Source organism: Mesorhizobium sp. RSR565B, from assembly GCF_054719465.1.
The window spans coordinates 3,160,172-3,271,673 of the sequence record NZ_JBTTIE010000001.1; the positions used below are offsets into that span (position 1 = coordinate 3,160,172).

The window sequence follows — 111,502 nt, forward strand, 5'->3', positions numbered from 1 at the left end:
GGCGAACTCGCTCGACTGGCAGAAGGACATGTGGCACGTGCCGCAGTTCTTCGAACTGCTCACCCAGCAGCAGGACCAGTACGACCTAGCCATCACTGGCAAGCAGGACGCCAAGACCACCTTGGATAACATCGCCAAGTTCCAGGAGGACCTCCTGAAGAACGATGGTCTTATCCAGTAACCTTCCGACATAGCTGCGGGGAGCGGGCAAAAGCCGCTCCCCGTCATTGCCACTTCAGGCGCTCCATATTTCGGACTCCCATGACCGCTGTTTCAAGCACGCTGCTGACACCACGCCTTACCGCGGTTGTTGCCCACAACTGGAAACTCGCCATCGCTGTCGCTGTCGTCGTGTCGGCCATATCAATGGCGGGCTTGCCTGCGGCTGTCTCCTTCTGGGTGGTGGGCGCCGCGGTGGCGTTGGTCGCGGCCGCATTTACCGTCAACGCGTATCGCCGCCACTACTTCGGCGCCTTGCTGGTCGCTCCGGCAATCGCCGTTCTGTTTGTGATGAATATCTTCCCCCTGCTGTGGTCGCTGGGCCTTTCGTTCTTCGCCTACCAGGCAAACCAGCAGACGATCCGCTTCGTCGGACTTGGGAACTACATCCGGATCCTTACCAACGATCTCGCTGCTCACGCGACTTGGGGCGCGCTGATCAACACCGCCATGTTCGTCGTGTTCACCGTCTCCGCGCAGATGATCGTCGGCTTTCTGCTGGCCATCCTGTTCGCCAAGCAATTTCCGCTGCGCAAGTATTTGTTGATCCTGGTGCTGACACCGATGATGCTTTCGGTTGTCGCCTCTGGCGTGTTCTTCACCTACTACTATGACCCGACATTCGGGATTCTCAGCTACGTCATCAATTCCATCTCCGGCAACCAGTTCATCCTGATGAGCAACAAAGTCGGTGCCGTGGCGGGAATCGTTTTCGCCGACGCATGGATGTGGTCGCCCTTCGTCATGCTCCTTGTGCTGGCGGGCCTCGTCTCGGTGCCGAAATACCTTTACGAGGCCGCTGCCATCGACCGTATTTCCAGCTGGCGGCAATTCTGGATGATCACCTTCCCCTACATCCGCGGCCTTCTGATGTTGGCCCTTCTCTTCCGCACCATCGAGGCATTCAAGCTGGCGGATCTCGTCATCCTCCTCACCAAGGGCGGCAACGACACGCTGACGATCTCCTATCACTTGATCCGCATCGCCAACGAGCAGAACAAGACGAGTGAGGGCGCGTCGATCTCCTATCTGATGCTGTTCATGGTGATCGTTCTCACCAACCTCTACCTGTACCTCGCAAACCGCCGTACGCAGGGAGCCTAACCCGTGACCGAATCGATATTGGGAAAGCTCGGCTTCCGCAGGGCCAGCGGAGTAGACGAGGCCGGCTGGGGGCGGACGCTCGCCGTGGCCGTCGTCGCCTTTATCTATTTTCTGCCGGTGCTGTTCATCATATTCACCGCCTTCAAACCGCAGGGCGACGCGCTTCTGGTGCCTCCGACGCTGTCGCCCACGTCGCTGTTCGGCTTGATTCCGGATCATTTTGTGTTCAAGCCCACGCTCGAAAATTTTGGGTCCGTCTTTTCTCGCTCGATGACGTCGGGCGGTGCCCCGGAAGCGACAGGATTCGACCGTTATTTCTTCAACTCGATCTTCATCGCCTCGGCTTCGGTGCTGCTGGCGCTGGTCATCGGCACCCTGGCGGCCTTCGGCTTCTCGCGCTATCCGCTGAAAGGCAATGACACCTACCTGTTCATCATCCTGACCACGCGCATGCTGCCGGCGATTGTGGTGATCATTCCGGTGATCCTGATGTTCCGCGTAGTGGGCCTGTCGGGCTCGTATCTCGGCATCATCATGCTCTACACCGCCTTCAACTTGGCCTTCACCATCTGGATGATGAAGAGCTTCTTCGATGAATTGTCGCCAGACGTCGAGGATGCCGCCCGCCTCGACGGATCGTCCGGAATGCGGGTGTTCTTCAAGATTTGCCTGCCCCAGGTCATTGCCGGGCTCGCCGCCACGTTCGTGTTCGGCCTGATCCTCACCTGGAACGAGTTCCTCTTCGCCCTCTTGCTCTCGGGGCCTGACACGAGGACGGTCCCGGTCGCCATGAACCAGGCCGTGTCGTCGGGTGGACGCGGCACCGACTGGACTTTGCTTGCCGCCATCGAAACCCTGTTCCTCGTCCCAGTCTTCCTGGTCACCTTCTTCTTGCAAAACCATCTGTTGCGCGGTGTTACCTTCGGCACGGTGAAGCGCTGAGATGTCAACCATCGAACTCCGCAAAGTCACCAAGCGCTTCGGCTCCTTCACCGCGGTCAAGGACGTTGACCTGTCGGTGGCCGCCGGTGAGGTCGTCTGCCTTCTCGGCCCGTCCGGCTGTGGCAAGACGACGACCTTACGCGTCATCGCCGGGCTGGAAAGCGTCACTGACGGCGAGGTCGTCGTCGCCGGCAAGGTGATGAACAAACTGCCGCCCGAAAAGCGCGACATCGCCATGGTGTTCCAGTTCTACGCGCTCTACCCGTCGGCATCGATCGCCGAGAACATCGCCTTCCCGCTCTATCATGACGGCATTTCCGGGGCTGAGCGGACTGCCCGCGTCAACCGCGTCGCCGCGATCCTTCACTTGGAGCACGTTCTCGACCGGCTGCCGAACCAGATATCCGAGGGCGAAAAGCAGCGCGCCGCCATGGCCCGCGCCATCGTCCGCGACCCCAATTGCTTCCTCTTCGACGAGCCCTTGTCGCGTCTCGATGTCGAACTGCGCCAAACCATGCGTGGCCAGATCAAGGAAGTGCTGCAGGGCCTCTCCAAAGCGACCGTGATCGTGACCCATGACCAGCTCGAAGCGCTCACCATGGCCAACCGCATCGCCATCATGAAGGACGGCCTGATCGAGCAAGTCGGCTCACCGCACGAGGTATTTGCCAAGCCCGCCAATGCTTTCGTGGCGAGCTTCATCGGCACGCCGCAGATGAATCTTCTCGAGGCCGACCTCAAGGCCTTCGCCGATGGCACGGCGGACATGACCGTTGCCGGCATTAGTCTGGCGATCCGCACGGACGCGGCGGTCGCGCGCCTGCAGCCCGGCAAGGTGACGATCGGTGTCCGCCCCCGTGCTTTCACCGTGACCGATACGGGGGACCGTGGCACCATCTCCGCCAGAGCCGAGCTCATCGAGCCCATGGGCGCCGAAACCCTTATTCATGCCCGCACGGCGGCAGGCGCCGACATCCGCGTCGTGGTGACGAGAAGCCAGTGGGTCAAGGTCGGCGAGGCGCTGAATCTACGCCCCGATCCCAGGCAAACCCATGTCTTCGATGGCGCCGGAAAGGCGGTGCGGTCATGAGCGACAGTTCTTCCGGCATGAGCCGCGCCGGCGCGTTCCGCCTCGAGCTCTTCATCATTGGCCTCGGCGTCTTGGCGCTGGTGCTGATCTTTCAACCCTTTTCCATCGGCCTGTACGCGGTCGGCAGCGGTCTCGTGGTGCTTGCCGGGCTCATCAACAACCTGCTGCCGTTGGCCCAGCCGGGCGTCAAGGTGCGCAGTGTGGTGACCGTAGCGCTGGTCGTGGCGCTGGTCTTCTGCATTGCGCTGCTGGTATCGATCACGGCGGCGCATCTCTACGGCGTCTTCTTCCTCAATCCACCGGACCCCAACACTCTCGCCGGCAAGGCGCAGCTCGCCACGCCGCCTTTCTACAAGCAGGCTTTCGTGTGGGAAATCGCCGCCGCGGCGGTGATTCTCGCGCTGATCGTCACCGCTCTCAACAAGACAGCGCGATGATCAGCAGCTGACGCTATCCGGCAGGTCGCGCTCGCGCCCGTCCGCGACGGTCGGTGTGCGTCGCCCTCTCAACTCTCACGCTGTCATCCTCCGGCTTGACCGGAGGACCCGACGCCGAGATCAAGGATCGTGTCGACCGCGCCGCCAAAACACTCAGGATCGAACATCTGCTCGACCGCAAGACCGATCGTCTGTCCGGCGGCGAGATGCAGCGCGTTTCGATCGGCCGCGCCATCGTGCGCAAGCCGCGCGTGTTCCTGATGGACGAACCGCTGTCGGCGCTCGACGCCAAACTGCGCGAGGCGCTGCGCACGGAACTGAAGAACCTGCAGATCCAGCTTGGCGCCACCTTCCTGTTCGTCACCCACGACCAGATCAAGGCGATGTCGATGGGCGACAAGGTGGGCGTGCTCAACCATGGCCGCATCATCCAGACCGGCACGCCGCACGAGATCTATAACAATCCGCGCGATACCTATGTGGCCAGCTTCGTCGGCTCGCCGCCGATGAACCTGATCGATGGCAAGCTGGTCAACGGCCGCGCGGTGATGGCGCCGCTAAATTTCGAACTGCCTTTCTCTGGGGGTGCCAAGGCGGGCGGTGCGACCGACGGTCGCCCGCTCGTCTTCGGTATTCGACCTGAGGATGTGTATCTTGAAAGCGGTGCGCCGGTCGAGGCACGCGTCCACGATGTCGAGAACCATGGCGTGGAAAAGATCCTGACTCTGCGGGTCGGCGACACGACGCTGCGCGCCACGGTGCCGGCCAGAACCGATGTCCAGATCGAGCAGCCGGTGCGCTTTGCCTGGAATCAGGACAAGGTGGTGCTGTTCGACAAGGGCAGCGGCGTGAGCTTGCGGCACGCCAGCTAGTTGCGGTCGAACGACGGCGCCGCCTGACTATTTCTGGAAGTAGGTCTCGTAAGGCGTATCGTTGATCAGCAGGATCACGCACTCCGTCTCTGAGAGGCAGGCGTCGTCGTGCATCTCGTTGGCCTTCTGGGTCCAGTAGGATCCCGGCGGCAATTCGACCTTCGTCGCTTCGCCGCCGTCCATTTGCCAATGCGCCCACAGTCCCTTGATGACCACCGCGCGATAGTCGGCGGTGTGCGCATGAACCGGCGCGCGCCAGTTGCCGGGAACTTTCAGCAAGGTGCCCGCCGGGCCTTTGGCCCGGTCACCCCACAACGGGCCAAGGCGATGCGGCTGGTCTGGCACTTCGGCGACATAGGGGATCTTGTCGGCCGGGAGATAGCTGTCCTCGAGGGCAAAGGCGCGAGCGGGAAAGACGCAAGAAACGGCGAGCGCCAGAAACGCGCTGTCTTCGGCGGCCTGGTGGTCGACAATGCCGGTGTGGCCAGCGCCTTCGCCTATTGTGGCGCTGCGACCTTGCTGGCGGCGATCGTTGTGTTCGCGCGCGGCCCTAAGCGCGTCGAATAGCCGATAGCCATCCTTGGCTGAAGCAGCGGGCCCGAGAACTATCAAGGTTTTCGGGGCGTTGCTTTTGTGGTGAGAGGCCACCGTAGGGTCAGACCGCGCGGCCGTCGAAGTCGAAGACCGGCAGGCCGGTGGGATCGAAATCGGCGACGCAGTTGAGGTTGATGTAGGCGCTGCGTTCGCTGCCCTGACTGACATCCTCGGCAAAGGGATGGATGCCGCAGGTGCGGCAGAAGCGATGCGCCATTGCATGATTGCCGAATGTGTAGGTGCCGAGATCGTCGCCCCACGCCAGCACCGTCAGGCTGTCATGCGGGATGGCGGCCAACAGCGCGCCCTTGCGCGAGCAGATCGAACAATTGCACCGCACGGCGCCGGTCAGCTGCGCCTTGAATTCGAACGCAACCTTGCCGCAGTGGCAGCTGCCTTTGTACAGCATCAGTCCCTTCCTATCGCTGGCAGGTGCAAAGGCACGCTGTCCGGGCTATTCCTTCCGCTGACCTAGCGGCCCATATGCCTTAAAGACGCTCCACCTTGACGGAATCCGACATCGACATGCAATCAATCCGCGATCGTCTCGAGATCATCCTGTCACGTCTTGCCAGTTGCGCGGCAGGCGAGAAGGTGTTCACCAAACTCTATGCCGAGGCGGCGCGCGCAGCGGCCGAGGCCACCGATGCGCGCAAGAAGGCCGGCGTATCGCTCGGGCCGCTCGACGGCACCATCGTGTCGATCAAGGATCTGTTCGATGTCGCCGGCGAGCCGACCACGGCCGGGTCGCTGATGCTGAGGGACACCGCGCCCCGTCGGCACGACGCTGCGGTCGTCAGCCGTCTGCGCCAGGCCGGCGCCGTCATCATCGGCAAGACCAACATGACCGAATTCGCCTTCACCGCTATCGGCGACAACATGCACTACGGCACACCGGGCAATGCCGCCGACACCAGCCGCATTCCAGGCGGTTCGTCGTCGGGCGCCGCCGTGTCCGTTGGCGAGGGGACGAGCGACATTTCCATCGGCTCCGACACCGGCGGTTCGGTGCGCATCCCGGCATCGCTGAACGGCGTCGTCGGTTTCAAGCCGACGGCGCGGCGCGTGCCGCTGACTGGTGCCTATCCCCTTTCCGCGACGCTGGATTCGATCGGGCCGCTGGCGCTGAGTGTTGCTGCGTGTGCCCTGGCTGACGCCGCGATGACGGGCGAACAGATGCCGCAACTGCACCTGCCGTTAGCGCTTGCCGGGCTTCGTGTCGGCATTCCGCGCGGCCTGCTTTTCGAAGACACGGAAACGGAGATTGCCGCCGCGTTCGATCGCAGCCTTGCCGGGATCGAGCAGGCAGGCGCGTGGCTCACGGACATTTCGATCGACGACCTCATTGCCGATCTGCGCCTGGCCACCAAACGCGGCTCGATCGCGGCCATGGAAGGTTCTGAAATCCATGCCGACTGGCTGGCGACGGGCGCATCGGTGCCGGTCGATCCCCATGTCAGCGGGCCGCTGTCGCGGGCGGCGGCCATACCGACGCCGGTTTATATCAGGGCAATGCGTCGTCGCGCGGCACTGTGCATAGCCATGGACGAGCGGTTGGGTTCGGTCGATGTGCTAGCTCTGCCGACCACGCCGGTGACAGCGCCGACTATCGTTTCGATGGCCGAGGATACGGCTCTGCGTGAACGCACCGAAGGTCTGCTGCTGCGCAATACCCAGGTCGCCAACCAGTTCGACCTCTGCGCGATCTCGCTGCCGATGCCCGGCATGACGCTGCCGGCCGGACTGATGCTGGTGGCGCGCAATGGCCACGACCACCATCTGCTGCGCATCGCGGCTGAAGTCGAGCGGCTGCTCCGAGGCAGCGAGCCGTAGGTCGGCAGTCAACGTGCCGCGCAGCGCTTGCGCTCGCTTTTCTTGGAGGAGGAGCGTTCGATTTTGGTAACGACCAGCATCGGCGGATCGTTCGGCTGGCCGCGATGCTGGATCGATCCTCGGACGACGAGTTTTCCAGCATAAAGCTTGTCGGAGAGGTCAGGTGCCGATCTGTCCAGCGGCGGCAATTCCGTAGTGTTGAGCTCCACGCCTTTAACGACATTGCCGGTGGTCAGATCCAGCGCATTGCCTGACGGGCAGGGCGCCATCATGCAGACGATCCCATTGCTGCAATAGACATAATCGCTGCTTTGTGCCGCCGCGAGCGAAGGTAAGGCCACGATCGACGACACTGCGAGAACCAGAGATGCGAAGCGAAAACCGGACATGGTTCACGCGTCCGCCGGGAACCGTCTGCGGTAATGCTCGACCACGTCGGGATTGCGCAGATTGACAGGCAGCCGGTTGGCCAGCACCAGCAAGGTCTCGCCGGCCGCGCCCACGCCCATGCGCATCATCGATTGCTCGGTAATCCCCGCCATATGCGGGGTGACGATAACATTGTCGAAACCGAAATAGGGATGGTTTGCCGGCAGCGGCTGCGTGGCAAAGACGTCGAGTGCGGCGCCGCCGATCCGGTCTTGGCGCAAGGCCTCGATCAGCGCCTCGTCGTCGATCACCGGTCCGCGCGAAATGTTGATCAAAAGCGCGTCCGGCTTCATGCGGGCAATGCGTTCGCGGCTGATCAGGCCGCGCGTTTCCGGCGTCAGCGGGCAGCAGAGCACGATGATGTCGCTCTGTTCGATCAGCGCATCGATCGACAGGAAGCCGATCCTGTCGGGTGCCGGCTGCATGCTGCGGGTCGTCGCCACGACGTCGAGGCCGAAGCCGTGCGCGGCGATATGGGCGACCGCCTGACCGATGGCGCCGAAGCCGATGATGCCGACGGTCTTGCCGGCAAGCTCGCTGGCATGGCTGGCGTGGTCGCGGCCGCCATTCCAGCCCTTGGCGCGCAAGTCGCGGTCGACCGAACGGAAGCGCCGAAGCAGGGCAAGGGCCGCGAACATCACATATTCAGCGACCGAACGCGCATTGACCGCCGGCACGTTGGCGACCAGCACGCCGGCCGCGGCCGCGGCCTCCATCGGCACCATGTCGAGCCCGGCGCCGTGGCGGACCGCTGCTCTGAGTTTCGTGGCGTTTTCGAACAGCGACGGCGGCAGCGGTGCGCGAACGATGATGACGTCGGCATGCTTCGCCTCGGCGGTCAGCGTTGCCGCATCAAGCGCTGAGGCGACGACGAGTTCACCGGCGCCCGCCAGCATTGCGGAGGCACGCGGATGCAGCGTGTGCGTCGACAGGATTCTGGGCATGGGGCTCTCGCTAGTCGCAATTCTCAAAGGAAAGCGCCGCGCGCTTTTCCCAGAAAAACCGTTTCACACCTTTCCTGGAATTGCACTAGACCTTCTCAAGTGCCAGGCTTTGCGCTTGCGCCTCCCGGCCCTCGATGATCCCCTTCCAGTAGCTTTCCGCGCCTTGCAGGTGGGCGCTCATCAGCGCCTGGGCGAGATTGCCGTCGCGACGCAGCAGCGCCTCGTAGATCTGGATATGCTCGGCATGCGAGCGCACTGAGCGCTCGGGATCGTTGAAGTAGATCGGCAGCCGCTGCTCGCCCATCAGGTAATAGACACTGCAGATATTGTGGAAGACGCCGTTCTTGGTCGCCCGCACGATTTCGAGGTGGAATTCGCGGTCTTCCTTGGCGAGGCCTTCGCCGGCGGCGATGCACTCCTCCGAGGCTTTCAGGATCTCCCGCAGGCGTTCGAAATTCTCTTCAGTGGCGCGGGAACAGGCAAGTTCGGCGGCCTTTATCTCGTGGATCTTGCGCAGTTCGACGGTCTCGTAGATTTGCACCGGGTCGAGCGGCAGGCCGGCACGGGCAAACAGCGCCAGCGCCTCGACACTGGCCTGCCTGGTGTCGACATAGATGCCGGATTTGGCGCGGCGCTCGACGATGCGCATGGCCTCCAGAATGGCCAGCGCCTCGCGGATCTGGCCGCGACTGACGACGAAATGCTCCGCCAGTTCGCGCTCCGAAGGCGTGCGGCCGGTCTCCTTGTCCGAATGGGCGAAGAGATAGGCGGCGAGCTCGGCGAGAAGGTTCTTTTCTTTCATCGTCAACCGCGTTGCGCGTGCGCCTCCAGGAACCGCTCCGAAATGGTGAATCCCAGACCCGGCTTTTCAGGGATCGCTATCATACCGTCCCTTGCTTCGACAGTCTCTTCGATAAGATCGTGGATCATCGGGTTGGCGCCGAGCGAATATTCGACGGTAAAACTGGCAGGCGAGGCCGCACAAACATGCAGGCCGGCGAAGAAGCATGGCGCGCCGGCCCACAGATGCGGGGCAAAGCGCAGATTGAAGGCACTGGCGATGGTGCCGATCTTCATCGCCTCGCTGATACCGCCGCAAAAGGCCGGATCCGGCTGGAAGATGTCGGCGGATTTCAGCACCGCGAGATCGCGGAAGGCGTAGCGCGTCGCTTCGCTTTCGCCGGTGGCGATCGGGATCGAACCCGAGGCGCGCACCTCGGCCATACCAGCCTTGTCGTCGGCGATAACAGGCTCCTCGAACCAGGCGAGGTCGAGATCGCTGGCCAGGCTGATGAAGCGCTTGGCCTCGGCCACCGTATAGGTGCCGTGCGCGTCGACCATCAACTCGACGTCAGGACCGAGCGCCTGCCGTGCGGCGCGGACGCGGGCGGCGGAAATGTGCGGGGCGCCGTCCATGGCGCCGACGCGCATCTTCAGCGCCTTGAAGCCGCCTTTGGCGATGTAGGATTTGAGCTGCTCGCCGATAGCGTCGGCGGCAGCCCAGCCGCCGGAGGCGTAGGCCGGCATGCGGTCGAGCTTGCGGCCGCCGATGAGCCGCCACACCGGCTGTCCCAACGACTTGCCCAGAATATCCCAGAGCGCGATATCGACGGCGCTGATTGCCGCAATGCTCATGCCGCGCCGCGCCAGCTGCGGCATGGCATGGCCGGCGCGCGCGGCACTGTCATGGCGCACGCCGTTGTAGAGCATCTCCCAGATCATGCCGATGTCGGCGGGGTCGCGGCCGATCAGCTGCGGCCCGACCTCGTGATTCAGCATGTAGACCAGCGCACCATAGCTGCCGGCGCTGCCGGCGGCGTTCTTGCCCTCGCCCCAGCCGATCAGCCCGTCGTCAGTCTCAATGCGCAGGATGGCGGCGTCGAACGTCGTCACCTGGCCAAAGTCGCTGCGATGCTGCTTCGCGGCCTCAATCGGCACGCGGACCCACCACGCCTGGACCGTTTTGATGCGCATCCCGATCGGCTACTTGATTAGCGGCAGCAGCGTTTCGGCCGTGATGCGCATCTGGTCGGTGTAGAATTTCTCCGTCAGCACGCTGGAGCCGTGATCCTGGATGAACTTCAGCTGTTCGGGAGAAATGTCGACCGGATTGCGCTCGACCATGTCGGGATAGGGCGCGGCGGGTGTGCGGTCGACTGGCGCGACAAATTCGTTCGTCAGCGCGCCGTCATAGCCGACTTCCTTCAGCGTCTGCACGATCCGTGGCCAATCAATCTGGCCAAGGCCGGCGGCAAAGCGGTTGTTGTCGGCGACGTGGAAGTCGAACAGCCGTTTGCCGACCTGACGGATCGCGTCATGGACGTTAAATTCTTCCATATGGATGTGATAGGCGTCGAGGCAGACGCCGCATTCGGGGCTGACCGCATCGGCCAGGGCCAACGCCTGCGCGCCGCGGTTGAACAGATAGGTCTCGAAGCGGTTGAGCGGCTCGACCGCGATCTTGACGCCGACCTTCCTGGCATGGGTGAAGCATTCGCGGGTGGCGTCGACCACCCACTTCCATTCCTCTTCCTCGGTGCCGTCCGGCACCACTTTGCCGACGGTCGCGGGCACCAGCGTTATGATCTCGCCATCAAGTTCGCTGACCATGGTCAGCACGTCCTTGACGTACTGCACCGAGCGTTCGCGCTGGCCCTGGTCCCTGGCGGCAAGGTTGCGTTCGCCCAGCATCAGCGTCACCGACCCCCAGCAGCGGATGCCGTATTCTTTCAGCAGCGCGCGGGTCTCCTTGGTCTTGTATTGCTCGGGCTCGCCGGAAATCTCGATCGACTCGTAGCCGAATTTCTTGATGCGCTTCAGCGTCACCTCCAACGGTTCCGCGCGCATCCAGTTGTGCGTCGAAAGATGCATGGTCTATCCTTCCCAGAATTCGTCTGTGCCAGTTCGCCTGCGATGCGCCCCACAAGGCGCGTCGCGTGTTTCCTCCCCAAGGCGCTCCAGCGTTTTTGCGCAACTGGTTCGACCAATTGGGCCCTAATGGAGGTCTACAGCAATTTTTGTCGCGCGGCAAGAACCGCCGCGATGCGATATCGGCATCTGTGTACCGTATTGATTATGCTGGTATATATCGCCAAAAATGGAATGCCCCGGCAGCTTTGCGCGTGAGTCAAATGGCTTGACCCATTTCCGGTATTTGGTAATACCAGAATGCCATACGAGAATGCACATCACAAGAGACCAAAGAGGCTGGCCCTGCTTTCATCAGGCGCTATGCTTGGTCCTTGGAAAAATGAATTGGGAGGATGCCGATGCCGTCGACAATGAAGGGTCCGGGGCTGTTTCTGGCGCAGTTCGCGGGGGATACCGCGCCGTTCAATTCGCTGGCCTCGATCACCAAATGGGCGGCCGGTCTCGGTTACAAGGGCGTGCAGATCCCGACCTGGGATGCACGCCTGTTCGACCTCAAGAAGGCGGCGTCTTCCAAGACCTATTGCGACGAGGTGAAAGGCGTCTGCACTGATGCCGGCGTCGAGATCACCGAGCTGTCGACGCATCTTCAAGGGCAGCTGGTGGCGGTGCACCCGGCCTATGATGCCCAGTTCGACGGCTTTGCACCGCCTGCGGTGCACAACAACCCCAAGGCCAGGCAGAAATGGGCGGTCGAACAGATGGAGTTCGGCGCCAAGGCCTCGAAGAATCTTGGCCTGAAAACCTCGGTGACGTTTTCCGGCGCTCTGGCCTTCCCGTATCTCTATCCCTGGCCACAGCGGCCGGCCGGGCTGATCGAGGAGGCCTTTGCCGAACTCGGCAAGCGCTGGAAGCCGATCCTCGACGTCTATGACGAGAACGGCGTCGACGTCGGCTATGAGATCCATCCCGGCGAGGACATCTTCGACGGCGCAACCTTCGAGATGTTCCTAGATGCGGTTGGCGGTCACAAGCGCTGCAACATCAACTACGACCCGTCGCATTTCCTTTTGCAGCAGCTCGACTATCTCGAATTCATCGACATCTATCACGAGCGGATCAAGGCCTTCCATGCCAAGGATGCCGAGTTCAATCCGACGGGGCGGCAAGGCGTCTATTCCGGCTATCAGAGCTGGACCAATCGCGCCGGCCGCTTCCGCTCGCTTGGCGACGGGCAGGTCGATTTCGGCGGCATCTTCTCCAAGCTTACCCAGTATGGCTACGATTCCTGGGCGGTGCTGGAATGGGAGTGTTGCCTCAAGCATCCGGAGGACGGCGCGGCCGAAGGCGCGCCCTTCATCCAGCACCACATTATCCGGGTGACGGAAAAGGCCTTTGATGATTTCGCCGGCGGCACCACCGACAAGAAGATGCTGCGCGCCATGATGGGTATTTGACACAAGCAGGAGAAAGACATGGTCGGCGCATCGAAGTCGGAAGCGGGGGGCGGCCCGATCCGCTATGGTATGGTCGGCGGCGGCCAAGGCGCCTTCATCGGCGCGGTGCACCGGATCGCGGCGCGCATGGACAATGACTTCGTGCTGGTGGCCGGCGCCCTGTCGGCCAATCCCGAGCGCGCCAAGGCTTCCGCCGCCGAACTCGGTCTCGACCCGGCGCGCAGCTACGCCTCCTATGCCGAGATGGCCAAGGCCGAGGCCAAGCGCCCGGACGGCATCGAGGCGGTGGCGATCGTCACCCCCAACAATGTGCACGTGCCGGCGGCCAAGGTCTTCCTCGAGGCGGGCATCCACGTCATCTGCGACAAGCCGCTGGCGACGACTTTGGCCGAGGCCAAGAAGCTCGCGGCCGTGGTTGAAAAGACCGGCAAGGTGTTCGTGCTGACGCACAATTACACTGCCTATCCGATGATCCGGCAGGCGCGCGAGATGGTGGCCAAGGGGCAGCTTGGCGACATCCGCATCGTTCAGTCCGAGTACCCGCAGGACTGGCTGACCGAGGATCTTGCCGCCACCGGCCAGAAGCAGGCGGCGTGGCGCTCCGACCCCAAGCAGGCGGGCGCGGGCGGCGCGCTCGGCGACATCGGCACGCATGCCTACAATCTGGCGCGCTTCGTCTCGGGTCTGGAGCTCGATTCCCTGTCGGCCGATCTCGACGCTTTCGTGCCGGGGCGACTGCTCGACGACAATGTCAATGTCATGCTGCGCTTCAAGCCGGTCGGCAAGGTGCATCCGGCCAAGGGCATGATCTGGGCGAGCCAGGTGGCGCCGGGCCACGAGAACGGGCTGAAGCTGCGCATCTATGGCTCTAAAGGCGGGCTGGAATGGGTGCAGGCCGATCCGAACTATCTCTGGTACACGCCGTTTGGCCAGCCCAAGCAGCTGCTCACCCGCAACGGCGCCGGCGCGCTGCCAGTTGCGGGACGCGTCAGCCGCGTTCCGTCTGGCCATCCGGAAGGCTATCTCGAAGGCTTCGCCAACATCTACCAGGAGGCGGCGCGGGCGATCCGCGCGGCACGCAAGAAGGGCGGCAAGCCGGGCAAGGACGTGGTGTTCCCGACCATCCAGGACGGCGTCGAAGGTATGGCGTTCATCGAGGCCTGCGTGAAGTCATCGAAGAAGAACGGGGCGTGGACGAAACTTTAGGGAGCGCCGGCGCCAAGTCTCTTCTCCCTTCGGGGAGAAGGTGGCCGCGAAGCGGCCGAATGAGGGCGCATGGTGCGAGGTGCGAAAGAAACCAGCGCGCGCCGTCAAACGGGGAGGGGCTGTCGATGAAAATCGGCATGTGCATGTTTTTGTGGACGACTTCCGTGTCTAAGAAACACGAGCCGTTGCTGCGCGACATCAAGGCGACCGGCTTCGACGGCGTCGAGATACCGATCTTCTCAGGCACGCCAGAGGACTACAAGAACCTTGGCGATTTGCTCGACCGCATCGGGTTGGAGCGCACGGCTGTTACGGCGATGGGCGACCCGGCGATGAATCTGATTTCGCCGGATGCCGCGACCCGCAAGGCCGGCATCGGCTACATGAAATGGGCGATCGATTGCGCCCAGGCGCTCGGCGCGAGTACGCTGAGCGGGCCGCTGCATTCGACGCTCGGCGCCTTCTCCGGCAGCGGGCCGACCGCTGCCGAGAAGAAGCGCTCGATCGCCTCGCAACGCGCCATTGGCGATCATGCCGGCAAGCGGAACGTTACCATCGGGTTGGAGGCGCTCAACCGTTTCGAGTGCTATCTGCTGAACACGATGGCCGATCTGTCCGAGCACGTCGATGCCATCGACCGGCCGCACATCAAGGCGATGTACGACACCTTCCACGCCAATATCGAGGAAGCCGACCCGATCGGCGCCTACATGAAGCACCGGCGGAATGTCGTGCACATCCACATTTCGGAGAACGATCGCGGCGTGCCGGGGCGCGGGAACATTCCGTGGAAAGAGACTTTCGCGGCCATCCGCAAGAGCGGCTATGACGACTGGCTGACGATCGAGGCGTTTGGCAGGTCGCTGAAGGATCTGGCGGCGGCGACCAAGGTGTGGCGGGATTTTTCCGAGACGCCGGAGGCAGTTTATCGCGAGGGATACAGGCATATCAGGGATGGGTGGAAGCGGGCGGCTTAGCCGCTCACTTCCCTCATCCACGGGCGCAGCGGACGCGGAGACTCGAGGACCCATGCCGCGACTGTCGCGCGCCGCAGCGGTGCAGGTAGGAGATGCGAATGGACGCCTCTTTTTGCACCGCTGGATTCTAGCGCAGACGTCACCGAATGAAACCTCGGGTCTGCGCCGCGTCGCTTCGCTCCTTGCTCCGCCCGTGGATGAGGAAGCGACGGGCCTTTTCGCAAATCGCCGAGGTATGCGATCTGCCTTAACTCGGCACTTATCGCTCCACCAAATTTTTCGGATGTCTTACCCCACCTCGATCACAGCCTTGATCAACCCCGATTTCTCATGCGCCCAGCGGGTGAGATCATCCGGCGTGCCGGCCAGCGTGGTGCGGTGGGTGACGAGTTTTGCCAGCGGCACGGCGCCGTTGCGGATCGAGGCGGCGACGTGGTCGAAATCGACTTTCAGCGCGTTGCGGCTGCCGATCAATGTCATTTCGCGCTTGTGGAATTCCGGGTCGGAAAAGACGATGTCATCCTTGACGACGCTGACCAGCACGAGCGTGCCGCCATGCGCGACATGGGCGAAGGCCGACTGCACCGAGGCGGTGTTGCCGGTGGCGTCGAAGACGATGTCGAACCCTTCGCCGCCGGTTGCCTCGCGCACCAGTTCGGCTGCCGCTTTTTGTGAGCCGTCGAGCGTGGCGAAGCCGAGTTCGCCTTTTGCAAAATCCAGCCGCTCCGTGCTCATGTCGAGCAGGCTGACATCGAGCCCGGCGATGCGCGCAAACAGCGCTGCGCCAAGGCCGATCGGCCCGGCGCCGATGACCAGCGTGCGGGCGCCTGGTTCGGCGCGAGCGCGCCGCACGCCATGCGCGCCGATGGCGAGGAATTCCACCGCCGCCGCATCGGCCAGCGACAAGCCGTTTGCCGGATAAAGATTCTGCGCCGGCACCAGGATCTGCTCGGCCATGGCGCCGTCGCGATGGACGCCAAGCACTTCGATCCTGACGCAGCAATTCGGCTTGCCGTGCCGGCAGGCGATGCATTTTCCGCAAGCGAGATAGGGATTGATGATGACGGGCTCGCCCACGGCAAGGTCGACATCTTCGCCGGTCTCGACGACGGTGCCCGACACTTCATGGCCCATGATGCGGGGATAGGCAAGGAACGGGTGCTTGCCTTCGAAGATGTGGTAGTCGGTGCCGCAGATGCCGACATGGCTGACGGCGACCAGCGCCCAGCCGGCAGGCGGCGCTCCTGGCGCCGGCCGGTCTTCCAGGACAAGCTCGCCGGGCGAGCGGCAGACAACAGCTTTCATTCGGCAATTCCAGTGTTTCTCAAAAAAGGCGCCGGTCCGTTGTTAAGCAGGCCGGCGCAGAAGGTCAGGGAGAATTACTTGCCGCGACGGCGCAGCCCGTCGAAATAGACGATGATTATGATCAGCGCGCCGGTGATGATGCGCTGCCAGAACGAGTTGACGTTGAGCAGATTGGCGCCGTTGTTGATGGTGGCCAGGATGAAGGCGCCGAGCAGTGGGCCATGCACCGAGCCGACGGCGCCGAACAGCGAGGTGCCGCCGATCACCGATGAGGCGATCGCCTGCAACTCCCAACCTTCGGCCTGGGTCGGGTTGCCGATGCCGATGCGCGCCGCCAGCAGCACGCCGACGAAGGCCGCGCATAGGCCCGACAGCGTGTAGGCCATGTAGATGGTGCGCTGGACATTGACGCCCGAGAGGCGCGAGGCCTCGGCATTGGATCCCACAGAGAAGAGATAGCGGCCCCAGCGGCTGTGGTGCAGGAAGATGTAGGCCGGGATACCGACCAGGATCACCATCCAGAACAGATTGGGGATGCCGACAAAGGAACTGCGCGAGAACGCGGTGAAGCTGTCGCTGTTGATGTTGATCGAGTTGCCGTTGGTCATCAACAGGCCGATGCCGCGCAACGAGGTCAGCGTCGCCAGCGTGATGATGAAGGGCGGCAGGCCCATCTTGACGATGCCGAAGCCATGGAACAGGCCGATGGCAACACCGACCAGCAGCGTCACCAGAATGGCGACCCAGATCGGGAAGCCGGCATTAATCATCATGGCGACAATGACGGTGGCGAAGCCGACCACGGCGCCGACCGAGAGGTCAATGCCGCCGGTGATGATGACGAAGGTCTGGCCGACCGCCATGATGGCGATCATCGAGCCCTGCCGCAAAAGATTGGCGATGTTGTTGGAGGAGGCGAAGCTCGGCGTCGCCACCGACAGCACGATCCAGAGCAGAACCAGCAACGCCAGAAGCGTCAGCCCGAACAGGACGTTGTAGTTCCGTTTCGGTTTTTCGATCGCGACGGTTTCGATGCTCATGGTTCCTCCCGTTTCTTGTTTTGTCAGCCGATCGCCTGCGTCAGCACGTCTTCGTGGCTGGCGGCGCGAAAGCCATGGCTGGCGACCAGTTTGCCGCGCCGGAACACGTGCAGCGTATCGGCGAGCTCATAAACCTCGGGCAGATAGGACGAGATCAGGATGATGCCGGCGCCCTTGGACAACAGTTCCCCGAACAGGCGGTAGATCTCGGCCTTGGTACCGACATCGACGCCGACCGTAGGCTCGTCGAAGATGAACAGCTTAGCGCCGTGCGCCAGCCATTTGCCGATGACGATCTTCTGCTGGTTGCCGCCGGACAGGCTGGAGGCCAGGGCGCCGCGTGTTTGCGTTTTGATGCGGAGGCCGGCGATCTGGCGATCGGCTTCAGCCTTTTCCTTCGTGTTCGAAATCAGCAGGTTGTTGGAGATGCGCTTGTAGATCGGCAGGTTGAGGTTGAGGCCGACCGGCAGGTTCAGGCACAGGCCCTGGTCGCGGCGGCTTTCCGGCGCCAGCGCCATGCCGAGCTTGATCGCGTCGTGCTCGGAATTGATCAGCACCGGTTTGCCTTGCCAGCGGATCTGGCCGGCCGACTTCTTGTGGCGGCCATAAAGCGTGGTGACAAACTCGCTGCGGCCGGCGCCGATCAGGCCATAGAGCCCGACGATCTCGCCGGCACGCACTGTCATCGAGACGTCTTCGAAGCCCTTGCCCGACAGGTTTTTCGCTTCAACGATCACGGCACCGGGGGTGAAATGCTCCTTGTGGTAGACTTGCTCGATCGAGCGATTGATCATCATCTTGACCAGCTCGGCGTCATTGGTCTCGGCAATGTTGCGGGTGCCGACCAGCGTGCCGTCGCGCAGCACCGAGACGCGATCGGCGAGTTCGAACACCTCTTCCATGCGATGGCTGATGTAGATGATGGTGACGCCTTCGCCCTTGAGCCTGCGGATCAGCGTGAACAGCTGGTCGGCTTCCTTGCGGGTGAGATAGGCGGTCGGCTCGTCGAAAATCAGGAACTTGGTGCCGCGCACGGTGGCGCGGGCGGCGGCGATCAGCTGCTGCTGGCCGATGGTGAGGTCACCCAGCATGACATGCGCCGGCAGATCGAAGCCGAGACCGTCGATGATCCTCTGCGCTTCCTTGACCATGGCGCGCTGCTGCAGGATGCCGAAGCGCGAGTTCTCCTCGCCGAGGAACATGTTGGCGGCGACGGTGAGATGGCGACAGAGCACGACCTCCTGATGCACGGCGTTGATGCCCAGCGCCATCGCCTCGTGCGGGGTTGCCAGCGCTGCCGGTTTGCCCTCCCAGATGACATCGCCGGAGGTGCGCGGCATGACGCCGGTCAGAAGCTTGATCAGGGTGGATTTGCCGGCGCCGTTCTCGCCGACGATGGCGTGGATCTCACCTGCCTTGAAGGCAAGGTGAACGGGCTTCAGCGCATGCGTGCCGGGATAGCGTTTTTCCAGCCCGTGCAGTTCGAGGATCGTCCTGCCGGGCGCTAGCGTTGGGGCCGGGTGCAGTTCCTGCGCCGTGGGCGTCATGACAATCCTCCCAGATTGGCCTTACGATTGGCACGTCGCGATGCAGTCAGCCACATCGTCGAGGTGATTCAAGCCGGTGGATATTCAAGCTTGTATCCGGTGTTTCCGGGGCGCGAGGCCCCGGAAACGATTTTTGCCTGACGGGCTCAGAGCTTCGGGTTGAGCAGGGCGTCGATCTTGGGGTCTTTCATGTTTGCCTTGGTCACCAGGTTGGCGCCGGTGTCGACATTGGCCTCGACCTTCTCGCCCTTCGAGGCGGCGAGCGCGGTCTTGATGCCGTCATAGCCCATCCGGTACGGATCCTGGACGACGAGCGCGGAAATGACGCCGTCATTGAGGAACTTGATCAGCTTCTCGTCGCTGTCGAAGCCGACCAGCGCCAGCTTGCCGCCAAGGTTGTTCTCGGCGACTGCCTGACCGACGCCCTGCGCCATGATCAGGTTGGACGCGAAGATGCCCTTGAGGTTCGGGTTGGCGGTGATCAGGTCGGTGGCGATGTTGAGACCGGTCGTTGCCTGGCCGTCGGCATATTTGTCGGCGACGAGCTTGAGCCCCGGATATTTCGCGGCCAGCTGCTCGGTGAAGCCCTGCTTGCGCTGCTCCAGCGAACCGGCGCCCGGCGCGTTGGTGATCAGGGCGACGTCGCCCTCGATCTTGCCGCCATTGGCTTCGCCGATGGCTGCTGCAAGACCGTCAGCGGCGACGCGTCCGCCCTGCACATTGTCGGTGGTCAGGAACGAGGTGAAGGCCTTGGAATCGGCGCCGGAGTCGATGCCGATGACCTTGACCTTGCTGGCTGCTTCATCGATCGGCTTGCCGAGCGCCTTGAATTCGGTCGGCGCGATGACGATCGCGGCCGGGTTGCCGGCGACGGCATTCTCGAGGATCGAAACCTGGCCGTTGACGTCGGTTTCAGCCTGGGCGCCGAGTTCGGGTACGTTGACGCCGAGATCCTTGCCGGCCTTGCGGGCACCGGCCAGGACGATCTGCCAGTAGAAGGATGTGGTGTCCTTGACGATGATCGGAATGGTCACGTCCGCCGCCGAAGCGGGCGCCGTGTGCAGCGTGCCTGCAAGCATCGAGGCGGCAGCAAGTGCCACCAGTGAACGGCGGTTGAGAATGCTGGTCACGAATTTCATTAGGAATCCTCCCTAGATCGCCCGGTGAAGGTTGCGGAAGCTCCATTTGGATAGGCGCGGCCCAAACAGACCTTTATCAATAAAAAACAGTTGCCGCTTTTTGATAGTGCATCGGTCCGGCCGACGCAAGCGGTGTTTCATATCGGCCTGCGCATGGCTTGGCGGGGAAACCTCCCTGCCGATCCTCAGTGCCACGTCCAGACGCTCCCGATCCTCCTTGATCATCATGGAATATTAATTCCACCGTCGAGTCAATATGGAATATTCATTCCTTCTTGAGAACCGTGATTGTGGCGTTTCGTCAGCCGAGCTCCTGCACGATGGTGTAGGGAGTGTAGCGGGCGAATTCCGCTTGCGGCACCTGGACGTCGAACAGGTCGAGGTTGCGCGTCAGGTTGGCAGGCTTGGCCGTTCCGGTCAGCACGCTGGCCACGACAGGCTCCTGCAGCGGAAACTGCAATGCAGCCGCCGCCAGCGGATATCCGCCCTCATCAGCGATTTTCTCCATCGCGCCGACACGCTCAAGTATGTCCTGCGTCGCCGGCAGATAGTCGAAATGCGCACCGTGCACCGGTCCGGTCGCCAGGATGCCGGAGTTGAAGACGCCGCCGATGATCAGGGAAGTCTGTCGCTCACGGCATAACGGCAGCAACTCGGCTTCAGCAGAGCGGTCGAGCAGCGAATAGCGGCTGGCCAGCAGGATGCAGTCGAGCGGTGCTTCGCGCAATACGTCGAGGCAGATCTGCACCTCGTTGACGCCGAGCCCATAGGCGGAAATCACACCGGACGTTTTAAGCTCTTCCAGCGCCTTCAAGCCGCCGTCCATCAGCTGGCGAAAGTGCAGCTTCGTCTTCTCGACGCCATGTGTGTAGGTGCCGATGTCGTGCACAAACAGGATGTCTATCCGGTTCAGCCCGAGCCGGGCATAGGAGAACTCGACCGAGCGCATGATGCCGTCATAGGAGTAGTCGTAGTCGAGCGCGAAGGGCAGCGGGTCGACATAGGAATGATCGGGAACCTGGTCTTCCGGCACCGGGCGGAACAGCCGTCCGACCTTGGTCGACAGCACATAGGAATCCCGCGGCTTGTAGCGCAGGAAATCGCCGGTCCGCCGCTCCGACAGGCCGAAGCCATAGAAGGGCGCGGTGTCGAAATAGCGCAGGCCGGCATCCCAGGCTGTCTGCAGCGTCTCCATCGCCGCTTCGCGTGGACAGGCACGGTAGAGCCCGCCGATCGCCGCCCCGCCGAAGCTTATCTCGGTTACCTCGAGCGCAGTCGTGCCGATGCGGCGTTTGTCCATCCAAAGCCTCCCCTTGTGAGCCGTCGTTGCAGCCCGTTTTTTTTCGTCGGTGGTTAGAGCGTCGCGCCGAGGTGCCACGGCACGAACTCGTTGTCGCCGTAGCCGAACGCCTCGCTCTTGGTCTTGCGGCCCGATGCCGTCTCGACGATGAGTTCGAAGAGTTCCCGGCCCATGCCGGCGATGGTCTTCTCACCCGAAGCGATGACGCCGCAATTGACGTCCATGTCCTCTTCCATCTGGTGGTACATGGTCGAGTTGGTGGCGACCTTGATCGACGGCGTGGGCCGGCAGCCGAAGCAGGAGCCGCGGCCGGTGGTGAAGACGATGATGTTGGCGCCGCCCGCCACCTGACCGGTCGCCGAGACCGGGTCGTAACCGGGCGTGTCCATGAACACCAGGCCACTGCCGGTGACCTTTTCGGCATAACCGAAGACGCCGTTGAGCGGAGTCTGGCCGCCTTTGGCCACGGCGCCCAGCGACTTTTCCAGGATGGTGGTCAGGCCACCGCGCTTGTTGCCGGGCGAGGGGTTGTTGTCGATCGAGGCGCCGTGCTTGGCGACATGGTCCTCCCACCATTTGACGAAACCGTCGAGCTTCTTGGCGATCTCCGGCGTTGCCGCGCGATAGGCGAGCAGATGTTCGGCGCCATAGATCTCCGTCGTCTCCGACAGGATGCCGATGCCGCCGACGCCGGCCAGGATGTCGACCGCCGCTCCCAGCGCGGGATTGGCGGTGATGCCCGACATGCCGTCGGAACCGCCGCATTGCAGGCCGACGACGATCTCCGAGACCGGGATCGGCTCGCGCTGATACTGGCCGACTTCCTCGGCGATTTCGGCGAGCACGCCCATCGCCTTTGCGACCGATTTGCGCGAACCGCCGGCGTCCTGGATGTTGAAATGGCGTTTTCCCGCCGCCGCACCCTTCTGGCCGTAAAGGGTGAGCTGGTTGACCTCGCAGCCGAGGCCGACCATCAACGCGCCGCCGAAATTCGGATGGCGGGTGTAACCGGCGAGCGTGCGGTGCAGCACCATCATGCCGTCGCCGGTGCCGCTCATGCCGCAGCCCTGGCCATGGACGATCGGGACGAAGCCGTCGATCCCCGGATATTTCGGCAACAGCACGCGGTTGGCCTCGTCGGCAATGGCGTGGCAGACGGTGGCCGAGCAATTGACGCTGGCGATGATGCCGATGAAGTTGCGCGTGCCGGCACGGCCATCGGCGCGACGATAGCCCATGAATGTCCGGGCGCGGTCAGCTTCGGTGGCATGCTCCGCTTCGCTCGGCGGCACGACCGGCAGACGGCCGGACTCGAAGACCAGATTGTGCGAATGGACGTGGTCGCCGGGCGCGATGTCCTGGGTGGCGCGGCCGATGGCCTGGGCATACTTGACCACCGCCTCGCCGGCGGCGATAGGCTTGATCGCCACCTTGTGGCCGGGCTCGATCAAGGCCGTGGCGACGGCGCCGCCGGGCAGAGGGGTGCCGATCTCGATGCGGCCATTGGCGACCGCGACATTGTCGGCGGGGGACAGAAGAATGCTGTTCGAAGCGTTCACGGGCAGTTTCCTGGGTCTGTTCCTGGGGATGCGCGGATTGACACGCGTCTGTTTACATATAATGTCTTTTATCGTGAAAAAACATTTGTGCGTCAATTGTTTTTTCAGGAGGAGACCATGCGTCCGATGGACGCTTGGCTTGTGGGGAGCGGCGTCTGACACGCAGAGCGTTTTGCTTTGCCGGGTGAGCGCCAGGACATATGTGATATCGCGCTTCAAGCCAGCCACAGCAAGCGCCGGCGCGCAACGGGGCAGGGATGTCGAAGAGCAACAACGTCTACAAGGACGCTTACAACAGGGGTCTGCGGCTGCTCGATGAGACGCAGAGCCTGCCGTCGGAGCCGGAGCTGGGCACTTTGCTTGGCGTCAGCCGTACCACCGTGCGCACCATTCTGGCGCGCATGGAAGAGACCGGGCTGATCGCGTGGAACAAACGCAGCAAGACAGTGCTCAGGACGCCGAAGCCGGATGATTTCTTCCCCGAGGAGGAGACAGACACACTGGCCCAGATCATCGAGCGGTCGTTTATGCGCAGGTTGCTGGCCGGCGGTGCAGAGGCCGGCATGCAGATCAACGAGCTCGAACTGGCGCGCGAGATCGGCGTCGGCACCACCAGCGTGCGAGAGTTCCTCATCCGCTTCTCCCGCTTCGGCCTGATCGAGAAGCGGCGCAACAGCCACTGGGTGCTGAAAGGATTTACGCGAGCCTTCGCGCTCGAACTCACTGAAATCCGCGAGATGTTCGAGATACGCTCGGCGGCGGCCTTTGCCGCCTTGCCTGGGGATAGTCCGGTCTGGGCGGATCTCGACCGGCTGGAAGACGAGCACCGGCTTCTGGCCAGCGAAATCGCCATCCGCTTCAACGAATTCTCGGAGCTAGACGAGCGCTTCCACCGGCTGATCCACCGGGCGTCGCACAACCGCTTCATCGTCGATTTCTACGACGTCATCGCCATGATCTTTCACTACCACTACCAGTGGAACAAGGCGCAGGAGCGCGAGCGCAACGAAGTCGCGGTGAGCGAGCATCTCGCCTACATCGCGGCGCTGAAATCGCGCGATCTCGGCAAGGTCGACGCCGCCTGCCGCAAGCATCTGAAGTCGGCACGCCACACGCTGTTGACGTCGATCCCGGAAATCGGTCGGATTGCTTCTTAACGCGCCGCGTTGCCGCAGCGATGATTTGGCGATTTTCCGGCCGCGTGACGCATGCTAGGTATCCGCCGTTGCTGCGTGAAGAGGCAGATCCTTGAACTTCGGGCGTAAGAGATGGAGCATGATGGCCGCGTTTGTCGCGACCTGTGTGCTGCTGCTCCAGTCGACGCTCGGCGTGTTTGCCTTCGGCATTGCGCCGGATGCCTCGCAACTCGACGTTTTCGGCAACGTCATCTGTACACATGAGGGGGCGGTCCAGCTTCCCGGCGGCGATCCGCACCAGCCGCACATGCCGGCATGCTGCATGCTCGGCTGCAGCATGGCCTCCGTCGCCTATGCGCCGCCGGCAGGCGTCGGCGTGGCGCCGGTGAGCCTGTCTTTTGAAACAGTCGCGTTTCTTCCGCCGGCAGTCAGGCATCCCGACGTTACGCGTGAGCGCTCTCCGGCCAATCCGCGCGCCCCGCCGCTTGCGGGCTGAAAAACCGCCGCTCGCTTGGCGTAACCCGCGCGGGCGATAATCATCCAATGATAAACTCGTTCGCAGCCGGACAAAGGCGCGACCTCATATTCATGGAGCCTACCCATGTCCCGTTTTCGTCATGCCGGCGCGTTGCGCCGCAGCACCCCTATCTTCACCACTATCGAGCAGCGTCTCGGCAGCGCCCTCTTTGCCTTTGCACTGTTGTTCGTCGGCGCCCATTCCGTCCTTGCGCATGAGTTCAAGGCCGGTGACATCGAGATCGAGCATCCCTGGTCCCGTGCCACGCCAGCCGGCGCCAAGGTTGCCGGCGGCTATTTCACCATCGTCAACAAGGGCAGCGCACCAGACCGGCTGCTGTCGATTTCCTCCGACATTTCGGGGAAGGCCGAACTGCATGAAATGGGGGTGAAGGATGGCGTCATGACCATGCGCCCGGTCAGTGGCGCCCTGGACATTCCGGCGGGCGGCAAGATCACGCTGGGTCCTGGCGCCTACCACGTGATGTTCATGGATTTGAAGCAGCCGCCTAAAGAAGGCCAGATGTTTGCCGCCACGCTGACTTTCGAGAAGGCCGGAACCGTGACCGTCGAGTTTGCCGTGCAAGCCATAGGCAGCGCGCCACCCCTCGAAGACAACGACTGACCAATCAATTTGCCAACCGATTTTTCGAGAGGGACCATCATGAACAAGTATCTTTTGCCGGCCGCTGCATTCCTTGTCCTGGGGACAAGCGCTGCCTTCGGCCATATCACGCTCGAAACCCAGGAAGCGCCGCTCGGTTCGACCTACAAGGCCGTGCTGCGCGTGCCGCATGGCTGCGAAGGCAAGGCGACGATTGCCGTGCGCGTGCAGATCCCGGAAGGGGTGATCGGGGTGAAGCCGATGCCCAAGCCCGGCTGGACGCTGCAGGTCAAGAAAGGCAAGTACGAGAAATCCTACCAGCTCTATGGCGAGGCGGTGACCTCGGGCGTCAAGGAAGTCGACTGGAGCGGCGGCAGCCTGCCGGATGAATTTTATGACGAGTTCGTCTTCCGCGGCACGTTGGCCGCCGATCTGCCGGCCGGGCAAAAACTCTATTTTCCGGTGGTGCAGGAATGCGATGGGGCCACCACGCGTTGGATAGAGATTCCGGCGGCTGGTCAGGATGAGGATGCGCTGGAAGATCCGGCGCCCGGCCTCAACCTGCTGCCGAAGAAATGATGCATTGGCGGCGCGCTGCTTCGAAGCGGCGCGCCACTGTTTTGGTGGATGGCATGAACGTGGCCTGTTTTCAGCGGATAGAACGGACAGCCGGCAGGTGCTTCGGCCTGCTGGCCGCGATCCTGCTGCTTGCCGTCCTTGCCACGCCAAACCAGGCCTTTGCCCATGCGGCGCTGATCAAGGCCGAGCCTGCCGACGGCGCGGTTCTGGAGCGAGCGCCGACGCAATTTTCGCTGACCTTCAGCGAGCCTGTGTCGCCGCTGGTGCTGACCTTGGTGCGGCCCGACGGTACGCCTGTCGCTTTGACCTCGTTTCGGTTGAGCGACCAAACGGTTGAGATCGGCAATCCACAAAAGCTCGGGCCGGGCACCCATGTCTTGAGCTGGCGGGTGATTTCCGCCGATGGCCATCCGGTCGGCGGCTCGGTGCTGTTTTCCGTTGGCGCGCCAAGTGCGGCGCCGGCGGTGGGGGAAGCTGTCGATATAGATTTGCGGTCAGCGATCTGGACCGGCAAGGTTCTTCTCTACATCGGGCTTTTCCTCGGCATTGGCGGCGCCTTCGCGCTGACATGGCTGGCGCAAGGCCAGCGCTCAGGCCAGCGCTTCGTCATTGCCGCCATCCTGTGCGGGCTGGTCGCAGCACCCCTGTCGCTCGGGTTCCAGGGGCTGGACGCGCTGGGCGCGCCACTCGCCCGGCTGGCGCAACCGGTGGTCTGGCGGACGGCGCTTGGCACCAGCTTCGGCTGGACGGTGCTGATTTCGCTGGCGGCGCTCGGGCTTGGCCTGCTGTCGTTGGTCGGATCGCGTGCTGGCGCCAGGCCGTTGGCGCTCGCCGGGCTGGCCGGTGTGGGTGCAGCCCTTGCCGCCAGCGGCCATGCCAGTGCAGCCGAACCGCAATGGCTGACGCGGCCTATGGTGTTCCTGCATGGCGCCGGCATCGCTTTCTGGGCTGGAGCACTGCTGCCGCTCGGCCTGGCGTTGAGCAGCCAATCGGTGGAAGCCGGGGCGTTCCTGCGGCGGTTTTCGCGCGCGATCATGCCCGTGGTGGTAGTGCTTGCCGCCGCCGGTGTGGTGCTCGCCATCATCCAGGTGCAGACACCGGCGGCACTGGTCAACACCGCCTATGGCCGGCTGCTGCTGATCAAGCTGGCGCTGCTGGTGTTTCTGTTCACGCTGGCGGCGGTCAATCGATGGCGGCTCACCGCCTTGGCCGAGGCCGGAGCGACGGAAGTGCGGCGACGGCTTAGCCGCTCGATCTCAGTCGAAATGCTGATCGTGCTCCTGATCTTCGGCGTTGCCGCCGGCTGGCGCTTCACGCCGCCGCCACGGGCCCTGGCAATCGCCGCGGCACAACCGACGTCGACCCATATCCACACTATGAAGGCGATGGCCGACATCGACATCACGCCCGGCCATACCGGGGAGGTCACCGCCTCCATCGTCATCATGGATGGCGATTTCGGCCCGCTCGACGCCAAGGAAGTGTCGCTGGTGCTGTCCAAGCCCGATTCGGGGATCGAGCCGATCAAGCGTCCGGCGACCAAGCCAGGCGACGGCACTTGGCGGGTCGATAATCTCGTCATTCCGATTCCAGGCCGCTGGACGGCGCGGCTCGATATTCTGGTTTCGGATTTCGAAGTGATAAAGATCGAAGCGCCGATCGATATCCGCGCCGACTAATATACCAAATGGCTATGCTTTCGTTTTCCGCATAAGCTACGAGTCGCCTTGTGCGGTTCATTGGCTTTTACTGGTGCATTGATATGTTCGGGATCGAGCGATGCCTCTGACGGTGCACTCTTTGTGGCAAAAAACAATTCGATCAGCCGTCGTATCAGCTCGGTCTATAGCGAAAGTATGTTGCGGTCTTCTGGTCTTCTTTCTTGTCGGCGGGTGCGATCTCACAGGTAAAAAAAGCTTGACGCAGCCGAGTTTGACCCGTGAGGAGCGCCTGAAGTTTGCCCGAGATTCCTACGCCAAAGAGCAATGTAAAAAGCAATGGGCGGTACTTTGGCCCTTGGCGCGAGAAGGCGATGGCGAAGCCCTGTCGGAGCTTGCCTATGAGCTCGAGCTCGGGCTCAAGATGCCGGCCACGGATTCGGATATGAAAGGCGATGCGCATGATGCCAATGTGACTGTCATTGCCATCTACGGTGCGGCAAAACACCCTGACGGCAAAAGCAATCTCAATTATATCTTTGACCCTGCTCGATGGAATAAGGACGATGTCAAGGTTGTATCCATTCGTTCAGGCTCGATCATTTATAGTTCAATCAACCCTCCTCCTCCGGCTTCAATGACAAAGTTGAAAAATTGCCTCTTTCAGGCAAATTCCTCCGCTGCCGGCGATTTATGCGTCGCCCAGGCCATCGAATTGGGGCTCATTCCAAGCTTTCCCGAATACAGCACGGCCATGGACGCAGTCCTGGCTACATACCGCGCGGAGAGCTGCACTCCTCGTCCCTGGTAAGAGAATAGTACCCGACGCCTGAGCGCAACTTGGCTCCCGGAAAGCCGCGTCGGGCTCTCAACTCGCTCAGCCGAGTTCCTGGGCTAACCCGATGAGATGCCCTTCCGGCCCGCGGATGTAGCAGAGCCGATACACCTCCTGGTAACGGACGACTTCACCGACCAGCTGCGCGCCACGCTTGCGGAGCCTTTCCAGCGTGTCGTCGATGTCGTCCACGGTAAACATGACGCGCAGGTAGCCCAGGGCGTTGACCGGGGCGTTGCGGTGATCGGCGACGACAGTCGGCGTGAGGAAGCGGGAGAGCTCGAGCCGGCTATGGCCATCCGGTGAGCGCATCATGGCAATCTCGACGTGCTGATCGCCGAGCCCGGTGACACGTCCGGCCCACTCGCCTTCGATCGTCGCCCGCCCTTCCAGTTCGAGGCCGAGCTCGCGAAAGAAAGCAATCGTCTCGTCGAGGTCATCGACGACGATTCCGACATTGTCCATCCGTTTGACTGCCATAAGTTCAACCTAACGTCATATGTTCGATCGGCAAGGCGGCGCCTGGTCACCAACGGACCCTTCCTGACTCGGTCTGACACAACGCCGACGCAACGCAATTCGGCGAGGCGGTTGACGTGGCGCGAAAGGCCCGTCAATCATCTCGCCGAAAAATGGGCATCCCGGAAAACGCGGCCTCAACAAAATCCGAAGCAGGGAAGAAACGATGGAAAAAGCCGAAATCGGCCTGATCGGCCTTGGCACAATGGGCTCCAACCTCGCGCTCAACATTGCCGAGCACGGGCACCGCATCGCCGTCTTCAACCGCACCAGGGCGCGCACCGATGCCTTCCTCGAAGGCGCCGGTTCGCTCAGGGACATGGTGGTGCCCTGCTACAGCCTGGAAGAACTGGCAGCCGCGATCAAGCCGCCGCGCCCGGTCATCATCATGGTGCTGGCCGGCAAGCCGGTCGACGAGCAGATCGAAGCGCTGCGCGGCGTGCTGTCGGCCAACGACATCGTCATCGATGCCGGCAACGCCAATTTCCGCGACACGATGCGGCGCTTTTCGGAACTGTCCGGTTCGGGCCTTACCTTCATCGGCATGGGCGTATCCGGTGGCGAGGAAGGTGCGCGCCATGGGCCGTCGATTATGGTCGGCGGCACCGAAGAATCCTGGAAGCGCGTCGAACGCGTGCTGACCGCGATCTCGGCCAAGTTCAAGGACGAACCGTGCGCTGCGTGGCTAGGGACCGACGGCGCCGGGCATTTCGTCAAAACCATCCACAACGGCATAGAATATGCCGACATGCAGATGATCGCCGAGATCTATGGCATCCTGCGCGACGGCCTCGGCATGGGGCCGAAGGAGATCGGCACCGTCTTTGAAACCTGGAACAAGGGCCGGCTCGATTCGTATCTGATCGAGATCACGGCCAAGGTGCTGGCCGCCGACGATGCAAAGACCGGCAAGCCGGTGGTCGACATCATCCTCGACCGTGCCGGCCAGAAGGGCACCGGCAAATGGTCTGTCATCGAGGCGCAGCAGCTCGGCATTCCGGCGACGGCCATCGAGGCGGCGGTGGCGGCCCGCGTGCTGTCCTCGATCAAGGATGAGCGGCAGGCGGCCGAAAAAGCCTATGGCAATATCGGCGTCACCAAGATCTCCGGCGACAAGGCGGCACTTCTGAAAGACCTGGAGCTGGCGCTGCTCGCCGGCAAGATCGCCGCCTATGCACAAGGTTTCGCGGTGATGAGCGCCGCCTCGAAGGAGTTCAATTGGAACCTGCCGATGCCGACCATCGCCAAGATCTGGCGTGCCGGCTGTATCATCCGCTCGCAGATGCTCGACACCATGGCGGAAGCCTTCGGCTCGGGCGGCGCGTCCACCAACCTTTTGATGGCGCCGGCTTTCACCACCATGATGCAGGAGGCGCATCCGTCGCTTAGGCGCACCGTTGCCAAGGCATCGGAAGCAGGCTCGCCGGTGCCTGCACTGGCGTCGGCACTTGCCTATTTCGACAGCTACCGCCAGGGCCGCGGCACCTCGAACCTGATCCAGGCGCAGCGCGACTTCTTCGGCGCGCATGGCTTCGAGCGCATCGGCGAGCAGGGCGCTTTCCATGGGCCATGGGGAAGTGGAGCGGCCGGATAGGGTCAGGTGAGGCGGACCTCTCAGGTCGTGCCAGTCAGCCCTGATACGCGACGACGTCGCCTGGCTTGACCACAGTCTGCAAAGAGCCAGGTGCCGCGCCGCCTATCCAGCCCAGCACGGCGCGGGCAAGCTCGGTGCCGGCGAGGCGGAAATCTTCGTTGACGATCAGCAACTCCCGGCGGAACAGATGCAGCAGTTCCGACGATTGCTTGGACACGACATCGACGTCGCGGCCGAGTTTCAGGCCGGCATCCTCGATGCCGGCGACGATGGCCAGCGTTGCTGCGGCGGCGCTGCTGACGAAACCGTCCGGCCTGACGTCGCGGCGCATCAACTGCGCGGTCCGCGTCCTGATCTGATCGATCGACTGGTCGATCGAAACAGCGTTGAACGGCACTTCGCTGGCGTCGACCTCGCTCAGTGCGTCGGCAAAGCCATTGACCGTGTGGTCGTAATAGGTGAGCCCGACCGGCGGCGCTACCAGCGCCAGCCGGCGCCGGCCGACGCCGGCCAGATGGCGCACCGCTTCGGCGGCGAAGGCGTAATTGTCGAAGTCGTGATAGGGGTGGACAAGCCCCATGTCGGTGCGGCCATGCGTGGCAAAGGGTATGCCGCGCTCCAGCATGTAGCGGGCGCGCGGATCGTTGGGCTGCGTGCGTGAGATGATGACGCCATCGGCCGAGCCGGACTCGACCAGATACTTTACCGGGTCCAGCGGATCCTGCGAGCGCGAGTAGGGCGTGACGATCAGGTGATAGGGTGTGTCGGCAATGACCTCCGAGACGCCGTAGATGATGTCCGAGACAAAGCTCATGATCTCGCGCTCGGTATTGAGCACGAGGCTGATAACATTGGTCTTGCCGGTCCGCAGGCGCACGCCGGCGCGGTTCGGCCGGTAGCCGATCTGCCTCGCGACGAGTTGAACCCGCCGCCTGGTCTCGGCGCCGATCTCGGGTGCATCCTTGAGCGCGCGCGAGACGGTGGTGACGCCGAGCCCGGTCATGAAGGCAAGCGTCTTCAGCGTCGGCCGCTCATGCGCCGACGCCTCGTCGTCCTTGTCCGTCTGGTCCCTGTCCATTCGTCCCGCCCCGTCAGGCGCATAGCAGCCGCCGGACCAGCCGACAATCGCTTCGATGACGATGTGGCACGGTTCTTCGCAGTCAGGCCTCAATATACTGAAACGTTACAGATTTCCAACATCGCAGCGCGTGGGCCTCTCAAGCCATGGTTTTGGCAGGGTTTTGGCGGCCAGAAACGTAGCGCGACAATCAGGTTCGAGACGGTTTTCTTGCGCTGCAGCATGATTTTGCAGCGCAGCACCCGGTTTTGCGCGCAGTTTGCCGGTTCGCACGCAACGAATTTGTTCGCGCCTCGAAAAAACATTCGAGCGCGTTTATCTCAGGGGTTGCACGCACCGCATAATTGCCGTATCGAAAATCTGTAACGTTTCAGATTCTGGGAGGAACCGAAATGCGCTATAGACTTTTGACCGCTGCCCTTGCCGCGACGGCCGCGCTTCAGCTTGCCGGCCCGGCGGCCGCCACCGACCTGGAAGTGACCCATTGGTGGACATCGGGCGGCGAGGCGGCGGCGGTTGCGGAATTCGCGAAGGCTTTTGACGCGACCGGCAATCACTGGGTCGACGGCGCCATTGCCGGATCCGGCGGCACGGCACGGCCGATCATGATCAGCCGCATCACCGGCGGCGATCCGATGGGCGCCACCCAGTTCAATCACGGCCGGCAGGCCGAAGAACTGGTGCAGGCCGGCCTGATGCGCGACCTCACCGATGTCGCCACCAAGGGCAAGTGGACGGAAATCGTGCGGCCGAAGAGCCTGCTCGACAGCTGCACCATCGACGGCAAGATCTATTGCGTGCCGGTCAATATCCACTCCTGGCAGTGGTTGTGGCTGTCGAACGAAGCCTTCGAGAAGGCCGGCGTGCCGCTGCCGAAGGACTGGAATGAATTCGTGGCGGCAGCGCCCGCCCTGGAAAAGGCGGGCATCATCCCGCTCGCTGTCGGCGGACAGGCCTGGCAATCTTCCGGCGCCTTCGACGTGCTGCTGGCGGCGGTCGGCGGCACCGACGCGTTCCTTAAGGTCTACAAGGACAAGGATGCCAAGTTCGCCGCCGGGCCCGAGATCGCCAAGGTCTTCAAGGCCGCCGACGATGCCCGCAAGATGGCGAAGAACACCAATGTGCAGGACTGGAACCAGGCAACCAATCTCGTCATCACCGGCAAGGCCGGTGGCCAGATCATGGGTGACTGGGCGCAAGGCGAGTTCCAGGTTGCCGGCAAGGTCGCCGGCAAGGACTATGCCTGCCTGCCGGGCCTCGGTCTGAACGAAGTGATCGCCACCGGCGGCGACGCCTTCTATTTCCCGCTGCTCAAGGATGCCGACAAGTCCAAGGCGCAGGAGGTGTTGGCAGAGACGCTGCTCGACCCTAAGACTCAGGTCGCCTTCAATCTCAAGAAGGGCTCGCTGCCGGTGCGCGGTGACGTCGATCTCAATGCGGCGAACGACTGCATGAAGAAGGGTCTGGCGATCCTCGCCAAGGGCGCCGTCATCCCGTGGACTGACCAACTGCTTTCGCAGGACACCCAGAAGCAGAAGGAAGATCTCTTCGCCGAATTCTTCGCCAAGCCGGACCTGACCATCGAAGACGCGCAGAAACGCTTCGCCGACCTCATCGCTTCGGCAGACTGACGTTGGAGGCAATACACCTCGCTCCCGGTCTTGCGAAAGCAGGGCCGGGATAGCACCGCCCTTACCCAGCCGGCTGACGAGATGAGCAAGAGCGAACGCCCCAACCCGCTGTTCCGCAACCTCAATGCGAAGGTCGCCTCGATCCCGATGATCCTCACCGCGTCGGTGGTTTTCGTCGGCGGCACCGTCTGGACGGTGTTCTATTCCTTCACCAATTCGAAGCTGCTGCCACGGCTGAATTTCGCCGGGCTCGATCAGTATTACCGGCTGTGGGTGACGCCGCGCTGGCTGATCTCGATCGAGAACCTTTTGATCTACGGCGCGATCTCGCTGGTGTTCTCACTGGTCATCGGCTTCCTGCTTGCAGCGCTTCTCGACCAGAAGATCCGTTTCGAGGACACGTTCCGCACCATCTTCCTCTATCCGTTCGCGCTTTCCTTCATCGTCACCGGCCTGGTCTGGCAGTGGCTGCTCAATCCGGATTTCGGCATCCAGCATGTGGTGCGGGACCTCGGCTGGACGAGCTTCAACTTCGACCCGCTATACAATTCCAGCATCGTCATCTACGGCATTTCGATTGCGGCGCTGTGGCAAGGCACCGGGCTCATCATGTGCTTGATGCTGGCCGGCCTGCGCGGCATCGACGAGGACATCTGGAAGGCGGCGCGGGTAGACGGGATCCCGATGTGGAAGACCTATCTGTTCATCGTCATCCCGATGATGCGGCCGGTTTTCATCACCACGCTGGTCATCATCGCGTCGGGCATCGTCAAGGTCTACGACCTCGTTGTCGCCCAGACCAGCGGCGGCCCCGGAATCGCCTCCGAAGTGCCGGCCAAATATGTTTACGACTACATGTTCTTCGCACAGAATCTTGGCCAGGGCTTTGCCGCCTCGACCATGATGCTGCTCTCGGTGGTGATCGTCGTCGTGCCGTGGGCCTACCTTGAATTCGGAGGCAGGAAGCGTGGCTGACCCGGCCGTCCCTTTGCCCGCCAGCGCGGGTGCCGCCGAGCGCGAAGCCTCGGGGCCGCGCGGGCCGAAGCCGCGGCATGTCTTCTCGCGCCGCAACATCTTCCTCTATGGCACGCTGATCGTGGTGGCAGTCTACTATCTGCTGCCGCTCTATGTGATGGTGGTCACCTCGCTTAAGGGCATGCCCGAGATACGGATGGGCAATATCTTCTCGCCGCCGCTCGAAATCACGTTCGAACCGTGGGTGAAGGCGTGGGCGACGGCCTGCACCGGCCTCAATTGCGACGGGCTTTCGCGCGGCTTCTGGAATTCGGTGCGCATCACTGTGCCGTCAGTGCTGCTGTCGATCGCGATCGCCTCGGTGAACGGCTATGCGCTGGCCAACTGGCGCTTCAAGGGCGCCGACACATTCTTCGTCATCCTGATCGTCGGCGCCTTCATCCCCTATCAGGTGATGATCTATCCGATCGTCATCATCCTGCGCGAGATCGGCCTCTACGGCAGCCTCAGCGGCCTGGTGATCGTCCATTCCATCTTCGGCATGCCGATCCTCACGCTTTTGTTCCGCAACTATTTTGCCTCGATGCCGGAAGAGCTGTTCAGGGCGGCACGGGTCGACGGCGCCGGCTTCTGGGGCATCTTCCTGCGGATCATGGCGCCGATGTCGCTGCCGATCTTCGTCGTCGCCATCATCCTGCAGGTGACCGGCATCTGGAACGACTTCCTGTTCGGCGTCGTCTACACCCGCCCCGACACCTATCCGATGACGGTGCAGCTCAACAACATCGTGAATTCGGTGCAAGGCGTGAAGGAGTACAACGTCAACATGGCCGCCACCATCCTGACCGGCCTTGTGCCACTCATCGTCTACTTCATTTCCGGCAAGCTTTTCGTGCGCGGCATCGCCGCCGGTGCGGTGAAAGGGTGATGGCGATGACGGCAGCCAACGGCACCAGCGTTTCGATCCAGGACCTGTCCCTGAATTTCGGCTCTGTATCGGTGCTGCAGACCCTCAATCTCGAGGTCGCAGAGGGCGAGTTCATCGTGCTGCTCGGTCCCTCGGGCTGCGGCAAGTCGACCTTGCTCAACTGCATCGCCGGGCTGCTCGATATTTCCGAAGGCCGCATCTTCATCAAGGGCAAGAACGTCACCTGGGAAGAGCCCAAGGATCGCGGCATCGGCATGGTGTTCCAGTCCTATGCGCTTTATCCGCAAATGACGGTGGAGAAGAACCTGTCGTTCGGCCTGCGCGTTGCCGGCGTGCCCAGGGACGAGATCGCCAAGCGCATCGCCCGCGCCGCCGAGATCCTGCAGATCGAGCCGCTTTTGCAGCGCAAGCCCGCGGCCTTGTCCGGCGGCCAACGCCAGCGCGTGGCGATCGGGCGGGCGCTGGTGCGCGACGTCGACGTCTTCCTTTTCGACGAGCCACTATCCAATCTCGACGCCAAGCTGCGCTCGGAACTGCGCGTCGAAATCAAGCTTCTGCATCGCAAGCTGCAGAACACCATGATCTACGTCACCCACGACCAGATCGAGGCGATGACGCTGGCCGACCGTATCGCGGTCATGCGCGGCGGCGTCATCCAGCAGCTTGACGCGCCGCAGACGATCTATAACCGGCCGGTCAACCGGTTTGTCGCCGGCTTCCTCGGCTCGCCGGCGATGAATTTCCTCGAAGGGGAGCTGGAGGCCAGTGCTGCTCCAGTGTTCAGGACCGACGGTGTTTCGGTGCCGCTCGATCGCTATACCTTTGACGGCACGGAGCGCCCGGCCGGCGCTTGCGTGCTGGGCATCCGGCCTGAACATATCGCTTTCGGTGACGCGGCGAAGTCGATGCCGTTTTCCGCCGGCGGTTCGGTCGAGATCGTTGAGCCGATGGGTTCCGACACGCTGGTGTGGACCAAGCTTGCCGGCCGCAACTTCTCCTTCCGCGTCGAAGCGGAACGGACGCTGCGCAGCGGCGATCCGATCCAGTTCGGTTTCGATCCGGCGCGCGCCTCGCTGTTCGACGCTGCGACCGGCAATCGCCTGTGACCCTCTAGAATCATCCGCAAACCATCCTCCCAAGAACGACCGAAACGATCCCCCGAAAACATCCCCAAGCCTTAACCACCCAAGAAACGGACAGAGACGATGAACTGGTCATTCCAACTCTACAGCGCCCGCAATTTCCAGCCGTGGGACGGCATCCTGAAAATGCTCGGCAAGCTCGGCTACAAGGAAGTCGAAGGTTTCGGCGGCGTCTATGACGACCCCACGGCGTTCCGCGCCGAACTCGACAAGAACGGGCTTTCGATGCCGACCGGACATTTCTCGATCGATGCGCTGGAGAATGATTTCGACGGGGTACGCAAAACAGCCGACGCACTCGGCATCACGCTCGTCATCTGTCCCTATCTGCTGGCCGAGCAGCGGCCGGCCGACGCTGCCGGCTGGCGCGGCTTTGGCGAGCGTCTGGCCAAGGTCGGCGAGACCGCAAAAAAAGCCGGCTACGGCTTTGCCTGGCACAACCATGATTTCGAGTTCAAGACACTCGCCGACGGCTCGGTGCCGCAGGATCACATCCTGTCGGCTGCGCCCGACATCGGCTGGGAGATGGACGTCGCCTGGGTAGTCCGCGGTGGCGTTGATCCGCTGCCGTGGATCGAAAAGCACGGCAAGCGCATCAGCGCCGTCCATGTCAAGGACATGGCCAAGTCAGGCGAAGGCCTTGACGAGGACGGCTGGGCGGATGTCGGCCACGGCACCATCGACTGGGCCGGCCTGATCAAGACACTTCGGGCGAAGAGCGCGGCCAAATATTACGTCATGGAACAGGACAACCCCAACGATATCGAGCGCTTCGCCAGCCGCTCGCTCGCATCCGTCAAGGCTTACTAGGAACAATCATCATGGCAAAGAAACTGGGTATCGGCGTCATCGGCTGCGGCAACATCTCGAAAGCGTATTTCTCGCTGGCGCCGCTGTTTCGCGGCATTGAGATGCGCGCCTGCGCCGACATCAACATGGACGCGGCCAAGGCACGGGCGAAGGAGTTCAAGCTGCGCGCCGAGACCGTCGAAGAACTGCTCAAGGATGACGAGATCGACATCGTCGTCAACCTCACCATCCCGGCGGTGCACTACGGGGTGTCGAAGCAGATCCTCGATGCCGGCAAGCACGTCTATTCGGAAAAGCCGTTCGTGCTGTCGGTCAAGGAAGGCCTCGACCTCAAGAGCCGGGCCGAGAAGAAAGGGCTGCGCATCGGTTCGGCTCCGGACACTTTCCTCGGCGGCGCGCACCAGCTGGTGCGCAACCTCATCGACACCGGCGCGCTCGGCAAGATCACCAGCGGCACCTGTCATGTGATGGGCCACGGCATGGAGCACTGGCACCCCAATCCCGATTTCTTCTTCCAGCCGGGCGCCGGGCCGGTGCTCGACATCGGGCCCTACTACATCACCAACCTGATCCAGCTGATCGGGCCGGTGAAGCAGGTGGCGGCCTTCGCGACGACGCCTGCCAAGGAACGCACGATCTCGTCGAAACCGCGCGCGGGCGAAAAAATCCCGGTGAACACGCCGACGACGATCCACGGCCTGCTGGAGTTCGAGAACGGCGCCGTGATCACGCTCAACACCAGCTGGGACGTCTGGGCGCATGGTCACGCGCCGATGGAACTCTATGGCGAGACGGGCACGGTGTTCGTGCCGGATCCGAATTTCTTCGGTGGCGACGTGCGCATAACCAAGGCGGCAAAACCGGTGAAGAAACTGCCGAAATGGCAGCATCCGTTCGGCGTGCCCAACGAAATGCACGGCCAGGGCATGATGGCCAACTACCGCACCGCAGGCCTTGCCGACATGGCGCTGGCGATCGCCGAGGGCCGGCCGCATCGTTGCTCGATGGAGCTCGCGCTGCATGCCGTCGATGTCATGACCGGCCTGTTGCGGTCGGGCGAGACCGGCAAGTTCGTCGCCATGCAGACCAGCTGCGAGCGGCCGGCTGCACTCGGCGTCAAGGACGCAAAAGGACTGTTGGCGAAGCAGAAATGAGGTAGAAGGGTGTCGGCGCGCTCGCGCCGACACCCATACAATCCAGGATCTGTACCCATGCGCTGGCAGCCGGCTGAACACCGCTATGAGAAAATGCTCTACAACAGATGTGGGCGATCCGGCCTGAAACTGCCGGCGATCTCGCTCGGCCTGTGGCACAATTTCGGCAACGACACGCCGCACAACACCAAGCAGGCGATCGCGCGCAAGGCCTTCGATCTCGGCATCACCCATTTCGATCTCGCCAACAATTACGGCCCGCCGCCCGGCTCGGCCGAGATCGCCTTCGGCGAGATATTGCGCACCGACTTCGCCGGCTATCGGGACGAGCTGATCATCTCGACCAAGGCGGGCTATGAGATGTGGGCAGGGCCTTATGGCGAATGGGGCAGCCGCAAATATGTGCTGGCGAGCCTCGACCAGAGCCTGAAGCGGATGGGGCTCGACTATGTCGACATCTTCTATTCGCACCGCTTCGATCCGGATACGCCGCTTGAGGAAACGATGGGCGCTCTCGACCATGCGGTGCGTTCCGGCAAGGCGCTCTATGCCGGCATCTCGTCCTACAATTCGCAGCGCACGCGCGAGGCCGCCGACATATTGAAGCAGCTCGGTACGCCCTGCATCATCCATCAGCCGAGCTATTCGATGCTCAACCGCTGGGTCGAAGAGGACGGACTGCTCGATACGCTGGAAGGGCTCGGTGTCGGATCGATCGTGTTCTCGCCGCTGGCGCAAGGCATGCTGACCGACAAATATCTCGGCGGCATCCCCGAGGGTAGCCGCGCCAGCCAAGGCAAGTCGCTGCGGCCCGCCTTCATCAACGAAAAGACCATCGCTAACATCCAGGCGCTGAACGCGATCGCCGGCAAGCGTGGCCAGACGCTGGCGCAGATGGCGCTAGCCTGGGTGCTGCGCAAGGGCCGGGTCACCTCGGCGCTGATCGGCGCCAGCCGGCCCGAACAGGTCGAGGACTGCGTCGGCGCGCTCAAGGTGCTCGAGTTCAGCGATGCCGAGCTCGCCGAAATCGACACTTACGCACGCGAGTCCGACATCAATCTGTGGGCGGCGTCGGCCGAGCGCAAAGGCCCGCCGCGGAAGTAAGCGGAACAGCCGGCACCGGACATGAATCAAAACGGCGGGAAAGATCCCGCCGTTTTGCGTTTATCAAGCTTCGGGCCAGTTCAGGGCTTCTTGGCCGTGCCGAGACCGGCCTTGGGCGCCGCCGCGGCTGCCGGAGCCGGGGTCTTCATCTTGGCTTCGATCCAACCCGTATAGTTAGCCAGCCGCGTGTAGATGCCGTAGGCGTTCTTGTGGCCGCAAGCAGCGGTGCCGTCGGACGGACCTTCGCCCCAGGAGACGACGCCGACCTGGACCGGACCGTTGGCGCCGGTCATGAACAGCGGCCCGCCGCTGTCGCCGTTGCAAGCATCGCGTTCGCCGCTGTCGGTGCCGGCGCAGATCATGTTCTTGGTCAGCGGATCCGACATATCGGCGGCAATTGCATTGGCAGCGGCGTCGATGCCCTTTTCGGAATATCGCATCCGGTGCGAGAGATCGCCAAGCGCGGCCTTCAGGTCATGCGCATAGATCGACTTGATGCCGCTGTTGCAGGCTGCGCTCGGCTCGAGATCGAGATCGGCCACCATCAGCGCGGTCGGGAAGGTGCCGTCCTGCATCTTGCCCCAGCCGATGACCGTGGTCTTGCCGCTGTCTGGCGTCGGCTCATTGGTGATCTTGATGACCGGCGCATCGGCGGGCTCCGCCAGCCGGAGCAGGCCGAGATCATTGTCCAGCGTCTGTTCGCTGTAGCCCTCGCTGACGATAACCTCGATCACCTTGTAGCGCTTGCCTTCGGTAAGATCGGTGGCGCCGGTCAGCACGGTCACCGTATCGGGCGAAATCGGCCGGCCCTTGTCGTTGAGGCAGTGCGCCGCCGTCAGCACCCATTGCGGCGCGATCAGGCTGCCGCCGCAGAATTGCGCGTTTGGCTGCGAGGCCGGGCTGGGATCCAGCCGGGCGCTGGTCAGCAGCGCCACCTGGAACGGATAGGCCCCCTTATCGGCTTCCTTGCCGCCATAGACGCGGTCGGCGCCGTCGGGGTTCTCGGCCTTGGCCTTGTCCCGGGCTTCGGCAACGCGCTGCATCGGCGAGACCGCCGCTTCCGGCCTGACGGCGTCGTCGGCTGCATAGAGCGCGTTGACAGCGGGGAAAGCGGCCGCGATGCCCAGCAGCGATGCAGCGGCAAGCGGCCTGAACCGATGGATAATGTTCACCTTGAAACCCTCCTGAGATGAAAATTGCCGAGCCATGCCGCCATGACGCATAACCAACAGAAGCGGTAGCGGTACCTCGATCGCCTTCTGCCAGAACGAACGACATCCGCGCGGTTATAAAACCGAAATACCACTTTTGCTAATCGTGCCCCATCGGGCAGAGCCGACCCAAACCCTATAGCCCCCCACGGGCTACGTGGAAGCGATTTGTCATTGCCAATGTTGGATTATTTTAGGCAGTATATCGACGCGGGTGCGTTTGGCGGAGGGCTTTAACGAGGCCGCCCGGACCGATGATCCGATACGGGCGGGTAACCAAACTAATTTTTTAACTCCACCACGATCTCGACAATATTTCTGTATTTTGCTCCACTCCTTGCTGACTTTTGGGAGAGTCTCACCATGACGAAACTGACAAGCACTATCATTGCGTCCGCACTGCTATCCACGGCACTGTGGACGATGCCTGCCTTCGCCGCCGATCCCGGCTCAGCGAATGCCGGCAATGGCGAAAGCATGCGCGATCTCGGAACGGGCGACTACCAGCCCGGCCGGGCAAAGCCGATCGCTCCGCCGAAACTGACCGAAGATGAAGCCAGCCGGGCAGCGCCGCTGACCGACGAGGGCACGGCGGTCAAATCCTATGGCATCGTCGGACGTTCCGCCGATGGCAAGGACATCAAGATCGATGCCGGCGAGACGCTGAAGGACCTTGTCATCAAGGAACTGAATGCGCCCGCTAACGCACCAGCGGCCAACAAGACCGGGCTGACGGGCGGCGACGAAGCCGGCCGCCAGGTGTTCGGGGCCGACGACCGCGAGCAGATCAAGAACACCAAGACCTACCCGTTCACCGCGATCGGCTATATCGAAGGCAAAGCCAAGAGCGGTTACGGCAGCTGCTCGGGAACCCTGATCGGTCCGCGCACGGTGCTCACCGCCGCGCATTGCCTCTACAGCAATGAAGACAAGGCCTGGCTCGACGACGTCATCTTCGTGCCGTCGCTCAACGGCAACACCGCCGACGATGCACCGTTTGGCGCTTTCAGCTACGAGAGCGTCTATATCCTGCAGGGCTTCATCGACAATTATCAGGGTTACTACGGCTCGGTCATTCCGTGGGACCTCGGCATCATCACGCTGAAGCAGGATGTCGGCACCAATCTCGGCTGGCTGGGTTATGCCAACTATGAGAACCTCGGCGATTTCACCGCAAACATCGTTGGCTACCCCGGCGACAAGCCGATGGGAACGATGTGGAAGGCGACCTGCGAAGTGAAAGCCGAAAACGTCGGCGCGGAGTATTTCCAGTACGACTGCGACACCTATCCGGGGTCGAGCGGCAGCTCGGTCTACGCCTATGACAATGGCGCCAAGCAGCGCGTCGTCACCGGCGTGAACGTGGCCGAAAGCCCCAACGCCAACACTGCGGTGCGCCTGAACGCTGCCAACGTGGCGTGGATCAACAGCCTGTACAAATAAGGCCCGATCTTTCGCCGGCAAACAGCGGCGATAACCAGCACTACCAAACCGGCGGCGGGACGTTCCTGCCGCCGGTTTTTTGTATCGAAACACCTCTCTTGCACTGTGTTACAGCGGTGCTTACGCTAGGCGATCCAAGGGGTTGGGTAAGATGGCGCGGGCAAGAATGATCTTCGGAGTCAAAGCGATGGCGGCTGCATCCATGCTGGCCGCACTGACATGCTTTTCCGCTATGGCCGATCAAGGCGGTGCCACACCCGATGGCGCCTGGGCCGAGCGGGTGCAAATCCTCTATCAAAGCGAAACACGTTCGGTGCTGCGCAAGAATGTACGGGTCTGGGATTCCCACCCGGAATTGGGTCTTGATTTCACCTGGGAGCCGGCAGCCGGCGTGTCGCCGGACCGCACCGTCGCAGCCGACGGCACCGTCAACGGCAAGGGCAGGCTGGTCTGGCGCGTACGCGGCTCGGCGAGCTATGACCCCAAGACGATCTATTCCAGCTATTTCGGCGAGATCAGGAATGGCCGCCCCGAAGGACAAGGCCGGCTGGAGCTGCGTTCAGGCGAGATTCTCGACGGCCATTGGGTCGCCGGCCAGCTCGACGGCCATGCGATCCATGTCGATGCCGACGGCAATCGCTATGAAGGGCAATTCAGGGCCGGTGTGCCGAATGGCGAGGGCAGGCTGGAGACGAAGACAGGCGAGATATTCGTCGGCTCTTTTGCCGATGGGCTGAAGGACGGCAAGGGCCGCACCCGGCTGCCCGGCGGCACCGTCTACTGGTCGCAATGGGCGATGGGCAAGGAGATCGGCGGTGCGCGCCCCGACGTGCTGGCCGATGCCAGAGTGGGCGGGTTGCTCAAGGCGCAGACCGGCGGCGGTTCCGCCGACAAGGTCGAGATCGGCATTGCCGTCGACCAGCGCATGACGCAGCAGGCCGACATGCAGTACCAGCATCTGGTGCGCGACGAAGACATCGCGATCTATCCGGTGTCGGACCAGTACAACGATGCCTGGAACGGCACCGGAGAGATTCGTACCGGCAATGTCTATGAAGGCATGGACTGGGAGACGGCGCCGGCCTTCGCCGAAGTCGACCTCAAGACCACCGACCAGTCGAGGGTCAAGATCGACAGCCTGGAAATGAAGGTGGCCGCGAGCGAGGCCTACCGCAAGCCGATGCTGTCGATCAGCGAGCACTATGGCTGCGTCGGCTTCCGCCCCGACTTCTCGATCGTCAACAATGGCTGGGGCGACGTGAAAGACATGAAGATGTCGATCCAGTTCACCAGGACCGACGAGGAGGACAACGCGACCGGCGAGCCGAGCCGCATGTTCACGAAGGACATCGGCACTTTCGGCGATGGCGTCGACGTCTCGATCAAGGACGTGCTGACTGAAGCCGGCGTCGACACAACCACGCTCGAGACCGAGCGCTTCACCTGCCCGTCAAGGGACAGCCTGGATGTCTGCCGCGCCCAGGTGGCCAACAAGGTCAAGTTCGGCGACGTTGCCGATTACATCAGCGGCAGCGTCGAGAAAATGAGCGTGACCGGGATTGGCAAGCTCGATTATTCCTGGGCGGACGATCAGGGCGCTGTCTACCAGCAGAGCGAGCCGTTTCGCGTCATCGTCTCGCTGGTCAGCATCGAGGTCCCAGAATCGCTCGCCGAATGCGGCGATGGCGGCGGCGCGTCGCCCGAAGCGCTGCGCTACCAGAACATCGAATTTCCGATCGGCAAGACCGATTACAGCATCCCCATGCCGGTGCGCGGCAACAAGAATCTCAGCGCCTACACGGCACGGCTGAAAATGTGGTCGTCAATGTCGTCGATCCATCGCTTCAGCATCGCCGCCCATTTCGCCGATGGCAGCACACGCGAGAGCAAGCCGGCCACGTTCTTCTATTTCAGGCCGAAGCAGTCGCTGTTCGAAACCAGCACCAAGCCGGCGGTCTGCTATCTGCCGGAAGATCTGCAAGGCTGTTGAGGTCCTGTCACGTCCTTTCGGGAATCGCGTCATTTCGAGCCCATCTCGAAAAAATTGGGCAGCGGGATCAGCCGGGCAAAGATCGTGCCCTGGCTGAACACCCTGAGTTCCAGCATCGACCCGGACGATCGTTCGGCTTTCTGGTCGAACAGGAAATTGCCGAGCGAATAGATCTCCGCAACATCGCCGCCGCCGAGCGGCAGGATCGCCTCGCTCGATACATGTGGATGACCGCCGACGATTGCCGTGACACCGCGCAGCCGCATCTGGTCGGCAAGCATCTCCTCGCGCGGCGACGGCTCCGTCTTGTACTCGCGGCCCCAATGGACGAAGGCAATCACCGGCCGCTCGGCATTGTCGTGCAGCAGCCGGTCGAGCAAAGCAGGCGTCAGAAGGTCGGTGTTCCTGGAGCCGTTGGTATCGATGTCGGTCAGCCCGACCAGGTCGAGATCGGCAAGCGCCAGCGTCTCGCCCTGCCCGAAATGGGCGATGCCGGCCCCATCGAGTGCGGCCAGCGTCTCGGCATAGCCTGACGGGCCGAGGTCGTAGGCGTGATTGTTGGCGAGGCTGACAGCGGCGACATGCAATTTCTTGAGCATGTCGATGGCGAGGTCTGCGGGCATGGCCAGCGTCATGTCGTCGATCGCTTCAGGGACGTTGGGCAGGATCACGCCTTCGAGATTGACGATCAGCGGCCGCGAGCGGGTCAGGGCCAGCACGCTTTCGACGATCTTCTCGGCAACACCGTCGCGGACCAGGATCTTCTTCATGGCGCGGCCGAAATTCACGTCGCCCGCGAAATAGTAGAGCTTGTCGTCGGGACGGGCAGGATTGTTGAAGCCGGGGCCGAAGGCGCCGAACAGCGCCACGACATAGCTGGTGGTGCGCTCGACATAGTCGCTTGAATGCGCCTGCGAGTTCTCGTTGGCGACGACCAGCGGCGCAGCACCGAACAGTTCGCGCTGCAGCCTGGTCTGGATATAGAGCGCACCGACCGAATCGGCGTGATCCGGCTGGCGCAGCGCCGCGATGCCGTCGAGCGAACCGGCGGCGAGCATGTTCAGCGTCTGCTGGTCGAAACGCCTGGCTTCGTGCTGCGGCAGATAGTGGGAGAAATCGGTGGATTCGACGATCAGCGTGTCCTTGTCGACGATCGCTTTCAGCGCCTGCGCCAGCCGGTCCCAGTCGGCTCGCTTGGCTTTGACCGACATCGCGACCGGCACGATTTCAGCTTCGGGGAAATAGTGATGCAGGAAAGGCAGCATCGCCTGCACGCCATGCTCCCTGGCGAACAGGCAGGAGTCTTCGACCATGTCGCTGTTCGCTTCCAGAAGGTGCACGGCTTCCGTGTCGGCCTGGACTGGACCGAGCACTGTTTCAAAACCGCGCGGCGTCGTGGCGAACAGTTTCTGCGTCTCGTGGAAATGGTCCGGCGACAGGATGACGATGCGCTTGTAGCGGAAGCCGGACGCGGCGTGGAAACCGAGTGCGACGAGATCTGCGACGAGCAGGTGGTGGGGGACTGTGATGCCGGTGAGGCGTTGGTTGGACGGCTCGATTCTGGCGACGGCGGCGATGGCGTCGGTGAAGAGTGTGGGGTCGGAGTAGAAGGACGGGAAGTTTGTGTCGCCGGGCGGGCAGGTGATGGGGGCGGCAGACGCTTGAAGCACTGAGAGGATAAGCAAGGCGGTGGCAAAGACCAGAATGCTGGTCCGTGCCCAGGCACCCCCCGCTGTCCTGCCGGACATCTCTCCCGCAAGGGGGGAGATTGGATGTCGCCTCGACTTTCGCCAATCATCAACCTTGAAAATAGATCTCCAGCAATGAAGAGACTGATCTCCCCCCTTGCGGGGGAGATGGCCGGCAGGCCAGAGGTGGGTGCCTGGGTGCCGACCTCTCACGGCTCAGCCAGCACAATGTTCTCCACGCCGCCGACATAGTAGAACGGCTTCTGCTTGGACGCGGTCAGCCGCAGCACTTCGCGCGAGATATAGTCGGCGAGGCCGAACAGCGTCACGCCGCCGTCGGAGGTCTTGGCCCGGCCGCGCAGGCCTTCGAGGATCGAATAGGTGAAGACGCCATGGCCGAGCTCGGGCAGTTCGGCGGCGGTGTTGTTGGCAGCGGTGGCCGAGAAGACGACGATGCGTGCGTCCTGCGCGTCTTTTTCCAGGCGCGGGTTGAAGGCGTTGGCGGCGTGGCAGGTGTCGAGCAGCATGAAGCGCATGCCCTTGGCCCGCTCAACCGATTTCTGGATGTCGCCCCAGTCGACCAGCGAGGAGCGCTTCCAGCGGTCGGGATCCTGTTTGCGGCCGTCCGTGGGGATGAAATAATAGTCGTCGTCGATGTTGATGCCGTGACCGGCGACGAAAATGATGGTGGTGTCGTTCTCGCCGGGTCTGTCGAGGAAATCGGCGAGCTGGTCGTCGATCGTGTCGGAATCCGGCTCCAGGATGCTGTCGGCGCTGGCGACCTTGAACACGTCCTTGCCGGCATCGGGCGCCTCATCCAGCGCTTCGCGGTTGACCAGAACCAGCGTCTCCATCGCCGAGAACAAGGGCGCGGATTTCTGCGAGATCACCTTGAGGAATTCGGTAGCGTCGTCGACGGGATAGCGCAGATCGCAGGCGTGGCCGGCGCATGCATCGGTGAGGAAGGGATATTTGTCGACGCCGATCACGGCGACGTAGAGCTTGCCCTTGTTGGCGGGCCTTTCGGTTTTCCTGCCAAGTGCTGTGACACTGCGCTCGGTCAGATAGCCGAACTCGTTGGTGCCGGTGATGCGAATGGTATTTTCGCCATTCTCGACCGGCACTTCGACGATGATGCTCTTGCCGCCATCGGCCGAGCGTGCGGTGACATCGCCGACATTGCGGCTGTTCGACAGGATCGAAAATCCGGCGACATCGGCGCCGGCTTCCTGCACGCCCGAAATCTCGACGGCGACATAGCCCTCGCGGACGTTGCTCTGGTCGGCGGCAAGCTTGATGCCGAATTCCGGCGATTTGCGCTCGAGCAGCTTTTCCAGCTCGCGGTCGACGCCGGGGCGCATTTCCTGAACCGCCTGTTCGGCGCTGCGCAGGATGATGGCCCGGCGCACCATTTCCGGGCTCCAGAGATATTTTTTCAGCTGGCCGGCGCTGATGAAACGCCCTTCGTGGTCGCGACCCTGATTGACGTGCCAGCCTATCAACTTGTCGCCGTCGGCGGAGGAATAATAGTAGCCCTGCGGCATCCAGGCGATCCATTCGGAGCCGGCGAAGAACATCGACACTATCAGTTTGTGTGTCTTCAAATTCCACAGCCGCACGGTCTGGTCGGCGCTGCCGGTGACCAACAGCCCTTCCTTCTCGGCGGCAACCATGGCGTTGATCTCGCCGGTGTGGCCGGTGAATTCACCCGATAGCTCGGCGGTCGCGGTTTTGTATTCCAACAGCGTGCCGTCGCTGCCGCCGGTGATCAGGCCAAGCCCATTGCCGATCAGCGTGTAAGCCGAATGGACGAAGCCATTGGTGGCGGCATTCTCGATGCTGTGCATCACCTTTCCGCCGCTCGCGATTTCGAGCACGGCATTCTCCAGGCCGTCCTTGCCGCCGGGGGCAGCACGGAGCGACCACTCACCCTCTGCGAGTGCCGCGCGGGCATAGGCGCCCTGTTCCGCCAACGCCACCGGGTCCTCGAAGAACCGCTTGGCCGTCGGTAGTGCCAGCACCTTGTCCAGCGTGCCCTGCAGCTCGGGACAGGACACGCGTTCAGGGCAGGGGTTGGTGTTGCCCCAAGCGATGGAGCTGCTCGCCGCATCGATCCCGATCGCCGTCACCGGTTCGCCGACCCCTTGCAGCAGCGCCTTGCGCTCGCCGGTCATGGGGTTCCAGACCTGGATGGCGTTGCGGGTGCCGCCGGCTGTCGCCACCAGCGAGCCGTCGGCATTGCCGGCGCCAGCAAAGACCGTGCCGTCATGGCCGTTATAGTCGAGCAGTTGCTCGCCGCTGTCGGTATTCCAGACCACCGAGCGATGCTTGTCGGCGCAGTGGTAGCTGCAGGCCGCGACAAGCCGCGAACCCGTGGCGAAGCTCAGAGCGCCGATCTGGAAATCCTGCTTCGGCATGGCGCGGACGAATTTGCCGGTGCTGGCCTGCCAGAGCTGGACGTCGCCGTCCTTGCTGCCGGTGGCGAACAGGCTGCCATCCAATGACACGGCGAGTGCGGCGACGCCGACATCGCGCAGCGGTTCGGCCTCGGCGGGCAAAGCGATTTCCTCTGACTTGGCGACGTCCCAGAGCCTTATGCCATTGTCGGTGGTCGTCGCTGCCAGCCGGGTTCCCGCAGCGGCGAAGGCGAGCTTTTCCACACGCCAGGAATCGGCATCGAATTTTTCCGCCAGCGTCCAGCCCGACGCGGATTTGTCGTCCGCCCGCCAGAGGTAGACGAAACCATCGCCACCGCCGGCGGCGAGCGTGTTTCCGTCGGGTGAAAAGGCGACATCATAGATGGCATAGTCGGCGGCCTTGAGCACGGTTTTGATCTTGCCGGTGGCGAAATCGAACAGCCTGATATCGCCATAAGGGGGCTTGTCGCCGATGCCGGCGCCGAAATAACCGCCGGCGGCGATCGTCTTGCCATCCGGCGACACGGCAATCGCAAAGACCTTGCCGTCATTGCCATTGCCAAGATAGCCGCGAATGGTGCGGAGCGTCACCCCGCTCTGCCAGTCCCAGATGCGGATGGTCTTGTCGTCAGATGCGGAGACCAGTCCCTCGCCGTCCGGCGTGAAGGCAAGATCGGTGACCCTGGCGCTGTGGCCGCCGGTGTTGAGATCGAGACGGAAATCGAGGTCCTCGGCACCGGCGGTTGACGTTAACGCCAGAAGACCGACCAGGATTAGCCACCGGATAGCACGCAAGGGATGGGAGCTGCCCGGCACCTTGTTGCGCCGCTATTTGGAGTCGGCGGGCGGCGGCGACCCGTGACGCACATAATTCTCGATCGCCTGGGCATAATTGGCGGAACCGGCCTTGCGTTCTTTTTCGATGTAGCCGGCAAAATAGCTCCAGAACGACACCGCATAGTCGCGGAAATAGGCATCGGCGACATCGCGCGAACAGAGCTTGCCCTCAACGCAGATGGAGAGACGATTGAGGAAATAGACGATGCGATCAAAATTATCGTTGAAATCGGAGATCGGCATGGTGCCGCCGCCGGCAGTCATCGCCTCAATGCCAATGCGTTGCCGGAAGACCTGTTCCTCGGTCGGCGACGGCGTGGCGCTGAGCAGATTGTCGTATTTGGCGTTGAGCGACGAGAGGCGCTCCTTGAGCGCGCGCTGCGCCTGCTGAAAATCCTTGCTTTCCCAAAGCTCGACCAGCGACATCGTCTGCTCGACGCGCTTCTGTTCCTGGTTTGCGAGAAACTGGAAGACCGAGAAGGCCAGGGTGAAGATGATCGCCAGGCGCACGGCGAGACCCGACCAGGCGTAGATCAGCATGCGCCAGTCGCGGTCGGTGAAGGGGTTGGCTTCCTTCTTGATCTCGTGACTGCTCGGCCACGGAAAGCCTTCGGTGGTTTCGGGCAAGGTCGCCGGCTTCTTGGCCGGCGGAGGCGCCGATGTGGCCGGCGATTTCTGCGTTGCAGTGCCCCCCGGCTTTTTCATCCGCAGCTGTCCAGTTGGATAATTGCGGTGGGATCGAGCACGATGCCGGGTGTCTCTAGCTTCTTTTTCAGGCAATCGAGCTGCGTGCGCGAAATCATGAACTGCACGTCCGGTTCGGCAGCCGCCTTGCTGGGTGACGGCAAGGGCTCGACCACGCCGCGCGAGGCGCAGCTGGAGAGATCGACGACAACGGCCGTGTTGCCGGTCTTGGCGATCTGGTCGTACTGGTCGAGAAAGCAGGTGGCGAGCTCGGAATTGGTGACGATCTGCTTGGCGCACAGGCCGCAATTCTCGTCCGCCGAGGCGCTGGCAACCAGCAACAGGCTGCCGGCAAGGCCGACCGTCGCTGCACGCCAGGAGAGCACGGGGATAGTCACTGATGTCCTCATCTGTTGCATCCAGCCGCAGCGCATAGAAGTGTCGCGAGCCGGGAATGTTCATATATCACGCCGGCAAGAGCCGGCGAAGCGATGTCCGGTCAGGCGCGGGGCACCGTCTCCATCGGGAAGATCATCACCGCGCCTTTGGGACCGCTCTTGTCGGCAAGCCGCATCACCGAGCGCGTCGCCGGCGCCATGCCGATGTCGGCCAGCATGTCGGAAAAACCAGGCGTTCCCGATGCGGCACGCGTCACGGCGCGCACGCCTTCCTGGGCAAGAAAGCTCAGATCCTCTTTCTCGCTCTGCGGCGGCGCCTCGGTCAGCACGGCAATCATGCGCTCCATGCCGAAGCTGGTGTCGGTGAAGGCGAGCAGCCCTTCCTTCAGGCCCTGATCGGCCTGCTGGTTGATCGGCGCCAGCCGCTCTGCGACGATATGGGTGATCGAATAGTCGCTGCCGATGTAGAGCACGTTGATGTCGACGAACTCGTCGGACCCGTTCTTGGCCGCAATGTGTACCTGATCGCCCGGCGAAACGCGCGGCACCGTCGAGGATTCGATCGGCTCCAGCACATCGCTGTCCTGGCGCTTGATCAGGAACTGGACGCTGACCTCGTCCGGCCGGTAGTCGGACGCCGCGGCGAGCCGCGACAGGCCGGTGGCGCGGAAGATCGTGGTCAGGTTCTTGGCGGTGTTTTCCGCAAGCTTGTCGCGGCCATCCTGATGGATGACGATGCGTGGCGGCTTGCTGCCGTCCTTCAGGCTGATGTCGCCGGACGCCGGCAGGAACCACAGCGCCGGTTCGTCGCTGGCGTTGGCGGCAGCGCCGTCCATGGATTTTTCGCGCAGCACCGCAAGCCGCAGATCGGCGCTCTTGCCGGGCTCGACCAGCGCGATGTGGAAGCCGGACTTCGGCTTCGCCACCAATTCGTCCAGAACCGAATTGACCAGCTCGGTTTCCTTTTCGAGCCCTGCGGTCGGCGCCGGCTTTGCCACCAGCAGCTTGTAGTCGACCGCGAGTTCGGCAACGCGCGCATAGGCGCCGGCGGGCACCGCCGTCGGCGCAAGCGCCGGCTTGCCGTCGAATTCGACCGGTGCGAGCTGGCTGTCGAGGTTTTTTGCCGATTTCACTTCGAGATAGCCGACGGAGTCGGAGAGCTTCGACAGCGCCGAAGGCAAAATGGCGAGCTTGCTGCCGGGGGTCAGACCCTGCAGCAGCCCGGCGCCGATCGCGACATCGCCGTCCTTGACGGCAATCGGCCATTGCATGACGGCGTCGGTCTTGTCGGTGCCGAACACGCGGGCGTCCAGTTCGCCCTCGAACAGGGGCGTCGGCCTTGTGCGGCCGTCGGCCGAATATTGCTGCAGCACGGCCTGGCCGAGCTGGCGATAGGTGACGTTGGGGTTCTCGGCCAATTTCGACAGGATGGTGAAGGTGAACAGGCCGAAGCGCGGCGCGTCGGGCGTGCCCTTGGGCAGCGGCATTTCCGGCGTCGTCTCGACCGTCTGCGCGGCATAGAAGGCGACCAGCTTGCCCCTGGCGATCGGCTCTGCGCCGGTCGGCGTCAGGTTGAAGGCCGGCTTGCGGCCGCCATTCTCGTCGAAACCGCGCGATGCGCTTGCCGAGATGTCGTCATAGGCCTTCACCGCGGCTGCTCTCGCCGCGTCGTCGCCGCCGACGAGGTCGGCGAACTCGACCTTGCGCTCCAGTTCGTCATCGACTTCCGCGGCGCGCGTCGCGGTGCCGGAATGGCAGCAGTCGAACACCACCCAGACAAAGGCGCCCTTGTCGCGGATGGCGTCGAGTGCGGCGCCGACCTCGTTGTCGACCAGCGCGTTCGGCACGCCCTCTTCGCGGTTGATCCATTTGTCGATATCGGACGGCAGGAAAATCTCGTCGAGGCCGTCGGTCTCGTCACCGGCCTTGGCTTGCGGCTGCTGGGCGCCGTGGCCCGACAGATGCAGATAGACGAAATCGTCGCGTTGCACCTTGCCGGCGAGGTCGGCAAGGGCGGCCTTGATCGCCGCATGCGTCGGCGGGCCGTTGGCGCCTTCGACGTCCTTGGCGAGCAGGATCACATTCTCGGCCGAGAACTTCACCGGATCGGGCGTGTTCTTCAGGAGATAGTCGCGCACCAGGCCGGCATCGTTCTTCGGCCCGATCAGCCAGTTCTTCTGCGGCAGGTTCGGATAGTCGGTGCAGGCAACCAGCAGCGCGTGATAGGTGCGCGAGGCGGCGAGAGCGCGGAACGAAACCGTACCGGCAGCCACAAGCGCCGACGTGCCGACGAGCAGCGTCCGTCGTGTCAGTTTGATCATAATTGCTTCCCCAAGCCCGATCGAATTTGCAAGTGCGGCACCTTTCGTCGCGAATTTTGTCAGGATTTTGAATGTGGTCGGTGCCGTCAATCGGCGGTGGTGGTCATGGTGTCGATGGCGATAACGGAAACAGTGGCAAAAAGCCTGCTTCGTCGCTATCTCAAGGGAATTGAGACCGTCGCATGGCAGAAATGATTTGCGAGCGGCGCTGGATCAAACAGATAGAACATCATGTCGTCCGAGAACCGCTTCACACTTTTCGGCATCATGCTCTAAACGATCGGAAAACGGGATCATGGCGGCAAGGGATGTGCTGACGAAGAATCAGCTGAGCGTGCTCGAGAAGCTCGAGGCCGCCAGCGGACCGCTCAGCGCCTATACGCTTCTCGACCAGCTGCGCGAGCGCGGGTTCCGCGCGCCGCTGCAGGTCTATAGGGCGCTCGACAGCCTGGTGAAGTCAGGCTTCGTGCACCGGCTGGAAAGCCTCAACTCCTTCGTCGCCTGCGCCGAACCGCACGACCATACGCATTCGATGACAGCCTTCGCTATCTGCGACACATGCGGGCAGGTGATGGAGATGTCCGACCATGACGTCGACCATCGGCTGGACGAATGGGTGCGCTCGACCGGGTTTGCTGCGAAGAAGGCGGTGATCGAGTTTCGAGGGACGTGTGCCAAGTGCCTGGCTGAGGCGGCTTAGCTTGCTTCCTACTTGAGCCGAGGCGGTGCGCTATTCTCGAATTCGTTCAAGAATCTCTCATAGACGACGTACCGCGTAGGCCCAGATGTTAGCTGCTCCATAAGCAGGGGTTTCACCTCGTCGAGCCAAGATAATTTGCCAAGGCCAGACCCGATTTTTGGCAAGGCGATGGATTCTACCCGGTTTTTGTCGGCCCATTTCACAAGCCCGCGAACTGCTTTCCGTAAATAGGGAAGCGTAGCGCGATACATATCTGGCTGGGTTGCCAGATAAATGAAGCCCGGCTGATTGCCGTCTGGCTCCAATGTCCAGATATGACCCCCAATAAACCTGCCGGTCCGAGCATATTTCTTGAACGCAGCCTGCACATTCGGCCACTTTTTCGAAATCTTCAGCGCAAGTCCGGTGCCAAGGCCCTCTTGATTGCCCTCTGCCACGCCTTGAGCGATATAGCTTTCCTGGGCGGCCAGCAGGTCTCCGGTGACAAAGACAATCATCGCACCTTCAATGCGCCTCGTCCCAGTTGTTCGCTGCGCGGGCATCGACATGCAGCGGCACCGACATCGAGATGGCCGGCATCGGCGCGTTCTCCATCACCCTGCGCACCACGGGGATCGTCGCCTCGACTTCCGCTTCAACCGTCTCGAAGATCAATTCGTCATGCACCTGCAAGAGCATGCGGGCGGACAGGCCGGCCTTTTCCAGCGCCTCGTCCATATGCACCATGGCGCGGCGGATAATGTCGGCAGCGGTGCCTTGCAGCCTGGCGTTGATCGAGGCGCGCTCGTTGAAGGCACGGATCGACGGGTTTGACGACCGGATCTCAGGATAGTGGATGCGGCGGCCGAAGATGGTTTCGACGAAGCCATGCTCGCGGGCATAGGCTTTTGTTGCCTCGATATAGTCGCGGATGCCGGGGAAACGCTCGAAGTATTTCTTGATGTAGGCGCCGGCCTCCTCGCGCGGGATCGACAGCTGGTTGGCCAGCCCAAAGGCCGAGATGCCGTAGATGATGCCGAAATTGATTGCCTTGGCGCGGCGGCGCACTTCGGAAGGCATGCCTTCGACCGGCACGTTGAACATTTCCGAGGCGGTGATGGCGTGGATGTCGGCGCCATCGGCGAAGGCCTGCTTCAACTGCGGGATCTCGGCGACGTGGGCAAGCACGCGCAGTTCGATCTGGCTGTAGTCGGCCGAGACCAGTTTCTGGCCCTTGTCGGCGATGAAGGCCGTCCTGATCTTGCGTCCCTCCGCGGTGCGCACCGGGATGTTCTGCAGATTGGGATCGGAGGAGGACAGCCGGCCCGTCGTCGTTGCGGCCAGCGCATACGATGTGTGCACGCGCCTGGTGTCGGGATGGATGAAGCCGGGCAGCGCGTCGGTGTAGGTCGATTTCAGCTTGGTCAGCTGACGCCAGTCGACGATCTTGCGCGGCAGTTCGTGGCCTTCGGCGGCGAGGTCTTCCAGAAGCTGCGCGGAAGTCGACCATTGCCCGGTCTTGGTCTTGGAGCCGCCGGGCAGGCCCATGCGGCCGAACAGGATGTCGCCGAGTTGCTTTGGCGACCCGATGTTGATGCGCTCGCCGACAAGGCCGTAGATTTCCTCTTCCAGCCGTGCGGCACCTTGTGCCAGCTCGCCGGAGAGCCGCGACAGGATCTGGCGGTCGACCGAGATGCCACGCTGTTCCATCCGGGCCAACACCGGCACCAGCGGCCGCTCCAGCCGCTCATAGACCGAGACGAGGCCCTTGGCGGCAAGCCGCGGCTTCAGCACCTGCCACAGCCGCAGCGTCACGTCGGCATGGCCGGCGGCGTAGGTGGTCGCCCGGTCGATGTCGACCTGGTCGAAGCCGACCGAGCTTCTGCCGGAGCCCGCGAGATCCTTGAGCGGCGTCGTGGCATGGCCGAGCCATTTGTCGGCAAGCGAGGACAAAGTGTGGTGGCCGGTGCCGGCGTCGAGCACATAGGAAATCAACATCGTGTCGTCGAAGGGTGCGATATCGATGCCGTGGCGGCTCATGACGACGATGTCGTATTTGGCGTCCTGGGCGATCTTGAGCACCGATTTGTCTTCCAGCAGCGGCTTCAGCAGCGCCAGCGCCTCGCGGACCGGAATCTGGTTCTCCAGCGTGCCGCCGCCGAGCAGGTCGCCGGCGCCGCTCTTGTGGGCGAGCGGCACATAGGCGGCGCGGCCGGGGCCGATCGCCAGGGAGAAACCGATGAGGTCGGCCAGCATCGGATCGGAAGACGTGGTTTCGGTGTCGAAGGCGACGATCCCGGTCTCCTTGGCTTGGGCCAGCCAGGTCTTGAGCGTCGCCGTGTCGCGGATGGCGACATAGGCGGCGGGATCGATTTTGGCCGCAGCGGCCGTTTCCAGGCGAAGTGCGGCAAGCAGCGAAGGGGCGTCGCCGGCCCTGGCGGTTTCGGTTTTGGCTTCATCCTGTGTTGCCGCAGGCGCCGCTATGCCGGAACCGACATCGGGGCCGTGCGCGGTGTCGGCGCGCTCGACGGTGACGGCGACAGCCTGCACATCGCCGGCTTCGGTGCTGGTCGCTTCAGCAACGCGCCGGGTCAGCGAGGTGAATTCCATGGTTTTGAGAAAGCCGATCAGCTTCGGCCCATCCGGCGCATGCAGCACGAAATCGTCGAGCCCGTCGGTCACCGGCACGTCGTTCTTCAGCGTCACCAGCTGGCGCGATATGCGCGCCTTGTCGGCATTGGCGATGATGGATTCGCGCCTCTTGTCCTGCTTGATCTCGCTGGCCCGGGCGAGCAGCCCGTCAAGGTCGCCGAACTGTTCCAGAAGCTGCGCCGCCGTTTTCGGCCCGATGCCGGGTACGCCCGGCACATTGTCGACGGAGTCGCCGGTCAGCGCCTGCAGGTCTATCATCTTTTCCGGCGGCACGCCCCATTTCTCGATGACTTCGGGGATGCCGATCTGGCGGTCCTTCATCGGGTCGTACATGCCGACCGTGGGTCCGACCAGCTGCATCAGATCCTTGTCGGAAGAGATGATAGTGGTGTCGCCGCCGGCCTCGCACGCCAGCCTGGCATAAGTGGCGATGAGGTCGTCGGCCTCGTAGCCTTCGATCTCGATGCAAGGCAGGTTGAAGGCCACGGTTGCCTGGCGGATCAGACCGAATTGCGGGATCAGGTCTTCGGGCGGTGCGTTGCGGTTGGCCTTGTATTCCGGGTAAAGATCATTGCGGAAGGTTTTCGACGAATAATCGAAAATGACCGCTAAATGCGTCGGCACGATGCCTACATCGGTGTTGCGGGCGTCCTGCATCAGCTTCCACAACATGTTGCAGAAGCCGGAGACCGCGCCGACCGGCAGCCCATCGGATTTGCGGGTCAGCGGCGGCAGCGCATGATAGGCGCGAAAGATGTAGCCGGAGCCGTCGATAAGGAAGAGATGGTCGCCTTTTTTCATGCCGGCAGGGATAGCGCGGCAGGACGGCGCGGTCCATGGCAAAGGCGGGCTTCCAACAGGTGTTGCGGCGACATGCTGACAGAGCCTGCCTGCCGATAGGTCCTGCTGCTGTTTGCCTCGGCGCTCACGGCTATGTTACAAAAGTGTAATTTTTGTGCCCTTGAAACGCCACGATCCGAGACACAAATAAAGGTCATCGGCAGTTTTCGCCGAGTCCGGAGCAAGGCCCGTCCCCCGCCTATCCCGGACAATTGCGGCAGCCTATCCCCCCTCTCCGGGCTGCCGCATCGTTTCGAGTAAAAGACCGCCGTGGTTCCCCTCCACCACGGCGGTTCTTTTTTGCCTTCTGACAAGTGTTTACGGTCCGTGGTCCAACGATCGCGGGCTTTTCGTTTTGATGCGCTGCCTTTACGGTTCGGCCACCGAAAAGAAAGGCCCGCAAGACATGTCCACAATCACCCCCGTCCTCGACCGTCTCGACAAAAATCTCGACCAGAGCCTGGAGCGCCTGTTCGGCCTGCTCCGCATCAAGTCGATCTCGACCGATTCCGACTATGCTGCCGACTGCCGCAAGGCCGCCGAATGGCTGGTGGCGGACCTCAAGCTGATCGGCTTCGACGCTTCGATGCGCGACACGCCGGGACACCCGATGGTGGTTGCGCAGCATGAAGGCCCCGCCGGTTCGCCGCATGTGCTGTTTTACGGCCATTACGACGTGCAGCCGGTCGATCCGATCGAGCTTTGGGAGAACGACCCGTTTGCGCCGGCGGTCAATGAGATCGAGCCCGGTCACAAGGTAATCACCGGCCGTGGCTCGGCCGACGACAAGGGGCAGCTGATGACCTTCGTCGAGGCCTGCCGCGCCTGGAAGCAGGTGCATGGCAATCTGCCCTGCCACATCACCATCCTGTTCGAGGGCGAGGAGGAGTCCGGTTCGCCGTCGCTCAAGCCGTTCCTCGAGGCCAATGCCGAGGAACTCAAGGCCGATTTCGCTCTGGTCTGCGACACCGGCATGTGGGACCGCGAAACGCCGTCGATCTGCGTTTCGCTGCGCGGAATGGTCGGCGAGGAGGTCACGGTCAAGGCTGCCGATCGCGACCTGCATTCGGGCCTCTATGGCGGCGCCGCCGCCAACCCGATCCGCATCCTGGCGAAAATCCTCGCCGACATCCATGACGAGAACGGCCACATCACCATTCCCGGCTTCTATGACGGGGTCGAGGAAACGCCGTCGCAGATCCTGAAATCATGGGAAACTCTGGGCGAGACCGCCGAAACCTTCCTCGGACCGATCGGCCTCTCGATCCCGTCGGGCGAAAAAGGCCGCTCGGTGATGGAACTGACCTGGGCGCGGCCGACGGCCGAGTTCAACGGCATCATCGGCGGCTATACCGGCAAGGGGTTCAAGACGGTGATCGCGGCGGAAGCGTCGTCCAAAATCTCCTTCCGCCTCGTCCACAAGCAGGACCCCGAGAAGATCCGCGCCGCTTTCCGGAAATTCGTCAAGGCGCGCATTCCCGGGGACTGTTCGGTCGAATTCCACCCGCATGGCGGCGGGCCGGCAATTCAGCTTTCCTACGACTCGCCATTCCTGGCCAAGGCCAAGACTGCGCTGTCGGATGAATGGCCGAAGCCAGCGGTGACGACGGGCAGCGGCGGCTCGATACCGGTGGTCGGCGACTTCCAGACCTATCTCGGCATGGAATCGCTGCTGGTCGGGTTCGGCCTCGACGACGACCGCATCCACTCGCCCAACGAGAAATACGAGCTGACCTCCTTCCACAAGGGCCAGCGCTCCTGGGCGCGCATTCTCGATGCGCTGACGCGCTGAGGAGGCTGGGAAGTTTTCTTGTTGATTTTTCAGCGGATCGCGGCGAGGACGGGTTACGCTGCGATCCGGAGAAAACCATGGCCGACATCCGCTTCCACAAGAACGATCTGCCCGACCTCGCCCACTACAATGTCGACGCGGTGGCCATCGACACCGAGACGCTGGGCTTGAACCCGCACCGCGACCGGCTGTGCGTGGTGCAGATTTCGCCCGGCGATGGCTCGGCCGACGTGATCCAGATCGCGCCCGGCCAGAAGAAAGCGCCGAACCTCGTCAGCCTGCTCCGCAACCGCGGCATATCGAAACTGTTCCACTACGGCCGTTTCGACCTCGCCGTGCTCTACAACGCCTTCGGCGTCATGCCGGAGCCGGTGTTCTGCACCAAGATCGCCTCGCGGCTGACCCGCACCTATACCGACCGGCACGGCTTGAAGGACATCTGCTTCGAACTGCTTGGCGTCGGCCTGTCGAAGGCGCAGCAATCGTCGGACTGGGCGGCCGAGACCCTGTCGCCCGAACAGCTCGAATATGCCGCTTCCGACGTTCTCTATCTGCACCGTCTGCGCGAGGTGCTGGCTGGACGCCTGGCGCGGGACGGGCGCACCAAGGAAGCCGACGCCTGCTTCCGCTTCCTGCCGACGCGTGCCAAGCTCGATTTGATGGGTTGGGACGAAGAGGATATTTTTGCCCACAGCTGATGGCCTTCGGATAACGCTTCCGGCAGCCTTGCAACCAGACACGCGTCGTGGCGTTCTGTCGACTCAATGAGGGGGATGACGTGGCAGACCGCAAACCGATAGCGACCGCCCCGACGGATGGATCCAAGGTCACTGTTCTGTGGAAGGACGGCGCCGGCGTCGTCAGCGAATCCGTCGGGCAATATCGCGACGGCGCCTGGTGGGTCTACACCGACAGCGATACCCAGAAAAAGGTCGACCCGACCAGCTGGCGGCCAGTCTCCAGCGACGATGACGACGATCAATGAGCGCCGCTGGCGGGTGCAACTGCTTTCGCATAGCCTGAAGTCGTTGATATCGAGGCCGATTCGGGGCCTTCCGCTCCGTAGCCTCTCTTCCTGGAGGAACGCGTCATGGGCATCGAAAGCCTTCTCATCTTCATCATAATCGGCGCCATTGCCGGCTGGCTCGCCGGCCTCATCGTCTCGGGCTTCGGCTTCGGCCTCATCGGCAACATCATCGTCGGCATTATCGGCGCCCTGATCGCCGGCTGGCTATTTCCAAGGCTCGGCTTCGCTATCGGCGGCGGCATTCTGGCTGCCATCATCAACGCCACGATCGGCGCCGTCATCCTGCTGGTGCTGGTCAAGGTTCTGAAGCGAGCTTGACGCTCTAAGTTTTCATTCAACGCAATTCCTCAGGAGAAAGCCTGTGCTTTCCTGGAATTGCTGCCAAAGGAGCGCGCCGTGAAACAGAACACTCTCTATCTCCTTGTCGGCGCGCTCGTTGTCGTGGTCATCGCGCTCGGTGCATATGTCTATCACGAACAGACCAAGCCCAAGGGCGTCGAACTGAAGATCGACGACAAGGGCATTTCGATCCAGCAGAATTGAAATATTCGGGGTAGCCAGGGCCTCTGCCTTTTGCGGCAGACAGGCCGCGAGGATGCGGCTTTCGGACCCAGTTGGCGGCAGCGGATTTTAGAAATTCTTAAGGAATTTCAGAAGGGTGCATAAACCCTGCTTTAACGCGCCCTTAAACCGCCGCATCTACCCTCCAACCCGAGCGCCATTGACACCGGGAAGACAGCGCAACGCATGGCGAACCGCAGAGACAGTCGCATCGAACCCAGCTTCGAGGGATCGCCAAAGGCGAAATCCGCGGCCGGTTTCTCGGTGAACGAGGAGGATCGCGTCGTGCCGGGCAATCGCAAATCCTCCACGGCGCGCAAAACCTCCAGAGCAAAATCATCCTCGCGCGGCCGGCGCGGCAAAGCCCGGCGCGGGCTGTTCGGCGTCATGGCCCGGATGTTCTACTGGTGCTTCGTGCTCTGCATCTGGGGCGGCATCGCGGTGGCCGGCATCGTCGTCTATTACGGCGCCAAGATGCCGGCGGCGACCACCTGGTCGATCCCCGACCGTGCCCCCAACATCAAGATCGTCTCGGTCGACGGGCAACTGCTTGCCAACCGCGGCATGAGCGGCGGCGAGGCGGTCGGCCTGCACGAAATGTCGCCTTACATTCCCGAAGCCGTCATCGCCATCGAGGACCGCCGCTTCTATTCGCATTTCGGCATCGACCCGATCGGCCTGTCGCGCGCCATGGTGACCAACGTTCTGGGCCGCCGTTTCTCGCAGGGCGGCTCGACGCTGACCCAGCAGCTGGCCAAGAACCTGTTCCTGAAGCCCGACCGCACGCTGGAGCGCAAGGTGCAGGAGGTACTGCTGGCGCTGTGGCTGGAGCACAAGCATACCAAGGACCAGATCCTCGAAATGTACCTCAACCGGGTCTATTTCGGCTCGGGCGCCTATGGCGTCGAGGCGGCCTCGCGCCGCTATTTCGGCAAGAGCGCGCGCGATGTCACACTTTCGGAGGCGGCCCTTCTCGCCGGCCTCTTGAAGGCGCCGTCGCGGCTGTCGCCGGCGCGGGATCCGAAGGCGGCGGAGGAGCGCTCGCAGCTGGTGCTGGCCGCCATGCGCGACGAAGGCAAGATCAGCGCCAAGGAACTGGCCTCGGCGATGAGCGCGCCGGCAACGCGCGCGCCGTCCTATTGGACCGGTTCGGAAAACTACGTCGCCGACACCATCATGGAAGAGCTGCCCGACCTGATCGGCGACGTGCGCAGCGACATCGTCGTCGACACCACCGTCGACCTCAACCTGCAGAAGCTCGCTGAACAGTCGATCCGCCGGCTGATCGATGAGAGCGGCAAGAAGCTCAATGTCAGCCAGGGCGCGCTGGTGTCGATCGACAATTCCGGCGCCGTGCGCGCCATGGTCGGCGGCTACGACTATTCGACCAGCCAGTTCGACCGTGCTTCCGAAGCACGCCGTCAACCGGGCTCGGCGTTCAAGCCGTTCGTCTATATGGCCGCGCTGGAAGCCGGCCGCACGCCCGACAGCGTGCGCAACGACGCACCGATCAGGATCGGCAAGTGGACGCCCGACAATTATGGCGGCAAATATTTCGGCAAGGTGACGCTGGCGACCGCGCTGGCGAAATCGCTGAATTCTGTCGCGGCCCAGCTGACCATGGAGGTCGGCCCCGACGCGGTGGTCGAGGCGGCGCACCGCATGGGCATCCAGTCCGATCTGATCGCCAACACCTCGATCGCGCTCGGCACTTCGGAAGTGACGCCACTGGAGCTGACATCGGCCTATGTGCCGTTCGCCAATGGCGGCTACAAGCCCGACATCCATTTCATCCGCCGCATCACCACGACCGAAGGGAAGGTGCTCTATGACGACAATGGCGGCAGCGCGCCGCGCGTCGTCAAGCAGAACATTGTCGGCATGATGAACTCGATGATGACTGGCACGGTCGAGATCGGCACGGCGAAGAAGGCGGCCTTCGCCTGGCCGTCTGCCGGCAAGACCGGAACCAGCCAGAATTCGCGCGACGCCTGGTTCGTCGGTTACACCGCAAACCTCACCACCGGCGTATGGTTCGGCAATGATGACGGCACGCCGATGAAGAAGGTCACCGGTGGCGCGTTGCCGGCACAGGCCTGGCACGAATTCATGGTGGCGGCGCATGAAGGCGTGCCGGTCAGGCCGCTGCCCGGGACCTGGAAATCGACGCCTCCAGATACCATCGTGCCCGACGATATTCCGTCAGTCGATAACAATCAGGCAGCGCCGTTGCCTGCCGTGGCCGTCAGCCGTTCTGAGCCTGCTGCCGCGCCGGCACCTGCTGCTGTACCCGCACAAGCACCGGTCCGCCGTCCGGCCGAAACCGTCGATGCCGACGGTTTCGACATGCCGGGCGACGGCGGCACCACGGCCTCGATCAAGCATCCGGTACCGCCGGGCAGCGTCGGCGGCCCGACCAAGAAGCGGAAAACCTCAATCCTGGATATTCTCGGCGGCGGCTGAGCGGCTCGTCATTCTAGCTTCGAATCAAATGCGAGCTGGCAATCCGTTCCTCATATGAGAGCTGCGGTGACAATTCGGCCTCTCGCCACCTTCGCGGCATTCGGCTACATCTCCGGCCGGAGTGACAGACATGGCTGAGACCGACATCAGAAAAACCATCGTGCTGACCGGAGCCAGCCGCGGCATCGGCCATGCCACGGTCAAGCGCTTTTCGCGTGAGGGCTGGCGGGTCATCACCTGTTCGCGCCAGGCTTTTGCCGAGGATTGCCCGTGGCCGGCCGGCCCGGAGGACCACATCAAGGTCGATCTCGCCGACCAGGAGGATGTCGGCATCGCCGTCTCGGAGATCCGTCACCGGCTGGAAGCGCATGGCGGGCAATTACACGCGCTGGTCAACAATGCCGGCATTTCGCCGAAGCTCAAGGACGGCAACAGCCGCATGGATTCGATCGACACGCCGATGCATGTCTGGCGCGATGTGTTCCAGGTAAATTTCTTCGCGCCGATCATGCTCGCGCGTGGTCTCTTCAAGGAGCTTGCGGCAGCAAAAGGTTCGATCGTCAACGTCACCTCGATCGCCGGCACGCGCGTGCATCCTTTCGCCGGCACCGCCTATGCGACCTCGAAGGCGGCACTCGGCTCGCTGACGCGCGAGATGGCGCATGATTTCGGCCCGCACGGCATCCGCGTCAATGCGATTGCGCCGGGCGAGATCGACACCGCGATCCTGTCGCCTGGCACCGACAAGATCGTCGAGACGATCCCACTCAGGCGCCTTGGCGCCACCTCGGAAGTCGCCGACATCATCTTCTTCCTGTGCTCGCAGCAGGCGTCCTATGTGACGGGCTCGGAAATCCACATCAATGGCGGCCAGCACGTCTGAGCGCTGACAGACTGCTCATTCGGCGATGGTGAGAACAGCCTTGCCGCTGAAGCTGCGCTGTCGCAGGGCGTCCAGAGCCTGGGCGATGTCTGTCCACGGCACGGTCATGGACACGCGGGTTTCCAGCCGGCCAGCCGCGACCAGAGCGAGCAGCGAGGCGATGTCCGCGCCAATGGCTGGACCGGATGTGTAGTAGGCGAAAGTCTGAAGCCTCGCTCCCTCATGGCCTGGAACGAATTGTCTGAAACCAACCGGCGTGAGTTCGCCGCTGCTCGAACCGAACATGACGATGGTGCCGCCGGGGGCGACGCGTTCGATGGCATGGGCGAGGCTTTGGCCGCCGACCGACTCGGTGATCAGAGAGAATGGCCCTTCGGCCAGTTCGATCGACTCGACGACTTCGTGAGCACCAAGACCGCGGAGATCCTCGGCGTGCCGGGCGGCGGCGATTGCAGTCACCGCGGCGCCTTGCTCGCGGGCGATCTGGATCTGGAAACCGCCGACCGCGCCGCTGGCGCCGGTGATCAACACCTGCTGTCCCGCGAGGTCGCCGCCATGGCGCAAGACCCTGAGCGCCGTCGTGCCCGCGACCGGAAGCGTGGCGGCGGACCCGAAGCTGACCTCGTCCGGGATGACTGCGAGACGGTCGGTCGGAACGGCGACCCGTTCGGCCCAGCCGGCCTCGTCCACCAAAGCCACAACCCGGGCGCCGACGGCAGGCCCGGAGCCATCGGCTGCCGCCCGCTTGATTACTCCAACCACGTCCTGGCCAGGTATCCAGCCTTTTGGGCGTATGGTGAGCAGGCGCAGTTCGCCGCGGTTCAACGAGGTTGCGTGGACGCAGACAAGCGCTTCGTTGGCGAGGGGTTGAGGTTCGTTGGCCTCGGCAAACGTCAGTCCGGTGGGGCTGTCGGGAGAGATGACGAGGGCGCGCATGGGAAGCCTTCCTGCCGGTTTGTGAAATGCCAGCCACGAACCAGAGCCTATCGACTTCCCGGATCAAAGAATTTAGCTATCATGGCGAATAGTCGCTAAAAGCCGTCAATCATGAGACAGCCTCTCCGCTACCCCTGGGCCAATTTCGACGTCGATGATGTGATCGCTCCTGCAATTGCGGTTCGCGTCGATGTCACCGAAACCAAAGCGGAAGTGGCGACCCATTGGCATCGGAAGGGCCAGCTCGTCTTCGCGCTCGGCGGTGGCGTCACCTGCCGCGTGCCCAGCGGTCTGTGGATGGTGCCGCCGCATTGCGGGGTGTGGATTCCCGGTGGCATGGGACACAGCAATATCGCCACCGCCAATGCGCGGATTTTCTTCGTCTATATCGAGCCGGGAGCCGCCGATCTGCCGGACCGCTGCTGCACGCTGTCGATCTCGCCATTGTTGCGCGAACTGATCATCGAGCTGGCCGATCGCGTGGAGGAGGATGAGGCGAGGGACGTGCTGCTGACCACGATCCTGCTCTCCGAACTGCCGCGCATGCCGGTTCAGCTATTGCATCTGCCGATCTCCGCCGAGCCGCGCTTGCGGCGGATCGCCGAGGCGCTGGCGCAAGACCCGGCCGACCGCAGCACGCTTGCCGAGTGGGCCAATCGCGTCGCGCTGAGTGAAAGCAGTCTTGCCCGTCTGGTGGTGAAGGAAACCGGCCTGAGCTTCGGCCGCTGGCGCCAGCAATTGCATCTGATCGTCGCCATAAGGGAGCTGGCCTCCGGTGCGAGTGTCCAGCAGGTTTCGGGCGATCTCGGCTACGCCTCCGTCACCGCCTTCATCACCATGTTCAAGAAGGCGCTTGGCAAGCCGCCGGCAAAGTATCTCGCCAGCGTCGCGCACAATGGCGGCTCCGCCTTCGTTGGATGATCGATGCGCCTGTGGCAAGCCTCAGGCCGGGGAGGGCTCAATGGCTTCGGGGCGCGGCATCGGCTTTTGCTCCAGCACTTCTTGCACGATGCCGCGGGCGATCTCGCGTTCGCCCATGATGACGGTGTCGGCGCCGAGGCCTTTGAGATGCTCGACCTCGGCATCGGAATGGGCCCTCGCTATGACGTTGATGCCGGGATTCGCGGCGCGTGCCCTGAGCACGATCTGCCCGGCCTCGAACGCGTTGGGGATGGCAAGGATCAATCGCCTGGCGCCCTGCGGATTGGCGGCGGCGAATACACCTGCATTGGCCGCGTTGCCGGAGACGATTTCGACGCCGTCGTCTCTCAGCCTCGCCAGCGTCTTGTCGGCGTCCTCGATGACCAGGAAGGACAGCGATGCCTGTTTCAGCGCCGCGCCGACCAGGCTGCCGACGCGGCCGTAGCCGATCAGGATGGTGTGGCCCGAAAGCGTTGTGCGTGGCGGTGGGCCATCCTCTTTTGCCGCGGCGGCCACCGAGGCCACTTGTCCGGGCTGCGTCGCCGGGCCGACCGGCTTGGCCTCTTCCGGTGGTGCTGCCTTGGCGGCGCGCGCGTCCAGCCATGGCTTCATCCAGTCGAGGGCGAGGAACATCAGCGGATTGGCCAGGATCGACAGGATGGCGCCTGCCAGGATCAGGTCGCGTCCCTGTTGCGGCAACAGCTTCAGCCCGACGCCGAGCTCCGCCAGGATGAAGGAGAATTCGCCGATCTGCGCGAGGCTGGCCGAGATCATCAAGGCGGTTCCCAGCGGATAGCGGAAGGCGATGACGATGACGAAGGCGGCCAGCGACTTGCCGATGACGATGATGGCCAGCGTCGCCAGGATCGGCCAGCCATTGCTCATCAGGCTGAACGGATCGAACAGCATGCCGACTGAGACGAAGAACAGCACCGAGAAGGCGTCGCGCAGCGGCAGTGATTCCTCCGCCGCGCGGTGGCTGAGCTCGGATTCGCTCATGATCATGCCGGCGAAGAAGGCACCGAGCGCCAGCGAGACGCCGAACAGTTTGGCGGCGCCGAAGGCGACGCCGAGCGCGATCGCCAGCACCGCCAGCCGGAACAGTTCGCGCGAGCCGGTATGGGCGACGTAATGCAGGATCCACGGAATGACGCGGCGGCCAACCACCAGCATGACGATGACGAAGGCGACGACCTTGGCCAGCGTGAGGCCGACGACGCCCCAGATGCCGAAGCTGGCCGGCAGCGACAAAAGGCTCGCATGGTCATCGACCTGCGGCTGGCCGCCGAGCACGCCGGCCAACGCCGGCAAAAGCACCAGCGCCAGCACCATGGCGAGGTCCTCGACGATCAGCCAGCCGACGGCGATGCGGCCGCGCTCGGTCTCGATCAGCCGTCGCTCCTGCAACGCGCGCAACAGCACCACTGTGGACGCGACGGAAAGCGCTAGGCCGAAGACGAGGCCTGCGCCCATCGACCAGCCGAGCATCCAGGCAAGGCCGGCGCCCAGCGCGGTGGCAAAGCCGATCTGGACGATGGCGCCGGGTACGGCGATGGCGCGGACGGAGAGAAGATCCTTCAGCGAGAAATGCAGGCCGACGCCGAACATGAGCAGGATGACGCCGATTTCGGCCAGCTCATTGGCAAGACCGGCATCGGCGACGAAACCCGGCGTGTTCGGTCCAACCAGCACGCCGGCGACGAGATAGCCGACCAGCGGCGGGATGCGAAAACGGTTGGCGAGCGCCCCGAAGATGAATGCCAGCCCCAGACCGGCGACGATGGTGGCGATAAGGGGCGTGTCATGCGGCATTGTCTATGGAGCGCCTTTCGGGAAATGTCGGGTGTGCGCCGCCCGCAGCCGCCGCCTTTGCAATATGGTGGAGGGGGTGCGGGCGACGCAACCCGCGAGACGTAAATTGGTGGCCAGAGGCGCCGAAAAACGAAAGGCGCGCGCAGCGAAAACGCTGCGCGCGCGAATGATCTATGAGATAGCGTCAGGCTGCCTGCTGCAGCATGGCCTCGATGTCGATCAGCGGGCGGTTGGTCAGTGTCTTTGGGATCTCCGCCTGCACCTTGTCGGTGACTTCCTTGTGCAATTTCTTGCGCATGGTGCCGAGCACCAGCGGCGGCGCGACCAGCACGATGTCGTCGAAGATGCCGTGATGGGCGAGCTTGTAGAGCCGGTCCGCGATCTCTTCGGCAAAGCGTTCCTTGCCCTGCCGGTGCCAGTCGGTTTCCTCAACCGCGCTGCGATGCACGGAGGGGCCGTCATTGTAGCGGCCGGGACTGTCGCTGCCTTGTTCGCGCGTTGCCGGATTGTCCTGGTTCATCTCCTGGAAGAGCTGCAGGTGCGGATAGAGATTGTCGCCCTCGTTCTTCAGGAACAGCGCTTTCTCGCCATCGGCCACCATGACCAGAAGGCCATGTTTCAGGTTGATCTTGCTCATTTGCGGGCTCCTGCTTGAAGGTTCAAATCCAGCCGACGATTGTCTGTTACGGCAGGGGCAGAACGCGTGGCGAAGCGGGAACGTTCCACTTCGTTCGCCGAGATCGCACGCAGCCATATCCAGCCCGATCTAACGTCCATCGGAGCAATGTCCGAGGTGACGGCTTTAATCTACTAAATTAGTAGAATTTAGAAAAAACAATTTTGCAGCTTGGCCGCCTGCCGGATAAAAGAGCCGCAGAACAAGGCCTGCGGCAGCAGCTTGAATCCGCCTGATATGCGGATGTGGAATATTTTTCTCTTGGCCCTTTGGCTTGCGGAAAACCGATTGCCTCCCGTCAGGGGATGCGCGAGTGGGTTCCTTCAGCTTTTTCGCGTCCGCGCCTAAAACTGCCGAATTGTTCCGGAATCTGTTCGTCATGCCGCACACCAATCCCAAGCTCACCGCGTTCCCGGTCTTCATGCGGGTCGAAGGCGAAGCCGTGGCCATCGTCGGCGGCGGAGGCGAAGCGTTGGCCAAGGCGCGGCTACTTGATCAGTCGAGTGCTGTGCTTCGCATCATTGCCGATGTTGCCGACGCCGAATTGCTGAGCTTCATCGCCACGACCGGCGCCATCCGTATCGACGCCCCCTACGACGCCGCGCATCTCGAAGGCGCGGTCCTGGTGTTTGCCGCCAGCGGCGACGAGACGCTCGACCGCCGCGTCGCCCACGATGCGCGCCGCCTTGGCATTCCGGTCAATGCCGTCGACCGGCCGGAGCTATGCGATTTCTTCACCCCGGCGCTGGTCAACCGCGCCCCGGTCGCCATCGCCATCGGCACGGAAGGCGCGGGTCCGGTGCTGGCGCAGATGCTGCGCAGCCGCATCGACCGCATGCTGTCGCCGTCGCTCGGGCCGCTGGCAGCGCTTGCCGCCTCGTTCCGGGGTGCCGCCGAAAAGCTGCTGCCGAAAGGCAACGCCCGCCGCCAGTTCTGGAGCAGTTTTTTCCAGGGTGCACCGGCGCGCGCCGTCGAAGCCGGCGAGCTTTCGCAGGCGCATGACGCCGCCGCCGATCTGTTGCTGTCGAAGGCTCCGGCTTCGGGCCATATCGCGTTGGTTGGCGCCGGGCCAGGTGCTGAGGATCTTCTGACGCTGCGCGCGCATCGGCTTTTGATGGAAGCCGACGTCATCGTCTATGACGCGCTGGTGCCGGAGGCGATCGTCGCCATGGGCCGCCGCGACGCCGAGCGGCTGCCGGTCGGAAAGCGCAAGGGATGCCACACCAAGAGCCAGGCCGAGATCAATGCGCTGCTGGTCGATCTCGGCAGGCAGGGCAAGCGCGTCGTGCGGCTGAAGTCGGGCGACCCGCTCGTGTTCGGCCGCGCCGGCGAGGAGATGGCCGCACTGCGCGATGCCGGCATCGCCTATGATGTCGTCCCCGGCGTCACCGCCGCCTTTGCCGCCGCCGCCGACTTCGAGCTGCCGCTGACGCTGCGCGGCGTCTCCTCGTCGATGGTGTTCACCACCGGCCATGATCTGAAGGGCAATTCGCTGCCGGATTGGGCCAAGCTCGCCATTTCCGGCGCCACCGTCGCCGTCTATATGGGCCGCTCGGTCGCCGCCGAAGTCGCCGGACGACTGATCGAGGCCGGCCTGTCGCCGGACACGGCGGTTGCCGTGGTCGAGAATGCCAGCTTGCAGAACCGCCGCCGTTTCCACGGCACGCTGGCCGATTTGCCGTCGCTGGAAGCGCGCGCCGATCTGGCCGGTCCGGTGATGACCATCATCGGCGACGCGGTTGCCGGCGCCAACTTTGAACGTTCCGAGCCGCTCGCGGCACATAACTATGAGGGCGCCGCCAACGCGGCCGACGCAGAGGTCGAGCCATGAAGATACTGACCGCAAACCGCCTCTCCGACGGCATCGCCGTCTGGTACGCCGATGGTGGCTGGGCCGAGACGGTCGACCATGCCGACCTTGCCCATGACCAAGCGGCAGAGGACAGGCTGGAAGCAATCGGCGCCAAGGCCAACGCCAACAATCAGGTTGTCGACGTCAATCTGATCGACGCTGAAGTCGTCAATGGCATCGTCGTGCCGATGCGGCTGCGCGAAAAGATCCGCGCCGCCGGCCCGACCATCCGGGAAGATCTGGGCAAGCAGGCTGCGCGGGCAGCGTAACAAAATACGGGCGGACGCGCCCTGAAAGACGAAACATGTACCGCTACGATGAGTTCGACCACGATTTTGTCCAGGCCCGCGTCGCCGAGTTCAGCGACCAGGTCGAACGCCGGCTGTCCGGCGAGATCACCGAGGATCAGTTCCGGCCGCTGCGGCTGATGAACGGCGTCTACCTGCAGCTGCACGCCTACATGCTGCGCATCGCGGTGCCCTATGGCACGCTGAACAGCGCGCAACTGCGCATGCTCGGCCACATCGCGCGCAAATACGACAAGGGCTACGGCCACTTCACCACGCGCCAGAACATCCAGTTCAACTGGCCGGCGCTGTCCGACATTCCGGCGATCCTGGCCGATCTCGCCAGCGTCGAGATGCATGCCATCCAGACCAGCGGCAATTGCATCCGCAACGTCACCGCCGATCACTTTGCCGGCGCCGCCGCCGACGAGGTCGCTGATCCGCGCCCCTATGCCGAGATCCTGCGGCAATGGTCGTCTGTGCATCCGGAATTCTCGTTCCTGCCGCGCAAGTTCAAGATCGCGGTGACCGGGGCCGAGCGCGACCGCGCCGCCATCCAGACGCATGATATCGGTCTGCATCTGAAGAAGAACGCCGCCGGCGAGCTCGGCTTTGCCGTCTATGTCGGTGGCGGCCAGGGCCGCACGCCGATGGTGGCGCGCAAGATCCGCGACTTCCTGCCGGAAGCCGACCTGCTGTCCTACTGCACGGCGATCCTGCGCGTGTACAACCTCTATGGCCGCCGCGACAACAAGTACAAGGCGCGCATCAAGATCCTCGTCCACGAGACCGGCGTCGAGGAAATCACCCGCCAGGTCGAGGCCGAATGGCAGGAGCTGAAGGACGCCGAGCTGAAGCTGCCGGAAGCCGACATCCGTGCCATCGACGCCTATTTCGCGCCGCCGGCACTGACCGCCCGGCCGGAAGGCGACGCGGCGATCAAGCTGGCGCGGCTCGATTCCAAAAGCTTCTCGGATTGGCTCGACCAGAATGTCGTGACGCATCGCCATCCTGACTATGCCGCGGTGACGATCTCGCTGAAAGGCATCGGCGAGGTGCCGGGCGATGCCACCGACAGCCAGATGGAAGCGGTCGCCGACATCGCCGAGAAATACGCGTTCGACGAACTGCGCGTCAGCCATGAGCAGAACCTGATCCTGCCGCATGTGGCGCGCGCCGATCTCAAGGCTGTCTATGATGCGCTGGTCGATATTGGTCTGGCGACGGCCAATTCCAACCTGATCAGCGATATTATCGCGTGCCCTGGCCTCGACTATTGCGCGCTGGCGACGGCGCGCTCGATCCCGATCGCGCAGGAGATTTCGCTTCGCTTCGCCTCGCTGGAGCGGCAGCGCGAGATCGGCGAATTGAAGCTGAAGATTTCCGGCTGCATCAATGCCTGCGGCCACCACCATGTCGGCCATATCGGTATCCTCGGCGTCGAGAAGAAGGGCTACGAACTCTACCAGGTGACGCTTGGCGGATCGGCCGACGAGAACACCTCGGTTGGCGAAATCATCGGCCGCGGCTTCTCTTCGGAAGAGATCACCGACGCCATCGAGCAGATCGTCGACACCTATCTCGGCCTTCGGCTCGGTCCCAGTGAACGTTTTATCGACGCCTACCGCCGTGTCGGTCCCGCGCCGTTCAAGGAGGCGCTCTATGCTGGCGAAACCAAGGCCGCTTGACCGCATCCTCGACGTCGACGACAGCATCGCCGCCAAAGCGGCGGGCTTCGACGCGCTGTATGGACATCTGAGCCCGCTCGACATCATCGAACGCGCGGCGAGCGAATTGTTTCATGACGAGATCGCCGCCGTGTCGTCCTTCGGCGCGGATTCCGCCGTCCTGCTGCATATGATCGCCAAGGTCGACCGCACGCTGCCGGTCATCTTCCTGGACACCGGCAAGCATTTCGAGGAGACGCTGGGCTATCGCGATGCGCTGGTCGCCGATTTCGGGCTGACCAACATCAGGGTGATCAAGCCCGAAGACGCGGCGCTCGAACGGGTCGATCCGACCGGCAATCTGCACCAGAGCAACACCGATGCCTGCTGCGACGTGCGCAAGGTCGAGCCGCTGGCGCGCGGCGTCGCCCCCTTCCGGGCCTGGCTGACCGGCCGCAAGCGCTTCCAGGCGGCGACGCGAGCCGCGCTGCCGGTGTTCGAGGCGGTCGGCCCGCGCGTACGCATCAATCCGCTGGCGCACTGGACGACATCCGATCAGGCCGACTACATGCGCGCGCATGCGCTGCGCGAAAATCCGCTGGTTGCGTACGGCTATCTGTCGATCGGCTGCTTCCCATGCACGCAGCCGGTGCAGCCGGGCGAAGATGCGCGCAGCGGACGCTGGGCCGGTCATGCCAAGACCGAGTGCGGCATCCATCTGTCGGGACTGGAAGTGTCGCTGACCGACGCATCCCTTTAAGCTATGGTGATATTCAGGTGAGGTTGGCCTGCAACGGCGGCTTCCGCCCGGAGGCCGCCGGTTTCGTGTGGACCGGCTTTCGCGGACTTCGATTTTGGGGCTTTTAGGAATTTTCGATGACTGAACCGACGACAGCGGAGACCCGCCTCTGGACCCGGACGGGTTTTCGCGAGGACGAGTGGACACATGCCGAAAGTGCGGATGCACTGGCGGGCAATGGCCGCTTCATCCTGCCGTTGCAGGCATTTCTCGGCCTCGATGCCGAAGTGCGGCGCTCGGCCAAGGAGCGGCTTGGCGTCGCGCTGCAGCCCGGCGACCAGCTGGAAAAGATTGTGGATCTGCTCGACCAGCTGTCGCTGGTGGCGCTGGCCTTCCCGGCCTTCAGCGACGGCCGCTCGTTTTCCAAGGGCGAATTGCTGCGCAGCCGCTACCATTTCGAGGGCGCGGTCCGCGCCACTGGCCAGGTGCTCGTCGACCAGCTGCCGCATATGCTGCGCCTCGGCTTCGACGAGTTCGAAATATCCAACCCGGTTCTGCTGAAGCGCCTCGAAGAAGGCCGCACAGGAGGGCTGGGCCTTTACTATCAGCCGACCGAAGCGTCGGAGCCGAAGGGGCCGAAATACTCCTGGCGGCGCGTTCGCAACAGCTGACGCAGCGGTAATTTCGCCTGTCTTTACAAAGACTGTGATCTCTTGGCTGTCCGGACGGAAGTATCCGCCAGGCAGGAAGCCGCGCTGATCGGCGGCAACACCAATGCAGCGACCATCATGATCGCCGAAAAGGCGGCTGACGTGATCAGGGCTGCAAGGTCCTGATGCGCGAGGAGCGCAAGGCCACCTGAGCAGATCTTCTGGGAGATGCAGCCGCGCCTTTGGTGCGGCGGTTTATTTTTGTTTTATGCGATCCCGAGGGAAAGCGCTGCGCGGCCTTCCCGGGAAAACCGCTTCACTTTGCTGGAATGCTTTCAGGCCAAAGCCCGCGCTTCGCGAAACGAGACCAGCTTGCGGCGATTCTCGTCCCATAGCGCCAGCTTGACGCAGCGCAGGCTGTCGAGAAGCGTGACGCGGCCGATGCCGCGCAGTTCCGGATAGTCGCGCAGCACTTCCTGCAGCCGGTAGCCCGGCACCTTGGCGGAGAGATGGTGCACGTGATGGACGCCGATATTGCCGGTGAACCAGTTCAGCACCGGCGGCAAATCGTAATAGGACGAGCCGTGCAGGGCGGCACGCTGGAATTCCCACTCTTCGTCCTTCGCCCATTCCGTCTCCTCGAACTGGTGCTGGACGTAGAACAGCCAGATTCCGGCCGATCCGGCCAGGATCACGATCGGCAAATGGACGATCAGGAAAGCGCCGGGGCCGACCAGCCAGATAAGCAGCGCTGCCGCGACCGCGATGCCGAGATTGGTGGTCATCGACGACACCCAGGGCGTCAGGCCGCCGCGCATCATGCCGACGGGCAGCCTCTGCTCGAAGATGAACAGCCAGATCGGGCCAAGGCCGAACATCACCAGGGGATGGCGGTAGAGACGATAGGCAAGGCGTCCCCGCCAAGACAGCTGCCGGTATTCAGCAACCGTCAACGTCCTGATGTCGCCCATGCCGCGCTCGTCAAGATTGCCGGCGCTGGCGTGATGGGTGGCGTGCGCGCGCCGCCAGCAATCGTAAGGGGTCAGCGTCAGCACGCCGAGCGCGCGGCCGATCCAGTCGTCGGCAGTGCGGTTGGCGAAGAAGGAGCCGTGGCCGCAATCGTGCTGGATCATGAAGATCCGCACCAGAAAACCGGCGGCGGGAAGGATCAGGATCAAGCCCCACCAGTGGCCATAGGAATAGGCTGCCGAAGACAGCGCCCACAGCGTAACGAAAGGAATAAGGGTGATGGCGAGTTCAAGAGTGCTGCGTCGCCGGTCGGGCTTCTTGTAGCGCGCCAGGATCTTCAACCAGGCGCGCTTGCTGTTGGCGGCCGTCTCGGGGGAAATCATGTTCATCAGGAAGCATAGGCGGGGCGTCCCGCTGCCGCAAGGAAAAGCTCACGCAAAATTACTGCGCGTAATTGTCGCGCGATAGCATCGCTATTGACGGCGTTGGCCGCCGGCCATGCTGCCTTCTATGCCGTCCAGCCGGTCGAGCAGGTCCCGGAAACGGGCGGGAATATCGGCCTCGGTGCGGAAGGCCGGCAAGGTGCGCAAGAAGCGCGTCGTCGCCTCGGTGCCGAACTGGCGCCTGATGTCGGCGGCGAGCTCTTCGCTTCTGTTGCCAGTATTGCGGTCCATTGTCTCAAATCCTGTGTCGGTTTCAAAACTCCTCCAAGCTTTGAATGGTTCCCCATAGCGGGGTATTGGCAAGCAAAGGCTGCCGTTACGGTAAAGTTTGAATTAATTTTGAACGTCCTTGCGCCCCGCACCAAGTCCGACGGGCTGCCCGCAACATTGCCTGCTGTGGGGCGTCCTCCTGGGCTTGCCCCTTGATTTTTGGCCGCCAAACCTCGATATCGGGCGCAAATCCAAACCATTCGAATGACGGGAAATGGCGATGAGCGACCAGACAAAAGACGAACGCGCGCCCGAGGATATCGAAACGGCCGAGGCCGAGCGCACGCAAGGCGGCATCGACGGCGACTATGAAGCGCTGGTGCGGTTGCTGAAGGAAAACGAGGAGCTGAAGGACCGCGCGCTGCGCGTCGCAGCCGAGATGGAGAATCTGCGCCGCCGCACCGCCCGCGACGTGCATGATGCGCGCGCCTATGCGGTGGCCAATTTCGCCCGCGACATGCTGTCGGTGTCGGACAATCTGCGCCGCGCGCTCGATGCTATCCCCGCCGAGGCGAAAGCGGCCGGAGATGCCGGCTTCAAGGCGCTGATCGACGGCGTCGAGATCACCGAGCGCGCCATGCTGTCGACGCTGGAACGGCATGGGGTGAAGAAGCTCGAACCGGAAGGTGAGAAGTTCGACCCGAATTTCCACCAGGCGATGTTCGAAGTGCCCAATCCCGATGTGCCGGCCAACACCGTCGTCCAGGTCGTGCAGCCGGGCTATTCGATCGGCGAGCGCGTGCTGCGGCCGGCCATGGTCGGGGTCGCCAAGGGCGGCCCCAAGATCGCGGCCACCGAAGCGCCGGTCGAGCCGGGGCCGGTGAACGAGCAGGCCGAGAAGGATGCGTGAGTAGGGTAGGCAGTAGGGAATAGGGAATAGGGAATAGGGAATAGGGGCAGGCGTATCAATCGCGCGGCTTCGTGTTATTCATACTTTCCCTAATTCCCAATCCCTACTACCTCATGTCCCTGACACCCATCGACCTCCTCGACTATGCTGGCGTCGCCGTCTTTGCCGCGACCGGGGCGTTGGCGGCTTCGCGCAAGCAGCTCGACATTATCGGCTTCCTGTTTCTGGCCAGCGTCACCGGCATTGGCGGCGGCACGCTTCGCGACGTCATCCTCAACCTGCCCGTCTTTTGGGTCGCCAACTCCGGCTATGTGCTGGTTTGCGCGGCGGTTGCGGTGCTGGTCTTCTTCATCGCCCACCGCGTCGAATCCCGCTGGAAATGGCTGCTCTGGCTCGACGCCATCGGATTGGCGGCCTTTTCCGTAATGGGCGCGGCCAAGGGGCTGGCCATCACCGGCTCGCCGGTCGTCTCCGTTGTTATGGGCGTGTTGACCGCCACATTTGGCGGCATCCTGCGCGATCTGCTGGCCGGCGAGCCATCGGTGCTGCTCAGGCCCGAAATCTACGTCACCGCCGCACTCGCGGGCGCCGGCCTCTACACACTTGGCGATCTTGCCGGCCTGCCGCCGCTCGCCTCGGATGTCGCCGGCTTCGTCGCGGCTTTCCTGGTGCGCGGCGGCGCGCTGAAATTCGGCTGGACCTTTCCGTCCTACAAGAGCCGCCCGGGACGGCGACCGGAGGATATTCCGTAGGGAGAGGGATTAGGGAATAGGGAATAGGGAATAGGGAATAGTCGGTAGTCAGCAATTCGCGGCAGCCTTCACTACTGCCTACTGCCTACTGCCTCACGCCGCAAAGCGCTGCGCTTCCCCGCCATAATAGTTGACGTAGCGGGCGCCGATTTCCTTGACCGGCATCACCACGAACACATCGACGGTGGAGAACTCACGGTCGATGACGCAGCCGTCGCCGATGCGGGCGCCGACGCGCAGATAGCCCTTGACCAACGGCGGCATGGCCGCAATCGCCGCCTTGGCGTTGACCGCCTCGATCGGCATCAGGTCCATCGAGCAATAGCGCCCGGAGACCGCCCGCACATCCCAGGCGGAGTTGGTCCGGCAGTGATGGGCAAGGTAGGTGAGCGCCTCGGCATGTGCAGCCGGCACCGTGCCAGGGAACGAGGCACAACCGGTCATCACGCCGATCTCATAGTGGTTGATGTAGGCCCAGATGCCTTGCCACAGCGCCTCGATGGTGCGCTTCGAGCGGTATTCCGGCAGCACGCAGGAGCGGCCGAGCTCAAGGAAGCGCTGGCCGGGATGGCGGGCGATCAGCTTGGTCAGTTCGAACTCGCCTTCGGAATAGAAGCCGCCGGCGGTCGCCGCAATCTCTTGCCGCAGCAGGCGGTAAGTGCCGACGATGCGGCGATGCTCGGGGCCGGAGATCGAGGTGTCAAGCACCAGCAGATGGTCGCACAGCGGGTCGAAGCGGTCGGCGTCGCGCCGGTCCTGCGCCTGGAACAGGTCCTTCCTGGCGCCAAGCTCGTCATAAAACACCCGGTAGCGCACTTCCTGCGCGGCGGCGATCTCGGCCTCATTGCGGGCAAGCCGCACTTCGAGATTGCCGATACGGCCCAGCGGTGCGCCTGTTGCGACGGCATCGGCGTTCCGCGCGGCGAGCAAAGCGCCGCCTGCGCTGGGCCGAGTGTCACATTCCGGCATAACTGTATGCACGAGTGATTCTCCTTCGAGCCATCCCTCTTGGCACGGGGATACGGTGTAGGTGCAACAGGATTGTGACAGTACCGTGATACGGCGCGACGGGCAATACTTCGTCGGCTGGCGAAAACCCTCATTCGGCTACCTACGTGACGAGAGGATTGCGCCAGCGTCGCCTTGAAGCGCGTCGCGCTGGGACGATTCACGCGACGCGCTTCAAGTCTTTGTTTTGTGCATGTCGTCTTCTCAAAACCGGGGCCACTTTTGAGCGACATGAATTCAGGCGGCCACCTGGCCCTCGACGGCATGGACCAGCGCGTCGGGATCGAGCGGCTTGGTGACAAAGCCGCTGGCGCCATGGGCGAGCACGGTGTGGCGGGTCTTTTCCTGGCTGTCGGCCGAAAGCACCATGATCGGAACCGGCGGCACAGCCATTTCCTCCTCGTGGCGGCGGATGGCGGCGATCGCGTCCAGCCCGTCCATGACCGGCATGTGCAAATCCATCAGCACCACATCGAAGCGATTTTTCAGCCCGGCTTCGGTCACCGCCTCGACCGCGGCCTTGCCATTGCCGACCACTTTCACGCGATGTCCCGCCTTCAAAAGCGTGGCGCGGGCAAGCATGGCGTTGATGTCGTTGTCTTCGGCGATCAGCACCGACAAACCTTGCTGGCGCCCGCCATGGGCACGAAGCGAGGACGCGCCGGTCTTTTCCGGCTTGGGCGGCGGCAAGGCAGAGGCATGACTGGTCAGCAGCATGCGCAGCAGGGTTTCGCCGCGCACCGGCCTCGCCAGGAAGGTGGCGTAGCCGTTGGTGCGGAATTCGCCAAGCATGCCGCGGTCGGTCGGCGCGATCAGCGTGATCGCCTCGCAATCGGCAAAGCCACTCTGGCGCAGGCGCTTGAGCAGTCTGCCGTCGCCGTCCTCCAGGGCCGCGTCGATCAACAGCACATCGCAATGTTCGGCGAAGGGCGTCGCCTGGGAAGCGGTTGCGGCGACCTCGACGGCGCCGCCATGGGCGCGGATGGTGCGGGCGATGGCGTCGGCCTCGACGGCGTTCTTCGACACGATCACGGCGCGCCGGCCGGCCAGGATGTTCTGCCGGTTCTGCGGTGCTTCGGTTGCTCCTGCAGCCGGGATCTCGAAGACGAATTCCGATCCCTCGCCAAGCCGGCTCGACACCGAAATGGCACCGCCCATGGCGGCGACCAGGCGCCTCGATATGGCCAGACCGAGGCCGGCGCCCCCATGGGTGCGGGTCGAGGTGCCGTCGGACTGTTCGAACTCCTCGAAGATGCGCTCCATATCCTCTTCGCGCAGGCCAGGGCCGGTGTCGGCGACGGTGAAGCAGATGCGGTCGCTGGTCTCGGTGCGGGCCCGTGCAACCGAAACCAGCACGCCGCCGGTGTCGGTGAACTTGATCGCATTGCCGATCAGGTTGAGCAGCACCTGCCTGACTCTTCCCGGATCGGCCATGATCATCTGTGGCACGTCGGGCTCGACATGACAGCCGAGGCCGATGTTCTTGGCGAAGGCTTTCGCCGCCATCAGTTCGATGATGTTGTCGGCGATTTCGCGCAGCGATGTCGGCTGCGGCTCCGGGTCGAAACGGCCGGCCTCGATCTTGGAATAGTCGAGCAAATCCTCGATGAGCGCCAAAAGGGCGCTGGCCGAGGTCGAGACAGCGCCGACATAGGTGCGCTGCTCGGGCGACAGATTGGTGTCAGCCAGAAGCTTGGCCATGCCCATGATGCCGTTCATCGGCGTGCGGATCTCATGGCTGACGGTGGCGAGGAAGCGCGACTTGGCCTGGCTGGCATATTCGGCGCGCTCACGCGCGGTGATCAACGAGGATTCGGCGCGCTTGCGGGCGGTGATGTCACGGGCAATCGCCCGGTGCGAGACGGCGCCGCTATCCTTGTCGCGCACCGACAGTTCGATCCACGAGAACCAGCGCGGACCGTTCGGGGTACGTATGGAGACGTCGGTGGAACTCAGGCATTCATGATCGGAAAAGGCGGCGTCGGGAACGATACCGACATCGATGCCGAGGTCGGCCAGAGTCCTGCCGGCAAGGTCGCGCTGATCGGTTCCGACGAGGCCGGCGAAAACCATGTTCGCATAGACGATGTGGCCGTCGCGGTCGCGGTGGACGACGAGATCGCCGAGCGCATCGATCAGCCCGCGAAAACGCTCCTCGCTCTCCTGCATCTCCCACATGCGGTCGGCCAGCGTCTCGATCTCGGCGCGGCTGCGGGCGGCGGTTTCGTCGAGCAAGGCCGTCGCGCGGTGGACGGTGCGGCGGTTGCGCAGGTGCATGGCGACGCCGGCAAGGCCGGTCGCCAGCAGACCGAACGTGATGAAGATCGGCGCGCCGGTGAGGTGAGACAGGCCCGCCAGCACGACGCTGGCGACGACCGTCAGGAACAGCAGGCCCTCGTGCGTGGCGCGCGGAAAATCCGGCGCCAGCGGCGGCGCAGCAACATGCTGCCGCTTGGGCGTCGCCGGGTTCGGCCCGTCGATGCTTTCGGCGTGGCTCTTCTCTTTCCTGGCGGACTCCGCGATCATGCGGAAATCCTTGCCAGATAGAGATTATGGAAAAGCGCGGCGGATCGTTCGAATTTTAGCGGTCATGCATTTTTGCCGCCCGTTCTGGCGGCTTCGGGGCCTCACATATCCACGACCATGCGCCCCCTGATCTTGCCCTCGACGATGTCGTGGGCGGCGGCGATGATGTCGTCGAAGCCGATGGTCGTCGACAGGCCGGCGAGCTTTTGCAGATCGAGATCGCTGCCGATGCGGCGCCAGGCTTCGAGGCGCACGGCCTTGGGCGCCATCACCGAATCGATGCCGAGCAGCGAGACGCCGCGCAGGATGAACGGGGCGACGCTCGACGGCAGATCCATGCCACCCGCCAGGCCGCAGGCGGCGACCGCGCCGCCATAGGCGGTCATCGACAGCACATTGGCCAGCGTGTGGCTGCCGACGGCATCGATGCCGCCGGCCCAGCGCTCCTTGGCCAGCGGCTTGGCCGGCTGGGAGAGTTCCTCGCGCGAAATCACTTCGGCGGCACCGAGGTCGATCAGATAGGAGCTTTCGGCGTTGCGGCCGGTCGAGGCGATGACGTGATAGCCAAGGCTGGACAGGATCGAGACCGCGACCGACCCAACGCCGCCGGCTGCACCCGTCACCACCACCGGGCCGCGATCCGGCAGGATGCCGTGCCGCTCCAGCGCCATGACGCTGAGCATGGCCGTATAGCCGGCGGTGCCGACCGCCATCGCATCGTGCGCGCTGATGCCGTCGGGCAACGGCACCAGCCAGTCGCCGTTGACGCGGGCGCGCCCGGCATAGGCGCCGAAATGCGTCTCGCCGACGCCCCAGCCATTGAGGATGACCTTGTCGCCCTTGCGCCAGTCGGCATGCGATGAGGAGAGGACGGTTCCGGCGAAATCGATGCCCGGCACCAGCGGCCAGCGGCGGATCACTGGCGCTTTCCCAGTGATGGCCAGCCCGTCCTTGTAGTTGACCGTCGTCGCCTCGACCGCGACGGTTACGTCGCCTTCCATCAGATCGGCTTCGCCGAAATCGACGACCTCCACCGACTGTTTCTTTTCGGCGTCGCGCGAAACGAGGATGGCTTTGAAGGTTTCAGGCATCTCTTCTCCTCGGCTTCGCAAAGGCTGGCGGTCGGCATTGGCTGGCTCTGGCCGAACTGTGCGGCGACCGTCCGGCGAGGTCAATTGGTCAAAAGAGTCGGGCCGTCAGGCTTCTGGGCCTTGCGGCTTGGCCTCGCGCCGCCAGCCTATGAACTCGTCGAAGACGACCAGCGCCGCGCCGACCGAAATGAAGGCATCGGCGAGGTTGAAGACGGCGAAGGACCATACCGGCGTGTGGAACAATATATAGTCGATGACGTGGCCGTAGACGGCGCGGTCGATCAGATTGCCGATCGCACCGCCGATGATCAATGCAAAGCCGATGCGGGCCAGCACATGGCCGGCGGGGGTGCGCGTTGCGAGGTAAAGCACAAAGGCAACGACCACGACCGCGATGACGACCAGGCCGGTGTCGCCGAAGGACGAGAACATCGAGAAGGCGATGCCGGTATTGTAGGTGCGAAACAGCGCCAGGAATGGCACCATGTCGAGCTTTTCCTGGAAGCCGAGGCCGGTCTCGATCAGATGCTTTATCCACTGGTCGAGCGCGATTGCCACCACCACCAGCAGCGCATAGGGAGACCATGATTTCACGATGTGGCGTCCTCGGGGGCAAGTTTCAGCGCTCCGCGCCGAATCTCGAACAGCATGATTCCGGTGGCGACCGCCAAATTGAGTGAATCGGCGCGGCCGGCCTGCGGAATCCGCAGCAGCCGGTCGCAGCTTTCCGCCAGATTGTCGGGCAGGCCCTGCTGCTCATTGCCCATCATCAAGAGCACCGGTCCTCGGGAGAAATCGACCGAGCGGTAGTCGACCGCACCCTTCAGGTGGGTGCCGACCACCAGGCCCGAGAAGCTGTTTCGCCAAGCCAGAAATGCTTCCGGCGTCGCCTTGGTCACCGGCACGGCGAAGATCGAGCCCATGGTGGCGCGCACGGTCTCGACAGAAAAAGGATCGGTAGTCTCGCCGACCAGGATGACGCCCTTGGCGCCGACGGCATCGACGGTGCGGATGACGGTGCCGAGATTGCCGGGATCGCGCACCCGGTCGAGCGCCACCCAGACGTCGCCGTCGTGAGCGCGGATGTCTCTTAGCGGCAGCAGTTTTTGCCGGAAGACGCCGACCACCATTTGCGGATTGTCGCGGCGAGTGATGGCGACCAGCACTTTTTCGGACACTTCCAGCACGGTGCCGCCGGCGGCAACCGTGCGCGCCGCCACCTTTTCGACCGCCGCATTGCCGCGTCCGGCCTTGGCGAAAACCAGCGTCCTGATCGACCAGCCGAGGTCGAGGGCGTCGATGACCAGCTTCAGCCCTTCGGCCATGAAGGCGTTCTGCTGGTCGCGGAATTTCTTCTGGGCGAGCGCCTTGATGTCCTTGATCAGCGGATTGGCAAGGCTGGTGACTTCCTTGACCTGCCCGGGCGCACCTGCGTGCCGCTCATTCATTCGGGACTCCCGGGCATTCAGGTCTCCCGGGCATTCAGGCCACCCAGCGCGAAAACAGCGATGTCGACAGCGCCCGGCCGGCGGATTGCTCGCGGATGATCAGTTCGCCTGATTCAACCGTGCCGCCCATGCCGGCAAAGGTGTCGCGCATCAAGGCATGGATGGCGAAGAAGGAGGCGCGGATGGAATAGGCGGTCAGCACCACGGCGAGCGGTTTCGGCGTCAGAATCGCGCGGCAAAGATCGGTCAGGCCGGGCAGGTCCTCGAACAACTGCCAGACCTCGCCCTTGGGGCCGCGGCCATAGGCGGGCGGGTCGAACAGGATGATGTCGTAGCGGCTGCCGCGGCGCTCTTCGCGCTCGGCGAATTTCACTGCATCGTCAACGATCCAGCGGATCGGCTTGCTGCCGAGACCGGCCATTTCCTGGTTTTCGCGCGCCCAGCCGACCGCCTTCTTGGAGGCATCGACATGGGTGACCTCGGCGCCGGCACGGGCGGCTACGAGAGATGCGAGCCCGGTATAGCCGAACAGGTTCAGCACCTTGACCGGGCGCTTGGCCGCCGCGATCAGGCTGGCCATATGGTCCCAGTGCGAAGCCTGCTCGGGGAAGACGCCGACATGGCGAAACGAGGTGAAGCGGCCGAGATAGTCGATGCCGTCATGCTTCATCGGCCAGGTCTCGCCCAGCGGTACCTTCGGGAACCGCCAGCGGCCGATGCCTTCCTCGTCGGTGTCGCCGGTGAAGATGGCGTCGGCTCGGTCCCAGTCCCTGGCGGGCAAGGCCTTTTGCCAGATCGCCTGTCCCTCGGGCCGCACGATGCGGTAGGGGCCGTATTGTTCGAGCTTCTCGCCGGCGCCGCTGTCGAGCAGTGCATAATCCTGATTGGCCGCCACTTCGAGGATCACCGGCAGGCACTCAGTGGGCAGGATGCCTTCGCGACGCGCCAGGATACGGGGGGCGGGCTTCGGATCAGACCGGTCGTCCGGTTTTGTTTCGTGGCGTTGCTGTCTGGCTTCGGGTCGGACTGGTACGGTGCCCGGCAGCGGCCGCGCCTGTTCGGTCCTGCCCTTTGCGGGCGGACGGTTGTCGCGGCGTTTGTCGCGAAAGGACTTCAAGCAGGAGCGTCTCCGGAGGCGGCAGGCCGCTTTTGACATAGGGTCACCGGCTGCGCAAACAAAATGGTCGAGCGTGCGAATGTCTGAGGTGGTGGACCTCGCTGAGGAAACAGGCAAATCTCGAATCATGTCCCGTTCCGAACGCCTGCTCGACCTGATCCAGATCCTGCGCCGGCATCGCCGGCCGGTGAGCGGTCGCACGCTTGCCGGCGAGATGGACGTTTCGATCCGAACGCTCTACCGCGACATTGCCACGCTGCAGGGGCAAGGCGCGCCGATCGAGGGCGAGGCTGGGCTGGGCTATGTGCTGAAACCCGGCTTCATGCTGCCGCCACTGATGTTCACCGACGAGGAGATCGAGGCCATCGTTCTGGGATCGCGTTGGGTTGCCAGACAACCGGACAAGCGGCTGTCGGCCGCCGCCACCGACGCGCTGGCCAAGATCGCCGCTGTGCTGCCGGATGATCTGCGCGAGGACCTCGATGCGACCGCGCTTTTGGTCGGGCCGCACGGCGATGCTGTCGAAAGCATCGACCTTGGCCTGATGCGCCAGGCGATCCGCAACGAGAGAAAACTCGGCTTTCTTTACCGCGATGCCGGCGGCGCCGCCTCCGAGCGCTTGATCTGGCCATTCGCGCTCGGCTTTTTCGACAAGGTGCGGGTGGTGGTGGCCTGGTGCGAGACGCGGCAGGATTTCAGACATTTTCGCGCCGACCGGATGTCGGGGCTCAACACCACGGATATCCGCTATCCGCGTCGTCGGCAGGCGCTGCTGAAGGAATGGCGCGCGACGCTGGACGCACCGGAGCGCCAGCCTGGCGCTTAATGCTCCTTTCCACGCGCCCACAAGACGCTGCTGCCAGAATCTGACAGTGGGGTCACCTATGCTCCTCCAATCGAAACCTGGAGAGCAGACATGAACACCCCTAATTTCGTCATCCTTTATGTCGACAGCCCGGAGCGGAGCGGCGCCTTCTACGGTGCGCTGCTGGGACGCCAGCCGGTGGAGACGTCGCCGACCTTCGTGCTGTTCGTGCTCGACAATGGCTTCAAGCTCGGCCTGTGGTCGCGCCACACGGTGGAGCCGTCGGCCGCGGGCGGCGGTGCGGAGCTCGTCTTCGCGTTGGACCGGCCTGATGCGGTGGACGCCGCCTACACGGACTGGGCAGGACGCGGCTTGACCGTTCTGCAGACGCCGACCGACATGGACTTCGGCCGCACCTTCGTTGCGCTCGATCCCGACAAGCACCGGCTGCGCGTCTACTGGCTGAACGACGGAGAACAGGCCAATGGGGAACAGGCCAATGGAGAACAGAAATGAGTGCGCACTGGATCGCGGTCGCTTCCGCCGAACATGTCCGGCGCGGCCGCGAGGCCGGCTTCATGCAGGTCAACCACGGCAAGGCGGCACCTTTGCGCCGCATCAAGCCCGGCGACGGCATCATCTACTACTCGCCGACCACAATTCTGCGCGAGAAGGACGGCCTGCAGGCCTTCACGGCAATCGGCACCGTGCGCGAAGGCGAGCCTTACCAGGGCGACATGGGCGGTGGCTTCACGCCGTTCCGCAGGGATGTCGAATGGGCCAAGGCCGAGGAGGCGCCGATCAAGCCGCTGCTCGAGCAGCTCGACTTCACCGCGGGCAAATCGAACTGGGGTTATCAACTGCGCTTTGGGCTGTTCGAAATTACGGCGCATGATTTCGCGCTGATCGCCGAGGCGATGGGCGCTGCCATGAAGGCCGACTGACCGGCCATTCCTACCATGGTAGCGGCAGCTTCCGAGACATTCGAGATGCTCTGCCGTTGCCCCAAAGCGGCGGATCGCCGGGAACTTTAGCCGACGTTGCCTGAACGCGCGCCGGCAGGCGCGCTGCTCCGATTTATCAGCGCCGCACCCATTCTGGTTCTGATCGAATTGGCCTTCGGCTTTGCCGATATTGCTGCGATTTCAGGCATGGCGGTCTACTTCGTTCGCGTCGGCCACTCCGAAGCTTTCGCAGCATACGCCATTACCGTGCTGTCACTTCCCACCGCGTTTGCCCAGCCTCTGGTCGGATGGTTGCTGGACAAGACATCGCGTGCCGGTGTGACGATCTGCTGCGGCCTTTTAGGAGCGGTCGCGTTCCTGGCAATCCCGTTTTTGCAATCCGAGGCCGCTATCCTGGTGGTGTTCGCTATAATCGGCGTTGCAACATTCGCCTTGAGCACTTGTGCCCTCACAATCTTGGGCGAGCGCTTCGAGGGCGGGATGTTAGTAGCCGGAACTGCTAGCTTTTCTTTGGCCTACTCCATAGGCAGCGTTATGGGATCGACTGGAACCGGGTCACTCATGGACTGGATTTCGCCAAGAGCCGTACCAATAAGCGTTGGCTTGGGTCTCCTCGCTTTCACAATTCTAGTTTCTTTCAAACGCCCGTAGATTTGTCGGTCACCACTGACGTACGCGAAGCGGCGATTTGGCCCGAAAGCCGCCGTTCCGCTTCCCCACGCTTCTCAGTCGCTTGGTCTTCTACGCCTAATGTTTGGATGGGACCAAGGCGCGGGCAGCGCGGAGGCGGTCAGGAAGTTTGGCCTCAGGAACGGCGCCGGCGCCGGTGCAGGCAGACGCTACTGCTTGAGCGCGTTGTAGACGGCAATGCCGGTGGCAAGGTCTTCGAGGGCGGCGCCGACCGACTTGAACAGCGTGACCTCAGTGGGGCTCTGCCGGCCCTGTTTTTCCCCGCGCGCCAGCTCATGCAGATCGGCGACGATGGCTTCCGGCTTCAGCACGCCGGAGGCGAGCGGCTGGACGATGTCGCCGGCTTCCTTGGTGGCGCCGGCGCGGGTGTCGACATAGACGCGGGCGCGCGCGATCGCGTCGTCGTCGCTCTCGCGCATGGTCGGCGTGAAGCCGCCGACCAGATCGACATGCGCGCCCCGCTTGAGCAGCGCACCCTTGACCAGCGGCGTCGTCGTGATCGTCGCCGATGAGACGATGTCGGCCTCGGCGAGTTCGGCGTCGAGATCGCTTGCGGCCTCGGCGTTGAAACCGTCCGCGCGCAAATCAGCCGCGACCTTTTCGGCATTGGCGGGCGTGCGGTTCCAGATGCGGATGGTCTTGATCGGCCGCACCGCGGAGTGCGCCTTGGCGAGGAACGGCGACAGCGCGCCGGCGCCGACCACCAGAAGCCGCGATGCGTCCTCGCGGGCGAGATAGGAGACGGCCAGCGCCGAGGCGCAAGCGGTGCGCCACTGTGTCAGCCGTTGGCCGTCGATCAGCGCTTCGGGCTCACCGGTGGCGCCGTTGAGCAGGAGATAGAGCCCCATCACCGCCGGTTTGCCGATGGCGTTGTTGTCGGGCGATACGGTGACGATCTTGACGCCGATATGACCGCCGACCGACGTGCCGGCCGCATGGAAGTCGGTCCACGCCGGCATCAACAGCAGCGTGGAAGTGGCACCGTCGGGCCGTTCGACTCCGTGATGATGGCGGACGGGTTGCACAGCACCCTCGCGGAAGGCCGCGCGCAATGTCTCGACCAGCCCGGGAAAGGTCAGCGCCTGGTCGACAGCGTCGGCCGAAATGGTCAGCATGCAAAACTCCGCGAAGATAAAAGCGCCCGCTTCAGGCCGTTGGCTTCGGCAGCGCCGGCCCCTGGCCCGAGCCTTGCGGTGCGGCGGGTACCCGGCTGACCGCCTGGCGCAAATTCTCGGCCTCGACGCCGCGCTGGCGCGCCAGCTTGCGGTAGCGGCCCTGCTTGACCCAGGTCGCCAGGCTGCCGACGACCATGCCGATGGCGAGCGCCACGAACAGGAAGATGAACAGCGGCAAGGTCAGCGTCAGTTTCGGATTGCCGGGGTTGAACGGGTCGAGCGTGAAGGCGACCAGCTCGCGGTTGGCGACGGCCAGCGCAATCAGGATGACGGCGAGCGGCACGAAGACCACGATAAGTATGAAGCGGTTCAACATAGAAATTCCCTGGAGAAGGCAGGCCTTGATAAGGTCGGCGCGTGGTCCGTGCCTACTTGCCGCCATTCAGCCTTTCACGCAATTCCTTGCCGGTCTTGAAGAACGGCACCCACTTCTCCTCGACCTCGACGGATTCGCCGGTGCGCGGGTTGCGGCCGGTGCGGGCAGGGCGATTTTTCACCGAAAAAGCGCCGAAGCCGCGCAATTCGACCCGGTTGCCTTCCGCCAGGGCATCGGTGATCTCGTCGAAGATCGCTCCCACGATGTTTTCGACGTCGCGCAGGAAAAGATGCGGGTTGCGCGTGGCAATGATCTGCACAAGCTCGGATTTGATCATCAGAAAGGTCCCCGTGAAAGCGCTGCGGTCAAATTATCAGGATGATTTTATTTGCTTTTTTACTCGCCCCAACCGGCAGATCAAGGGTGCCAGACGGAAACGAGACCGTCAAGAAACAAGCGATCCGCGCCAATTTCGTGAAGCACGTCGCTGCCGGCCTCCGACAGGCCGAGCGCGCTGCCGACGCTGCGCGCTATTGCTTTCGAGAACAGGAAGCCGCCACGCCGCTCGGTGTCCTTCCATTCCACCACCTTGAGCTTGGCGTCGACACCCTTGGTCGCCAGCCAGTCGATCGCCACGCTCTCGCCGCCGACAGCGTCGATCAGACCGTTGGCAAGGCCCTGGCGGCCGGTGAAGATCGAGCCGTCGGCAAGGGCCAGTGCCTGATCGCGGGTCATTTTGCGGCGCTCGGCGACGATGCCGACGAACCAGTCATAGCTGTCGAGGATGAGCTTGCGGACCATGGCTCGCTCGTCTTCATTGGTCGGCTTGAAGGGCGAGGGCGATGCCTTCAGCGGCGAGGATTTCACTTCCTCGAGCTTGATGCCGACCTTGTCCATCAGACCGCTGACATCGGGATACTGGATGAGCACACCGATCGAGCCGACGATCGACGTCTTGCGGGCAACGATATGGTCGCTGGCACTGGCGATCATGTAGCCGGCCGATGCGGCCAGCGTGCCGACCTCGGCCACCACCGGCTTGTCGGCGGCAAGCTTGCGCACCTCCTCGTAGATCGATTCGCCGCCGACCGTGGTGCCGCCGGGCGAATCGATCGCCAGGATGACGCCCTTGACCTGCGGGGATGTGCGGATGGTTTCCAGCCGCTTGATCAGTTCCTCGTCCTCGGTGATGGTGCCTTCGATCCTGACCTTGGCGATGTGGTCGACGGAAGAACCGCCGAGGTCGCCCCCATAGAACCAGCTTGCAAGCGCAATCACCCCAAGGGCCACGATGGCAATGGCGGCGCCGCGCCAGAAGGTCAGCTTGCGCCGCAAACGGCGGCGGTCGATCAGGTCGTCGGCTCTCAGTGCCATGGTCTGCCTCACAGTCGGTGGGAAGCGATGCTTTTAAAGCAAGCGTCCGCGCCCGGCTACCTCTTCCTCAAGAGCCTGCGACGAAGCGACCTTCACGACGGAGGCATTTCAGGAAAAAATGACGCGGCGCGTTCGTTTCTGCTATGAAGCGACGAAATTTGTGTCGCCTGAGTTCCGTCTGTAAAACAGCGGCCGTCACATTTTTGCGGTTTTCCTCCGCTTGTGCTTGCTTGCGGGGGCCGGCAACCCACCTATAGCAGGTGTTTTGGCGGACAAGGGTTTATTAGAAGTCAGTCATGCTTGCGCGATCGAACGAACCGACCAATGCCGATGCGGCCTTGGCGCCCACGGCGCCAGCGGGCACGCGCGGCGACGCCTTCGACCGCGCCCAGCGCCACTCGCGCCGCGTGCGCGTGCTTAAGTTTGCCGTGCCGGTGCTTGCCGCCGGGATCGCGGTTGCGTTTCCGGTCTATTCCTATCTGGCGGCGCCGATCAACATTTCGATACAGGCAGACGGCACCGCTTTCGCGGATGGCAAGCTGGTGATGGCCAATCCGAAGCTCAACGGCTTCACCAAGGACAAGCTGCCCTATTCGCTGACGGCCTTGCGCGCCATCCAGGATGTCGGCAAGCAGGACATCATCGAACTCGAAGGCATCCATGCCAAATTGCCGCTGACGGCCGACAATGTGGCGACCGTCGACGCCAAGCGCGGGATCTACAACAGAAACGCCAACACGATGGACATGACCAGCGACGTTACCGTCACCACCACCGACGGCGTCGCTGCCATCTTCAAATCGGTCTTCCTCGATATGGGCAAAGGCTCTATGAAGACAGGTGATGCGGTCGATGTCAGCCGTAACGGCTCGCGGATCACCGCGGGTTCAATGTCGGTCGAAGACAATGGCAAGGTCATCGTTTTCGAGAACAAGGTAAGCGTTCACATCGATCCGGCCACTATGAAGGCGGCAGAGGCAAAGAGCGGAGAAACGAATGCGTCCCAGTAATTCGGCACGGCTTGTCGCCGCAGCTTCGGCCTTGCTGTTGCTGGGTATGGCGCCGTCCTGGGCTCAGTCCAGCGCCAGCAGCCAGTCCGGGCTCAAACTGTCGGGCGACCAGCCGATCCAGATCGAGAGCGACAAACTTGAGGTCCGCCAGGCCGACAGCATGGCGCTGTTCAGCGGCAACGTCACCGTCACGCAAGGGCCAACGCTGCTCAAGGCCGGCAGCATGGAGGTCTACTACGTCAAGGACCCCAACGCCGCCAAAGGTGCTGCCGCCGGCGCTTCGGCGATGACCGGTTCGGCCAATATCGACCATCTGGTGGTCAAGAACAAAGTCTACATCAAGTCGAATGACCAGATCGCCACCGGCGACAACGCCACGTTCGACATGAAGACGCAGGTGCTTGTTCTGTCGGGCAAGGAGGTCGTCTTGTCCCAAGGACCCAACGTCCTCAAGGGCTGCAAGCTCACCGTGCAGATGAAAAGCGGCCTGGCTCAGGTCGATGGCTGCGGCGGGCGCGTCATCATGTCGATGACGCCGCCACCGAAATCCGAGGCCCCGAAGCCCGAATGACTGGCGTATCTTCGCTGCTGACCCGCCTTCCGGGACGGGCGGCCAGTAAACTTGCAGCACCGGCCACAGTCACCGTTGATTCCTCGAAGTTCAAGGGCACCCTGATCGCCAAGGGTCTGACCAAGAGCTACAAGGGCCGCAAGGTGGTCAGCGGTGTCACCATCGGCGTGCGCGCCGGCGAGGCTGTCGGGCTGCTCGGGCCGAACGGCGCCGGCAAGACCACCTGTTTCTACATGGTCACCGGCTTGGTGCCGGTCGATGAGGGCACGATCGAGATCGACGGTTTCGACGTCACCTCGATGCCGATGTACCGCCGCGCCCGCCTCGGCATCGGCTATTTGCCGCAGGAAGCCTCGATCTTCCGCGGCCTGAATGTCGAGCAGAACATCCGCGCCGTGCTCGAAGTGGTTGAGAAGGACCGCAAGGTGCGCGAGCGCAATCTCGACGAACTGCTCGAGGAATTTCACATCAGCCATCTGCGGAAGTCGCCGTCCATGTCGCTGTCGGGTGGCGAGCGGCGGCGTCTTGAGATCGCCCGAGCTTTGGCGACGCGCCCGGCCTACATGCTGCTCGACGAGCCGTTCGCCGGCATCGACCCGATTGCCGTCGCCGACATCCAGCAGCTGGTTCGTCATCTAACGGCGCGCGGCATCGGCGTGCTGATTACCGACCACAATGTGCGCGAAACGCTCGGCCTCATCGACCGCGCCTACATCATCCATGCCGGCCAGGTGCTGACTCATGGCCGTGCCGACGAGGTGGTGGCGAACCCCGATGTGCGCCGGCTCTACCTCGGCGAAGGTTTCACGCTCTGAGCGTGAAATTTGTTTCCTGACGTGATTTTTGCCGCCCCGCCGGGCTTTTTTCTCCGATTTTGCGTGAGATAATGCTTCGGTAGGGGCCTTTTGCCATCGTTCGCCTTGACAAGCAAAAGCCGGGCCAGTTTCTATGGAAGGTCGGAAAAATTCATTTTCCGGCAGCTTCTGATGTGTAGGCTTCCGGGTGCAGAAGGGCGTTTGAAACCGAACCATGGCGTTGGCGGCGAAACTACAGCTACGACAATCCCAGTCGCTGGTGATGACGCCGCAGCTGATGCAGTCGATCAGGCTGTTGCAGCTCACCCATGTCGAGCTCGACCACTTCATCGACGACGAGATCGAGCGCAATCCGCTGCTGGAGCGCGCCGAGCCCCAGGATGACGCCGCAAGCGACCAGGTGCAGAAGGGCGATGCCGCGCCTGAGCCTGCCGCCGATGGCGACTGGTTCGAAAACGAGACGGCGTGGAGCGCCGAAGCGATCTCCGACAAGCTCGACAGCTCGCTGGAAAATCTGTTCCCCGACGATCCCGGCACCAGCGAGCGGCTCGGTCCGGACCTGACGGCGCAGTGGAAGTCGGCCACCGGCAATAGTTCGTCCGGTTCTTCCGAAGGCTTCGACGTCGGCGACATGGCCGCCGCGGCGATCACGCTGCGCCAGCACGTCGGCGAGCAGATCGCGCTTGCCTTTGCCGATCCGGCCGCAAGGCTGATCGCAGCCGAACTGGCCGACGGCCTGGACGAGGCCGGCTATCTGCGCGCCGATCCCGCCGAGATCGCCAAACGGCTCGGCGCCGATCAGGCGACGGTGGCCAATGTGCTGGCAGCCTGCCACACATTCGAGCCGGTCGGCCTGTTTGCGCGCGACCTTGCCGAATGCCTGTCGCTGCAGCTTGCCATGCGCGATCGTCTCGATCCGGCGATGAAGACGCTGATCGGCAACCTCGAACTCTTGGCGCGGCGCGATTTCCAGACGCTTAAGCGGCTTTGCGGGGTCGACGAGGAGGATCTCCTCGACATGCTGGCCGAAATCCGCGCGCTCGACCCGCGCCCGGGCATGGCGTTTTCGGGCGGCGCCAGCGACGCCATCGTCGCCGATGTCGAAGTCCGCGCCGCCAATGACGGTAGCTGGACGGTCGAGCTCAATGCCGAGACGCTGCCGCGCGTGCTTGTCGATCACATCTATTTCGCCCAGGTCTCGCCGCATGCGAAGAATCAGGCGGAGAAGGATTTCCTGGCCGAATGCCTGCAGAATGCCAACTGGCTGACGCGCAGTCTCGACCAGCGGGCAAAGACGATCCTGAAAGTGGCGTCGGAAATCGTGCGCCAGCAGGACGCTTTTCTCGTCCATGGCGTGCGCCAGCTCAGGCCGCTCAACCTGCGCACGGTGGCCGATGCCATCGGCATGCATGAATCGACCGTCAGCCGGGTGACGGCCAACAAATACATGCTGACTCCGCGTGGCGTGTTCGAGCTGCGTTATTTCTTCACGGCTTCGATCGCGGCGTCGGGCGGCGGTGATGCGCATTCCTCGGAAGCGGTGCGCGACCGCATCAAGCAGCTGATCGACGAGGAAAAGCCCGCCGATGTGCTGTCCGACGACGCAATCGTCGATATGTTGAAGGAAAGCGGCGTCGATATTGCCCGGCGCACGGTGGCCAAGTACCGGGAGGGTATGAATATTCCCTCGTCGGTGCAGCGGCGGCGTGAAAAGCGCGCTCTGGCGAGCGCGGGGCGCTAGGTCTGCTTGCCCGGCAAGGCTTTTGCTATGGCTGGATTCCACAACTTTCCGACCTTAAAGCGCATCGCGCTGAAACGGATTCATACGACGCGCTTTAAGTCTTTGTTTTGATGCATGTCGTTGTGCCAGAACCGCAGCGCACTTCTGGGCGACATGCATTAATTGACAAGCTGCAATGAAGTGTCTAGAAGCCCGCCCGCATGAGACGGGCTCGCGGCCCGCATGCGGATGGTCCGTCACGATGAAGGCCACGGGACGGCCAAGAAGGCGGATTGTGATCAACCGGAAAGTTCGGATCTAAAATCGGCGCGAGTTGACGCCGCAAAGCTTGTGCGCACGGATCACGAGTATAAACTCTGGCCAGTTTGAAGCCTGAGCAAGGAAGGTCAGTTTTCAGATGAAATTGCGCATATCGGGTAAACACATGGATATCGGCGATGCGTTGCGTACGCGCATTACCGATCGTGTCGGCGAGGCGATTGGAAAATATTTCGATCGCGGTTTTTCAGGGCACGTCACGGTCATCAAATCGGGGTCGCGTTACTCGGCCGATTGCATGATCAGGCTGGATTCCGGCGCTTCGCTGCAGGCAACCGGCGATTCCCAGGATCCGACACTTGCCTTCGAGGCGGCCGCGGACCGCCTCGAAACCAGGCTGCGGCGCTACAAACGCCGTCTGAAATCGCACAATTCAGGCAATGGAAATGGCGAAATCACCGACATCGCCTATACGGTAATGGCGCCGCTGACTGATGACGATGAGGACATTCCGGAGGACTACGCCCCGGCCATCGTCGCCGAATCAACCATGACGCTGCAGACCATGTCGGTGGCGTCGGCGGTCATCGAACTCGACACCAAGGACAGCCCGGTTTTCGTCTTCCGCAACGCCGGAAACGACCACCTCAACATCGTCTATCGGCGGCCGGACGGAAATATCGGCTGGATCGACCCGTCGACGACCAAAGTCGCACAGGCGTGACGACAACGACAATGGTCGCACAGGTGACGACAATGGTCGCACAGAGATGATAGCCAGCCGCGCGAGGGGCGAGGACTGGTGACGGCAGGCGAATAAGGGATTTCAAATATGGATCTGAGCGATCTTCTCAACGTTCCGGCGATCTTGCCGGCGTTGAAGGCGAACTCCAAAAAGCAGCTTCTGCAGTTGCTGTCCGAGAGAGCGGCGGCGATTTCCGGCATTCCGGAGCGCGAAGTGTTCGACACCATCCTGCAGCGCGAACGGCTGGGCTCCACCGGCGTCGGCAACGGCATCGCCATTCCGCACGGCAAGCTCGCCGGGGTGAAGCGCATCGCCGGCGTCTTTGCCCGGCTGGAGACGCCGGTCGATTTCGAGGCCTTGGATGACCAGCCGGTCGATCTGGTGTTTTTGCTGCTGGCCCCGGAAGGCGCCGGCGCCGATCACCTCAAGGCACTGTCGCGCATCGCCAGGGTTTTGCGCGACGCCGACACGGTGGCCAAGATCAGAGGCACGCGCGACGCGGTCGCCATCCACGCACTGCTTTCGGACACGCAGGCCTCGCACGCCGCCTGAAGTTCTTCGGATTTAAGTCTTCCAGGGGCCGCCGAAGGCGGCCCTCTCCATTTCAACCGCCAGCAGTCGCCTTAGTGAATGGCGACAGTGGTCAGGTCGTTTTCCATGGCGCCGGCCAAAGCCCGGTCTTTCGCATCCGAAAGCAGGATTGGCTGGCCGTTGGCGGCAAACAGGGCCCACAGGACCATACCAGGCGCTATTTCGCCGAGGTTGGGGAAGCGCCCGAGCAGCTCGTCGCTCGAGACCTTGCGGAGATAAGCGACCGAGCCTTCGCCGAGATGGGCGAATTCGCCGCTGGTCATGGTGATGGTTTCGTCAGTTCTGGTCATTTCAAGCCTCCTTGGCGCGAGGACGCCGCTCAAGGCCATCCCGCATGAGAGCCATCGGTAAAGATCAGTCTTTCACCGATATATTTATTTTCCGTACCAGCCGTTCGGTATCCGGCCGATCGAGATCGATCGACAAAAGGCCGTTCTTCAGTTCCGCTGCGATCACCCGCATGCCGTCGGCCAGCACGAAACAGCGCTGGAACTGGCGCGCGGCGATGCCGCGGTGGAGGAATTCGCGCTCGGTGTCGTCGGTTTGACGGCCGCGCACGACCAACTGGTTTTCCTCCGTGGTGACATCGAGATCGCTTTCGGCGAAACCCGCGACAGCCAGCGTAATGCGCAGCCTTTCGGCCTTGCCGTCAGCACCGCTGAGGCGCTCGATGTTGTAGGGAGGATAACTGTCACCGGATTTCGCCAGTCGTTCCAGGGTCTTTTCCATGGCATCGAAACCAAGGAGAAGCGGGCTGGAGAAGGGCGTCATTCGGCTCATGTTACACTGTCCTCTTTGGAGCGACATAAACTGGAAAAACCCGGATGGCATTTTTCCCGATGGTCTTGATATGGTCCGCGCCGCGGCCAAGTTCAAGCCGCCGAACACCCCCGCCAAAAAGACTCCCCCGCATAAGGAAATGAAATGCCCCAGACCCGCAAGATCATCATCGACACGGATCCCGGCCAGGACGATGCCGTCGCCATATTGCTGGCGCTCGGCAGCGCCGAGCTGGAGATCGTCGGCATCTCTGCTGTTGCCGGCAACGTGCCGCTGAAATTGACCGAAAAGAACGCCAGGAAAATCTGCGAACTGGCCGGCCGGCCCGACATCAAGGTCTATGCAGGCGCCATCCGCCCGTTGGCGCGCGAGCTGGTCACCGCCGAGGAAGTGCATGGCAAGACCGGCCTCAACGGCCCGCAACTGCCCGATCCGAAGATGAAGCTGCAGGGCCAGTATGCGGTCGACTTCATCGTCGAGACGCTGATGAAGGAAGAGGCCGGCACGATCACGCTGTGCGCGCTCGGCCCGCTCACCAATGTCGCGCTGGCGCTGATCCGTGAGCCGAAGATCGCGCCGCGCATCAAGGAAATCGTACTGATGGGCGGCGGTTTCTTCGAAGGCGGCAATGTCACGCCGACCGCAGAATTCAACATCTATGTCGATCCGCAAGCCGCCGACCTGGTGTTCAAATCCGGCATTCCGATCGTCATGATGCCGCTCGACGTCACCCACAAGGCGCTGACCACGGCCAAGCGCACGCAGGCCATCCGCCAGCTCGGCACCCGGGTCGGCACCGCGACGGCCGAGATGCTGGAGTTCTTCGAGCGCTTCGACGAGGAGAAATACGGCACCGATGGCGGCCCGCTGCACGACCCCTGCGTCATCGCGTATCTGTTGAAGCCGGAGCTGTTCAAGGGCCGCAACTGCAACGTCACCGTGGAAACCACCTCCGAGCTCACCATGGGCATGACCGTCATCGACTGGTGGGGCGTGACCAAGCGGCCGAAGAACGCCATGGTGATGCGCGACATCGACCATGACGCCTTTTTTGCGCTGCTGGTGGAGAGGCTGGGGCGGCTTTAAGCCTGCCTTGACGCAGATCGTTCGCCCAGGGCCTAGCGCCTCTGGGCGATATCGGCTGCTTACTCGTCGAGCAGCCGATAGGTTTCGCTGCCATCCTGCCTATGCTGTTGCTCGACTGGAACTTGCGAACCCATGGCTCGTGGTGTTTCCGCATGGCCGTATACGAAAATCAGGTCGTTTTCGCTGAGACGGATACCATACAGGTAACGAAACCCACCGTTGATCCAGCCCTTTGGGTTCGGCGAGGCATCGAGAACACCGACAACCGTGCCTGTCGCCCGTCCCAGGCTGATGATCGGGCTGCTGTGTCCGGCGGCAGGCCTCATGATTGCAAAAATGCACGCGCCAAGCAGCACGGCAGCAAAAGCGATGCCCCAGACGTTTTCTCGCAGAATTGGCAAGGCGAGAGCCAAGCGTGCTTGTGCAAGGCGGGTCATTCTGGAAACCGGTAGAAGACGAAGCCATTATCACGCGTGACGCGCTCCAACTTTGCCGGCGCACCGATCAGATGCGGACGATCGTCATCGACAAGAATGGACGAACCGGTTTCGAGAGCAACCAGATAAAGGGTGCGGTCGTGGTCCGAATGGGCGCTTTTGACTGTTGCGTCGATTGGCTCGACTGACCGGATAGCGCTCGCATCATTCGTCCATTTGTAGAGAGCCGAAGGAACCATCACCGCGAACAGGGCGGCGGTCAGAATCACGCCGGGCGCGTTCCTTTTTATGCCAGCGTAAGTCCATGACATCGACGTGAATCCCCTAACGCGGATTCATGTGGTGGCGCGAAAGCTGACTTTCAATCAGGCTTCACGTACCGGCTCCGTTGGGAACGACCGTTGGCGGTCGTCACTTCGCCTTGGAAAACGCCAGCCACAGGCCGCCGCCGACCAGAAAGCTGCCGCTGATCCTGGACATCAGCTTGATGCGGCTGGCCGAGAGCAGGCGTCCGGCGCGGCTGGCGGCGAGCGCATAGGTGGAATCCGAGACGGCGGCAAAGATCATCGCGGTGAGGCCCATGACGACGATCTGTAGCGTGTAATTGCCCTGCGGGGCGATAAATTGCGGGAAGAAGGCGCCGAAGAACACCAGGGTCTTGGGGTTGCTGAGCGCCACCAGCAGACCCTGCAGGAAGAAGCCGCCACGCGGCTTTCTCGCCGTGCCGTCGCCGTTCAGCGTGCCCTTGGCGCGGAACATCTGCACGCCCATCCAGATCAGATAGGCGGCGCCGATCAGACGCACCCATTCGAACCAGTGGCCCATGCCCGCGATCAGCGTGTTGAGGCCGATGCCGACGATGGCGATCATGATGGCAAGCCCGGCCTGCGTGCCGGCGACATTGGCAAGCCCGGCGCGGTAGCCATGGCGGATGCTGTTGGCGATGATCAGCGTCACAGTCGGACCGGGCACCAGGATGATGACGATGCAGGCAAGGACATAGGCGGCGTAGAGTTCCAGCGACATGGGGATTTCCTCGAGGATGCGCTTAGGCGGCTGGCTGCAATCAATGCATGGCGGCGGGGCTGGTGCAAGCCGGTCGCAGACCGGCCGCCCCTCGCGTCAGGACGCCCCAGCCTGCCAAGGCAAGGTCGACTCATAGGCCGCTCCGGCCCTGAGCACGGCGAGGTCGCCGCGCGGCCGGCCGATCAACTGCATGCCCAAGGGGCGGCCTTTGTCGTCGAAGCCGACGGGCACGTTGAGCGCCGGACAGCCGCCGAGCGTGGCGAAGGCCGAAACCTGCATCCAGCGATGGTAGCTGTCCATCGTCCGTCCGGCGACCTCACTTGGCCAATGCGTGCCGACTTCGAAAGGAAAGACCTGCGCCGTCGGCAGCGCGATGAGATCGAAGTGCTCGAACAGCGACAGCAGCGTCCGGTGCCAGGAGGTGCGGATGACCGAGGCCGCGCGGATCTGCGGCGCCGTCAGCCGCATGGCGTTCTCCACCTCCCAGACGGCTTCCGGCTTCAGCAGGGCGCGCTTGTGCGGGTCGTCATAATGGACTTTCAGCGCCGAGCCGCTGCTCGCCTGCCGCAGCGTCACGAAGGCTTGCCACAGTGCCTCGAAATCGAAATCCGGCAGCAAGGGCTCGGTCAGGAAGGATGCCTCCGCGAAGCGGCCGAGTGCGGCCTCGCACAGATCGAGGATGCCAGGCTCCACCGGCAGGTGACCGCCGAGATCACCGAGCCAGCCGACGCGGCCGCCGCTTGCCGGCGTTGCCAGCCCTTCGAGGAATGAACCAGGCTTTTCCCAGGACAAGGGCGCATGCGGATGGTAGCCCGCCTGCACATCGAGCAGCAGCGCCATGTCGCTGATGCTGCGGCCCATCGGCCCGTCTATGCCCATCTGAGCATGAAAGACTTCCAGGTCCGGCCCTCCGGGGACAAGGCCCTGCGACGGGCGGAAGCCATAGACATTGTTCCACGCCGCCGGATTGCGCAGCGAGCCGCCGAAATCGCTGCCGTCGGCGACCGGAACCATGTCGAGTGCAAGGGCGACCGCAGCGCCGCCGCTCGACCCGCCTGCGGTGAGCGCCGGATCGAAGGCGTTCAGCGTCGGGCCGAACACGTTGTTGTAGGTGTTGGATCCCAGCCCGAATTCGGGAACATTGGTCTTGCCGATGATGATGGCGCCGGCCTTGCGGATGCGCTCGACGAAGAAATCATCCTCCTGCGGCACGAAATCGGCGAAGATCGGCGAGCCGAAACTGGTCCTCAAGCCGCTCGTCATGGCGAGGTCTTTTATCGCCATCGGCAGGCCGAACAGCGAGCCGGCCGGCCCGCCTTGCGCTAGATGCGCGTCCGCCGCGTCGGCCTCGCGCAGGATGTCGGAGCGCTCGCGCAACGAGACGATGGCGTTGACCAGCGGGTTTACCGCGTCGATGCGGTCGAGGAATGCGGCGACCAACTCGCGCACGGACAGGCGGCGCAGCCGGATCGCCTCGGCCAGGTCGACAGCGGACATCCGGCAGATGTCGCCGGCGGGGGGCACGGCGTGCTTCGTTGTAGGGCGCAGGGCAGTCATCCGGCGTTGTTGCGCAGGGCAGTGTCCACATCCGCGGCCAGCGGGATGGCCGGCTGGGCGCCGGGCTTCAGGCAGGCGAGTGAGCCGGCGGCTGCGGCGCGGGTGAGAGCCTGCTCCAGCGGCAGGTTGGACGCCAGCCCGGCAGCGAGATAACCGCAAAAAGTATCGCCGGCCCCGACCGTGTCGACCGGCGTGATTTTCAGCGCCGGCACGGTCAGGAAATCCTCCGGGGTCGCCGCCAGCACGCCGTCGCCGCCGAGCGTGACGACGATGGTGCGGCCGGTTTTGCCGGCGAAGTCGCGCATGCGCGCCGGGCGGTCGCGGCCTTTCAGCGACAGCGCCTCGCCGTAAAGGTCGAATTCGGTTTCGTTGGCGACGGCGTAATCGGCCTTGCCGAGCAACGCTGCCGCCTCGCTACGGAACGGCGCGGTGTTGAGCACGGTGACGGCGCCGGCGGCGCGTGCGGCGTCAAGCGCTGCATCGACGGTCTGCAGCGGGATCTCGTGCTGCAGCAGGACGACGTCGCCCTTCACAAGGAAAGCCTTGGCGAGATCGCCGGGCAGCACCGAATCATTGGCGCCCGGCACGACGGCGATGACATTCTCGCCATCGGCGCCGACGAGGATCAGCGCCGTGCCGGTGGAGGCGAAGCTCTGGCCGACGCCGGAGAGATCGACCTTGCCGGCCACGAGCAAAGCCAGGGCTTCGGTTGCGAAATTGTCCTTGCCGACGGCGCCGACCATGCGCACCTTGGCGCCGGCGCGCGCCGCAGCCAGCGCCTGGTTGGCGCCCTTGCCGCCGGGCGCGGTGGCGAAGCCGGAGCCGCGGACCGTCTCGCCCGGCGAAGGCAGGCGGTCGACATTGGCGATAAGGTCGAGGTTGATCGAGCCGACAACGATGATCAAGAAAGCCTCCTGCGGAATGCGCGGGAAGCTAACCTGTAAGCCGGCGGCTTGCCAGAGCGTGCGGATGTTTTGCGCCGGGAGCTCGCAAAAAGAACAACACCGGCGAGGGGATTTCGCCGGTGTTGTTTGATGCGGGCAGCTTCAGGACGCGGTCTGGCCCGCTTCCCAACCGAGGATGGCGCGTTTGCGGGTCAGGCCCCAGTGGTAGCCGGTGAGTGCGCCGGACTTGCCCAGCGCCCGATGGCAAGGGACGACGAAGGACAATGGGTTGGCGCCGACCGCCGCTCCCACCGCCCGGCTGGCGTTTGGCGCGCCGATCCTGGAGGCGATCGAAGAATAAGTGCAGGCCTTGCCCATCGGGATCCTGAGCAGCGCGTCCCAGACGCGCAGCTGGAAGTCGGAGCCGATCATCACCACGCGCAGCGGCTGGTCGGCGCGCCACAATGTCGGATCGAAGATGCGCGCCGCATAGGGCTGGGTGGCGCTCATGTCCTCGACATAGGTGGCGTTCGGCCAGCGGCCCGACATGTCGGCGAAAGCCGCCCGCTCGCCGCCCGGATCGTTGAAGGCGAGCCCCGCAAGGCCACGGTCGGTGACCATGATCAGGGCGATGCCGAAGGGCGAGATGTGGTAGCCGTAGCGGATGGTCAGGCCGGCGCCGCGCGTCTTGTAGTCGCCCGGCGACATCGCCTCGTGGGTGACGAACAAATCGTGCAGCCGGCCGGGGCCGGACATGCCGAGTTCGAACGATGTTTCGAGGAGCGGCATGCCGGAATCGAGCAGTTTGCGGGCATGGTCGAGGGTGACCGCCTGCAGGAAGGCTTTTGGCGACAGGCCGGCCCAGCGGGTGAACAGTTTTTGCAGGCCCGTGGGTGTCTCGCCGACATCGGCTGCCAGGGCTTCCAGCGAGGGCTGGTCGCGATAGTCGAGGCTGATCTTCTCGATGGCGCGGCGCACGACCTCGTAGTCGCTGCCCTCGGGGGTGATGTCGTGCTGCAGGATCGCTGTCGGTTTCATCTGCGTATTCATGGTCATCTGGGCGTTCATGGCAATATCTCCTTGACCGCGAATATCGGTCTTTCCGCCCCTTGCAACCACCCGAAACTTGCCTTGTTGCCGCCTGTTCCCAGATAAATACTGGATTGCGCCCCGGGAGATGCCGATGGCCGGCGAAAGGGTGAATCTGAGCGGAGCAAGGGAGACCTTGCTGATGACGCTTTATGGCAAGGCGCTGGAAAGCCGGCTGCCGCATTCGCTGCTCGGGGATCGCTTCGCCGACGAGGCCGTGCGCAAGATCGACTATGATTTCTCGCACCTCAAGGTGGACACCAATCTCGGCATCGGCCTGGCGATCCGGGCCAAGACGTATGATGTCCGCGTTCAGGACTTCATCGCCAGAAATCCCGGCGCCATCGTGCTGCATCTCGGCTGCGGGCTCGATACGCGCATTTTCCGTGTCGATCCACCCGAAGGCGTGGAGTGGTTCGATGTCGATTTTCCGGATGTCATCGCGCTCCGGCGCAAGCTTTACCCGTCCCGGGACCACTACCACCTCGTCGGCTCTTCGGTAACCGACCCAGACTGGCTGGCAGAAGTGCCGAGCAATCGTCCGGCCGTCGTGGTGATGGAGGGGTTGACGCCTTATCTCCCGGTAGAGGAGGGGCCACGGCTGCTGTCACGCCTTGTCGCGCATCTTGCCGGCGGCGAGCTGATGTTCGACGCCTACAGCCACTTCGGCCTGAAGATGCTGCGCCTCAATCCGACCATCAGGGCGACGGGCGCCGAGGTTCACTGGGCGATCGACGACCCGCAGGTACTGGAGCGTGCCGTTCCGAAGCTGCGCTTTGTCGACGATATCTCGGCCTACAGCGCGGAACGCACAGCGCATATGAGCTGGTCCGCAAAACTGTTCATCGGGCTGTGGAGGCATATCCCAGCGCTGCGCAAGGTCGGCCGGATCTTGCGCTATCGGTTCTAACGCCGGCTCATCGTGTCTTGGCAGTTGCCAGGGCGCGCGAAAATGCAGTGGCAAAACTCTCGCGGGAGTCGGGGTCCAGGAATGACCCGATCGGCACATTCTGTCCTTGTGCTTCCACCGTCATCCTGGTGATGCCGATCTCGGCATGGCGAGCGACGGAAAAGCGCGCCCAGAACGGGTTGAAGCGATGCGCTTCCGACTTTCCCGAGGGCGCCGTCTTGCGGATGTCGAGGCTGGTGCGCGACACCGACACTTCCTCGCGGGCGCGGGCAGCACGATAGTTGGCGCGGAAGGCGATGTAGACGGCGATGACGTCGAGGCCGAAGAAGCCGAACACCGGCCAGGCGCCGCGCGACAGGAAAAACGCCCCGGTCACCACCCAGCCGAACAGCAGCGCGCCCATCAGCACGGCAAAGCCGGTGCGGCCCAGCGAGCGGTGCGGTGTCAGCAGCGCCTGGAAGAATGGCTCGTCGGCCTGAAACGAGGCATTTGTGTCGCTCATCCCGGGATATTATAGGAGGGAAATGGCCAGCCCCAAGTCCAAAAATCTTTCCCTATCCAAAAGTGAACTGCCGCCCGGGCGGCGCGACGGCTCGAATGCCAAGCCGCGACCGCGGCCGGCGCGGCTCCGTTCGCTCTACAGCGCCGCCGAGGTGCATGAGATCTTCCGGCGGTTTTCGGTGCAGCGGCCCGAGCCGAAGGGCGAGCTCGAGCATGTCAACGCCTTCACGCTGCTGGTGGCCGTGGTGCTGTCGGCGCAGGCGACCGATGCCGGCGTCAACAAGGCGACGCGGGCGTTGTTCAAGGTCGCCGACACACCTGAAAAGATGCTGGCGCTGGGCGGAGCCAGGGTCGGCGAGTACATCCGCACCATCGGACTCTGGCGCAACAAGGCCAAGAATGTCGTGGCGCTCTCGGAGGCGCTGATACGCGATTACGGCGGCGAGGTGCCCAGCGAGCGCGATGAGTTGGTCAAGCTGCCGGGGGTCGGGCGCAAGACCGCCAATGTCGTGCTCAACATGGCGTTCGGCCAGCACACGATGGCGGTCGACACCCATATTTTCCGCATCGGCAACCGCCTCGGCCTCGCGCCAGGCAAGACGCCCGAACAGGTCGAGCAAGGGCTGCTGCGGATCATCCCGGACGAGTATATGCGCCATGCGCATCACTGGCTGATCCTGCATGGCCGCTATGTCTGCAAGGCGCCCAAGCCCGATTGCCCGGCCTGCGTCATCGCCGATCTCTGCAAGGCCGAGGTGAAGACGACAGACGTGCCGGCGCCGCTCGTGGAAATCGCGGCGCCCGGCGTCCCGACAACTAGCTTTCCTCCACGAACACCTCTTCGCGCTTCTTCTTGACCGACGGCAGGAAGACGACGACGAGCACGGCCAGTGCGACGAGCAGCAGGCCGGCGCTGATCGGCCGCGTCACGAAGGTCGAGGGGTCGCCGCGCGACAGGATCATGGCGCGGCGCAGGTTTTCCTCGAGCAGCGGGCCGAGCACGAAGCCGAGCAGCAGGGGTGCGGGTTCGCAGCGCAGCTTGGTCAGGATGTAGCCGAGCAGGCCGAAGAATGCGACCGCGTAGAGATCGAAGGCGTTGGTGTTGACGCTGTAAACGCCGATCGAGCAGAACGCCATGATGATCGGGAAGAGCACATAATAGGGGATCGTCAGCAGCTTCACCCACAGCCCGATCAGCGGCAGGTTCAGCACGATCAGCATCAGATTGCCGATCCACATCGAGGCGATGATGCCCCAGAACAGCGCCGGCTGCTCGATCGCGACATTGGGGCCGGGCACGATGCCCTGGATGATCATGGCGCCGATCATCAGCGCCATGACCGGATTGGCCGGAATGCCCAGCGTCAGCATCGGAATGAAGGAGGTCTGGGCGCCGGCATTGTTGGCCGATTCCGGTCCGGCGACGCCGGCAATAGCGCCCTTGCCAAACTCCTCCGGGTGTTTCGACACGCGCTTTTCGACCGTGTAGGAGGCAAAGGCGGCAAGCACCGCGCCGCCGCCGGGCAGGATGCCGAGCGCCGAACCGATGATCGTGCCGCGCACGATGGGTGCTGCCATCGCCTTGAAGTCGTCGCGGGTCGGCATCAGGCCGGAGACTTTTTTGATCATCACCGAGCGCTCGTGCTCGTTTTCGAGATTGCGCAGGATCTCGGCGACGCCGAAGACGCCGACCGCCACCGCCACGAAGTTCAGCCCGTCGGCATATTCGCGGATGCCGAGCGTGAAGCGCGGCGTGCCGGTGTAGATGTCGGTGCCGACAATGCCGAGCAGCAGGCCGAGCACGACCATCGCCAGCGCCTTGACGATCGAGCCATGGGCGAGAGCGATGGACGAGACGAGGCCGACGATCATCAGCGAAAAATATTCGGCCGCGCCGAATTGCAGGGCTATTGCCGTCAGCGGCGGGGCAAAGACGGCGACCAGGAAGGTCGACACCGTGCCGGCGAAGAACGAGCCGATCGCGGCGATCGCCAGAGCCGCCCCGGCGCGACCGTTCCTGGCCATCTGGTAGCCGTCGATGGCGGTCACGGCCGAGGAGGATTCGCCGGGCATGTTGATGAGAATGGCGGTGGTCGAACCGCCATACTGGGCGCCGTAGTAGATGCCGGCCAGCATGATGAGGGACGAGACCGGGTCGCCGATCTGGAAGGTGATCGGCAGCAGCATGGCGATGGTTGCGGTGGCGCCGATGCCGGGCAGGACGCCGATCAGCGTGCCGAGCAGAACGCCGATGAGGCAAAAACCCAGATTGGCCGGCGTGGTGGCCGTCGAAAAGCCGAGTTCGAGGTTCCTGAGGAGGTCCATCTCAGCGCCTCACAATGCCAGCCATTGGGGCAACCAGGGGCCGAAGCGCTGGAATGGCAGCCCGAGCGCGTAGCTGAAGACCAGCACCGAAAACAGCGTCAGGCCGGCCGACAGCAGAAGTGCCGTCAGCGGCTTCATGCGGGCGCTGGCAAAAGAGGCGATCAGCGCCGTCAGGAAGATCGACGGGACGAAGCCGAGGCCGCGCACGGTCATGCCGAAAAAGATCGGCGCCGGCAGGATGAACAGCATGCCGCGCCACGCAATGGGGCCGATCGGCTCGCCCTCGACGCGCACCGCCTGGACGAGGATGATGGCGCCGAGCACGATCAGCACGATCGCCAGCACCAGCGGGAAATAGCCCGGTCCCATGCGGAAGGCGGTGCCGATTTCGAGGCCGAGCGATTGTATCGCGAAAAAGGCGCCGAAAAAGATGAACAGCGCGGCGCACAGGCCGTTTGTCCTGTCGATGGCGAAAGGTTTCATGGCGGTCCTCCCCTGACCCTTGCAACGGGCTTGCCGTTGCAAATGTGAAAACGGACGTCGAAGCGAAAACGGGGCGCCGGCAGCGCCCCGTTCAAGCCTCAGTCGGCGTATTGGCCGGCGGCTTCGATGATCGGCTTCCAGCGCATGATCTCGCCTTCCAGCTTGGCCTTCAGCGCTGCCGGCGTCGCGTCGGCCTCGGACGACGGCTTGGTGCCGAGTTCGGCGAAGCGGGCGATGACGTTGGGGTCCTTCAGCGCGACCTGGAGCGATTTCGACAGTCGGCCGGTGATCTCGGCCGGCGTGCCCTTCGGCGCATAGAGGCCGTGCCAGATGCCGACCTGCACCGCGGGCAGGCCGGCTTCGATGGTCGTCGGCACGTCCTTCAGCACGTCGAGGCGCTCCGGCGTGGTGACGGCATAGGCCTTGATCGTGCCGCCCTGGATCTGCTTGGTGGTGTTGGTGGTCTGGTCGCACATAATGTCGACCTGGCCGCCGAGAAGGTCGGTCATGGCCGGACCGGTGCCCTTGTAGGGCACGGTGACCAGCGGCGTGCCGATGGCGCTCATGAATAGCATGCCGCACAGATGTGAGGCAGCGCCGATGCCGGCATTGGCGACGGTGATGGTGTCCTTGTTGGTCTTGGCGTATTCGACCAGCCCTTTCAGGTCGGCCGGCTCCAGGTCCTTGCGGGCGACGATCGCCATCGGCACCTCGGTGACGAGGCCGACATACTCGAAGGCGTTCAGCGTGTCGTAGGCGAGTTTTCTGTAGAGGGTCGCGCTGGTCGCCATGCCGATGTGATGGAGGAGCAGCGTGTAGCCATCCGGGTCGGCGTTGGCGACGCGGCCGGCGCCCAGCGTGCCGCCGGCGCCGCCGACATTTTCGACGATGATCTGCTGGCCGAGATCCTTCGACATGGCTTCGGCGACGAGCCGGGTAACCGTGTCGGTCGGACCGCCGGCCGCAAACGGCACGACGACGGTGATGGTGCGCTCGGGATAGGTCTGTGCGCTGGCGGTGAACGAATAAAGCGTGACGGCCGCGACGGCGGCCAGGGCGGCTACAATTTTCCTCATCGTAATTCTCCTCCCAGGATATCAATCTCCGATCGCTGTGCAGGTCAGGCAGCGAGGGTGCAACAAAGGCAAGCTAACAGATTGTCGCCTGACGCAAACTGCAAAATACAGTCGTGCGCAACCATGGCGATCAGTGGGGAGTATGCCCGGAGGAGATGGGTTTGGTGTTGGCGTTGCTTCAATAACCGTAGCCGCGCGCCATCGCCGCCGCGAAGATCGGGATCAGCAGGAAGATGAAGGCTTCGGCGCGCACATAGGTCTTCACCGAGGCGAGTTCCGCAACCGGCACCTGAAAGCCGGGATTTGCACTGGCTTGCCGGTTCCAGGAGATGAAGCGGATGGTCGGGATGATCGACAGCAGGCCAACGATGCCGAATGCCGCCATCTTGGCCCAGAACACCCAGTTGTAGACGTAGAATTCCCAGCCCTTCAGGCCGTAGATGACGCGGCAGATGCCGATGATGATGATCAGCATGGCGATGATGCCATAATGGCGGTCGATGCCGGCAAGCCGCTTGAGCGTGGCGGCGGAGAGGTCGCCGCGGATCAGGACAAATTCGGCGCCGATGATGCCGGCCAGCGAGAACACCAGCAGATGATGTAAAATGGCAAGCACGAGATCGGTGGTGTCCATGGCGTTCTCCTCCCATTGGCGGTATCGAGACCGGCCCTTGCCGGACCGGTTGCGAAAGGTGGCATCGTTCGGCAGAATTCCCAGAGGCGGACCTGGGTTGGACCATCGGCGTCGCCATCCTGACAGCTGGGGTTTTCTGAAATGACCGGACTGAAGCGCGCCCTGAACCCGATGCCGGACGACATCCGCATCGCCCTGACCGAAAAAGGACTGACAGCGGCCTACGAGGGGCGGCCGGACTACCAGAAGAACGATTATCTCGGCTGGGTCGCCCGCGCCAAACGCAGCGACACCAGGCAGAAGCGGCTCGACCAGATGCTGGACGGATTGCGGCGCGGTGGGCTCTACATGAAGATGGTCTGGCACGCTGAAAGTAAGCCGACGCTGATCGCTTCGACCGCCTGGTCGCGCCAGGCCGTTCGGAAGCTTCCCTGGCTGAATGATGATCCGGCTTGGCCCTTGTCCGGGCGCGCTGGTTTGCTAAGCGCTGACCGTCAACGGAGGCAGAGTTTCATGGGCAGTCCAAAAACAGCCGGCGTCCCGGTTCTCGAAACGGAACGGACCATCATGCGGGCGCACCGGATCGAAGATTTCGACGACTATGCCGTCCTGTGGGCCGACCCCGTCACCACCCGTTTCATCGGCGGCAAGCCGCGGACGCGGGAGGAAAGCTGGATGCGGTTCTTGCGGCATGCCGGCCTGTGGTCGCTGCTCGGCTACGGCTTCTGGGCGGTCGAGGACAAGGCCAGCGGTCGCTTCATCGGCGAGGCCGGATTCCACGATCTGAAGCGCGACATCGAGCCGTCGCTCGAGGGCATTCCGGAAGCCGGCTGGGCGCTGGCGCCGCAAGCGCATGGCAAGGGTCTTGCCAGCGAAGTCGTCAGAAGGGCCCTGGCCTGGGGCGACGAAACCTTTGCCGGCGCGAGAACCGTCTGCATCATCGATCCGGAAAACACCGGCTCGTTGAACGTCGCGGCAAAGTGCGGCTACACCAAGGTCCTGGAAACCACTTATCACGATGGGCCGACGATCCTGCTCGAACGGCGGGTGTGAAGCGCTTCATCGACGCAATTTCCACGTTCTGCTAGGGTTGGCTATTCTAATTTAGCTACGCAATTCCTGTGGGAAAACCGCTCACACTTTTCCTGGAATTGCTCTTTGGGGGAGCCGACCATGCGTGCGATCAATGCGATATTTCTGAAGCTTTTCTGGGCGGGGCTGCTGCTCCTGGCGGCCGTGCAACTGGCGGGCGCCGATGCGACGGTGCCGACCGCCGACATCGAGGGCGGTGCCGACAATCATCTGGCCAAGCGCTACGAGGGGTCGTTCATCGTCTCCTACGAAAAATTCGCCTATACCGATCTTACAGTGCCGCTGTCGCCGCTGAAGCCGAGCGCCGATCCGGATGCCCGTGACACGATGAACAACCGTGTGTTCGCGCCGGACAAGAAGGCTGAGGTCGAAGGCGCGCTGACCCGCATCGCCTATGTGCTGCCGGCCGAGCGCTCCCCGCTCGAAGTGCTGCGCAACTACCAGGATGTGATCGCGGCCGCCGGCGGCGAAGTCCTGTTCGAATGCAAGAAGGAAGAGTGCGGCGGCGCCGCCGACCGGTCGTCGAGCGGTGGCGGCGGCGACATGAGCCTGATGATGTATTTCTTCCATGAAAGCGACGTCAAGGACGCGGCCTTTTCCAATGGCGCCTGTGCGGTAACCACCGGTATCAACGACCAGCGCTTCTTCGCCGCCAAGCTGCCGCAGGACGGCGGCGACGCCTATGTCACGGTTCAGGCCTATTCGCTGATCGACGACCTCTACTGCAAGGAACTCAACGGCCGCACCATCGCCGTCGTTCAGGTGCTGGAGCCCAAGGCGCGCGACAAGAAGATGGTGGTGGTCGAAGCGGCCAAGATGGCGGATTCGCTGTCGGCCACCGGCTCCATCTCGCTCTACGGCATCTTCTTCGACACCGACAAGGCCGACATCAAGCCGGAATCGGAACCGACGCTGAAGGAGATCTCGACGCTTCTGACCAACGAGCCCGGCATGGCGGTGATCGTCGTCGGTCATACCGACAACCAGGGCGCGTTCGACTACAATATCGATCTGTCGTCGCGGCGGGCGCAGTCGGTGAAGGCGGCGCTGGTCTCGAAATACGGCATCGATGGCGGCCGGCTGACCGCCGCCGGCGCCGGCATGATGGCGCCCGTCGCCAGCAATGACGGCGAAACCGGCCGCGCCAAGAACCGCCGTGTGGTGCTGGTCAAGGCGAACTGAGGCCGATCACGGTTTCAGCGCCGGCTAGGCGCGCTGCCTGCTCCAGCATCGAGGCATCCTCGCCGAAGGCGCGGGTGGCGCGAGCGGCGGCCTCCAGCAGGTCCGGTGTCATGCGGCGCAGGAACGCCGTGTCGACGCGTGTCGACGGGCCGGCGAGCGTCAAGGCGCCGAGCAGAACGCGGCCCGGTCCGAACACCGGCACCGAGACGCCCGCCGTCTCAGGGTCGCGGTCGCCGATCGACAGATAGTGGCAGGCCTTGCGGATGGTCTCGTATGGTTCGCCCGGCTGGCCTGAAAACGCTGCCAGCACGCGGCCGCCAGAGCCGGTGAGCAACGGCAGCAGGTCGCCTTCCCGGATCGTGTAGCGGATCGGGTGCTTGGATTCGACGCGGTAGAGACAGGTGCGGGCGTCGCCCGAGCGGACATAGAACGCCACGCTTTCCCAGCTGCGTTCGGCAAGATCGCGCATGATCGGCAGCAGGATGTCGACCGCCACGACCGAGCGCTGGTAAAGCGCGCCAAGCCGGAAGGTGGCGGGTCCGATGCGGTAGCGGCCATCGTCGAGCCGCTCCAGCAACTGCCCGCGCAGCAATGAGTTCGCCAGCCTCAAAATGGTGCTTTTGTAGAGCCCGGTGCGCGCCGCGATCTCGGCCAGGCTGAGCGAGCGGTCGGCGGTCGCGAACGCGTCGAGAATGGCGATCGCGCGGTCGAGCGCGGCAACACCATCGGCCGGCAACGGCTGGGATCGCGCTTCGGTCATCTCACGAACAGTTTCATTCCAGTTTACCTGCTCGAACAAAGGCCGGCCGAAGCGATTGTGCCGCACATCCATGGTTCTGTCTAGTAGAACAGCGTTCCTGTTGACAGAACGTACCGAAATCGGCATGAATTTTTGCCGAGCGGGTCTGTTTTCAGGCTACGTTTCTGGCAGGCACCGGAGGAGGTGTCGTGATTTGGAGGAATCCCATGCTGAACAGACGCAGATTTTTGATGAGCACCGCGGCCGCAGGCGCTGCCGGATTCGTTGCAACGCATTTGACGCCCGCCCTCGCTCAGGATGCACCGCAGATCCAGATCTTCGTGCCGGCCGCGCCCGGCGGCGGCTGGGACCAGACGGGGCGCACCATCGACCAGGTGCTGCGCAGTGAAAAACTGATCTCCGGCTCGCAGATCACCAATGTCGGCGGCGCCGGCGGTACTGTCGGCCTGCCGCAGTTCATCAGCCAGTGGAAGGGCAAGGGCAATTCGCTGATGGTGGCCGGCATGGTCATGGTCGGCGCCATCATCGCCAACAAATCGGCCAACAACCTCTCCGAAGTGACGCCCATCGCTCGCCTCACCGGCGAGTTCGAGGCGCTGGTGGTGCCGGCGGATTCGCCGTTCAAGACGGCCGGAGATTTCGTCGCCGCGCTCAAAGCGGATCCGACCAAGGTTCCGGTGGCCGGCGGCTCGGCCGGTGGCTCCGACCACATCCTGTTCGGGCTGATCGCCAAGACGGTCGGCGTTCCGGCAACCAACCTCTCCTATGTGCCTTTCGCCGGCGGTGGCGAGGCGCTGTCGGCGCTGCTCGGCAACCAGGTTGCGGCCGGCATTTCCGGCTTCGGCGAGTTCTCCGAGCAGGTCAAGGCGGGCGCGCTTCGGCTGTTGGCGATCTCCGCCGACAAGCGCCAGGACGGCATCGACGCACCGACGATGAAGGAAGCCGGCATCGACGTCGAACTGTTCAACTGGCGCGGCGTCTTCGCACCGCCCGGCGTCTCCGACGCCGACAAGGCGGCGATGGTCACGATGATCGAGACCATGGCCAAGAGCGATGCCTGGGCAGCCGAATGCAAGAACCGCAACTGGACGCCCATCCTTCTGACCGGCGACGATTATGCGAAATTCCTCGTCGACGACACCGCCCGTATCACCGCGATCCTCAAGGATCTCGGCCTCGCCTGATGTCTTCAGGGGCGGCCACGGCCGCCCCTTCCGACATTCGCCTGCGGCATGGACATATCATGCGCTGGGAGTGAAACTGCGGATGCGGCCGGCGGGAGGATGCCGGCCATCTCGGGAGGACATCGATGAGCACCAGCGACCAGCAGCCGGCGCCCCCGCGCCTTGCCATGCCCGAATTGTTGATCGGCATCGGGCTTCTCGCCTGTGCTGCGGCCGTGGCGTGGCAGACCCTGGCGATCCCGGTTTCGCCGCTCTATTCCAAGGTCGGGCCGACCGTCTTTCCCTACATCACCATGACCGGCATGATCGTGCTTTCGCTGCTGCTCATCGTCGCCGCGCTGCGCGGCGGCTGGCAGCCGCAGGAGGAAAAGGAAACGCCGACCGACTGGAAGGCCATGGGCATCGTCGTTGCCGG

The 111,502-nt window shown here is 63.3% G+C and carries 114 protein-coding genes and 1 pseudogene (2 of these 115 cut by a window edge); 61 read left to right on the forward strand and 54 right to left on the reverse strand.

Annotated features, from left to right (window positions below):
- The 6 genes from ACYG9R_RS15375 to ACYG9R_RS15400 form a co-directional block, all read left to right on the forward strand.
- Positions 1-181, forward strand: partial view of an ABC transporter substrate-binding protein gene (locus tag ACYG9R_RS15375; protein ID WP_023728574.1) — the 3' portion only. 1,253 nt of this gene lie to the left of the window's left edge; only the last 181 of its 1,434 coding nucleotides appear in the window; its start codon lies beyond the left edge, outside the window; the stop codon is at positions 179-181.
- An 80-nt stretch (positions 182-261) separates the two neighbouring features.
- Complete coding sequence (locus tag ACYG9R_RS15380) at positions 262-1,323, forward strand: carbohydrate ABC transporter permease (protein ID WP_023835039.1); 1,062 nt, start codon at positions 262-264, stop codon at positions 1,321-1,323.
- A gap of 3 nt (positions 1,324-1,326) precedes the next feature.
- Positions 1,327-2,265 (forward strand): carbohydrate ABC transporter permease, encoded by a 939-nt coding sequence (locus ACYG9R_RS15385; protein ID WP_023728572.1) that lies wholly within the window; start codon positions 1,327-1,329, stop codon positions 2,263-2,265.
- 1 nt (position 2,266) lies between these two features.
- Positions 2,267-3,355, forward strand: coding sequence for an ABC transporter ATP-binding protein (locus ACYG9R_RS15390; protein ID WP_023733630.1), 1,089 nt, complete (start codon positions 2,267-2,269; stop codon positions 3,353-3,355).
- Positions 3,352-3,792: a hypothetical protein gene (locus ACYG9R_RS15395; RefSeq protein WP_023728570.1), complete on the forward strand. Its 441-nt coding sequence runs from the start codon at positions 3,352-3,354 to the stop codon at positions 3,790-3,792. Before ACYG9R_RS15390 ends, ACYG9R_RS15395 begins: the two co-directional genes overlap by 4 nt.
- Positions 3,793-3,872: 80 nt before the next feature.
- The gene (locus tag ACYG9R_RS15400; RefSeq protein WP_348524262.1) at positions 3,873-4,664 is read left to right on the forward strand and encodes an ABC transporter ATP-binding protein; all 792 of its coding nucleotides are present in this window, start codon (positions 3,873-3,875) and stop codon (positions 4,662-4,664) included.
- Between the two features lie 27 nt (positions 4,665-4,691).
- Here the strand turns inward: ACYG9R_RS15400 and ACYG9R_RS15405 are convergent, their stop codons facing one another.
- Entirely contained in the window at positions 4,692-5,102 is a 411-nt protein-coding gene (locus ACYG9R_RS15405) for a DUF4437 domain-containing protein (protein WP_027048960.1), read from the reverse strand.
- A gap of 217 nt (positions 5,103-5,319) precedes the next feature.
- A complete protein-coding gene (locus ACYG9R_RS15410) occupies positions 5,320-5,667 on the reverse strand; it encodes a GFA family protein (protein WP_023669842.1) in 348 nt (115 codons plus the stop codon).
- Positions 5,668-5,783: 116 nt separating this feature from the next.
- Between ACYG9R_RS15410 and ACYG9R_RS15415 the strand changes: the two genes are divergently transcribed.
- Positions 5,784-7,091 carry an amidase gene (locus tag ACYG9R_RS15415; protein WP_023824651.1) on the forward strand — a complete coding sequence of 436 codons (1,308 nt, stop codon included), beginning with the start codon at positions 5,784-5,786 and terminating at the stop codon, positions 7,089-7,091.
- Positions 7,092-7,099: 8 nt separating this feature from the next.
- Here the strand turns inward: ACYG9R_RS15415 and ACYG9R_RS15420 are convergent, their stop codons facing one another.
- The 5 genes from ACYG9R_RS15420 to ACYG9R_RS15440 form a co-directional block, all read right to left on the reverse strand.
- Positions 7,100-7,480, reverse strand: coding sequence for a hypothetical protein (locus ACYG9R_RS15420; protein WP_023824650.1), 381 nt, complete (start codon positions 7,478-7,480; stop codon positions 7,100-7,102).
- A gap of 3 nt (positions 7,481-7,483) precedes the next feature.
- Positions 7,484-8,464, reverse strand: a complete 981-nt coding sequence (locus tag ACYG9R_RS15425; RefSeq protein ID WP_023824649.1) for a hydroxyacid dehydrogenase — start codon at positions 8,462-8,464, stop codon at positions 7,484-7,486.
- 85 nt (positions 8,465-8,549) lie between these two features.
- Positions 8,550-9,266: a FadR/GntR family transcriptional regulator gene (locus ACYG9R_RS15430; protein ID WP_023686625.1), complete on the reverse strand. Its 717-nt coding sequence runs from the start codon at positions 9,264-9,266 to the stop codon at positions 8,550-8,552.
- 2 nt (positions 9,267-9,268) lie between these two features.
- Positions 9,269-10,438, reverse strand: a complete 1,170-nt coding sequence (locus ACYG9R_RS15435; RefSeq protein WP_023683009.1) for a mandelate racemase/muconate lactonizing enzyme family protein — start codon at positions 10,436-10,438, stop codon at positions 9,269-9,271.
- Between the two features lie 9 nt (positions 10,439-10,447).
- A complete protein-coding gene (locus tag ACYG9R_RS15440; protein WP_023683010.1) occupies positions 10,448-11,335 on the reverse strand; it encodes a sugar phosphate isomerase/epimerase family protein in 888 nt (295 codons plus the stop codon).
- A 398-nt stretch (positions 11,336-11,733) separates the two neighbouring features.
- On the opposite strand from ACYG9R_RS15440, the gene ACYG9R_RS15445 reads away from it, so the two are divergent.
- The 3 genes from ACYG9R_RS15445 (at position 11,734) to ACYG9R_RS15455 (ending at position 14,972) form a co-directional block, all read left to right on the forward strand.
- Positions 11,734-12,789: a sugar phosphate isomerase/epimerase family protein gene (locus ACYG9R_RS15445; RefSeq protein ID WP_023683011.1), complete on the forward strand. Its 1,056-nt coding sequence runs from the start codon at positions 11,734-11,736 to the stop codon at positions 12,787-12,789.
- Between the two features lie 18 nt (positions 12,790-12,807).
- Positions 12,808-13,995, forward strand: a complete 1,188-nt coding sequence (locus ACYG9R_RS15450; RefSeq protein WP_023683012.1) for a Gfo/Idh/MocA family protein — start codon at positions 12,808-12,810, stop codon at positions 13,993-13,995.
- A 125-nt stretch (positions 13,996-14,120) separates the two neighbouring features.
- A complete protein-coding gene (locus ACYG9R_RS15455) occupies positions 14,121-14,972 on the forward strand; it encodes a sugar phosphate isomerase/epimerase family protein (protein ID WP_023683013.1) in 852 nt (283 codons plus the stop codon).
- Positions 14,973-15,260: 288 nt separating this feature from the next.
- Here the strand turns inward: ACYG9R_RS15455 and ACYG9R_RS15460 are convergent, their stop codons facing one another.
- The 7 genes from ACYG9R_RS15460 to ACYG9R_RS15490 form a co-directional block, all read right to left on the reverse strand.
- A complete protein-coding gene (locus ACYG9R_RS15460) occupies positions 15,261-16,277 on the reverse strand; it encodes a zinc-binding alcohol dehydrogenase family protein (RefSeq protein ID WP_023683014.1) in 1,017 nt (338 codons plus the stop codon).
- Between the two features lie 74 nt (positions 16,278-16,351).
- Entirely contained in the window at positions 16,352-17,317 is a 966-nt protein-coding gene (locus tag ACYG9R_RS15465) for an ABC transporter permease (RefSeq protein ID WP_023683015.1), read from the reverse strand.
- Positions 17,318-17,340: 23 nt separating this feature from the next.
- On the reverse strand, positions 17,341-18,864 hold the full coding sequence (locus ACYG9R_RS15470) for a sugar ABC transporter ATP-binding protein (RefSeq protein WP_031199661.1): 1,524 nt from the start codon (positions 18,862-18,864) through the stop codon (positions 17,341-17,343).
- A gap of 146 nt (positions 18,865-19,010) precedes the next feature.
- Positions 19,011-20,003 carry an ABC transporter substrate-binding protein gene (locus ACYG9R_RS15475; protein ID WP_023728566.1) on the reverse strand — a complete coding sequence of 331 codons (993 nt, stop codon included), beginning with the start codon at positions 20,001-20,003 and terminating at the stop codon, positions 19,011-19,013.
- 12 nt (positions 20,004-20,015) lie between these two features.
- Positions 20,016-20,231 carry a hypothetical protein gene (locus tag ACYG9R_RS15480; RefSeq protein WP_023824647.1) on the reverse strand — a complete coding sequence of 72 codons (216 nt, stop codon included), beginning with the start codon at positions 20,229-20,231 and terminating at the stop codon, positions 20,016-20,018.
- A gap of 73 nt (positions 20,232-20,304) precedes the next feature.
- Positions 20,305-21,303: an aldo/keto reductase gene (locus tag ACYG9R_RS15485; RefSeq protein ID WP_352788349.1), complete on the reverse strand. Its 999-nt coding sequence runs from the start codon at positions 21,301-21,303 to the stop codon at positions 20,305-20,307.
- A 53-nt stretch (positions 21,304-21,356) separates the two neighbouring features.
- Complete coding sequence (locus ACYG9R_RS15490; RefSeq protein WP_023728563.1) at positions 21,357-22,862, reverse strand: UxaA family hydrolase; 1,506 nt, start codon at positions 22,860-22,862, stop codon at positions 21,357-21,359.
- A 257-nt stretch (positions 22,863-23,119) separates the two neighbouring features.
- On the opposite strand from ACYG9R_RS15490, the gene ACYG9R_RS15495 reads away from it, so the two are divergent.
- The 6 genes from ACYG9R_RS15495 to ACYG9R_RS15520 all read left to right on the forward strand — a co-directional run bounded on the left by ACYG9R_RS15495 (position 23,120) and on the right by ACYG9R_RS15520 (position 28,166).
- The gene (locus tag ACYG9R_RS15495) at positions 23,120-24,019 is read left to right on the forward strand and encodes a GntR family transcriptional regulator (protein ID WP_023735133.1); all 900 of its coding nucleotides are present in this window, start codon (positions 23,120-23,122) and stop codon (positions 24,017-24,019) included.
- Between the two features lie 118 nt (positions 24,020-24,137).
- Positions 24,138-24,494: a DUF2946 family protein gene (locus ACYG9R_RS15500; RefSeq protein ID WP_023824645.1), complete on the forward strand. Its 357-nt coding sequence runs from the start codon at positions 24,138-24,140 to the stop codon at positions 24,492-24,494.
- A 105-nt stretch (positions 24,495-24,599) separates the two neighbouring features.
- Complete coding sequence (locus ACYG9R_RS15505) at positions 24,600-25,139, forward strand: copper chaperone PCu(A)C (RefSeq protein ID WP_023824644.1); 540 nt, start codon at positions 24,600-24,602, stop codon at positions 25,137-25,139.
- A gap of 39 nt (positions 25,140-25,178) precedes the next feature.
- Complete coding sequence (locus ACYG9R_RS15510; protein ID WP_023824643.1) at positions 25,179-25,697, forward strand: YcnI family copper-binding membrane protein; 519 nt, start codon at positions 25,179-25,181, stop codon at positions 25,695-25,697.
- 53 nt (positions 25,698-25,750) lie between these two features.
- Entirely contained in the window at positions 25,751-27,376 is a 1,626-nt protein-coding gene (locus tag ACYG9R_RS15515; protein WP_023714137.1) for a copper resistance CopC/CopD family protein, read from the forward strand.
- A 100-nt stretch (positions 27,377-27,476) separates the two neighbouring features.
- The gene (locus ACYG9R_RS15520; RefSeq protein ID WP_155923308.1) at positions 27,477-28,166 is read left to right on the forward strand and encodes a hypothetical protein; all 690 of its coding nucleotides are present in this window, start codon (positions 27,477-27,479) and stop codon (positions 28,164-28,166) included.
- Between the two features lie 66 nt (positions 28,167-28,232).
- On the opposite strand, the gene ACYG9R_RS15525 is transcribed toward ACYG9R_RS15520, so the two are convergent.
- Entirely contained in the window at positions 28,233-28,670 is a 438-nt protein-coding gene (locus ACYG9R_RS15525) for a VOC family protein (RefSeq protein WP_023669807.1), read from the reverse strand.
- A gap of 205 nt (positions 28,671-28,875) precedes the next feature.
- Here ACYG9R_RS15525 and gndA point away from each other — a divergent pair, with 205 nt between their 5' ends.
- On the forward strand, positions 28,876-30,303 hold the full coding sequence (gene gndA, locus ACYG9R_RS15530) for an NADP-dependent phosphogluconate dehydrogenase (RefSeq protein ID WP_023824642.1): 1,428 nt from the start codon (positions 28,876-28,878) through the stop codon (positions 30,301-30,303).
- Positions 30,304-30,337: 34 nt separating this feature from the next.
- On the opposite strand, the gene ACYG9R_RS15535 is transcribed toward gndA, so the two are convergent.
- Positions 30,338-31,381, reverse strand: coding sequence for a LacI family transcriptional regulator (locus tag ACYG9R_RS15535; RefSeq protein ID WP_023824641.1), 1,044 nt, complete (start codon positions 31,379-31,381; stop codon positions 30,338-30,340).
- A 392-nt stretch (positions 31,382-31,773) separates the two neighbouring features.
- Between ACYG9R_RS15535 and ACYG9R_RS15540 the strand changes: the two genes are divergently transcribed.
- The 7 genes from ACYG9R_RS15540 (at position 31,774) to mgrA (ending at position 39,125) form a co-directional block, all read left to right on the forward strand.
- A complete protein-coding gene (locus ACYG9R_RS15540) occupies positions 31,774-33,012 on the forward strand; it encodes an ABC transporter substrate-binding protein (protein ID WP_023683028.1) in 1,239 nt (412 codons plus the stop codon).
- Positions 33,013-33,093: 81 nt separating this feature from the next.
- On the forward strand, positions 33,094-33,987 hold the full coding sequence (locus tag ACYG9R_RS15545) for a carbohydrate ABC transporter permease (protein ID WP_023704232.1): 894 nt from the start codon (positions 33,094-33,096) through the stop codon (positions 33,985-33,987).
- Positions 33,980-34,915 (forward strand): carbohydrate ABC transporter permease, encoded by a 936-nt coding sequence (locus ACYG9R_RS15550; RefSeq protein ID WP_023669802.1) that lies wholly within the window; start codon positions 33,980-33,982, stop codon positions 34,913-34,915. The genes ACYG9R_RS15545 and ACYG9R_RS15550 overlap by 8 nt, the downstream gene beginning before the upstream one ends.
- 5 nt (positions 34,916-34,920) lie before the next feature.
- On the forward strand, positions 34,921-36,021 hold the full coding sequence (locus ACYG9R_RS15555) for an ABC transporter ATP-binding protein (RefSeq protein ID WP_023824640.1): 1,101 nt from the start codon (positions 34,921-34,923) through the stop codon (positions 36,019-36,021).
- A gap of 99 nt (positions 36,022-36,120) precedes the next feature.
- On the forward strand, positions 36,121-36,867 hold the full coding sequence (locus ACYG9R_RS15560) for a sugar phosphate isomerase/epimerase family protein (protein WP_023669800.1): 747 nt from the start codon (positions 36,121-36,123) through the stop codon (positions 36,865-36,867).
- An 11-nt stretch (positions 36,868-36,878) separates the two neighbouring features.
- Positions 36,879-38,021, forward strand: coding sequence for a Gfo/Idh/MocA family protein (locus tag ACYG9R_RS15565; protein ID WP_023669799.1), 1,143 nt, complete (start codon positions 36,879-36,881; stop codon positions 38,019-38,021).
- A gap of 57 nt (positions 38,022-38,078) precedes the next feature.
- Positions 38,079-39,125, forward strand: a complete 1,047-nt coding sequence (mgrA, locus tag ACYG9R_RS15570) for an L-glyceraldehyde 3-phosphate reductase (RefSeq protein WP_023669798.1) — start codon at positions 38,079-38,081, stop codon at positions 39,123-39,125.
- Between the two features lie 80 nt (positions 39,126-39,205).
- Here the strand turns inward: mgrA and ACYG9R_RS15575 are convergent, their stop codons facing one another.
- The gene (locus tag ACYG9R_RS15575) at positions 39,206-40,297 is read right to left on the reverse strand and encodes a S1 family serine peptidase (protein WP_460221836.1); all 1,092 of its coding nucleotides are present in this window, start codon (positions 40,295-40,297) and stop codon (positions 39,206-39,208) included.
- 402 nt (positions 40,298-40,699) lie between these two features.
- Here ACYG9R_RS15575 and ACYG9R_RS15580 point away from each other — a divergent pair, with 402 nt between their 5' ends.
- Together ACYG9R_RS15580 and ACYG9R_RS15585 are read left to right on the forward strand one after the other, a co-directional pair.
- Positions 40,700-41,779, forward strand: coding sequence for a trypsin-like serine peptidase (locus ACYG9R_RS15580; protein ID WP_023686603.1), 1,080 nt, complete (start codon positions 40,700-40,702; stop codon positions 41,777-41,779).
- 187 nt (positions 41,780-41,966) lie between these two features.
- Positions 41,967-43,769, forward strand: a complete 1,803-nt coding sequence (locus ACYG9R_RS15585) for an MORN repeat-containing protein (RefSeq protein WP_245260101.1) — start codon at positions 41,967-41,969, stop codon at positions 43,767-43,769.
- A 29-nt stretch (positions 43,770-43,798) separates the two neighbouring features.
- On the opposite strand, the gene amrB is transcribed toward ACYG9R_RS15585, so the two are convergent.
- The 5 genes from amrB to ACYG9R_RS15610 form a co-directional block, all read right to left on the reverse strand.
- Positions 43,799-45,517: an AmmeMemoRadiSam system protein B gene (gene amrB, locus ACYG9R_RS15590; RefSeq protein WP_023824638.1), complete on the reverse strand. Its 1,719-nt coding sequence runs from the start codon at positions 45,515-45,517 to the stop codon at positions 43,799-43,801.
- Positions 45,518-45,666: 149 nt separating this feature from the next.
- Positions 45,667-48,669, reverse strand: coding sequence for a caspase family protein (locus tag ACYG9R_RS15595; RefSeq protein ID WP_023824637.1), 3,003 nt, complete (start codon positions 48,667-48,669; stop codon positions 45,667-45,669).
- 33 nt (positions 48,670-48,702) lie between these two features.
- Positions 48,703-49,416 (reverse strand): DUF4760 domain-containing protein, encoded by a 714-nt coding sequence (locus ACYG9R_RS15600; RefSeq protein ID WP_023824636.1) that lies wholly within the window; start codon positions 49,414-49,416, stop codon positions 48,703-48,705.
- The gene (locus ACYG9R_RS15605) at positions 49,413-49,805 is read right to left on the reverse strand and encodes a hypothetical protein (RefSeq protein WP_027049727.1); all 393 of its coding nucleotides are present in this window, start codon (positions 49,803-49,805) and stop codon (positions 49,413-49,415) included. Before ACYG9R_RS15605 ends, ACYG9R_RS15600 begins: the two co-directional genes overlap by 4 nt.
- Positions 49,806-49,894: 89 nt before the next feature.
- The gene (locus ACYG9R_RS15610; protein ID WP_023744078.1) at positions 49,895-52,114 is read right to left on the reverse strand and encodes a caspase family protein; all 2,220 of its coding nucleotides are present in this window, start codon (positions 52,112-52,114) and stop codon (positions 49,895-49,897) included.
- Between the two features lie 295 nt (positions 52,115-52,409).
- Between ACYG9R_RS15610 and ACYG9R_RS15615 the strand changes: the two genes are divergently transcribed.
- The gene (locus ACYG9R_RS15615; RefSeq protein ID WP_023669789.1) at positions 52,410-52,814 is read left to right on the forward strand and encodes a Fur family transcriptional regulator; all 405 of its coding nucleotides are present in this window, start codon (positions 52,410-52,412) and stop codon (positions 52,812-52,814) included.
- 8 nt (positions 52,815-52,822) lie between these two features.
- Here the strand turns inward: ACYG9R_RS15615 and ACYG9R_RS15620 are convergent, their stop codons facing one another.
- Entirely contained in the window at positions 52,823-53,311 is a 489-nt protein-coding gene (locus ACYG9R_RS15620; protein ID WP_023824635.1) for a macro domain-containing protein, read from the reverse strand.
- 7 nt (positions 53,312-53,318) lie between these two features.
- Positions 53,319-56,246, reverse strand: a complete 2,928-nt coding sequence (gene polA, locus ACYG9R_RS15625; RefSeq protein WP_023820514.1) for a DNA polymerase I — start codon at positions 56,244-56,246, stop codon at positions 53,319-53,321.
- A gap of 445 nt (positions 56,247-56,691) precedes the next feature.
- On the opposite strand from polA, the gene ACYG9R_RS15630 reads away from it, so the two are divergent.
- The 7 genes from ACYG9R_RS15630 to ACYG9R_RS15660 all read left to right on the forward strand — a co-directional run bounded on the left by ACYG9R_RS15630 (position 56,692) and on the right by ACYG9R_RS15660 (position 63,011).
- Entirely contained in the window at positions 56,692-58,077 is a 1,386-nt protein-coding gene (locus ACYG9R_RS15630; protein ID WP_023824634.1) for a M20/M25/M40 family metallo-hydrolase, read from the forward strand.
- A 77-nt stretch (positions 58,078-58,154) separates the two neighbouring features.
- Positions 58,155-58,775 carry a ribonuclease D gene (locus tag ACYG9R_RS15635; RefSeq protein WP_031199652.1) on the forward strand — a complete coding sequence of 207 codons (621 nt, stop codon included), beginning with the start codon at positions 58,155-58,157 and terminating at the stop codon, positions 58,773-58,775.
- Positions 58,776-58,855: 80 nt separating this feature from the next.
- Positions 58,856-59,062 carry a hypothetical protein gene (locus ACYG9R_RS15640; RefSeq protein ID WP_023683046.1) on the forward strand — a complete coding sequence of 69 codons (207 nt, stop codon included), beginning with the start codon at positions 58,856-58,858 and terminating at the stop codon, positions 59,060-59,062.
- Positions 59,063-59,167: 105 nt separating this feature from the next.
- Entirely contained in the window at positions 59,168-59,422 is a 255-nt protein-coding gene (locus ACYG9R_RS15645) for a GlsB/YeaQ/YmgE family stress response membrane protein (RefSeq protein WP_023704219.1), read from the forward strand.
- A 78-nt stretch (positions 59,423-59,500) separates the two neighbouring features.
- Positions 59,501-59,647, forward strand: coding sequence for a hypothetical protein (locus ACYG9R_RS15650; protein ID WP_023686592.1), 147 nt, complete (start codon positions 59,501-59,503; stop codon positions 59,645-59,647).
- Between the two features lie 204 nt (positions 59,648-59,851).
- Positions 59,852-62,128 carry a transglycosylase domain-containing protein gene (locus ACYG9R_RS15655; protein WP_023824633.1) on the forward strand — a complete coding sequence of 759 codons (2,277 nt, stop codon included), beginning with the start codon at positions 59,852-59,854 and terminating at the stop codon, positions 62,126-62,128.
- A 130-nt stretch (positions 62,129-62,258) separates the two neighbouring features.
- Positions 62,259-63,011 carry an SDR family NAD(P)-dependent oxidoreductase gene (locus tag ACYG9R_RS15660; RefSeq protein WP_023686590.1) on the forward strand — a complete coding sequence of 251 codons (753 nt, stop codon included), beginning with the start codon at positions 62,259-62,261 and terminating at the stop codon, positions 63,009-63,011.
- Positions 63,012-63,026: 15 nt separating this feature from the next.
- Here the strand turns inward: ACYG9R_RS15660 and ACYG9R_RS15665 are convergent, their stop codons facing one another.
- On the reverse strand, positions 63,027-63,947 hold the full coding sequence (locus ACYG9R_RS15665) for a zinc-binding dehydrogenase (RefSeq protein WP_023686589.1): 921 nt from the start codon (positions 63,945-63,947) through the stop codon (positions 63,027-63,029).
- Between the two features lie 111 nt (positions 63,948-64,058).
- Here ACYG9R_RS15665 and ACYG9R_RS15670 point away from each other — a divergent pair, with 111 nt between their 5' ends.
- A complete protein-coding gene (locus tag ACYG9R_RS15670) occupies positions 64,059-64,868 on the forward strand; it encodes an AraC family transcriptional regulator (RefSeq protein ID WP_023686588.1) in 810 nt (269 codons plus the stop codon).
- Positions 64,869-64,889: 21 nt separating this feature from the next.
- Here the strand turns inward: ACYG9R_RS15670 and ACYG9R_RS15675 are convergent, their stop codons facing one another.
- The 3 genes from ACYG9R_RS15675 to ACYG9R_RS15685 form a co-directional block, all read right to left on the reverse strand.
- A complete protein-coding gene (locus ACYG9R_RS15675; RefSeq protein ID WP_023686587.1) occupies positions 64,890-66,680 on the reverse strand; it encodes a cation:proton antiporter domain-containing protein in 1,791 nt (596 codons plus the stop codon).
- Positions 66,681-66,864: 184 nt separating this feature from the next.
- Positions 66,865-67,317, reverse strand: coding sequence for a baeRF12 domain-containing protein (locus tag ACYG9R_RS15680; RefSeq protein WP_023686586.1), 453 nt, complete (start codon positions 67,315-67,317; stop codon positions 66,865-66,867).
- A gap of 165 nt (positions 67,318-67,482) precedes the next feature.
- Positions 67,483-67,737, reverse strand: a complete 255-nt coding sequence (locus ACYG9R_RS15685) for a hypothetical protein (RefSeq protein ID WP_155923307.1) — start codon at positions 67,735-67,737, stop codon at positions 67,483-67,485.
- Between ACYG9R_RS15685 and cysG the strand changes: the two genes are divergently transcribed.
- From cysG to ACYG9R_RS15715, 6 genes are all read left to right on the forward strand, one after another.
- Positions 67,736-69,187 carry a siroheme synthase CysG gene (cysG, locus tag ACYG9R_RS15690; protein ID WP_023686585.1) on the forward strand — a complete coding sequence of 484 codons (1,452 nt, stop codon included), beginning with the start codon at positions 67,736-67,738 and terminating at the stop codon, positions 69,185-69,187. The genes ACYG9R_RS15685 and cysG overlap by 2 nt on opposite strands.
- On the forward strand, positions 69,184-69,477 hold the full coding sequence (locus tag ACYG9R_RS15695; RefSeq protein WP_023686584.1) for a DUF2849 domain-containing protein: 294 nt from the start codon (positions 69,184-69,186) through the stop codon (positions 69,475-69,477). The genes cysG and ACYG9R_RS15695 overlap by 4 nt, the downstream gene beginning before the upstream one ends.
- Before the next feature lie 35 nt (positions 69,478-69,512).
- Positions 69,513-71,183 carry a nitrite/sulfite reductase gene (locus ACYG9R_RS15700; protein ID WP_023824632.1) on the forward strand — a complete coding sequence of 557 codons (1,671 nt, stop codon included), beginning with the start codon at positions 69,513-69,515 and terminating at the stop codon, positions 71,181-71,183.
- Positions 71,158-71,922 (forward strand): phosphoadenylyl-sulfate reductase, encoded by a 765-nt coding sequence (locus ACYG9R_RS15705; protein WP_023691979.1) that lies wholly within the window; start codon positions 71,158-71,160, stop codon positions 71,920-71,922. Before ACYG9R_RS15700 ends, ACYG9R_RS15705 begins: the two co-directional genes overlap by 26 nt.
- A 116-nt stretch (positions 71,923-72,038) precedes the next feature.
- On the forward strand, positions 72,039-72,572 hold the full coding sequence (locus ACYG9R_RS15710; RefSeq protein WP_023686582.1) for a DUF934 domain-containing protein: 534 nt from the start codon (positions 72,039-72,041) through the stop codon (positions 72,570-72,572).
- 42 nt (positions 72,573-72,614) lie between these two features.
- Positions 72,615-72,737 (forward strand): hypothetical protein, encoded by a 123-nt coding sequence (locus ACYG9R_RS15715; RefSeq protein WP_023683053.1) that lies wholly within the window; start codon positions 72,615-72,617, stop codon positions 72,735-72,737.
- A gap of 149 nt (positions 72,738-72,886) precedes the next feature.
- Here ACYG9R_RS15715 and ACYG9R_RS15720 read toward each other — a convergent pair whose 3' ends face one another.
- Both ACYG9R_RS15720 and ACYG9R_RS15725 read right to left on the reverse strand, forming a co-directional pair.
- Complete coding sequence (locus ACYG9R_RS15720; RefSeq protein WP_023669767.1) at positions 72,887-73,909, reverse strand: fatty acid desaturase; 1,023 nt, start codon at positions 73,907-73,909, stop codon at positions 72,887-72,889.
- An 84-nt stretch (positions 73,910-73,993) separates the two neighbouring features.
- Complete coding sequence (locus ACYG9R_RS15725; protein WP_023824631.1) at positions 73,994-74,194, reverse strand: hypothetical protein; 201 nt, start codon at positions 74,192-74,194, stop codon at positions 73,994-73,996.
- A 259-nt stretch (positions 74,195-74,453) separates the two neighbouring features.
- Between ACYG9R_RS15725 and grpE the strand changes: the two genes are divergently transcribed.
- Positions 74,454-75,083: a nucleotide exchange factor GrpE gene (gene grpE, locus ACYG9R_RS15730; protein WP_023691975.1), complete on the forward strand. Its 630-nt coding sequence runs from the start codon at positions 74,454-74,456 to the stop codon at positions 75,081-75,083.
- Positions 75,084-75,202: 119 nt separating this feature from the next.
- Positions 75,203-75,835, forward strand: a complete 633-nt coding sequence (locus ACYG9R_RS15735) for a trimeric intracellular cation channel family protein (RefSeq protein ID WP_023744087.1) — start codon at positions 75,203-75,205, stop codon at positions 75,833-75,835.
- A 93-nt stretch (positions 75,836-75,928) separates the two neighbouring features.
- Here ACYG9R_RS15735 and olsB read toward each other — a convergent pair whose 3' ends face one another.
- The 6 genes from olsB to ACYG9R_RS15765 form a co-directional block, all read right to left on the reverse strand.
- Positions 75,929-76,804: a l-ornithine N(alpha)-acyltransferase gene (olsB, locus tag ACYG9R_RS15740; RefSeq protein ID WP_023683057.1), complete on the reverse strand. Its 876-nt coding sequence runs from the start codon at positions 76,802-76,804 to the stop codon at positions 75,929-75,931.
- Between the two features lie 276 nt (positions 76,805-77,080).
- Positions 77,081-79,369, reverse strand: a complete 2,289-nt coding sequence (locus ACYG9R_RS15745; protein WP_023824630.1) for a response regulator — start codon at positions 79,367-79,369, stop codon at positions 77,081-77,083.
- A 101-nt stretch (positions 79,370-79,470) separates the two neighbouring features.
- Positions 79,471-80,460 (reverse strand): acrylyl-CoA reductase (NADPH), encoded by a 990-nt coding sequence (acuI, locus tag ACYG9R_RS15750; RefSeq protein WP_023740833.1) that lies wholly within the window; start codon positions 80,458-80,460, stop codon positions 79,471-79,473.
- 105 nt (positions 80,461-80,565) lie between these two features.
- The gene (gene lspA, locus ACYG9R_RS15755; protein WP_023712332.1) at positions 80,566-81,054 is read right to left on the reverse strand and encodes a signal peptidase II; all 489 of its coding nucleotides are present in this window, start codon (positions 81,052-81,054) and stop codon (positions 80,566-80,568) included.
- Positions 81,051-81,908, reverse strand: coding sequence for a TrmH family RNA methyltransferase (locus ACYG9R_RS15760; protein WP_023683061.1), 858 nt, complete (start codon positions 81,906-81,908; stop codon positions 81,051-81,053). Before ACYG9R_RS15760 ends, lspA begins: the two co-directional genes overlap by 4 nt.
- Before the next feature lie 34 nt (positions 81,909-81,942).
- Positions 81,943-83,025: a class I SAM-dependent rRNA methyltransferase gene (locus ACYG9R_RS15765; RefSeq protein WP_023824629.1), complete on the reverse strand. Its 1,083-nt coding sequence runs from the start codon at positions 83,023-83,025 to the stop codon at positions 81,943-81,945.
- Between the two features lie 127 nt (positions 83,026-83,152).
- Here ACYG9R_RS15765 and ACYG9R_RS15770 point away from each other — a divergent pair, with 127 nt between their 5' ends.
- From ACYG9R_RS15770 to ACYG9R_RS15785, 4 genes are all read left to right on the forward strand, one after another.
- The gene (locus ACYG9R_RS15770) at positions 83,153-83,851 is read left to right on the forward strand and encodes a helix-turn-helix transcriptional regulator (protein WP_023824628.1); all 699 of its coding nucleotides are present in this window, start codon (positions 83,153-83,155) and stop codon (positions 83,849-83,851) included.
- 90 nt (positions 83,852-83,941) lie between these two features.
- On the forward strand, positions 83,942-84,346 hold the full coding sequence (locus ACYG9R_RS15775) for a VOC family protein (RefSeq protein WP_023824627.1): 405 nt from the start codon (positions 83,942-83,944) through the stop codon (positions 84,344-84,346).
- On the forward strand, positions 84,343-84,774 hold the full coding sequence (locus ACYG9R_RS15780) for an EVE domain-containing protein (protein WP_023698201.1): 432 nt from the start codon (positions 84,343-84,345) through the stop codon (positions 84,772-84,774). Before ACYG9R_RS15775 ends, ACYG9R_RS15780 begins: the two co-directional genes overlap by 4 nt.
- 96 nt (positions 84,775-84,870) lie before the next feature.
- On the forward strand, positions 84,871-85,446 hold the full coding sequence (locus ACYG9R_RS15785) for an MFS transporter (protein WP_023824626.1): 576 nt from the start codon (positions 84,871-84,873) through the stop codon (positions 85,444-85,446).
- 188 nt (positions 85,447-85,634) lie between these two features.
- On the opposite strand, the gene lhpI is transcribed toward ACYG9R_RS15785, so the two are convergent.
- The 4 genes from lhpI to sppA form a co-directional block, all read right to left on the reverse strand.
- On the reverse strand, positions 85,635-86,600 hold the full coding sequence (gene lhpI / locus ACYG9R_RS15790; protein ID WP_023669751.1) for a bifunctional Delta(1)-pyrroline-2-carboxylate/Delta(1)-piperideine-2-carboxylate reductase: 966 nt from the start codon (positions 86,598-86,600) through the stop codon (positions 85,635-85,637).
- Positions 86,601-86,631: 31 nt separating this feature from the next.
- Positions 86,632-86,976 carry a lipopolysaccharide assembly protein LapA domain-containing protein gene (locus ACYG9R_RS15795; RefSeq protein ID WP_023698203.1) on the reverse strand — a complete coding sequence of 115 codons (345 nt, stop codon included), beginning with the start codon at positions 86,974-86,976 and terminating at the stop codon, positions 86,632-86,634.
- A 52-nt stretch (positions 86,977-87,028) separates the two neighbouring features.
- Positions 87,029-87,313, reverse strand: coding sequence for an integration host factor subunit beta (locus ACYG9R_RS15800; RefSeq protein ID WP_006200394.1), 285 nt, complete (start codon positions 87,311-87,313; stop codon positions 87,029-87,031).
- 80 nt (positions 87,314-87,393) lie between these two features.
- Entirely contained in the window at positions 87,394-88,350 is a 957-nt protein-coding gene (sppA, locus tag ACYG9R_RS15805) for a signal peptide peptidase SppA (protein ID WP_023686570.1), read from the reverse strand.
- Positions 88,351-88,646: 296 nt separating this feature from the next.
- Here sppA and lptC point away from each other — a divergent pair, with 296 nt between their 5' ends.
- From lptC to ptsN, 6 genes are all read left to right on the forward strand, one after another.
- Positions 88,647-89,360: an LPS export ABC transporter periplasmic protein LptC gene (gene lptC / locus ACYG9R_RS15810; protein ID WP_023669748.1), complete on the forward strand. Its 714-nt coding sequence runs from the start codon at positions 88,647-88,649 to the stop codon at positions 89,358-89,360.
- A complete protein-coding gene (locus tag ACYG9R_RS15815; RefSeq protein ID WP_023683069.1) occupies positions 89,347-89,931 on the forward strand; it encodes an LptA/OstA family protein in 585 nt (194 codons plus the stop codon). The genes lptC and ACYG9R_RS15815 overlap by 14 nt, the downstream gene beginning before the upstream one ends.
- Positions 89,928-90,746: an LPS export ABC transporter ATP-binding protein gene (gene lptB / locus ACYG9R_RS15820; RefSeq protein WP_023669746.1), complete on the forward strand. Its 819-nt coding sequence runs from the start codon at positions 89,928-89,930 to the stop codon at positions 90,744-90,746. Before ACYG9R_RS15815 ends, lptB begins: the two co-directional genes overlap by 4 nt.
- 214 nt (positions 90,747-90,960) lie before the next feature.
- On the forward strand, positions 90,961-92,487 hold the full coding sequence (gene rpoN, locus ACYG9R_RS15825) for an RNA polymerase factor sigma-54 (protein WP_023814706.1): 1,527 nt from the start codon (positions 90,961-90,963) through the stop codon (positions 92,485-92,487).
- A gap of 397 nt (positions 92,488-92,884) precedes the next feature.
- Positions 92,885-93,469: a ribosome hibernation-promoting factor, HPF/YfiA family gene (gene hpf / locus ACYG9R_RS15830; RefSeq protein ID WP_023751408.1), complete on the forward strand. Its 585-nt coding sequence runs from the start codon at positions 92,885-92,887 to the stop codon at positions 93,467-93,469.
- A gap of 108 nt (positions 93,470-93,577) precedes the next feature.
- Positions 93,578-94,042, forward strand: coding sequence for a PTS IIA-like nitrogen regulatory protein PtsN (gene ptsN / locus ACYG9R_RS15835; RefSeq protein ID WP_023669743.1), 465 nt, complete (start codon positions 93,578-93,580; stop codon positions 94,040-94,042).
- 71 nt (positions 94,043-94,113) lie between these two features.
- Here ptsN and ACYG9R_RS15840 read toward each other — a convergent pair whose 3' ends face one another.
- Together ACYG9R_RS15840 and ACYG9R_RS15845 are read right to left on the reverse strand one after the other, a co-directional pair.
- Positions 94,114-94,371, reverse strand: a complete 258-nt coding sequence (locus tag ACYG9R_RS15840; protein WP_023683072.1) for a BQ00720 family protein — start codon at positions 94,369-94,371, stop codon at positions 94,114-94,116.
- A 64-nt stretch (positions 94,372-94,435) separates the two neighbouring features.
- Positions 94,436-94,861, reverse strand: coding sequence for an Hsp20 family protein (locus ACYG9R_RS15845; RefSeq protein ID WP_023669741.1), 426 nt, complete (start codon positions 94,859-94,861; stop codon positions 94,436-94,438).
- Between the two features lie 144 nt (positions 94,862-95,005).
- Here ACYG9R_RS15845 and ACYG9R_RS15850 point away from each other — a divergent pair, with 144 nt between their 5' ends.
- A complete protein-coding gene (locus tag ACYG9R_RS15850) occupies positions 95,006-95,947 on the forward strand; it encodes a nucleoside hydrolase (RefSeq protein ID WP_023691960.1) in 942 nt (313 codons plus the stop codon).
- A 59-nt stretch (positions 95,948-96,006) separates the two neighbouring features.
- On the opposite strand, the gene ACYG9R_RS15855 is transcribed toward ACYG9R_RS15850, so the two are convergent.
- From ACYG9R_RS15855 to ACYG9R_RS15880, 6 genes are all read right to left on the reverse strand, one after another.
- Positions 96,007-96,384 carry a hypothetical protein gene (locus ACYG9R_RS15855; RefSeq protein WP_023824625.1) on the reverse strand — a complete coding sequence of 126 codons (378 nt, stop codon included), beginning with the start codon at positions 96,382-96,384 and terminating at the stop codon, positions 96,007-96,009.
- Positions 96,381-96,695, reverse strand: a complete 315-nt coding sequence (locus ACYG9R_RS15860) for a hypothetical protein (RefSeq protein WP_023714116.1) — start codon at positions 96,693-96,695, stop codon at positions 96,381-96,383. Before ACYG9R_RS15860 ends, ACYG9R_RS15855 begins: the two co-directional genes overlap by 4 nt.
- Positions 96,696-96,795: 100 nt before the next feature.
- Positions 96,796-97,410, reverse strand: coding sequence for a LysE family translocator (locus ACYG9R_RS15865; RefSeq protein WP_023683073.1), 615 nt, complete (start codon positions 97,408-97,410; stop codon positions 96,796-96,798).
- A gap of 96 nt (positions 97,411-97,506) precedes the next feature.
- Positions 97,507-98,967, reverse strand: coding sequence for an amidase (locus tag ACYG9R_RS15870; protein WP_031199649.1), 1,461 nt, complete (start codon positions 98,965-98,967; stop codon positions 97,507-97,509).
- The gene (locus tag ACYG9R_RS15875) at positions 98,964-99,872 is read right to left on the reverse strand and encodes a ribokinase (protein ID WP_023824623.1); all 909 of its coding nucleotides are present in this window, start codon (positions 99,870-99,872) and stop codon (positions 98,964-98,966) included. Before ACYG9R_RS15875 ends, ACYG9R_RS15870 begins: the two co-directional genes overlap by 4 nt.
- Positions 99,873-100,013: 141 nt before the next feature.
- Entirely contained in the window at positions 100,014-100,919 is a 906-nt protein-coding gene (locus ACYG9R_RS15880; protein WP_023669734.1) for a methylated-DNA--[protein]-cysteine S-methyltransferase, read from the reverse strand.
- Between the two features lie 115 nt (positions 100,920-101,034).
- Here ACYG9R_RS15880 and ACYG9R_RS15885 point away from each other — a divergent pair, with 115 nt between their 5' ends.
- Positions 101,035-101,850, forward strand: coding sequence for a class I SAM-dependent methyltransferase (locus tag ACYG9R_RS15885; protein WP_023824622.1), 816 nt, complete (start codon positions 101,035-101,037; stop codon positions 101,848-101,850).
- A 7-nt stretch (positions 101,851-101,857) separates the two neighbouring features.
- Here the strand turns inward: ACYG9R_RS15885 and ACYG9R_RS15890 are convergent, their stop codons facing one another.
- Positions 101,858-102,352: a DUF2244 domain-containing protein gene (locus ACYG9R_RS15890; RefSeq protein ID WP_023824621.1), complete on the reverse strand. Its 495-nt coding sequence runs from the start codon at positions 102,350-102,352 to the stop codon at positions 101,858-101,860.
- 22 nt (positions 102,353-102,374) lie between these two features.
- Between ACYG9R_RS15890 and nth the strand changes: the two genes are divergently transcribed.
- Entirely contained in the window at positions 102,375-103,208 is an 834-nt protein-coding gene (gene nth, locus ACYG9R_RS15895) for an endonuclease III (RefSeq protein WP_023824620.1), read from the forward strand.
- On the opposite strand, the gene ACYG9R_RS15900 is transcribed toward nth, so the two are convergent.
- The 4 genes from ACYG9R_RS15900 to ACYG9R_RS15915 all read right to left on the reverse strand — a co-directional run bounded on the left by ACYG9R_RS15900 (position 103,168) and on the right by ACYG9R_RS15915 (position 106,869).
- Entirely contained in the window at positions 103,168-104,676 is a 1,509-nt protein-coding gene (locus ACYG9R_RS15900) for a tripartite tricarboxylate transporter permease (protein WP_023683079.1), read from the reverse strand. The genes nth and ACYG9R_RS15900 overlap by 41 nt on opposite strands.
- A 9-nt stretch (positions 104,677-104,685) precedes the next feature.
- Entirely contained in the window at positions 104,686-105,159 is a 474-nt protein-coding gene (locus ACYG9R_RS15905; RefSeq protein WP_023686558.1) for a tripartite tricarboxylate transporter TctB family protein, read from the reverse strand.
- A 98-nt stretch (positions 105,160-105,257) separates the two neighbouring features.
- Positions 105,258-106,235, reverse strand: coding sequence for a tripartite tricarboxylate transporter substrate-binding protein (locus tag ACYG9R_RS15910; RefSeq protein ID WP_023824619.1), 978 nt, complete (start codon positions 106,233-106,235; stop codon positions 105,258-105,260).
- A 178-nt stretch (positions 106,236-106,413) separates the two neighbouring features.
- Positions 106,414-106,869, reverse strand: coding sequence for a DUF2214 family protein (locus ACYG9R_RS15915; RefSeq protein ID WP_023824618.1), 456 nt, complete (start codon positions 106,867-106,869; stop codon positions 106,414-106,416).
- A 171-nt stretch (positions 106,870-107,040) separates the two neighbouring features.
- Between ACYG9R_RS15915 and ACYG9R_RS15920 the strand changes: the two are divergent.
- From ACYG9R_RS15920 to ACYG9R_RS15930, 3 genes and pseudogenes are all read left to right on the forward strand, one after another.
- Positions 107,041-107,196, forward strand: a pseudogene (locus ACYG9R_RS15920) (YdeI/OmpD-associated family protein); the annotation flags it as partial.
- A gap of 186 nt (positions 107,197-107,382) precedes the next feature.
- The gene (locus ACYG9R_RS15925) at positions 107,383-107,922 is read left to right on the forward strand and encodes a GNAT family N-acetyltransferase (protein WP_023824617.1); all 540 of its coding nucleotides are present in this window, start codon (positions 107,383-107,385) and stop codon (positions 107,920-107,922) included.
- A 120-nt stretch (positions 107,923-108,042) separates the two neighbouring features.
- A complete protein-coding gene (locus tag ACYG9R_RS15930; RefSeq protein ID WP_023824616.1) occupies positions 108,043-109,143 on the forward strand; it encodes an OmpA family protein in 1,101 nt (366 codons plus the stop codon).
- On the opposite strand, the gene ACYG9R_RS15935 is transcribed toward ACYG9R_RS15930, so the two are convergent.
- Positions 109,130-109,903 (reverse strand): IclR family transcriptional regulator, encoded by a 774-nt coding sequence (locus ACYG9R_RS15935; protein WP_023683085.1) that lies wholly within the window; start codon positions 109,901-109,903, stop codon positions 109,130-109,132. The two genes, ACYG9R_RS15930 and ACYG9R_RS15935, sit on opposite strands and share 14 nt — an antisense overlap.
- Before the next feature lie 206 nt (positions 109,904-110,109).
- Here ACYG9R_RS15935 and ACYG9R_RS15940 point away from each other — a divergent pair, with 206 nt between their 5' ends.
- A complete protein-coding gene (locus ACYG9R_RS15940; protein ID WP_023686552.1) occupies positions 110,110-111,087 on the forward strand; it encodes a Bug family tripartite tricarboxylate transporter substrate binding protein in 978 nt (325 codons plus the stop codon).
- Between the two features lie 125 nt (positions 111,088-111,212).
- On the forward strand, positions 111,213-111,502 hold the 5' portion of the coding sequence (locus tag ACYG9R_RS15945) for a tripartite tricarboxylate transporter TctB family protein (RefSeq protein ID WP_023683087.1). The gene runs 247 nt beyond the window's last position; 290 of the gene's 537 nt are visible here — the first part of the coding sequence; it begins with the start codon at positions 111,213-111,215; its stop codon lies off the right edge, out of view.

Coding starts and splice junctions, on each gene's coding strand:
- ACYG9R_RS15380 (WP_023835039.1), top strand. CDS start 262: ATGACCGCTGTTTCAAGCACGCTGCTGACACCACGCCTTACCGCGGTT.
- ACYG9R_RS15390 (WP_023733630.1), top strand. CDS start 2,267: ATGTCAACCATCGAACTCCGCAAAGTCACCAAGCGCTTCGGCTCCTTC.
- ACYG9R_RS15395 (WP_023728570.1), top strand. CDS start 3,352: ATGAGCGACAGTTCTTCCGGCATGAGCCGCGCCGGCGCGTTCCGCCTC.
- ACYG9R_RS15410 (WP_023669842.1), bottom strand. CDS start 5,667: ATGCTGTACAAAGGCAGCTGCCACTGCGGCAAGGTTGCGTTCGAATTC.
- ACYG9R_RS15415 (WP_023824651.1), top strand. CDS start 5,784: ATGCAATCAATCCGCGATCGTCTCGAGATCATCCTGTCACGTCTTGCC.
- ACYG9R_RS15420 (WP_023824650.1), bottom strand. CDS start 7,480: ATGTCCGGTTTTCGCTTCGCATCTCTGGTTCTCGCAGTGTCGTCGATC.
- ACYG9R_RS15425 (WP_023824649.1), bottom strand. CDS start 8,464: ATGCCCAGAATCCTGTCGACGCACACGCTGCATCCGCGTGCCTCCGCA.
- ACYG9R_RS15430 (WP_023686625.1), bottom strand. CDS start 9,266: ATGAAAGAAAAGAACCTTCTCGCCGAGCTCGCCGCCTATCTCTTCGCC.
- ACYG9R_RS15435 (WP_023683009.1), bottom strand. CDS start 10,438: ATGCGCATCAAAACGGTCCAGGCGTGGTGGGTCCGCGTGCCGATTGAG.
- ACYG9R_RS15440 (WP_023683010.1), bottom strand. CDS start 11,335: ATGCATCTTTCGACGCACAACTGGATGCGCGCGGAACCGTTGGAGGTG.
- ACYG9R_RS15445 (WP_023683011.1), top strand. CDS start 11,734: ATGCCGTCGACAATGAAGGGTCCGGGGCTGTTTCTGGCGCAGTTCGCG.
- ACYG9R_RS15450 (WP_023683012.1), top strand. CDS start 12,808: ATGGTCGGCGCATCGAAGTCGGAAGCGGGGGGCGGCCCGATCCGCTAT.
- ACYG9R_RS15455 (WP_023683013.1), top strand. CDS start 14,121: ATGAAAATCGGCATGTGCATGTTTTTGTGGACGACTTCCGTGTCTAAG.
- ACYG9R_RS15460 (WP_023683014.1), bottom strand. CDS start 16,277: ATGAAAGCTGTTGTCTGCCGCTCGCCCGGCGAGCTTGTCCTGGAAGAC.
- ACYG9R_RS15465 (WP_023683015.1), bottom strand. CDS start 17,317: ATGAGCATCGAAACCGTCGCGATCGAAAAACCGAAACGGAACTACAAC.
- ACYG9R_RS15470 (WP_031199661.1), bottom strand. CDS start 18,864: ATGACGCCCACGGCGCAGGAACTGCACCCGGCCCCAACGCTAGCGCCC.
- ACYG9R_RS15475 (WP_023728566.1), bottom strand. CDS start 20,003: ATGAAATTCGTGACCAGCATTCTCAACCGCCGTTCACTGGTGGCACTT.
- ACYG9R_RS15480 (WP_023824647.1), bottom strand. CDS start 20,231: ATGATGATCAAGGAGGATCGGGAGCGTCTGGACGTGGCACTGAGGATC.
- ACYG9R_RS15485 (WP_352788349.1), bottom strand. CDS start 21,303: ATGGACAAACGCCGCATCGGCACGACTGCGCTCGAGGTAACCGAGATA.
- ACYG9R_RS15495 (WP_023735133.1), top strand. CDS start 23,120: ATGTCGAAGAGCAACAACGTCTACAAGGACGCTTACAACAGGGGTCTG.
- ACYG9R_RS15500 (WP_023824645.1), top strand. CDS start 24,138: ATGATGGCCGCGTTTGTCGCGACCTGTGTGCTGCTGCTCCAGTCGACG.
- ACYG9R_RS15505 (WP_023824644.1), top strand. CDS start 24,600: ATGTCCCGTTTTCGTCATGCCGGCGCGTTGCGCCGCAGCACCCCTATC.
- ACYG9R_RS15510 (WP_023824643.1), top strand. CDS start 25,179: ATGAACAAGTATCTTTTGCCGGCCGCTGCATTCCTTGTCCTGGGGACA.
- ACYG9R_RS15515 (WP_023714137.1), top strand. CDS start 25,751: ATGAACGTGGCCTGTTTTCAGCGGATAGAACGGACAGCCGGCAGGTGC.
- ACYG9R_RS15520 (WP_155923308.1), top strand. CDS start 27,477: ATGCCTCTGACGGTGCACTCTTTGTGGCAAAAAACAATTCGATCAGCC.
- ACYG9R_RS15525 (WP_023669807.1), bottom strand. CDS start 28,670: ATGGCAGTCAAACGGATGGACAATGTCGGAATCGTCGTCGATGACCTC.
- gndA (WP_023824642.1), top strand. CDS start 28,876: ATGGAAAAAGCCGAAATCGGCCTGATCGGCCTTGGCACAATGGGCTCC.
- ACYG9R_RS15535 (WP_023824641.1), bottom strand. CDS start 31,381: ATGGACAGGGACCAGACGGACAAGGACGACGAGGCGTCGGCGCATGAG.
- ACYG9R_RS15540 (WP_023683028.1), top strand. CDS start 31,774: ATGCGCTATAGACTTTTGACCGCTGCCCTTGCCGCGACGGCCGCGCTT.
- ACYG9R_RS15545 (WP_023704232.1), top strand. CDS start 33,094: ATGAGCAAGAGCGAACGCCCCAACCCGCTGTTCCGCAACCTCAATGCG.
- ACYG9R_RS15555 (WP_023824640.1), top strand. CDS start 34,921: ATGACGGCAGCCAACGGCACCAGCGTTTCGATCCAGGACCTGTCCCTG.
- ACYG9R_RS15560 (WP_023669800.1), top strand. CDS start 36,121: ATGAACTGGTCATTCCAACTCTACAGCGCCCGCAATTTCCAGCCGTGG.
- ACYG9R_RS15565 (WP_023669799.1), top strand. CDS start 36,879: ATGGCAAAGAAACTGGGTATCGGCGTCATCGGCTGCGGCAACATCTCG.
- mgrA (WP_023669798.1), top strand. CDS start 38,079: ATGCGCTGGCAGCCGGCTGAACACCGCTATGAGAAAATGCTCTACAAC.
- ACYG9R_RS15580 (WP_023686603.1), top strand. CDS start 40,700: ATGACGAAACTGACAAGCACTATCATTGCGTCCGCACTGCTATCCACG.
- ACYG9R_RS15585 (WP_245260101.1), top strand. CDS start 41,967: ATGGCGGCTGCATCCATGCTGGCCGCACTGACATGCTTTTCCGCTATG.
- amrB (WP_023824638.1), bottom strand. CDS start 45,517: ATGTCCGGCAGGACAGCGGGGGGTGCCTGGGCACGGACCAGCATTCTG.
- ACYG9R_RS15600 (WP_023824636.1), bottom strand. CDS start 49,416: ATGAAAAAGCCGGGGGGCACTGCAACGCAGAAATCGCCGGCCACATCG.
- ACYG9R_RS15605 (WP_027049727.1), bottom strand. CDS start 49,805: ATGAGGACATCAGTGACTATCCCCGTGCTCTCCTGGCGTGCAGCGACG.
- ACYG9R_RS15610 (WP_023744078.1), bottom strand. CDS start 52,114: ATGATCAAACTGACACGACGGACGCTGCTCGTCGGCACGTCGGCGCTT.
- ACYG9R_RS15615 (WP_023669789.1), top strand. CDS start 52,410: ATGGCGGCAAGGGATGTGCTGACGAAGAATCAGCTGAGCGTGCTCGAG.
- ACYG9R_RS15620 (WP_023824635.1), bottom strand. CDS start 53,311: ATGATTGTCTTTGTCACCGGAGACCTGCTGGCCGCCCAGGAAAGCTAT.
- polA (WP_023820514.1), bottom strand. CDS start 56,246: ATGAAAAAAGGCGACCATCTCTTCCTTATCGACGGCTCCGGCTACATC.
- ACYG9R_RS15630 (WP_023824634.1), top strand. CDS start 56,692: ATGTCCACAATCACCCCCGTCCTCGACCGTCTCGACAAAAATCTCGAC.
- ACYG9R_RS15635 (WP_031199652.1), top strand. CDS start 58,155: ATGGCCGACATCCGCTTCCACAAGAACGATCTGCCCGACCTCGCCCAC.
- ACYG9R_RS15645 (WP_023704219.1), top strand. CDS start 59,168: ATGGGCATCGAAAGCCTTCTCATCTTCATCATAATCGGCGCCATTGCC.
- ACYG9R_RS15655 (WP_023824633.1), top strand. CDS start 59,852: ATGGCGAACCGCAGAGACAGTCGCATCGAACCCAGCTTCGAGGGATCG.
- ACYG9R_RS15660 (WP_023686590.1), top strand. CDS start 62,259: ATGGCTGAGACCGACATCAGAAAAACCATCGTGCTGACCGGAGCCAGC.
- ACYG9R_RS15665 (WP_023686589.1), bottom strand. CDS start 63,947: ATGCGCGCCCTCGTCATCTCTCCCGACAGCCCCACCGGACTGACGTTT.
- ACYG9R_RS15670 (WP_023686588.1), top strand. CDS start 64,059: ATGAGACAGCCTCTCCGCTACCCCTGGGCCAATTTCGACGTCGATGAT.
- ACYG9R_RS15675 (WP_023686587.1), bottom strand. CDS start 66,680: ATGCCGCATGACACGCCCCTTATCGCCACCATCGTCGCCGGTCTGGGG.
- ACYG9R_RS15680 (WP_023686586.1), bottom strand. CDS start 67,317: ATGAGCAAGATCAACCTGAAACATGGCCTTCTGGTCATGGTGGCCGAT.
- cysG (WP_023686585.1), top strand. CDS start 67,736: ATGCCGCACACCAATCCCAAGCTCACCGCGTTCCCGGTCTTCATGCGG.
- ACYG9R_RS15685 (WP_155923307.1), bottom strand. CDS start 67,737: ATGACGAACAGATTCCGGAACAATTCGGCAGTTTTAGGCGCGGACGCG.
- ACYG9R_RS15695 (WP_023686584.1), top strand. CDS start 69,184: ATGAAGATACTGACCGCAAACCGCCTCTCCGACGGCATCGCCGTCTGG.
- ACYG9R_RS15700 (WP_023824632.1), top strand. CDS start 69,513: ATGTACCGCTACGATGAGTTCGACCACGATTTTGTCCAGGCCCGCGTC.
- ACYG9R_RS15705 (WP_023691979.1), top strand. CDS start 71,158: ATGCTGGCGAAACCAAGGCCGCTTGACCGCATCCTCGACGTCGACGAC.
- ACYG9R_RS15710 (WP_023686582.1), top strand. CDS start 72,039: ATGACTGAACCGACGACAGCGGAGACCCGCCTCTGGACCCGGACGGGT.
- ACYG9R_RS15720 (WP_023669767.1), bottom strand. CDS start 73,909: ATGAACATGATTTCCCCCGAGACGGCCGCCAACAGCAAGCGCGCCTGG.
- ACYG9R_RS15725 (WP_023824631.1), bottom strand. CDS start 74,194: ATGGACCGCAATACTGGCAACAGAAGCGAAGAGCTCGCCGCCGACATC.
- grpE (WP_023691975.1), top strand. CDS start 74,454: ATGAGCGACCAGACAAAAGACGAACGCGCGCCCGAGGATATCGAAACG.
- olsB (WP_023683057.1), bottom strand. CDS start 76,804: ATGCCGGAATGTGACACTCGGCCCAGCGCAGGCGGCGCTTTGCTCGCC.
- ACYG9R_RS15745 (WP_023824630.1), bottom strand. CDS start 79,369: ATGATCGCGGAGTCCGCCAGGAAAGAGAAGAGCCACGCCGAAAGCATC.
- acuI (WP_023740833.1), bottom strand. CDS start 80,460: ATGCCTGAAACCTTCAAAGCCATCCTCGTTTCGCGCGACGCCGAAAAG.
- ACYG9R_RS15760 (WP_023683061.1), bottom strand. CDS start 81,908: ATGAATGAGCGGCACGCAGGTGCGCCCGGGCAGGTCAAGGAAGTCACC.
- ACYG9R_RS15770 (WP_023824628.1), top strand. CDS start 83,153: ATGTCCCGTTCCGAACGCCTGCTCGACCTGATCCAGATCCTGCGCCGG.
- ACYG9R_RS15775 (WP_023824627.1), top strand. CDS start 83,942: ATGAACACCCCTAATTTCGTCATCCTTTATGTCGACAGCCCGGAGCGG.
- ACYG9R_RS15780 (WP_023698201.1), top strand. CDS start 84,343: ATGAGTGCGCACTGGATCGCGGTCGCTTCCGCCGAACATGTCCGGCGC.
- lhpI (WP_023669751.1), bottom strand. CDS start 86,600: ATGCTGACCATTTCGGCCGACGCTGTCGACCAGGCGCTGACCTTTCCC.
- ACYG9R_RS15795 (WP_023698203.1), bottom strand. CDS start 86,976: ATGTTGAACCGCTTCATACTTATCGTGGTCTTCGTGCCGCTCGCCGTC.
- ACYG9R_RS15800 (WP_006200394.1), bottom strand. CDS start 87,313: ATGATCAAATCCGAGCTTGTGCAGATCATTGCCACGCGCAACCCGCAT.
- sppA (WP_023686570.1), bottom strand. CDS start 88,350: ATGGCACTGAGAGCCGACGACCTGATCGACCGCCGCCGTTTGCGGCGC.
- lptC (WP_023669748.1), top strand. CDS start 88,647: ATGCTTGCGCGATCGAACGAACCGACCAATGCCGATGCGGCCTTGGCG.
- ACYG9R_RS15815 (WP_023683069.1), top strand. CDS start 89,347: ATGCGTCCCAGTAATTCGGCACGGCTTGTCGCCGCAGCTTCGGCCTTG.
- lptB (WP_023669746.1), top strand. CDS start 89,928: ATGACTGGCGTATCTTCGCTGCTGACCCGCCTTCCGGGACGGGCGGCC.
- rpoN (WP_023814706.1), top strand. CDS start 90,961: ATGGCGTTGGCGGCGAAACTACAGCTACGACAATCCCAGTCGCTGGTG.
- hpf (WP_023751408.1), top strand. CDS start 92,885: ATGAAATTGCGCATATCGGGTAAACACATGGATATCGGCGATGCGTTG.
- ptsN (WP_023669743.1), top strand. CDS start 93,578: ATGGATCTGAGCGATCTTCTCAACGTTCCGGCGATCTTGCCGGCGTTG.
- ACYG9R_RS15840 (WP_023683072.1), bottom strand. CDS start 94,371: ATGACCAGAACTGACGAAACCATCACCATGACCAGCGGCGAATTCGCC.
- ACYG9R_RS15845 (WP_023669741.1), bottom strand. CDS start 94,861: ATGAGCCGAATGACGCCCTTCTCCAGCCCGCTTCTCCTTGGTTTCGAT.
- ACYG9R_RS15850 (WP_023691960.1), top strand. CDS start 95,006: ATGCCCCAGACCCGCAAGATCATCATCGACACGGATCCCGGCCAGGAC.
- ACYG9R_RS15855 (WP_023824625.1), bottom strand. CDS start 96,384: ATGACCCGCCTTGCACAAGCACGCTTGGCTCTCGCCTTGCCAATTCTG.
- ACYG9R_RS15860 (WP_023714116.1), bottom strand. CDS start 96,695: ATGTCATGGACTTACGCTGGCATAAAAAGGAACGCGCCCGGCGTGATT.
- ACYG9R_RS15865 (WP_023683073.1), bottom strand. CDS start 97,410: ATGTCGCTGGAACTCTACGCCGCCTATGTCCTTGCCTGCATCGTCATC.
- ACYG9R_RS15870 (WP_031199649.1), bottom strand. CDS start 98,967: ATGACTGCCCTGCGCCCTACAACGAAGCACGCCGTGCCCCCCGCCGGC.
- ACYG9R_RS15880 (WP_023669734.1), bottom strand. CDS start 100,919: ATGAACGCCCAGATGACCATGAATACGCAGATGAAACCGACAGCGATC.
- ACYG9R_RS15885 (WP_023824622.1), top strand. CDS start 101,035: ATGGCCGGCGAAAGGGTGAATCTGAGCGGAGCAAGGGAGACCTTGCTG.
- ACYG9R_RS15890 (WP_023824621.1), bottom strand. CDS start 102,352: ATGAGCGACACAAATGCCTCGTTTCAGGCCGACGAGCCATTCTTCCAG.
- nth (WP_023824620.1), top strand. CDS start 102,375: ATGGCCAGCCCCAAGTCCAAAAATCTTTCCCTATCCAAAAGTGAACTG.
- ACYG9R_RS15900 (WP_023683079.1), bottom strand. CDS start 104,676: ATGGACCTCCTCAGGAACCTCGAACTCGGCTTTTCGACGGCCACCACG.
- ACYG9R_RS15905 (WP_023686558.1), bottom strand. CDS start 105,159: ATGAAACCTTTCGCCATCGACAGGACAAACGGCCTGTGCGCCGCGCTG.
- ACYG9R_RS15910 (WP_023824619.1), bottom strand. CDS start 106,235: ATGAGGAAAATTGTAGCCGCCCTGGCCGCCGTCGCGGCCGTCACGCTT.
- ACYG9R_RS15915 (WP_023824618.1), bottom strand. CDS start 106,869: ATGGACACCACCGATCTCGTGCTTGCCATTTTACATCATCTGCTGGTG.
- ACYG9R_RS15925 (WP_023824617.1), top strand. CDS start 107,383: ATGGGCAGTCCAAAAACAGCCGGCGTCCCGGTTCTCGAAACGGAACGG.
- ACYG9R_RS15930 (WP_023824616.1), top strand. CDS start 108,043: ATGCGTGCGATCAATGCGATATTTCTGAAGCTTTTCTGGGCGGGGCTG.
- ACYG9R_RS15935 (WP_023683085.1), bottom strand. CDS start 109,903: ATGACCGAAGCGCGATCCCAGCCGTTGCCGGCCGATGGTGTTGCCGCG.
- ACYG9R_RS15940 (WP_023686552.1), top strand. CDS start 110,110: ATGCTGAACAGACGCAGATTTTTGATGAGCACCGCGGCCGCAGGCGCT.